Annotated in this window: 105 protein-coding genes and 1 pseudogene; 51 read left to right on the forward strand and 55 right to left on the reverse strand. The window is 70.8% G+C overall.

Going from position 1 to position 110,969, the window contains the following annotated elements; all coding sequences use genetic code 11:
- Positions 1–182: 182 nt before the first annotated feature.
- Together ACFYRX_RS30690 and ACFYRX_RS30695 are read right to left on the reverse strand one after the other, a co-directional pair.
- A complete protein-coding gene (locus ACFYRX_RS30690) occupies positions 183–1,451 on the reverse strand; it encodes a zf-HC2 domain-containing protein (RefSeq protein WP_389106559.1) in 1,269 nt (422 codons plus the stop codon).
- Complete coding sequence (locus ACFYRX_RS30695; RefSeq protein WP_389106562.1) at positions 1,448–2,038, reverse strand: sigma-70 family RNA polymerase sigma factor; 591 nt, start codon at positions 2,036–2,038, stop codon at positions 1,448–1,450. Before ACFYRX_RS30695 ends, ACFYRX_RS30690 begins: the two co-directional genes overlap by 4 nt.
- Positions 2,039–2,352: 314 nt before the next feature.
- Here ACFYRX_RS30695 and ACFYRX_RS30700 point away from each other — a divergent pair, with 314 nt between their 5' ends.
- Together ACFYRX_RS30700 and ACFYRX_RS30705 are read left to right on the forward strand one after the other, a co-directional pair.
- A complete protein-coding gene (locus tag ACFYRX_RS30700; protein ID WP_389106565.1) occupies positions 2,353–2,733 on the forward strand; it encodes an STAS domain-containing protein in 381 nt (126 codons plus the stop codon).
- 215 nt (positions 2,734–2,948) lie between these two features.
- A complete protein-coding gene (locus ACFYRX_RS30705; protein ID WP_389106568.1) occupies positions 2,949–3,461 on the forward strand; it encodes an EF-hand domain-containing protein in 513 nt (170 codons plus the stop codon).
- Here the strand turns inward: ACFYRX_RS30705 and ACFYRX_RS30710 are convergent.
- Entirely contained in the window at positions 3,440–4,948 is a 1,509-nt protein-coding gene (locus tag ACFYRX_RS30710; protein WP_389106570.1) for a class I adenylate-forming enzyme family protein, read from the reverse strand. The two genes, ACFYRX_RS30705 and ACFYRX_RS30710, sit on opposite strands and share 22 nt — an antisense overlap.
- Before the next feature lie 141 nt (positions 4,949–5,089).
- Between ACFYRX_RS30710 and ACFYRX_RS30715 the strand changes: the two genes are divergently transcribed.
- From ACFYRX_RS30715 to ACFYRX_RS30725, 3 genes are all read left to right on the forward strand, one after another.
- Complete coding sequence (locus ACFYRX_RS30715; RefSeq protein WP_389106573.1) at positions 5,090–6,223, forward strand: acyl-CoA dehydrogenase family protein; 1,134 nt, start codon at positions 5,090–5,092, stop codon at positions 6,221–6,223.
- A gap of 96 nt (positions 6,224–6,319) precedes the next feature.
- Positions 6,320–7,192 carry an acyl-CoA dehydrogenase family protein gene (locus ACFYRX_RS30720; protein ID WP_389106575.1) on the forward strand — a complete coding sequence of 291 codons (873 nt, stop codon included), beginning with the start codon at positions 6,320–6,322 and terminating at the stop codon, positions 7,190–7,192.
- Between the two features lie 498 nt (positions 7,193–7,690).
- The gene (locus ACFYRX_RS30725) at positions 7,691–8,152 is read left to right on the forward strand and encodes an ATP-binding protein (protein WP_389106928.1); all 462 of its coding nucleotides are present in this window, start codon (positions 7,691–7,693) and stop codon (positions 8,150–8,152) included.
- Positions 8,153–8,466: 314 nt separating this feature from the next.
- On the opposite strand, the gene ACFYRX_RS30730 is transcribed toward ACFYRX_RS30725, so the two are convergent.
- Positions 8,467–9,393: a cyclase family protein gene (locus ACFYRX_RS30730; protein ID WP_389106578.1), complete on the reverse strand. Its 927-nt coding sequence runs from the start codon at positions 9,391–9,393 to the stop codon at positions 8,467–8,469.
- Positions 9,394–9,478: 85 nt separating this feature from the next.
- On the opposite strand from ACFYRX_RS30730, the gene ACFYRX_RS30735 reads away from it, so the two are divergent.
- The 3 genes from ACFYRX_RS30735 to ACFYRX_RS30745 all read left to right on the forward strand — a co-directional run bounded on the left by ACFYRX_RS30735 (position 9,479) and on the right by ACFYRX_RS30745 (position 12,776).
- Positions 9,479–10,387 (forward strand): SDR family oxidoreductase, encoded by a 909-nt coding sequence (locus tag ACFYRX_RS30735; protein WP_389106581.1) that lies wholly within the window; start codon positions 9,479–9,481, stop codon positions 10,385–10,387.
- 188 nt (positions 10,388–10,575) lie between these two features.
- Complete coding sequence (locus ACFYRX_RS30740) at positions 10,576–11,727, forward strand: acyl-CoA dehydrogenase family protein (protein WP_389106583.1); 1,152 nt, start codon at positions 10,576–10,578, stop codon at positions 11,725–11,727.
- Positions 11,727–12,776 carry a Zn-dependent alcohol dehydrogenase gene (locus ACFYRX_RS30745; protein ID WP_389106586.1) on the forward strand — a complete coding sequence of 350 codons (1,050 nt, stop codon included), beginning with the start codon at positions 11,727–11,729 and terminating at the stop codon, positions 12,774–12,776. Before ACFYRX_RS30740 ends, ACFYRX_RS30745 begins: the two co-directional genes overlap by 1 nt.
- 178 nt (positions 12,777–12,954) lie before the next feature.
- Here ACFYRX_RS30745 and ACFYRX_RS30750 read toward each other — a convergent pair whose 3' ends face one another.
- Positions 12,955–14,037 carry a GlxA family transcriptional regulator gene (locus ACFYRX_RS30750; protein WP_389106589.1) on the reverse strand — a complete coding sequence of 361 codons (1,083 nt, stop codon included), beginning with the start codon at positions 14,035–14,037 and terminating at the stop codon, positions 12,955–12,957.
- 71 nt (positions 14,038–14,108) lie between these two features.
- Between ACFYRX_RS30750 and ACFYRX_RS30755 the strand changes: the two genes are divergently transcribed.
- Positions 14,109–15,413, forward strand: a complete 1,305-nt coding sequence (locus ACFYRX_RS30755) for an MFS transporter (protein WP_389106591.1) — start codon at positions 14,109–14,111, stop codon at positions 15,411–15,413.
- A 68-nt stretch (positions 15,414–15,481) separates the two neighbouring features.
- Here the strand turns inward: ACFYRX_RS30755 and ACFYRX_RS30760 are convergent, their stop codons facing one another.
- The 5 genes from ACFYRX_RS30760 to ACFYRX_RS30780 form a co-directional block, all read right to left on the reverse strand.
- Entirely contained in the window at positions 15,482–16,069 is a 588-nt protein-coding gene (locus ACFYRX_RS30760) for a flavin reductase family protein (RefSeq protein WP_389106594.1), read from the reverse strand.
- Between the two features lie 100 nt (positions 16,070–16,169).
- Complete coding sequence (locus ACFYRX_RS30765) at positions 16,170–16,961, reverse strand: enoyl-CoA hydratase/isomerase family protein (RefSeq protein WP_389106597.1); 792 nt, start codon at positions 16,959–16,961, stop codon at positions 16,170–16,172.
- Entirely contained in the window at positions 16,952–19,177 is a 2,226-nt protein-coding gene (locus tag ACFYRX_RS30770; RefSeq protein ID WP_389106599.1) for an acetate--CoA ligase family protein, read from the reverse strand. The genes ACFYRX_RS30765 and ACFYRX_RS30770 overlap by 10 nt, the downstream gene beginning before the upstream one ends.
- A gap of 115 nt (positions 19,178–19,292) precedes the next feature.
- Positions 19,293–20,792, reverse strand: coding sequence for a flavin monoamine oxidase family protein (locus tag ACFYRX_RS30775; RefSeq protein ID WP_389106601.1), 1,500 nt, complete (start codon positions 20,790–20,792; stop codon positions 19,293–19,295).
- Positions 20,793–20,958: 166 nt separating this feature from the next.
- Positions 20,959–22,179 (reverse strand): flavin-containing monooxygenase, encoded by a 1,221-nt coding sequence (locus ACFYRX_RS30780; protein WP_389106604.1) that lies wholly within the window; start codon positions 22,177–22,179, stop codon positions 20,959–20,961.
- Between the two features lie 299 nt (positions 22,180–22,478).
- On the opposite strand from ACFYRX_RS30780, the gene ACFYRX_RS30785 reads away from it, so the two are divergent.
- From ACFYRX_RS30785 to ACFYRX_RS30800, 4 genes are read left to right on the forward strand one after another with little or no spacing between them, the layout of a single operon-like run.
- Complete coding sequence (locus ACFYRX_RS30785) at positions 22,479–22,925, forward strand: DoxX family membrane protein (RefSeq protein WP_389106606.1); 447 nt, start codon at positions 22,479–22,481, stop codon at positions 22,923–22,925.
- A complete protein-coding gene (locus ACFYRX_RS30790) occupies positions 22,925–23,332 on the forward strand; it encodes a Zn-ribbon domain-containing OB-fold protein (protein ID WP_389106608.1) in 408 nt (135 codons plus the stop codon). The genes ACFYRX_RS30785 and ACFYRX_RS30790 overlap by 1 nt, the downstream gene beginning before the upstream one ends.
- A gap of 8 nt (positions 23,333–23,340) precedes the next feature.
- The gene (locus ACFYRX_RS30795) at positions 23,341–23,937 is read left to right on the forward strand and encodes a GNAT family N-acetyltransferase (protein WP_389106611.1); all 597 of its coding nucleotides are present in this window, start codon (positions 23,341–23,343) and stop codon (positions 23,935–23,937) included.
- A gap of 41 nt (positions 23,938–23,978) precedes the next feature.
- On the forward strand, positions 23,979–24,857 hold the full coding sequence (locus tag ACFYRX_RS30800) for a GNAT family N-acetyltransferase (protein WP_389106613.1): 879 nt from the start codon (positions 23,979–23,981) through the stop codon (positions 24,855–24,857).
- On the opposite strand, the gene ACFYRX_RS30805 is transcribed toward ACFYRX_RS30800, so the two are convergent.
- Positions 24,836–25,501 carry a pyridoxal 5'-phosphate synthase gene (locus ACFYRX_RS30805; protein WP_389106615.1) on the reverse strand — a complete coding sequence of 222 codons (666 nt, stop codon included), beginning with the start codon at positions 25,499–25,501 and terminating at the stop codon, positions 24,836–24,838. The two genes, ACFYRX_RS30800 and ACFYRX_RS30805, sit on opposite strands and share 22 nt — an antisense overlap.
- A 176-nt stretch (positions 25,502–25,677) precedes the next feature.
- On the opposite strand from ACFYRX_RS30805, the gene ACFYRX_RS30810 reads away from it, so the two are divergent.
- Together ACFYRX_RS30810 and ACFYRX_RS30815 are read left to right on the forward strand one after the other, a co-directional pair.
- Positions 25,678–25,920 carry a type II toxin-antitoxin system Phd/YefM family antitoxin gene (locus ACFYRX_RS30810; protein ID WP_389106618.1) on the forward strand — a complete coding sequence of 81 codons (243 nt, stop codon included), beginning with the start codon at positions 25,678–25,680 and terminating at the stop codon, positions 25,918–25,920.
- Complete coding sequence (locus ACFYRX_RS30815) at positions 25,920–26,225, forward strand: type II toxin-antitoxin system VapC family toxin (protein WP_389106621.1); 306 nt, start codon at positions 25,920–25,922, stop codon at positions 26,223–26,225. The genes ACFYRX_RS30810 and ACFYRX_RS30815 overlap by 1 nt, the downstream gene beginning before the upstream one ends.
- Before the next feature lie 51 nt (positions 26,226–26,276).
- Here the strand turns inward: ACFYRX_RS30815 and ACFYRX_RS30820 are convergent, their stop codons facing one another.
- On the reverse strand, positions 26,277–27,449 hold the full coding sequence (locus ACFYRX_RS30820) for an acetyl-CoA acetyltransferase (RefSeq protein WP_389106624.1): 1,173 nt from the start codon (positions 27,447–27,449) through the stop codon (positions 26,277–26,279).
- 82 nt (positions 27,450–27,531) lie between these two features.
- On the opposite strand from ACFYRX_RS30820, the gene ACFYRX_RS30825 reads away from it, so the two are divergent.
- Both ACFYRX_RS30825 and ACFYRX_RS30830 read left to right on the forward strand, forming a co-directional pair.
- Entirely contained in the window at positions 27,532–28,935 is a 1,404-nt protein-coding gene (locus ACFYRX_RS30825; protein WP_389106626.1) for an acyl-CoA dehydrogenase family protein, read from the forward strand.
- The gene (locus ACFYRX_RS30830; protein ID WP_389106629.1) at positions 28,932–29,402 is read left to right on the forward strand and encodes a nitroreductase/quinone reductase family protein; all 471 of its coding nucleotides are present in this window, start codon (positions 28,932–28,934) and stop codon (positions 29,400–29,402) included. Before ACFYRX_RS30825 ends, ACFYRX_RS30830 begins: the two co-directional genes overlap by 4 nt.
- A gap of 66 nt (positions 29,403–29,468) precedes the next feature.
- Here ACFYRX_RS30830 and ACFYRX_RS30835 read toward each other — a convergent pair whose 3' ends face one another.
- Positions 29,469–30,104: a TetR family transcriptional regulator gene (locus ACFYRX_RS30835; protein ID WP_389106930.1), complete on the reverse strand. Its 636-nt coding sequence runs from the start codon at positions 30,102–30,104 to the stop codon at positions 29,469–29,471.
- 135 nt (positions 30,105–30,239) lie between these two features.
- On the opposite strand from ACFYRX_RS30835, the gene ACFYRX_RS30840 reads away from it, so the two are divergent.
- The 3 genes from ACFYRX_RS30840 (at position 30,240) to ACFYRX_RS30850 (ending at position 34,076) form a co-directional block, all read left to right on the forward strand.
- Positions 30,240–31,022 carry a VOC family protein gene (locus tag ACFYRX_RS30840; protein ID WP_389106631.1) on the forward strand — a complete coding sequence of 261 codons (783 nt, stop codon included), beginning with the start codon at positions 30,240–30,242 and terminating at the stop codon, positions 31,020–31,022.
- 150 nt (positions 31,023–31,172) lie between these two features.
- Positions 31,173–33,527, forward strand: a complete 2,355-nt coding sequence (locus ACFYRX_RS30845) for a PQQ-binding-like beta-propeller repeat protein (RefSeq protein WP_389106634.1) — start codon at positions 31,173–31,175, stop codon at positions 33,525–33,527.
- Between the two features lie 72 nt (positions 33,528–33,599).
- Positions 33,600–34,076, forward strand: a complete 477-nt coding sequence (locus tag ACFYRX_RS30850) for a hypothetical protein (RefSeq protein WP_389106637.1) — start codon at positions 33,600–33,602, stop codon at positions 34,074–34,076.
- Positions 34,077–34,079: 3 nt separating this feature from the next.
- On the opposite strand, the gene ACFYRX_RS30855 is transcribed toward ACFYRX_RS30850, so the two are convergent.
- The 4 genes from ACFYRX_RS30855 to ACFYRX_RS30870 are packed head-to-tail and all read right to left on the reverse strand — an operon-like array spanning position 34,080 to position 37,415.
- Complete coding sequence (locus tag ACFYRX_RS30855; RefSeq protein ID WP_389106639.1) at positions 34,080–35,048, reverse strand: alpha/beta fold hydrolase; 969 nt, start codon at positions 35,046–35,048, stop codon at positions 34,080–34,082.
- 36 nt (positions 35,049–35,084) lie between these two features.
- Complete coding sequence (locus ACFYRX_RS30860) at positions 35,085–35,870, reverse strand: enoyl-CoA hydratase/isomerase family protein (RefSeq protein WP_389106642.1); 786 nt, start codon at positions 35,868–35,870, stop codon at positions 35,085–35,087.
- Positions 35,855–36,262, reverse strand: a complete 408-nt coding sequence (locus tag ACFYRX_RS30865) for a Zn-ribbon domain-containing OB-fold protein (protein WP_389106644.1) — start codon at positions 36,260–36,262, stop codon at positions 35,855–35,857. The genes ACFYRX_RS30860 and ACFYRX_RS30865 overlap by 16 nt, the downstream gene beginning before the upstream one ends.
- A 1-nt stretch (position 36,263) precedes the next feature.
- Positions 36,264–37,415, reverse strand: a complete 1,152-nt coding sequence (locus ACFYRX_RS30870; RefSeq protein ID WP_389106646.1) for a lipid-transfer protein — start codon at positions 37,413–37,415, stop codon at positions 36,264–36,266.
- A gap of 105 nt (positions 37,416–37,520) precedes the next feature.
- On the opposite strand from ACFYRX_RS30870, the gene ACFYRX_RS30875 reads away from it, so the two are divergent.
- Complete coding sequence (locus ACFYRX_RS30875; RefSeq protein ID WP_389106648.1) at positions 37,521–39,074, forward strand: FadD3 family acyl-CoA ligase; 1,554 nt, start codon at positions 37,521–37,523, stop codon at positions 39,072–39,074.
- Between the two features lie 412 nt (positions 39,075–39,486).
- Here ACFYRX_RS30875 and ACFYRX_RS30880 read toward each other — a convergent pair whose 3' ends face one another.
- The 4 genes from ACFYRX_RS30880 to ACFYRX_RS30895 all read right to left on the reverse strand — a co-directional run bounded on the left by ACFYRX_RS30880 (position 39,487) and on the right by ACFYRX_RS30895 (position 44,875).
- The gene (locus ACFYRX_RS30880) at positions 39,487–39,987 is read right to left on the reverse strand and encodes a hypothetical protein (protein ID WP_389106651.1); all 501 of its coding nucleotides are present in this window, start codon (positions 39,985–39,987) and stop codon (positions 39,487–39,489) included.
- 173 nt (positions 39,988–40,160) lie between these two features.
- Positions 40,161–41,114, reverse strand: coding sequence for a hypothetical protein (locus tag ACFYRX_RS30885; protein WP_389106653.1), 954 nt, complete (start codon positions 41,112–41,114; stop codon positions 40,161–40,163).
- A gap of 395 nt (positions 41,115–41,509) precedes the next feature.
- Positions 41,510–41,689: a hypothetical protein gene (locus ACFYRX_RS30890; RefSeq protein ID WP_389106656.1), complete on the reverse strand. Its 180-nt coding sequence runs from the start codon at positions 41,687–41,689 to the stop codon at positions 41,510–41,512.
- Between the two features lie 216 nt (positions 41,690–41,905).
- Positions 41,906–44,875 (reverse strand): BTAD domain-containing putative transcriptional regulator, encoded by a 2,970-nt coding sequence (locus tag ACFYRX_RS30895; RefSeq protein ID WP_389106658.1) that lies wholly within the window; start codon positions 44,873–44,875, stop codon positions 41,906–41,908.
- 544 nt (positions 44,876–45,419) lie between these two features.
- Between ACFYRX_RS30895 and ACFYRX_RS30900 the strand changes: the two genes are divergently transcribed.
- The 7 genes from ACFYRX_RS30900 (at position 45,420) to ACFYRX_RS30930 (ending at position 53,543) form a co-directional block, all read left to right on the forward strand.
- Positions 45,420–46,661, forward strand: a complete 1,242-nt coding sequence (locus tag ACFYRX_RS30900; protein WP_389106661.1) for an amidohydrolase family protein — start codon at positions 45,420–45,422, stop codon at positions 46,659–46,661.
- On the forward strand, positions 46,661–47,575 hold the full coding sequence (locus ACFYRX_RS30905; protein WP_389106933.1) for an LLM class F420-dependent oxidoreductase: 915 nt from the start codon (positions 46,661–46,663) through the stop codon (positions 47,573–47,575). Before ACFYRX_RS30900 ends, ACFYRX_RS30905 begins: the two co-directional genes overlap by 1 nt.
- A gap of 11 nt (positions 47,576–47,586) precedes the next feature.
- On the forward strand, positions 47,587–48,357 hold the full coding sequence (locus tag ACFYRX_RS30910; RefSeq protein WP_389106663.1) for an SDR family NAD(P)-dependent oxidoreductase: 771 nt from the start codon (positions 47,587–47,589) through the stop codon (positions 48,355–48,357).
- A gap of 148 nt (positions 48,358–48,505) precedes the next feature.
- Positions 48,506–49,624, forward strand: coding sequence for an LLM class flavin-dependent oxidoreductase (locus ACFYRX_RS30915; RefSeq protein WP_389106665.1), 1,119 nt, complete (start codon positions 48,506–48,508; stop codon positions 49,622–49,624).
- A gap of 15 nt (positions 49,625–49,639) precedes the next feature.
- Positions 49,640–51,370 carry an amidohydrolase family protein gene (locus tag ACFYRX_RS30920; RefSeq protein ID WP_389106667.1) on the forward strand — a complete coding sequence of 577 codons (1,731 nt, stop codon included), beginning with the start codon at positions 49,640–49,642 and terminating at the stop codon, positions 51,368–51,370.
- Between the two features lie 53 nt (positions 51,371–51,423).
- A complete protein-coding gene (locus ACFYRX_RS30925) occupies positions 51,424–52,857 on the forward strand; it encodes an aldehyde dehydrogenase family protein (protein ID WP_389106936.1) in 1,434 nt (477 codons plus the stop codon).
- A gap of 149 nt (positions 52,858–53,006) precedes the next feature.
- Positions 53,007–53,543: a DUF3455 domain-containing protein gene (locus ACFYRX_RS30930; protein ID WP_389106669.1), complete on the forward strand. Its 537-nt coding sequence runs from the start codon at positions 53,007–53,009 to the stop codon at positions 53,541–53,543.
- Positions 53,544–53,766: 223 nt separating this feature from the next.
- Here ACFYRX_RS30930 and ACFYRX_RS30935 read toward each other — a convergent pair whose 3' ends face one another.
- From ACFYRX_RS30935 to ACFYRX_RS30950, 4 genes are all read right to left on the reverse strand, one after another.
- Positions 53,767–53,895 carry a hypothetical protein gene (locus ACFYRX_RS30935; protein ID WP_389106671.1) on the reverse strand — a complete coding sequence of 43 codons (129 nt, stop codon included), beginning with the start codon at positions 53,893–53,895 and terminating at the stop codon, positions 53,767–53,769.
- 176 nt (positions 53,896–54,071) lie between these two features.
- A complete protein-coding gene (locus tag ACFYRX_RS30940) occupies positions 54,072–54,920 on the reverse strand; it encodes a helix-turn-helix domain-containing protein (protein WP_389106673.1) in 849 nt (282 codons plus the stop codon).
- A complete protein-coding gene (locus ACFYRX_RS30945) occupies positions 54,917–55,414 on the reverse strand; it encodes an SRPBCC family protein (protein ID WP_389106675.1) in 498 nt (165 codons plus the stop codon). Before ACFYRX_RS30945 ends, ACFYRX_RS30940 begins: the two co-directional genes overlap by 4 nt.
- 273 nt (positions 55,415–55,687) lie before the next feature.
- The gene (locus ACFYRX_RS30950) at positions 55,688–56,080 is read right to left on the reverse strand and encodes a nitroreductase/quinone reductase family protein (RefSeq protein ID WP_389106677.1); all 393 of its coding nucleotides are present in this window, start codon (positions 56,078–56,080) and stop codon (positions 55,688–55,690) included.
- Between the two features lie 94 nt (positions 56,081–56,174).
- Here ACFYRX_RS30950 and ACFYRX_RS30955 point away from each other — a divergent pair, with 94 nt between their 5' ends.
- Complete coding sequence (locus ACFYRX_RS30955; protein ID WP_389106679.1) at positions 56,175–56,993, forward strand: endonuclease/exonuclease/phosphatase family protein; 819 nt, start codon at positions 56,175–56,177, stop codon at positions 56,991–56,993.
- Here the strand turns inward: ACFYRX_RS30955 and ACFYRX_RS30960 are convergent.
- A complete protein-coding gene (locus tag ACFYRX_RS30960) occupies positions 56,985–57,158 on the reverse strand; it encodes a DUF397 domain-containing protein (RefSeq protein ID WP_389106681.1) in 174 nt (57 codons plus the stop codon). The two genes, ACFYRX_RS30955 and ACFYRX_RS30960, sit on opposite strands and share 9 nt — an antisense overlap.
- Before the next feature lie 10 nt (positions 57,159–57,168).
- On the reverse strand, positions 57,169–57,390 hold the full coding sequence (locus ACFYRX_RS30965) for a Scr1 family TA system antitoxin-like transcriptional regulator (protein WP_389106684.1): 222 nt from the start codon (positions 57,388–57,390) through the stop codon (positions 57,169–57,171).
- Between the two features lie 141 nt (positions 57,391–57,531).
- Between ACFYRX_RS30965 and ACFYRX_RS30970 the strand changes: the two genes are divergently transcribed.
- Both ACFYRX_RS30970 and ACFYRX_RS30975 read left to right on the forward strand, forming a co-directional pair.
- Positions 57,532–57,738, forward strand: a complete 207-nt coding sequence (locus ACFYRX_RS30970) for a hypothetical protein (RefSeq protein ID WP_389106687.1) — start codon at positions 57,532–57,534, stop codon at positions 57,736–57,738.
- A 483-nt stretch (positions 57,739–58,221) separates the two neighbouring features.
- Positions 58,222–59,451 (forward strand): RNA-guided endonuclease InsQ/TnpB family protein, encoded by a 1,230-nt coding sequence (locus ACFYRX_RS30975; RefSeq protein ID WP_389106690.1) that lies wholly within the window; start codon positions 58,222–58,224, stop codon positions 59,449–59,451.
- A 261-nt stretch (positions 59,452–59,712) separates the two neighbouring features.
- Here ACFYRX_RS30975 and ACFYRX_RS30980 read toward each other — a convergent pair whose 3' ends face one another.
- Both ACFYRX_RS30980 and ACFYRX_RS30985 read right to left on the reverse strand, forming a co-directional pair.
- Positions 59,713–59,931 (reverse strand): TrfB-related DNA-binding protein, encoded by a 219-nt coding sequence (locus ACFYRX_RS30980; RefSeq protein WP_389106693.1) that lies wholly within the window; start codon positions 59,929–59,931, stop codon positions 59,713–59,715.
- 46 nt (positions 59,932–59,977) lie between these two features.
- Entirely contained in the window at positions 59,978–60,568 is a 591-nt protein-coding gene (locus tag ACFYRX_RS30985) for an alpha/beta hydrolase (RefSeq protein ID WP_389106695.1), read from the reverse strand.
- 89 nt (positions 60,569–60,657) lie between these two features.
- On the opposite strand from ACFYRX_RS30985, the gene ACFYRX_RS30990 reads away from it, so the two are divergent.
- Complete coding sequence (locus ACFYRX_RS30990; RefSeq protein WP_389106697.1) at positions 60,658–61,059, forward strand: hypothetical protein; 402 nt, start codon at positions 60,658–60,660, stop codon at positions 61,057–61,059.
- Here the strand turns inward: ACFYRX_RS30990 and ACFYRX_RS30995 are convergent.
- A complete protein-coding gene (locus ACFYRX_RS30995) occupies positions 61,034–62,182 on the reverse strand; it encodes an FAD-dependent oxidoreductase (protein ID WP_389106699.1) in 1,149 nt (382 codons plus the stop codon). The two genes, ACFYRX_RS30990 and ACFYRX_RS30995, sit on opposite strands and share 26 nt — an antisense overlap.
- Before the next feature lie 385 nt (positions 62,183–62,567).
- Between ACFYRX_RS30995 and ACFYRX_RS31000 the strand changes: the two genes are divergently transcribed.
- Together ACFYRX_RS31000 and ACFYRX_RS31005 are read left to right on the forward strand one after the other, a co-directional pair.
- On the forward strand, positions 62,568–63,410 hold the full coding sequence (locus ACFYRX_RS31000; protein WP_389106701.1) for an LLM class F420-dependent oxidoreductase: 843 nt from the start codon (positions 62,568–62,570) through the stop codon (positions 63,408–63,410).
- Between the two features lie 58 nt (positions 63,411–63,468).
- Positions 63,469–66,081: a bifunctional FO biosynthesis protein CofGH gene (locus ACFYRX_RS31005; protein ID WP_389106704.1), complete on the forward strand. Its 2,613-nt coding sequence runs from the start codon at positions 63,469–63,471 to the stop codon at positions 66,079–66,081.
- Between the two features lie 66 nt (positions 66,082–66,147).
- Here ACFYRX_RS31005 and ACFYRX_RS31010 read toward each other — a convergent pair whose 3' ends face one another.
- Positions 66,148–66,663, reverse strand: coding sequence for a DUF2165 domain-containing protein (locus tag ACFYRX_RS31010; protein ID WP_389106707.1), 516 nt, complete (start codon positions 66,661–66,663; stop codon positions 66,148–66,150).
- Between the two features lie 95 nt (positions 66,664–66,758).
- Between ACFYRX_RS31010 and ACFYRX_RS31015 the strand changes: the two genes are divergently transcribed.
- Positions 66,759–69,254, forward strand: a complete 2,496-nt coding sequence (locus tag ACFYRX_RS31015; RefSeq protein ID WP_389106709.1) for a tetratricopeptide repeat protein — start codon at positions 66,759–66,761, stop codon at positions 69,252–69,254.
- Between the two features lie 29 nt (positions 69,255–69,283).
- On the opposite strand, the gene ACFYRX_RS31020 is transcribed toward ACFYRX_RS31015, so the two are convergent.
- Positions 69,284–69,655, reverse strand: coding sequence for a winged helix-turn-helix transcriptional regulator (locus tag ACFYRX_RS31020; RefSeq protein ID WP_389106711.1), 372 nt, complete (start codon positions 69,653–69,655; stop codon positions 69,284–69,286).
- 99 nt (positions 69,656–69,754) lie between these two features.
- Here ACFYRX_RS31020 and ACFYRX_RS31025 point away from each other — a divergent pair, with 99 nt between their 5' ends.
- Both ACFYRX_RS31025 and ACFYRX_RS31030 read left to right on the forward strand, forming a co-directional pair.
- On the forward strand, positions 69,755–70,579 hold the full coding sequence (locus tag ACFYRX_RS31025; protein WP_389106938.1) for an NAD(P)H-binding protein: 825 nt from the start codon (positions 69,755–69,757) through the stop codon (positions 70,577–70,579).
- Between the two features lie 97 nt (positions 70,580–70,676).
- Positions 70,677–71,795 carry an ADP-ribosylglycohydrolase family protein gene (locus ACFYRX_RS31030; RefSeq protein ID WP_389106714.1) on the forward strand — a complete coding sequence of 373 codons (1,119 nt, stop codon included), beginning with the start codon at positions 70,677–70,679 and terminating at the stop codon, positions 71,793–71,795.
- Between the two features lie 48 nt (positions 71,796–71,843).
- Here the strand turns inward: ACFYRX_RS31030 and ACFYRX_RS31035 are convergent, their stop codons facing one another.
- Positions 71,844–73,424: a sodium:solute symporter family protein gene (locus ACFYRX_RS31035; RefSeq protein WP_389106717.1), complete on the reverse strand. Its 1,581-nt coding sequence runs from the start codon at positions 73,422–73,424 to the stop codon at positions 71,844–71,846.
- Positions 73,425–73,549: 125 nt separating this feature from the next.
- Entirely contained in the window at positions 73,550–74,338 is a 789-nt protein-coding gene (locus ACFYRX_RS31040; protein WP_389106720.1) for an SDR family oxidoreductase, read from the reverse strand.
- 79 nt (positions 74,339–74,417) lie between these two features.
- Here ACFYRX_RS31040 and ACFYRX_RS31045 point away from each other — a divergent pair, with 79 nt between their 5' ends.
- Positions 74,418–75,245: a hypothetical protein gene (locus ACFYRX_RS31045; RefSeq protein WP_389106723.1), complete on the forward strand. Its 828-nt coding sequence runs from the start codon at positions 74,418–74,420 to the stop codon at positions 75,243–75,245.
- A gap of 46 nt (positions 75,246–75,291) precedes the next feature.
- Here the strand turns inward: ACFYRX_RS31045 and ACFYRX_RS31050 are convergent, their stop codons facing one another.
- Positions 75,292–77,142 (reverse strand): MFS transporter, encoded by a 1,851-nt coding sequence (locus ACFYRX_RS31050; protein ID WP_389106726.1) that lies wholly within the window; start codon positions 77,140–77,142, stop codon positions 75,292–75,294.
- A gap of 153 nt (positions 77,143–77,295) precedes the next feature.
- Positions 77,296–79,653 carry a D-alanyl-D-alanine carboxypeptidase gene (locus ACFYRX_RS31055; protein ID WP_389106728.1) on the reverse strand — a complete coding sequence of 786 codons (2,358 nt, stop codon included), beginning with the start codon at positions 79,651–79,653 and terminating at the stop codon, positions 77,296–77,298.
- Positions 79,654–79,902: 249 nt separating this feature from the next.
- Here ACFYRX_RS31055 and ACFYRX_RS31060 point away from each other — a divergent pair, with 249 nt between their 5' ends.
- The 3 genes from ACFYRX_RS31060 (at position 79,903) to ACFYRX_RS31070 (ending at position 82,244) form a co-directional block, all read left to right on the forward strand.
- Entirely contained in the window at positions 79,903–80,661 is a 759-nt protein-coding gene (locus tag ACFYRX_RS31060) for a GPP34 family phosphoprotein (RefSeq protein ID WP_389106730.1), read from the forward strand.
- Between the two features lie 331 nt (positions 80,662–80,992).
- Positions 80,993–81,862: a helix-turn-helix domain-containing protein gene (locus tag ACFYRX_RS31065; protein WP_389106733.1), complete on the forward strand. Its 870-nt coding sequence runs from the start codon at positions 80,993–80,995 to the stop codon at positions 81,860–81,862.
- Positions 81,863–82,052: 190 nt separating this feature from the next.
- Positions 82,053–82,244, forward strand: a complete 192-nt coding sequence (locus ACFYRX_RS31070) for a DUF397 domain-containing protein (RefSeq protein WP_389106735.1) — start codon at positions 82,053–82,055, stop codon at positions 82,242–82,244.
- 150 nt (positions 82,245–82,394) lie between these two features.
- Here ACFYRX_RS31070 and ACFYRX_RS31075 read toward each other — a convergent pair whose 3' ends face one another.
- The 3 genes from ACFYRX_RS31075 to ACFYRX_RS31085 all read right to left on the reverse strand — a co-directional run bounded on the left by ACFYRX_RS31075 (position 82,395) and on the right by ACFYRX_RS31085 (position 84,867).
- Positions 82,395–83,264: a MerR family transcriptional regulator gene (locus ACFYRX_RS31075; RefSeq protein WP_389106737.1), complete on the reverse strand. Its 870-nt coding sequence runs from the start codon at positions 83,262–83,264 to the stop codon at positions 82,395–82,397.
- A gap of 66 nt (positions 83,265–83,330) precedes the next feature.
- A complete protein-coding gene (locus ACFYRX_RS31080) occupies positions 83,331–83,834 on the reverse strand; it encodes a glutathione peroxidase (RefSeq protein WP_389106739.1) in 504 nt (167 codons plus the stop codon).
- 19 nt (positions 83,835–83,853) lie between these two features.
- On the reverse strand, positions 83,854–84,867 hold the full coding sequence (locus ACFYRX_RS31085; protein WP_389106742.1) for a winged helix-turn-helix domain-containing protein: 1,014 nt from the start codon (positions 84,865–84,867) through the stop codon (positions 83,854–83,856).
- An 83-nt stretch (positions 84,868–84,950) separates the two neighbouring features.
- Here ACFYRX_RS31085 and ACFYRX_RS31090 point away from each other — a divergent pair, with 83 nt between their 5' ends.
- On the forward strand, positions 84,951–86,189 hold the full coding sequence (locus tag ACFYRX_RS31090; RefSeq protein WP_389106744.1) for an MFS transporter: 1,239 nt from the start codon (positions 84,951–84,953) through the stop codon (positions 86,187–86,189).
- Here ACFYRX_RS31090 and ACFYRX_RS31095 read toward each other — a convergent pair.
- The 4 genes from ACFYRX_RS31095 to ACFYRX_RS31110 form a co-directional block, all read right to left on the reverse strand.
- Positions 86,085–86,324 (reverse strand): DUF397 domain-containing protein, encoded by a 240-nt coding sequence (locus ACFYRX_RS31095; RefSeq protein ID WP_389106747.1) that lies wholly within the window; start codon positions 86,322–86,324, stop codon positions 86,085–86,087. The genes ACFYRX_RS31090 and ACFYRX_RS31095 overlap by 105 nt on opposite strands.
- Positions 86,321–87,154, reverse strand: a complete 834-nt coding sequence (locus ACFYRX_RS31100; protein WP_389106749.1) for a Scr1 family TA system antitoxin-like transcriptional regulator — start codon at positions 87,152–87,154, stop codon at positions 86,321–86,323. Before ACFYRX_RS31100 ends, ACFYRX_RS31095 begins: the two co-directional genes overlap by 4 nt.
- Positions 87,155–87,247: 93 nt before the next feature.
- Positions 87,248–88,396, reverse strand: coding sequence for a DUF2235 domain-containing protein (locus ACFYRX_RS31105; protein ID WP_389106752.1), 1,149 nt, complete (start codon positions 88,394–88,396; stop codon positions 87,248–87,250).
- Between the two features lie 110 nt (positions 88,397–88,506).
- Positions 88,507–89,526, reverse strand: a complete 1,020-nt coding sequence (locus ACFYRX_RS31110; RefSeq protein ID WP_389106755.1) for an N-acetylmuramoyl-L-alanine amidase — start codon at positions 89,524–89,526, stop codon at positions 88,507–88,509.
- 147 nt (positions 89,527–89,673) lie between these two features.
- On the opposite strand from ACFYRX_RS31110, the pseudogene ACFYRX_RS31115 reads away from it, so the two are divergent.
- Positions 89,674–89,796 (forward strand): annotated as a pseudogene (locus tag ACFYRX_RS31115) (SAM-dependent methyltransferase); the annotation flags it as partial.
- A 21-nt stretch (positions 89,797–89,817) separates the two neighbouring features.
- Here the strand turns inward: ACFYRX_RS31115 and ACFYRX_RS31120 are convergent.
- Positions 89,818–92,706 (reverse strand): BTAD domain-containing putative transcriptional regulator, encoded by a 2,889-nt coding sequence (locus tag ACFYRX_RS31120; RefSeq protein WP_389106756.1) that lies wholly within the window; start codon positions 92,704–92,706, stop codon positions 89,818–89,820.
- 103 nt (positions 92,707–92,809) lie between these two features.
- Between ACFYRX_RS31120 and ACFYRX_RS31125 the strand changes: the two genes are divergently transcribed.
- Positions 92,810–93,124, forward strand: coding sequence for a hypothetical protein (locus ACFYRX_RS31125; protein ID WP_389106759.1), 315 nt, complete (start codon positions 92,810–92,812; stop codon positions 93,122–93,124).
- 9 nt (positions 93,125–93,133) lie between these two features.
- On the opposite strand, the gene ACFYRX_RS31130 is transcribed toward ACFYRX_RS31125, so the two are convergent.
- The 3 genes from ACFYRX_RS31130 to ACFYRX_RS31140 all read right to left on the reverse strand — a co-directional run bounded on the left by ACFYRX_RS31130 (position 93,134) and on the right by ACFYRX_RS31140 (position 95,036).
- The gene (locus ACFYRX_RS31130; RefSeq protein WP_389106761.1) at positions 93,134–93,817 is read right to left on the reverse strand and encodes a polysaccharide deacetylase family protein; all 684 of its coding nucleotides are present in this window, start codon (positions 93,815–93,817) and stop codon (positions 93,134–93,136) included.
- Positions 93,817–94,485, reverse strand: coding sequence for a glycoside hydrolase family 11 protein (locus ACFYRX_RS31135; protein WP_389106764.1), 669 nt, complete (start codon positions 94,483–94,485; stop codon positions 93,817–93,819). The genes ACFYRX_RS31130 and ACFYRX_RS31135 overlap by 1 nt, the downstream gene beginning before the upstream one ends.
- Positions 94,486–94,667: 182 nt before the next feature.
- Positions 94,668–95,036, reverse strand: coding sequence for a winged helix-turn-helix transcriptional regulator (locus ACFYRX_RS31140; RefSeq protein WP_389106767.1), 369 nt, complete (start codon positions 95,034–95,036; stop codon positions 94,668–94,670).
- A 105-nt stretch (positions 95,037–95,141) separates the two neighbouring features.
- On the opposite strand from ACFYRX_RS31140, the gene ACFYRX_RS31145 reads away from it, so the two are divergent.
- From ACFYRX_RS31145 to ACFYRX_RS31170, 6 genes are all read left to right on the forward strand, one after another.
- Positions 95,142–95,792, forward strand: coding sequence for an FMN-dependent NADH-azoreductase (locus tag ACFYRX_RS31145; RefSeq protein WP_389106770.1), 651 nt, complete (start codon positions 95,142–95,144; stop codon positions 95,790–95,792).
- Positions 95,793–95,980: 188 nt separating this feature from the next.
- Entirely contained in the window at positions 95,981–96,103 is a 123-nt protein-coding gene (locus ACFYRX_RS31150) for a hypothetical protein (protein ID WP_389106772.1), read from the forward strand.
- The gene (helR, locus tag ACFYRX_RS31155; protein ID WP_389106774.1) at positions 96,100–98,256 is read left to right on the forward strand and encodes an RNA polymerase recycling motor ATPase HelR; all 2,157 of its coding nucleotides are present in this window, start codon (positions 96,100–96,102) and stop codon (positions 98,254–98,256) included. The genes ACFYRX_RS31150 and helR overlap by 4 nt, the downstream gene beginning before the upstream one ends.
- Before the next feature lie 204 nt (positions 98,257–98,460).
- Positions 98,461–99,909 carry a glycosyltransferase family 2 protein gene (locus tag ACFYRX_RS31160; RefSeq protein ID WP_389106777.1) on the forward strand — a complete coding sequence of 483 codons (1,449 nt, stop codon included), beginning with the start codon at positions 98,461–98,463 and terminating at the stop codon, positions 99,907–99,909.
- Positions 99,910–99,924: 15 nt separating this feature from the next.
- Complete coding sequence (locus ACFYRX_RS31165) at positions 99,925–101,049, forward strand: glycoside hydrolase family 113 (protein ID WP_389106780.1); 1,125 nt, start codon at positions 99,925–99,927, stop codon at positions 101,047–101,049.
- Positions 101,046–102,332 carry an acyltransferase family protein gene (locus tag ACFYRX_RS31170; RefSeq protein ID WP_389106782.1) on the forward strand — a complete coding sequence of 429 codons (1,287 nt, stop codon included), beginning with the start codon at positions 101,046–101,048 and terminating at the stop codon, positions 102,330–102,332. The genes ACFYRX_RS31165 and ACFYRX_RS31170 overlap by 4 nt, the downstream gene beginning before the upstream one ends.
- An 825-nt stretch (positions 102,333–103,157) precedes the next feature.
- Here ACFYRX_RS31170 and ACFYRX_RS31175 read toward each other — a convergent pair.
- The 7 genes from ACFYRX_RS31175 to ACFYRX_RS31205 all read right to left on the reverse strand — a co-directional run bounded on the left by ACFYRX_RS31175 (position 103,158) and on the right by ACFYRX_RS31205 (position 108,914).
- Complete coding sequence (locus ACFYRX_RS31175) at positions 103,158–103,469, reverse strand: SCO5918 family protein (protein WP_389106785.1); 312 nt, start codon at positions 103,467–103,469, stop codon at positions 103,158–103,160.
- Between the two features lie 53 nt (positions 103,470–103,522).
- Positions 103,523–103,927, reverse strand: a complete 405-nt coding sequence (locus tag ACFYRX_RS31180) for a CBS domain-containing protein (protein ID WP_389106788.1) — start codon at positions 103,925–103,927, stop codon at positions 103,523–103,525.
- 52 nt (positions 103,928–103,979) lie between these two features.
- The gene (locus ACFYRX_RS31185) at positions 103,980–105,494 is read right to left on the reverse strand and encodes a DEAD/DEAH box helicase (protein ID WP_389106790.1); all 1,515 of its coding nucleotides are present in this window, start codon (positions 105,492–105,494) and stop codon (positions 103,980–103,982) included.
- Between the two features lie 289 nt (positions 105,495–105,783).
- Positions 105,784–105,987 (reverse strand): cold-shock protein, encoded by a 204-nt coding sequence (locus tag ACFYRX_RS31190; protein WP_389106794.1) that lies wholly within the window; start codon positions 105,985–105,987, stop codon positions 105,784–105,786.
- A 460-nt stretch (positions 105,988–106,447) separates the two neighbouring features.
- Positions 106,448–106,786, reverse strand: coding sequence for a MerR family transcriptional regulator (locus tag ACFYRX_RS31195; RefSeq protein ID WP_389106797.1), 339 nt, complete (start codon positions 106,784–106,786; stop codon positions 106,448–106,450).
- A 683-nt stretch (positions 106,787–107,469) separates the two neighbouring features.
- Positions 107,470–108,651 carry an SPFH domain-containing protein gene (locus tag ACFYRX_RS31200; protein WP_389106800.1) on the reverse strand — a complete coding sequence of 394 codons (1,182 nt, stop codon included), beginning with the start codon at positions 108,649–108,651 and terminating at the stop codon, positions 107,470–107,472.
- A gap of 11 nt (positions 108,652–108,662) precedes the next feature.
- A complete protein-coding gene (locus ACFYRX_RS31205; protein ID WP_116150539.1) occupies positions 108,663–108,914 on the reverse strand; it encodes a hypothetical protein in 252 nt (83 codons plus the stop codon).
- A gap of 169 nt (positions 108,915–109,083) precedes the next feature.
- Here ACFYRX_RS31205 and ACFYRX_RS31210 point away from each other — a divergent pair, with 169 nt between their 5' ends.
- On the forward strand, positions 109,084–109,743 hold the full coding sequence (locus ACFYRX_RS31210) for a hypothetical protein (RefSeq protein WP_389106804.1): 660 nt from the start codon (positions 109,084–109,086) through the stop codon (positions 109,741–109,743).
- Positions 109,744–110,571: 828 nt separating this feature from the next.
- Here ACFYRX_RS31210 and ACFYRX_RS31215 read toward each other — a convergent pair.
- The gene (locus ACFYRX_RS31215; protein ID WP_389106807.1) at positions 110,572–110,877 is read right to left on the reverse strand and encodes a hypothetical protein; all 306 of its coding nucleotides are present in this window, start codon (positions 110,875–110,877) and stop codon (positions 110,572–110,574) included.
- Positions 110,878–110,969 lie beyond the last annotated feature (92 nt).

Raw genomic sequence — 110,969 nt, forward strand, 5'->3', positions numbered from 1 at the left:
CGCGCCCCTGGGGCACCTTCGGTGCATCTGCCCAGGGGGCCGGGGGTTGCTGTCGTGGGGCGGCTGCGGGCCGGTGGGGGCCGTTGGCGCAGTTCCTCGCGTCCCTGAGGCACCTTCGGTGCATCCACCCAGGGGCGCGGGGAACTGCGCGACCAGCCCCCACCGGCCCGCAGGTGACGCTTCTACATCCGGCTCAAGCTTGCCGCCGCCCGCAGCACGTCCTTGATGGCCTCGCGGTCACCCAGTTGACCTGCCGCAGCTTCCGCAGGAGACACGTGGCCGGCCGCCAGTTGGCAGAACTCGACGCCGTCCAGGGCCACATGGGCCACCTCGTGCGCCGCCGAACCGACCGCCGCCGGGGAGTCCAGGGGGATCAGCCACTCGCCGCCGCCCAGGCCCTCGATCTCCAGGCGCAGGCTGCGCCCCGGCTCCCCGGCGGGTGCCAGGTGCCGTCCGGGGAGAGGTGACGCCAGCCCCTGCTGCCGCCGTTGCGCCAGCGCCGCGGGCAGCACACGGGCCGCCAGGTCGATCATGCGGTTGAGGTGGCGGGGGGCCGGGGGCCGGTAGGGGTAGTCGACCGCCTCCGCGATGTCCTCCGCGTGGACCCAGCACTCGAAGGCGCGGTCCAGCATCGCGTCGTGGAGGGGGAGTTCGAAGTCGCCGTACGCCACCGCGAGCTTCCCGGCGGTACCGCCGGTGAAGGACACCGTGCGCACGAGGTCGTGGCTCTGCTCGCGCCAGGGGCCCCGGACGGAGCGGGTCGGCGGGAAGTGGGACGCGCGCCAGTACGCCTCGGTACGGCCCGCCGGGGTGGGCGCGTCCGCGGCGACCTCGCCCATCGGATCGTCCAGACCCAGGGCCACCGCGACGAGACCGTCGACGGACAGCAGGTGGGCGATGACCCCGGCGACCGTCGTACGGCGGCTCGTCGCCTTGTCGGCGTCGAACCAGCGCAGCCTGACCGGGGCGTGCCACTCCGCGTCGCCGAAGTCCTGGAGCAGCGCGTCGAGCCGGGCGGTCTCGGCGTCGTAGGGCGTGGCCCACACGGGCAGCGGGATACGCGGCGGGCGCCGGTCGAGACAGCGGTCGAGGACACGGGTGCGCAGGCCGGGGTCGAGGTCGAGGCTCTCCGGGCGCTGAAGCAGTCCTACGGCCCCGCGCAGCCGCAGTGCCTCGTCGGCACAGGAGCCGCAGCCGCCGAGGTGATCCTCCACGGCGGCCGTCTCCTCCGGGGAGCACGCGGCCAGCGCCCACGCCCCGAGCAGTGCCTTCAGCACAGGGTGCTCCAGAACGAGGGGAGCGGGGTCCGGCAGCCCGTCCAGGTCGGGCAGCGGCCGGCCGGTGTCCTCGACGGAGGCCCGGGGGAGGGGTATGCGGGGCGGCCCACCGGGATCGGAGTCGCCCCTGCCGTCACCGTCGCGGTCGTCGTATGCATCGAAACTGTCGCTCACGCCGCGCCCCCGTATCCCGGTGGAGCGCCCGGTGCTCCGGTGTCGTGGGCGGTGGACAGGAGTTGGAGGCCGAGGCGGAGGCGCCGGCGGGCCTCGTCCTCGGTGACGCCGAGGTCGGCGGCGGTCTGGCGGTAGTCGCGGCGCTGGAAGTAGGCCAGCTCCAGGGCGGCCCGCAGCGGGGTGGGCATGGCCTGGACGATGTAGTCGGCGCGGGCCGCGACCGAGGCGCGGTGCACCTTGCGTTCCAGTTCCTCGGTGTCGGCGACCGCGTCCTCGCCGCCCTGGGTGAGCGCGGCGGTCTCGGTGACGCGCAGCCGCTGCACGGCCAGGCGGTGGGTCAGACCGGCGACCCAGGAGCGCAGCGGGCCCTGCTTGGGGTCGTAGGCCTCGGGGTGCTCCCAGACGTGGGTGAAGACGTCCCGGGTGATGCCGTCGGCGGCGCGCTCGTCTTCGAGCACCCGGTGGGCGAGCCCGTGCACAAGTGAAGCGAAACGGTCGTAGAGCTCCCCGAGCGCGGCCGCCTCACCGCGTGCGAGCCGCTGCTGCATCTTGCGGTCCCAGCGGGGCGGTGCGTCCTTCTTCGCCATGCGGCCCCCTCACCCTGGAAGTGTCCGAGTCAAGCCTGCGCCCACCGTCTCTTCGAATGTAGTCGGCACCTCCGGCAGCGCACGCCCCTTTGTTCCAATGCGCGCCCCCCGAGGGGCCTCAGGTGGTAGTGGACCTTTCCCTACCCGTCCATCTGTTGATCAGACCCGATCGAACAGGATCGAAGCCGACTAAAACAAGCCTCTTCCGAACGATTTCCGTTTCTCGGCCCGAGTTTCAGGGAACGGCCGCTGGGCAGCCGCGCTGCAAGGAAGCGTAGGAAAGGCTTCCGTTTGCTTTCCGGCGAGCGAAGGGCATGGTGGTGGCGTTCAATGTGACCGGCGACGAGCAGGGCGACTGGGCCGTGCTCAGTGTGACGGGAGAGCTGGACCTGGTGACTTCGCCGGTGCTCCGCCAGCGAGTCCACGACGTGGTGGCCGAGGGGCGCCACAGTCTCGTCCTGGACCTCTCCGAGGTGTATTTCTGCGATTCGAGCGGCGTCGGCGTCCTCATCGCCTCCCGCCGCCTGATCCGCTCCTGCCAGGGCGATCTGCGCCTGATCCTCCCGGAACAGGGCGCCGCCGAGGGCTCCCACGTCAACCGCGTCCTCGGTGCCCTGGGAGTCCGCCGTCTGTTCGAGGTCCACCCGGACCTGGACTCGGCGACCGACGAGGAGGCGGGACCACTGTCCGCCTGAGCGCGTACACCCGTGGACCCGCGTACCCGCCTGCGTCCGCACGGTGGTGACCTGGGGCACCCCGACTGCCACACCGTTGTCCCGAAATTCCCCCGGTCCTGGCACAAGCGCCACCTTCCGGCCCCCGGGGCGCCGCCCGCGTCGTACGCTCCGTGCGAGATGCACCCGATGTGATCCGACGCGATCCGATGTGATGTGAGGCGGTCCGAGAAGACATGGTCAGCAGCGAGTACGAGCGCAGGATCGCCGGCCGGTTCGCCACCTTCGACCAGGACGGCAACGGCTACATCGACCGCGAGGACTTCAACGTGGCGGCCAAGGCGCTGCTCACCGAGTTCGCCACCACGGCACGCTCCGACAAGGGACAGGCGCTGTACGCCGGCGCGGAGGCGTTCTGGCAGGGCATGGCCGGGATCGCGGACCGGGACGGCGACCAGCGGATCACCCGCGACGAGTTCGTGAACGGCGCGCTCAAGCGGCTGCGCGACAACCCGGACCGGTTCGCCGAGATCGCCCGTCCCTTCCTGCACGCGGCGATCGACGTCGCCGACCAGGACGGCGACGGACGCGCCACCGTCGAGGACACCGCGCGTGTGCTCACCATCCTGGGCGTGGGCGAGGACATCGCGCGGGCCGCCGCCGCATCCCTGGACACCGACGGCGACGGCAAGGTCGGCGAGGCCGAGATCGTGCCCGCCTTCGCCCGTTACTTCACCGTCCCCGAGTAACGCTCCCTGAGCTTGTACTTCAGGACCTTCCGCAGGGCCTCGTTGCGCGGAAGGGCGTCCACCACCTCCAGCTGCTCCGGCAGCTTGTGGGGGGACAGGCCCGCCGCGCGCAGATACGCGCTCACGGCGTCCAGGGTCAACTCCTCGGCGCCCTCGGGCTGTTCCACGACGGCACACACGCGTTCCCCGCGCTCGGCGTCCGGCAGCCCGATCACCGCCACGTCCCCGACGGCCGGATGCGCGGCCAGCAGGTCCTCGATCTCCTTGGCCGAGATGTTCTCGCCCTTGCGGATGATCACGTCCTTGAGTCGTCCGGTGAGCACCAGGTGCCCGGTGTCCTTCACGAACCCCAGGTCGCCGGTGCGCAGGAACCCCTCCTCGTCGAAGGCCTCCGCGGTCTGCGCCGGATCCAGATACCCCTGGCAGACGGCCTCCCCCTTCAGCCGTACCTCCCCGTCCACGATCCGCACGGACATCCCCTCCGGGGGCCGCCCCTCCGTCGTCGCCAGGTTCTCCACGGTGTCGTCCGGCGCCCCCATCGTGATCATCGGCACCTCGGTCATGCCGTACCCGTGCGTGAGCTGCGCCCCCAACTCGCGTACGACGGCGTGGTAGATCTCCGGCGGCTTGGGCGCCCCGCCGCCGGCGAGCAGCCGCAGGGTCGGGATGATCCGCTCGCCGGGCCGCTTGCGCTGCTCGGTGAGGAACATCGAGTAGAACGCCGTGGACCCGCCCGCCACCGTCACCCCGTGCTTGCGGTAGCCCTCCAGCGCGTCCGGCAGCGCGAACTGCTCGAACATCACCGCCGGGAAGCCGTACAGCAGCAGCATCACGGTGTAATCGGGGCCCGCGATGTGCGCGTACGGGAAGGCCATCGACCCCACGTCGTCCGCCGTCAGCCGCAGTGCGTGCGCGAGGCAGGAGCCGCCCGCGATCAGCGAACGGTCCGTGTGCAGAACGCCCTTGGGGTCGGACGTGGTTCCCGAGGTCCAGTAGATCCAGCGGACCGAGGTGCCGTCGGCGGGCGGGGCGGGCAGTAGGGCCGGATCGCCGTCCGGGAGGTCGTCGTACGCCTCGAAGATGCCCTTCGCGCCGAGCCGGCGTGCCATCTCGGTGTGGTCGAAGCCGCGCCAGACGCCCGGCACCGCGAAGAACTCCGCCTTCGACTCCCTCAGCGCGAAGCCGACTTCGCGGTCGCGGTAGAACGGGATGACCGGCGACTGCACGGCACCCAGGCGGGCGAGCGCGAAGGAGAGCAGGGCCGTCTCGATCCGGGTGGGCAGCTGCCAGGCGACGACCGTGCCGGGCCGTACGCCCATGCCGTACAGGCCGGCCGCCACCCGCTCGCCGCGCGCGCGCAGTTCGCCGAAGGTGAGGGTGCGGTCGTCCTGGAGGAGGACCGGGCGGCCGGGGGTCAGGTCGGCGCGGCGCGCGAGGAGGTCCCAGAGGGTGCGGGACGCGCTGAGCGCACGGGCGGTGTCGGTCACGGCGGCCCCCTTGTGGAACTGACGGGCAGTCAGATCGTGGGCAGAGCGTAGGGCTCGACGCCTTGTCGGTCCAGGGGTGCGGGACCTAGCCTTCGTGCACGAGCGGTATCTGACGGGCTATCAGATATGGGGGGTGCCGTCATGGATCTCGCGTACACGCCGGAGGAGGAGGAGTTCCGGGCGCGGCTGCGCGAGTGGCTCGCCAAGGCGCTCCCCGCGCTGCCGCCGAAGCCCTCCCCGCAGGACTGGCCCGGGCGCCGGGCCTACGACCTCGGCTGGCAGCGCATGCTGTACGACGCCGGGTACGCGCACGTGCACTGGGACGCCTCGCCGACCACCCGGCTGATCTTCCTGGAGGAGACGGAGACCGCGGGCGCACCCTACGTGGGCGCCGGATTCGTGGGGCTGCTCCACGCGGGCCCGACGATCGCCGCCGAGGGCACCGCAGCACAGCGGGAACGCTGGCTGGCGCCGATCCTGCGCGGCGAGGAGGTCTGGTGCCAGGGGTTCAGCGAACCGGAAGCCGGGAGCGACCTCGCGGCCCTGCGCACCCGCGCGCGCAGGGACGGCGACGACTACGTGGTGACCGGCTCCAAGATCTGGACCTCGCACGCCGAAGTCGCCGACTGGTGCGAACTGTTGGTGCGGACGGACCCGAAGGCCCCGAAGCACCGCGGGATCACCTGGCTGGCCATGCCGATGTCCTCGCCCGGCGTGACGGTGCGCCCCCTGCGGACGCTCGCCGGATCCGCCGAGTTCGCCGAGGTGTTCCTCGACGAGGTGCGGGTGCCGGTGGCGAACCGGGTGGGAGACGAGAACGACGGCTGGCGCGTGACCATGGTGACGCTGTCCTTCGAGCGCGGTACGGCCTTCGTGGGCGAGGTGGTCGCCTGCCGCCGCGTGCTCGGCGAACTCGCCCGTACGGCACGGGACAACGGGCGCTGGGACGATCCGGTGCTGCGGCGGCGGCTGGGACGGCTGAACGCCGACTTCCGGGCGCTGTGGCGGCTGACGCAGTGGAACGTCAGCGAGGCGGAGGCGAACGGCGGGGTGCCCGGCGTGGGGGGCTCGGTTTTCAAACTGAGCTACTCGCACGCACGCCAGGAGCTGTACGACACGGCGGCGGAGGTCCTGGGCCCGGAGTCGCTCGACCTCGAACAGCCGTGGGTGCTCGACCGGTTGTCCTCCCTGTCGTACACCATCGCGGCCGGGACCTCGCAGATCCAGCGGAACATCGTGGCCGAGCGGATTCTCGGGCTGTCGAAGGGGCGGTGAGCGCGACCTGTCGCTGTTTGCCGGGTGCGGCGGCGTTGTGGCCGGCCGCGCCCCTGAGTGGGATACCGCGGGCGGTGTGGAAAAGGGGAGCTCGGCATGCGGTTTCAACTGACTGATGATCAGGTGGCATTGCGGGACGGAGTGCGTGGGTTGCTCGCGCGGCGCTTCGACGGGGAGGCCTTGCGGGCTGCCGTTGAAGAACCTTGTCTGGACCGGGTCCTGTGGCGGGAGCTGGGAGCGGCCGGGTTCTTCGCGCTGCGGGTGCCCGAGGCGGACGGCGGTGTCGGACTCGGGCTGGCGGAGGCCGTGTTGGTCTTCGAGGAGGCCGGGCGGACTCTGCTGCCGGGGCCCCTGGTGGCCACCCACCTCGCGGCGGGGGTGGTGGACGGGGCCGCCGAGGGGGAGGTCGTCGTGACCGGCGTCGACCGGGGCGGGCTGGTGGAGTGGCTGGAGGAGGCGGACGTCGTGCGCGGCGATGCCGCCGGGGCCGTACCGCTGAAGTCGGTCGATCCGCTGACGCCGCTGCACCGGGTGCCGGGCGCACGCGAGGGCGCGGCCGATCCCGTCGCCGTACTCCTCACCGCCGCCGAGCAGCTCGGCACCGCCGTACGCGCGTGTGAGCTGGCCGTGCAACACGCCAGGACGCGGGAACAGTTCGGGCAGCCGATCGGGGCCTTTCAGGCGGTCAAGCATCTGTGCGCGCAGCTGCTGGTGCGGGCGGAGACCGCGCGGGCCGCGGTGTACGCGGCCGCCGTGACCGCGGACCCGGTGGACATCGCCGCGGCCCGGCTGCTGGCCGACGAGGCGGCCGAACGGGGAGCCCGGGACTGTCTCCAGGTGCACGGCGGGATGGGGTTCACCTGGGAGTGCGAGGTGCAGCTGCTGCTGAAGCGGTCCTGGGTGCGGGGCCGGCGCGGCGGTGGCGGTGCGGAGAGCGAGGAGTCGCTCGCCGCCGATCTGGCGGCCTGAGACGCCCACCCCGGAGTGTGTGTCGCGGATTGTGGCATACCGGAATCACGGAGCGTTGATATCGGGTTGTGTCCTATGTGTGACTCGTCACGTCCTGGAGTCGGCGTCCTGCTCCGGTACCTTGTGTGAGATGCGAGTGGTTCGGAGCATGAGCCATGCCGGTGTTGCCGATGGGGCGGCCCCGGACCCGGCGATGCGCGCCGCAGCTCGCAGGGTGGGAGGGCCTTCGCCCGCCGCCTGTTCGACTCCCCTCGGCGAGCGTCGCACAGTATCCCGCACGCGTACTCCTTCGCGCTGGAATATGCCCGAAGCGCTTGTTGGTGTGACGGAACGTCAACCATGCTGTCCCGTAAGGGATTCACGTTGTGTAATCCCGGCTTTGATCGTCGTTGGTCGTTGTTCCTGGTCATGCAAAAAATGGCTACGATCGTGGCCCTCGTGAGGCGCGAGGCCATGTGCCCGCCGGTTCGGATGGTGTGAGCGGTGCAGGTGCTTCAAGTGCAGATGGAGATCCGGCCCGACCCCGCAGAGGTGGGGCGAGCCCGGCGGTGGGCCCGCTCGCGGCTCGCCGTATCCGGGATAGGGGCCGACGAACCACTCGCCGAGAACCTGATCCTGCTCGTGTCCGAACTGGTCACCAACGCCGTGGTGCACACCGGCCGGCCGGCCGTGCTGCGGCTGTCCCTGCCGGACGCGGCGGCCGAGTCGGCCACCGTCCGCCTGGAGGTCGCCGACTGCAGCGGCCGCGCCCCGGTGCCGCGGTGTGTGGACGGCGAAGCGACCGGCGGCCGCGGCCTCGCCCTCGTCGACGGCCTCGCCGACCGCTGGGGCTGGAGCCGGGAAGGCACCGGCAAGAGCATCTGGTGCGAACTGGACCGCTGTACGCAGGCGGAGAAGGCCACGGAGGTCTTCGTCATCGACACCTCCGCCTACGAGGGGCTGGCGTTCGAGGCGGTGTGACCGGCGCACGGTCGCAGAAACCGCAGTCCCCTGGCCCCGCGATGTGTCGGTGCGCCGGGTGATGCCTCGGTGCGCGGCCGGGATGAAAAGGTTCTAAGTGACAAATCCCCTCAGTGGTGTTGACGCAACGTGTTCGATTGATCACGCTGTTGTCAGCGATCCGCCGTGAGGGGACGTCGAGGGATGGGGTGACGGAAGTCCTCGGCGGGTGCGGATCGTGACGCGGTGTCGATTCCTCCGGGGCGGAGAGGAGTCGATGACGGCGGCGCGCGATGGAATGCTCGGGGCGGGCCGCGCGCCGCCGGCCGATCTCCTCACAGAACGGCCACCGGGGCCACGGGCGTACCGGTACCACCGGCGAACGGCTCCGGCATCGCCGACAGCAGGAACGTGTAGCGGTCTTCTTGTCCACAGGCTGTGGACAACTCTTCGAGATTCCAGTTCTGACCCTGGAGCATCCCCATCTCCACCAGGTCCAGCGCGTGCACCGGCAGCCACAGGTCCTCGATCTCGGGCGGGAAGATCTCGAACGTGAGCGTGTCATTGGCGACCGCCGCGACATCGCGTGCGTGGAACCACTCCGGGGTGCGGACCGACAGGCCCGGCGACGGATAGGCGTACGCCTCCTTGTCCCCGGCGAGATACACCTGGATCTGCCCGGTCCGTACGAGCACGACGTCACCGGCGCGCACGCGCGTGCCGGCGAGTTCCTCGGCGGCGTCCAGGTCCTCGGGCGTCACGGCGTGGCCGCCGTCCAGCCGGTCGACGCCCCGCGCGCGTGCCACGTCCAGAAGCACCCCCCGCGAGACGACGTGCCGTGCCTTGTCGATGCCGGCGAACTCGGCGCCGCCGTGCGGGGTGATGGTGCCGGCCGGGCGGCCGTTGTAGAGCATGCCCGAGTGCGAGACATGGGTGAGCGCGTCCCAGTGGGTGGCCGCCTGGAGCCCCATGGTCACCGCGTCGTCGCTGCACGCGACCGTGCCCGGGCCGAAGATCTCCTGGTTGATCTGCACCATGGTGTGCAGGGGGTTGACCCGGCCCGGCATCATCCCGGTCTGCACGCCGTCCTGCCGGAGGGGGAGGGCGAGCGGGACGCGGCGACCTGTGCGGACGCTCGCGGCGGCCTCGCGGACGACCTCGTCGGTGATCAGGTTCAGCGTGCCGATCTCGTCGTCGGCGCCCCAACGGCCCCAGTTGTTCACGCGCTTGGCGATGTCGTGGAACGCGGCCGGAAGTGACATCGGGCCCTCCCCAGGGCTTGTGTCCGCACATCTGACGGGTCATAAAATCTAACGGTCCGTCAGAAACCGCGGGAAGGGGCCGGACGTGGGGAACTTCTTGGCAGGCAGGGTCGTCGCCGTGACGGGCGCGGGACGGGGCATCGGGCGGGCCGTCGCGCTGGCCGCCGCGGGCGAGGGGGCGCGGGTCGTCGTCAACGACTACGGCGTCGCCATGGACGGGGCGTCTCCCACGAGTGAGGTCGCTTCGGGTGTGGTGAAGGAGATCGAGGCGGCCGGGGGTGAGGCCGTCGCCGTGGCCGACGACATCTCGACGATGGCGGGTGGGCAGCGGGTCGTCGACGCGGCGCTGTCTTCGTACGGGCGGATCGACGGTGTCGTGTGCGTCGCCGGGATTCTGCGTGAGCGCATGTTGTTCAACATGTCCGAGGAGGAGTGGGATCCGGTTCTCGCGACCCATCTGAAGGGAACGTTCACTGTGTTCCGGGCGGCTTCCGCCGTGATGCGGAAGCAGCGGGCGGGGACGCTGATCGGGTTCACCAGCGGGAACCATCAGGGGTCGGTCTCGCAGGCGAACTACAGCGCGGCCAAGGGCGGGATCATCTCGCTCGTCCGCAGTGCCGCGCTCGGGCTGCACAAGTACGGGGTGACCGCCAACGCGGTGGCGCCCGTCGCGCGTACGCGGATGTCGGCGAACGTGCCGATGGAGCTCTCCGAGATCGGGGAGCCCGAGGATGTGGCCGCGATGGTGGTCTACCTGCTGTCGGAGCGGGCCCGGGAGGTCACCGGGCAGGTGTACACGGTCGCGGGGCCGAAGATCGCGGTGTGGGCGCAGCCGCGGGAGCTGCGTGCCGCGTATGCCTCCGGCGGGTGGACGCCGGAAACGATCGCGGAGTCTCTGCCGGGGGGTGTTGGCGTCGATCCGATGCCGATGCTGGAGCGGTTGGGGGAGATGGAGCGGGCTGCGCGGGGTGGGGGGCGGCCCAATGCCCGGTAGGGCGGGGGGTGCGCGTTGCCGGCGGCCGCGGGTTGGTGGGGGCTGGTTGCGCAGTTCCCCGCGCCCCTGGGGGTGTTGGGTGCGCTTGGTTGGTGGCTGCGGGTTCGGTGGGGGCGGGCGTTTTTGCGCAGTTCCCCGCGCCCCTGGGTGGGTTGGTGTGGCCGGTGTGCGGGCGGTAGGAGGGTGCTGTGGAGTTTGGGTTTGTGGCTGAGGATGAGGTGTTTCGGGGGGAGGCTCGGGGGTGGCTTGCCGGGCATGTCGATGGGGCGCAGGACCGGCGTGGCTGGGAGCGGACCCTCGGCAAGTCCGGGTGGATCGGGCTTGGTTGGGGCGAAGGCGGTTACGGCAACCGGACCGCCACCCTCACCCAGCAGGTCGCCTGGGCCGAGGAGTACGCGCGGTCGGGGGCGCCCGCGCGGTCCGGGCACATCGGCGAGAAGCTGCTCGCGCCCACCCTCCTCGCCCATGGCACCGAGGAGCAGAAGGCCCGGTTCCTGCCTCCCGTCGCCGCCGGCGAGGAACTGTGGTGCCAGGGGTACAGCGAACCCGGCGCGGGGTCGGACCTCGCCGGGGTGCGGACCAAGGCAGTGCGGGGCGGGGACGGGACGTATCGGATCAGCGGGCAGAAGATCTGGACGTCCCTCGCTCATGAAGCGGACTGGTGTTTCGTGCTCGCCCGCACCGACCCGGAGTCCCGTCGGCATCACGGGCTGAGCTTCCTCCTCGTACCCATGGACCAGCCGGGACACATCGACGTACGGCCCATTCGGCAGATGACCGGGACCAGCGAGTTCAACGAGGTCTTCTTCGACGGGGCACACGCCCGCGCCGAGCATGTCGTCGGGGGCGAGGGACAGGGCTGGCGGGTGGCGATGAGCCTGCTGGGCTTCGAGCGAGGAGTGTCCACGCTGGCCCAACAGGTCGGATTCGCCCAGGAGTTGACCCAGGTGGTCCAGGCTGCCGTACGCACCGGAGCCGTCGACGAGCCCGTCGTACGTGCGCTGCTCGTGCGGCAGTGGGCCGAGTTGCGGACCATGCGGTGGAACGCCCTGCGCACGCTGGGGGGTTCGGGTGACGCCGGAGCCTCCAGCGTGGCCAAGCTGCTGTGGGCGGGGTGGCATCAGCGGCTCGGGGAGCTGGCGATGCTCGTGCGGGGCGCGGAGGCGGCCGTCGGGTCTCGCGAATGGTCGGCTTCCTCGCCGTACGAACTCGACGACCTCCAGCAGCTGTTCCTGTTCTCGCGGGCCGACACCATCTACGGCGGCTCCGACCAGATCCAGCGCACCATCATCGCCGAGCGCGTGCTCGGCCTGCCCAGGGAACCCAAGGGGGTCGTCTGATGCGCGGCGTGCTGTTCGACGGGAGGCAGGTCCAGGTCGTCGACGATCTGGAGGTGCGGGACCCGGGGCCGGGCGAGGTGCTGGTCGCGATCTCGGCGGCCGGGCTGTGCCACAGCGACCTGTCCGTGGTGGACGGGACGATCCCGTTCCCGGTGCCGGTGGTGCTCGGGCATGAGGGAGCGGGTGTCGTGGAGGCCGTGGGGGAGGGGGTCACGCATGTCGGGCCCGGTGACCACGTGGCGCTGTCCACGCTCGCCAACTGCGGTGCCTGCGCAGACTGCGACCGGGGGCGCCCGACCATGTGCCGCAAGGCCATCGGGCGGCCCCAGAAGCCCTTCTCGCGGGGCGGGGAGCGGGTGTTCCAGTTCGCGTGCAACTCCGCCTTCGTGGAACGGACGGTGGTGAAGGCCGTGCAGGCGGTCCGGATCCCGAAGGACATCCCGCTGCCGTCCGCCGCCCTCATCGGGTGCGGGGTGCTGACCGGGGTCGGGGCCGTGCTCAACCGGGCCCGGGTGGATCTGGGCGAGAGCGTGCTGGTGATCGGGACCGGGGGGATCGGGCTCAACGTCATCCAGGGCGCGCGGATCGCGGGGGCGTCGCGGATCGTGGCGGTGGACGCCAATCCGGCCAAGGAGGCGATGGCCCGCCAGTTCGGGGCGACCGACTTCCTGACCTCGGTCGAGGAGGTGCGGGAGCTGCTGCCGCACGGGGTCGACCATGCCTTCGAGTGCGTCGGCCGGGTCGAACTCGTGCGTGCCGCGATCGACTCGCTGGACCGGCACGGGCAGGCGGTGCTGCTGGGGGTTCCGGCGGCGGGCGCGGAGGCGTCCTTCGTCGTGTCGTCGATGTTCCTCGACAAGGCCGTCCTCGGCTGCCGGTACGGGTCCTCACGGCCGCAGCGGGACATCCCGCTGTACGCGGAGCTCTACCGGCAGGGCCGGCTGTTCCTCGACGAACTCGTCACGGAGACCTACCCCGTCGAGGACTTCGAGAAGGCGGTGGCCGACGCGGAGGCGGGACGGGTGGCCCGGGGGGTGCTCACCTTCTAGGGCCTGTGTGGGGTTGTGATCTGGATCAGGGAGCGGGGCGTGGTGCGTGCGATCGCAAGGCGCCGGAAGGCCCTCGTAGCGGAGCTACGAGGGCCTTCCGGCAACGCGGCTGGGGGTCCCCCCTCTGGGGGAGTGCGTGCCACGCCCCGCGAGCCCAGATCACAACCCCACACAGGCCCTAGGCCGCCGGTGCGGGGATCACCGCGTACGCGGCGCCGGGGTTCCCCGCGAAACAGCCGCTCCCGGTGCGGAAGGTGCGGCGATACGCGGTCGGGGTGACCCCGAGGGCCGCCTGCAGGTGCTGGCGCATCGACTGGGCGGTGCCGAAGCCCGCGTCGTGGGCGACCTGGTCGACGGAGAGGTCGGTGGACTCCAGCAGGTGCCGGGCGCGCTCCACCCGCTGCCGGGTGAGCCACTGGCCGGGGCTGACGCCGACCTCCTCGCGGAAACGGCGCGTGAAGGTGCGCACCGACATCGCCTCCTGCCCGGCCATGTCCCGCAGCTGGATCGGCTCGTGGAGGCGGTTGAGCGCCCAGTCGCGGGCCGAGGCCGTGGTCGACTGCTGCGGGTCGGGCACGGGCCGGTGGATGTACTGCGCCTGCCCGCCGTCGCGGTGCGGCGGTACGACGGTGCGGCGGGCCACGTCGTTGGCGACCGCCGTGCCGTGGTCGCGGCGCACCATGTGCAGGCACAGGTCGATCCCGGCGGCGACGCCCGCGGAGGTCAGGACGTCCCCGTCGTCGATGAACAGGACGTCCGGGTCGACCCTGACCTGCGGGAAGAGCTCCTGGAGACGGTCGGCGTCGGCCCAGTGCGTGGTGGCGGGGCGGCCGTCGAGGAGACCGGCGGCGGCCAGGACGTAGACGCCGGTGCAGATGGAGGCGAGCCGGGTGCCGGGGCGGATGTGTGCGAGGGCGGCGGCCAACTCATCGGTCAGCACGCCCTGTTCGAAGACCGGGCCGAGTTCGTACGACGCCGGGACGATCACGGTGTCGGCGGTGGCCAGGGTCTCCGGGCCGTGCTCGACCTGGACGGCGAAGTCGGCGTCGGTCCGCACCGGGCCCGGCGGGCGGATCGAGCAGGTGACGACGTCGTACAGAAAGCGCCCCTCCGCGTCCCTCGGGCGGCCGAAGATCCGGTGCGGGATGCCCAGCTCGAAGGGGAGGACACCGTCCATGGCGAGGACGACGACGCGGTGCGGGCGGAAGTCCGGCTCACGACGGTCATCACGGTCCAGGTCCATGTCCATGTCCATGTCCATGGCCCGATCCTAGCGAATGCTGTCCTGCGGGCCAATGGATCCGGGACGGCGCAGGGCGGAAGCTCTATGTCGTGACCCAGACAAGCGCAGCCGCCGACTCGGCGACTCAGCCGGAAAGACCGCCGACCCGTATCCACCGGGCATGGTTCGTGGCCGCCGTCACCTTCGTGACGATCATCGGCGCGGCCGCCTTCCGCTCCCTGCCGGGACTCCTCATCGACCCCCTGCACGAGGACTTCGGCTGGTCGCGCGGCACCATCGGCGCGGCCGTCTCCGTCAACCTCGCGCTGTACGGCCTGACCGCGCCCTTCGCGGCGGCCCTGATGGACCGCTTCGGCATCCGGCGGGTGGTCGCGGTCGCGCTGACCGTGATCGCGGTCGGTTCGGGCCTGACCGTGTGGATGACGGCCGCCTGGCAGCTGATGCTGTACTGGGGGCTGCTGGTCGGCCTGGGCAGCGGCTCGATGGCACTGGCGTTCGCCGCGACCGTCACCAACCGCTGGTTCACCGAGCGGCGCGGCCTGGTCACCGGCATCCTGACCGCCGCCTCCGCCTCCGGCCAGCTGATCTTCCTGCCGGTGCTGTCCTGGATGGTGGAGAAGCACGACTGGCGTCCGGCGGCGATCACGGTCGCCCTCGCCGCCCTCGCGGTCGTTCCCTTCGTCTGGCTGCTGCTGCGCGACCACCCGGCCGACGTGGGCCTCAGGCCGTACGGCGCCAAGGAGTTCGTACCGAAGCCGGAACCGGTGCAGGGCGCCGCGCGCCGGACCCTGACGGTCCTGTCCAGGGCCGCCCGCACCGGCCCCTTCTGGCTGCTCGCCGGCACCTTCGCGATCTGCGGCGCCTCCACCAACGGCCTGGTCCAGACCCACTTCGTGCCCGCCGCCCACGACCACGGCATGCCCGTCACGGCCGCCGCCTCTCTGCTCGCGGTCATCGGCGTCTTCGACGTCGTCGGCACGGTCGCCTCCGGCTGGTTCACCGACCGCTTCGAACCGCGCCGCCTGCTCGCCGTCTACTACGCCCTGCGCGGCATCTCGCTGCTCTTCCTCCCCATGCTGCTGGCCCCGTCGGTCCACCCGCCGATGCTCTTCTTCATCGTCTTCTACGGCCTCGACTGGGTCGCCACCGTCCCGCCGACCATCGCCCTGTGCCGCGAGCAGTACGGCGACGACAGCGCGATCGTCTTCGGCTGGGTCCTCGCCTCCCACCAGGTCGGCGCGGCCGTCGTCGCCTTCCTCGGCGGTGTCGCACGGGACGTGTTCGGGTCGTACGACATGGTCTGGTACGCGTCGGGAGCGCTGTGCGCGGCGGCAGCGCTGATGGCCCTGGTGATCCGGCGCACGCCGGCGGCCCCCGTCCTCGCGGTGGCCTAGAGATCCCCTCCAGGACGGTCCGGGTGATCAGGGGGAGGTCGCCGGCGACGAGCGGGCGCCGCGGTGTCTCAGACGAACCGGCCGTTGTGGAACAGCAGCGGCGCCTCTCCCTCGCCCGTTCCCAGCGTGTCCACCCGCCCCACCACGATGAGATGGTCCCCGCCGGTGTGCACCGCGTGGATCGTGCAGTCGATCCAGGCGAGCGTGCCCGCGAGGCGGGGTGAGCCGGAGACCGGGGCCGGGTCATATGTCACGCCCGCGAACTTGTCCGCGCCGCGCACCGCGAACTTCCGGCACAGGTCGCCCTGGTCCGCGCTCAGGACGTTCACGCAGAAGACGCCCGCCCGGGCGATGCGCGGCCAGGTCGTCGACGTGCGGCCGACCATGAAGGCCACGAGGGGCGGGTCGAGGGAGAGGGAGGAGAAGGACTGGCAGGCGAAGCCGGCGGGGCCCTCGCCGCCCGCCCCGGGTGCCGTCACCACGGTCACGCCGGACGCGAAGCTCCCCAGCACACGCCGGAACTCGCCCGGGTCGACCGGCGCCCGCTCGTCCTCGCGGACACACCTCAGCTCCGGTCGGGGCAACGCCTCGACGGCGAGGGCCTTTCCGGACCGGAGGTAGCGGACGGCCGCCTCCGCCATTCCTGCTTGTCCCATCACCCTTCCATTGAAGCTGACGGTGTGTCAGATAGGAAGGGGTGGAGGGCGGCGGTTGCGGTTGGCCCGCCGTACCGGCTCCTCGTGGTTCCGGCGTGCCTCAACGGCCCCTGAACTGCGGGTGCCTGCGCTCCACGAAGCTCGCCACGCCCTCTTTCGCGTCCGCCGTCGTCATGTTGATCTCCTGCGCGGTGGCCTCCGCGGCGAAGGCGGTGGCGCGGTCGCTGTCGAGGGAGGCGTTGACGAGCTGTTTCGTCAGGGCGAGGGCGCGGGTCGGGCCGGTGGCGAGACGGGCCGCCCACTCGCGGGCCGTCTTGTCCAACTCCCCCTCCGGGACGACCCGGTTGACCAGGCCCAGGCGTTCGGCGTCCGGGGCGGACAGCGCGTCGCCGAAGAACATCAGCTCCTTGGCGCGCTGGGGGCCGAGGAGCCGGGTCAGCAGGTAGGCGCCGCCGCCGTCGGGGACCAGGCCCCGTCGCACGAACACCTCGATGAACCGCGCCGATTCGGCGGCCAGCACCAGGTCGCAGGCGAAGGCCAGGTGTGCGCCGAGGCCGGCCGCGGTGCCGTTCACCGCCGCGATCACCGGCTTCTCGCAGTCCAGGACGGCGGCGGTCAGGCGCTGGGCGCCGAGCCGGATCATGCGGGCCACGTCACCGGGGACCGGGTCCCCCGCGCCCGCCCCGCCCCGCAGGTCCGCCCCCGCGCAGAAGCCGCGCCCGGTTCCGGTGAGGACGACGGCCCGCACGTCCGGGTCACCCGAAGCCTGCGCCAACAGCTCGATGATCCGGTCGCGTTGGCCCGGGGTGAGGGCGTTCAGGGCCTCGGGCCTGTTGAGGGTGATGTACGAGACCTGGCCGTCGAGGGTGTGCAGCAGCTCGCTCACCGGCACACCACCAACGCGTCCAGCGCCACCGCCCCCTGCCCCCGGGGCAGCACCATCAGCGGGTTGATGTCGAGCTCCGCCACCTCGTCCCCGAGCTCCAGCACCATCCGCTGCACACGCAGGACGACCTCCACGAGGGCGTCGAGATCCGCGGGCGGCCGCCCCCTGACCCCGTCCAGCAGTGCCCGCCCGCGCAGGTCCTCCAGCATGTCCCGGGCCTGCTCCTCCCCGAAGGGCGGCACCCGTACGGCGGTGTCGCGCAGCACCTCGACCAGCACTCCGCCGAGCCCGACCGTCACCGTCGGCCCGAACAGCTCGTCGTGCGCGGCCCCGACGACCATCTCGACGCCCCGCTCGACCATCTGGCACACCAGGACCCCGTCCAGCGGGACGTCCTCGTAGCGGGCGATGTCGGTCAACTCCCGGTAGGCGTCCCTGACCTGGCTGGCCGAGGTCAGGCCGATCTTCACCAGGCCGAGCTCGGTCTTGTGGGCGATCCTCGCCCCGGACGCCTTCATCACCACCGGGTAGCCGACCAGGCCCGCCGCGCGTACGGCCGCCGCGGCGCTGGTCACCAACTGCTCGCGCGGCACCCGGATCCCGTACGCCCGCAGCAGTTGCTTCGCCGCGTGCTCGCTCAGCTGCTGGCCCGGGCGCATCAGTGCCTGCGCCTTGCGGAAGGACGGCGAGGGGGTGCGCGGGGCCTCGTCGAAGGGGGAGCGGTAGCCGGTGACGAAGCGGTGGTGGCCGAGGTAGGCGCGGACCGCGGTGATGCAGTTGCCGACCGTGCGGAAGGTGGCCACCCGGGAGGAGCCGAGCAGCACCTCGCGGTAGGCCGGTTCGGTGCCGACGGGCGAGCCCCACACCACGCACACCAGCTTGTCGGTCTGCTCGGCCGCGTCCACCAGGTCCTGGACCAGCCGGTCGCTCAGGGGCGGGAACGGCCCGGTGACCGGGCAGATCAGCACCCCGACCGACGGGTCGGCGAGGATCGCGTCGATGATCTTCCGGCCGCGCCAGTCGCCGACCGGGTGCCCGCCGTTGTCGACGGGGTTGGCGACGCTGAGGAACTCCGGTATCCACTGGTGCAGTTCGGCCTGTTTGGCGTCGGACAGCGTCGGCAGCCTCAGCCCCGCCTCCGTCGCCAGGTCGGCGAAGTGCGCGCCGGTGCCGCCCGAGATCGAGTAGACGACGACCCCCTCGGCGACCGGCGGCTTCGCGCGGGCCAACAGGGTCGCGGTGTCCTGGAGTTCGTCGAGACCGTCGACGCGGATGACGCCGTACTGCCGCATCGCCGCGTCCACCACGGCGTCGGCGCCGGTCAGTTTGCCGGTGTGGGAGGCGGCCGTGCGGGCGCCGGTCTCGGTGCGGCCCACCTTGACCGCGACCACCGGCATCCTGCGGCGGGCCGCCCGGTCGGCGGCGAGCAGGAAGGAACGGCCGTCCTTGAGGCCCTCGACGTAACAGGCGATGGCGCCGACCTCGGGCCGCTCGGCGAAGTAGGAGAGGAAGTCGGAGGTCTCCAGGTCGGCCTCGTTGCCGGTGGGCGCCCAGTGGGTGAGGCGGATGCCGAGTTCCTGGAGGGCGAAGACGGGGCGGCCCTGGTGGCCGGACTGGGTGATGAGGGCGATGCCGGGACCGTCGAGATCCTCGCGGAACGACGAGAAGGCGTTCAGGTTGGTGTTGGGGCCCAGCAGGCGTATCCCGGACCGGGCCACCGCGGCGGCGAGACGTTCCTGGGCGGCCGCGCCCTCCTCGCCGGTCTCGGCGAAGCCGGAGGCGAAGGCGACCGCGAACTTCACCTTGGCCTCGGCCAGTTGCTCGATCACGGGGAGTGGGTCGGCGACCAGCAGGACGGCGAGGTCGACCTGCTCGGGCAGATCGGACACGGCGGCCACGCAGGGGATGCCGAAGACGGACGGGCGGGTCGGGTGCACCGGGTGCAGCCGGGCTCCGACCCGGCCCGCCCAGTCGATCAACTGCCGGGTGACACCGGTGTTCGGGCGGCCCTCGGTGTCCGAGGCGCCGATCACGGCGACCGCCTCCGGCCGGAAGAAGCGGTCCAGATCGGGGACGTCGGCATACAACGGCCGGCCGCCGACGTCGAGATCGTCGACCTCGGCGGGCCTGCCGTGAACGGCCGGTCCGGGTTGCTCACCGCATGCGATGACCCGGGCCCGGCGGGAGTCGGTGGTGAGGGTGCCGTGGGTTGATCCAAGCATCGGTCCGCCCGCTCCTGTGTGACAGCACGATTAACTGACGCTCTGTCAGATTACAGAACTGACGGGATGTCAGGAATGGGTGTGCACACAAAAGGAACGGATCGGTGGGCCCGGCCTACAGCACCGCCAGCACCTCCTTGGCCACCCGCTCGCCCGAACGCACCGCACCGTCCATGAAACCGTTCCAGTGGACGGCGGTCTCCGTGCCGGCCCAGTGGATGCCACCGACGGGAGTGCGCAGGGCGGGCCCGTACTGGGTGAGCACGCCGGGAGCGCCGATGGAGACGGGGCCGCCACGGGTGTAGGCCTCGTTGTTCCAGCGTTGCAGGACGAAGGAGGTGGGGGAGGCCGCTTTCGCGCCGAAGTACGTCACGTAGTCCTTCAGCACGGCCGCCTTGACCTCGGCCTCGCTCGCCGCGTCGTAGGCACGCGCCTCGTCGGCCTCGATGAAGCCCATCAGGGCGCCGTAGGCGGCGTCGGGCGGGGAGTTGTCGAAGGTCGAGCTGACCACGCCGGTGTCGCTGACGACCTGGCCGTTGAGGCCGTCGGCCCGCCAGAACGGGGTGTCGTAGATCGCGATCGCCTTGCCCACCGAGGCCATCGGGAGGCGCTGGGTGAGCTGGTCGCGGGCGGCGGGCAGCAGCGGGTCGTAGGTGATGCGGGCCGCGAGCGGCGGCGGTACGGCGACGACGACCCGCTTGGCCGTGACCGTGACGCCGTCGGCCGTGACGACGTACTTCGAGCCGGACTTGGCGATCGTGCGCACCGGGGCGTTCAGCACCACCCGGTCGCCGAGGGCCGCGGCGAGCTTGATCGGCACCTGCTGGGAGCCGCCGACGAAGCGCTGCTCCTGCGCGCCGCCCGCGGTCTCGGTGAGGCGCTCCAGGGTGCCGGGAGTGGTCTCGTTGCCGGCGGCGGCGATGTAGAAGAGGACGAACAGCAGGGAGAGTTCCCGGGGTTCGGCCGAGAAGATCGAGGTGCAGGCCACGTCGAGGAGGAACTTGGCCGACGGGATCACGGCGTTGGCGCGCAGCCAGGTCTCGAAGGTCTGCCGGTCCCACTCCTCGGCCTTCGCCGCGGTCCAGGGCGCGTCCACCGGGATCGTCTTGGCCATGTCGTCGAGGGAGGCCTGGACGATGGCCGCGTTGGCGAGGCCGGCCGCGTCGATCGGCGGGACCGAGCCGAGGAGGCCGTCGGTGGCGTAGGCGGTCTTCTTGCCGTCCTTGTAGAGCAGGTTGTTGCCGGTGTTGTAGGTGGGGAAGGTGCCCACACCGAGCGAGTCCGCGAGGGCCTTGATGCGGTCCTGGGTGGGGCCGATGAACTCGCCGCCGCCCTCGGTGACACCGCCGTTGGCCAGGGGCAGGTTGAGCACCCGGCCGCCGACCCGGCCGCGGGCCTCCAGGACGGCGACCGTCTTTCCGCCCGCGACCAGGTCACGGGCCGCGGTGAGTCCGGCGAGGCCGCCGCCGACGATCGCGACGTCCACATCACGGGTGGCGGCGGCAGCGGCCGGAGAGGCGGCGGTGCCGGTGAGGGTGACGGCACCGGCCGCCGCGGCGGCGCCGCCGAGCAGGGAGCGCCGGGAGAGCGGGGGGAGCTGTCTTTCGCGTGCCACGTGCATCCTCCGTCAGGGGAGAGCAGTTCGGTGAGACCTGAAAGTGAGCCTGAAAGGTGAGCAGGTTTCACATTCTGGCCCCGCATGTGGGCACACGACAACGCCCCCGTCACATCTTGCGCACACGTAACGGGAGCTTTACTGGAGGGAGTTGGGGGGTTCTACGTCATCCCGGGAGCCGGGAGAGTGATCCCGAACCGTCCCTGACGACGGCCTTCGCGATCTTCTCGGCGTCGATCGCCACCTCGCGGAAGGTGCCGCTGATCGGAGTGACGTAACCACTGAAGAAGAGGCCGGGAGTTGCGGAGGGGCAGCGGGCGCCGTTGACGACCGGACGACCGCGCGAGTCGAGGACGTCGAGGTGACCGACGAGATCCTCCAGGGCGCGGGTGTAGCCCGTGGCCGCGATCACCGCGTCCGGGCCGATCCGGGTGCCGTCGGTCAGGAGCACCTCGCCGTCCTCGAACCCCTCGACGGCGGCGACGACCTCGACCCTGCCCTTGCGGATGGCGTCGATGAGGCCGACGTCCTGGACCGGGATGGCACCTTCCTTGACCCGGCTGTAGAGACCGGTGTCGGGGCGGGGCAGGCCGTGCGCGGACAGGTCGGGCACGCTGAGCTTCGCCATGGGCCGCGCCAGCCGGTCCACCAGGCCGACCGGCAGCCGTCGTACGAGGACGCCCGTGTACTGGGCGGCCCAGCCGGCCGTGGAGCGGCGGACGATGTGCGGGGCGGTGCGCACGGACAGCCGTACCCGCGAGGCGCCGCCCTCCACCAGGTCCACGGCGATCTCGGCGCCGGTGTTGCCCACGCCGACGACGAGGACGTCACGGCCGGCGTAGGACGCCGGGTTGCGGTACTGGCCCGCGTGCAGGAGCTCGCCCTTGTACGTCTCGCGACCCGGCCAGTTGGGCAGCAGCGGGGTGTGGTTGTAGCCGGTGGCGACGACCACCGCGGCGCCGGTCAGTTCGCGGCCGCCGGTGGCGTGCAGCAGCCAGCCGGTGCCGTCGGGGGTGCGCTCGACGCGCGAGACCTCGACGCCGGTGACGGTCTCCAGTTCGTGGACCTCGGCGTACTTCTCCAGATAGCGCACCACGTCGTCGCGGGACGCCCAGCGCCCGAACCGGCGGGGCATCGCCAGGCCCGGCAGGGCCGAGAGGCGGCGGGTGGTGTGCAGGTGCAGCCGGTCGTAGTGGCGCCGCCAGGACGCGCCGACGTGCTCGGACTTCTCCAGGACGACCGCACGCACACCCCGGGCGCGCAGCGCGTACGCGACGGAGAGCCCGGCCGGCCCGCCGCCGATCACGTACACGGGGCGATCGGGCTGATCAGGCTGATCAGGCTGATCAGGCTGGTCGGGGTGGTCTGCGGGTCTGGAGTCGGCCATGAGCGCGAGCGTAATCAGACAGCGCGTTGATGGGTCTCGGTCAAGCCGGGAATTGGTTGCGGATCGATCACGCCTGTAGGAGACATGGGTGGGACCTGTGGCGTAGGTCACCTGGTTGTACGGGTACGGAAGAGGTCACGGCGCCGGGTCCGATGGTGCGGAACCCGACGCCGTGGCGGGCGGCGGCCGGTGACTGAACGGGTGCCAACAATCCGGGTGTATTCAGGGGGCCCACAGCTTCGTCTTTCGCGGTGCCGCGGCCTTCCCGGAGCAGGCGATCTGACGTACCGTCAGATTTCATGGACACGATCTGGCTGACCGGCGCCCAATGGCTGGCCGTCCTGCGCATAGGCCTCGGCCTGTGGTGGCTGGAGAGCTGGCGGCACAAGGACAAGAGCACGTGGTTCGAGGGCGGCGGCATCACCTGGGCCGCGGACATAGCCGCCAAGCACCGCTGGAGCCCGGTCCGCAGCGGCTTCGAGGTGATGGTCGCACCGCGCCCCAAGGCGATGGCCTACGTCGTCGCGTACGCCGAACTCGCCCTGGGCGCCGGCCTGATCCTCGGCTTCCTGACGCCGCTCGCGCTGGTCGGCGGTCTGCTCCTGAACGTCCTCTACTTCACCCTCATGATCCACGACTGGGCCGAGCAGGGACAGAACGCGATGATGGCCCTCATCTCCCTGGTGGCCCTGTTCGCGATGTCCTGGCAGGCCTGGTCGCTCGACGCCGCCCTGGGCTGGTTCTGATGGGCACGGGCCACGACCAGCCGGAGGCGGACGCCTTCACGCGCACCTACTGGGACGCCGCGGCGCAGGGAGCCCTGCTGCTCAGGCGCTGCGGGACATGCCGCCAAGTCCACCACCACGCCCGGGAGTTCTGCCCGCACTGCTGGAGCGAGGACGTCTCCTGGTTCACCGCGACCGGCCGGGCCACCCTCTACACCTGGTCCGTCGTCCACCGCAACGACCTGCAGCCCTTCAAGGACCGCACCCCGTACACCGCCGCCGTCGTCGACCTCGCCGAGGGCCCCCGGATGATGACGGAGATCGTCGACTGCGCGCACGAGGACCTGCGGGCCGGGATGGGCCTGCGGGCGGTCTTCCCGGAGGGGGTGCCGAAATTCACGCCACGCGGGACGACAGCGGCGGCTTGAATGGGGGCATGACCGACGTCGACGATCAGCACCTCATACACCCCTTCGCCCCGCTGGACGGCCACGGCCTGCGTCTGTGCGCCTGGGACGCGGATTCAGGCGGCCAGGCCGAGGACTGGCTGCGCGGCGCGCTGGACCCCGAGTTCGGGCGCTGGAACACCCCTCTCACCCCGGTCCACGACCTCGACGGCGCCCGTGCCGCCATACGCCGCAAGGCGGACGAGGCGGCGCAGGGCACGAGCGCGTCGTACCGGATCACGGACGGGACCGGCGGTACGACGCTCGGGCACCTCGGCGTCAACGTGATCGACCACGTCTTCAGCACCGCCCGCGTCGGCTACTGGGTCCTGCCCGAGGCCCGCGGCAGGGGAGTCGCCACCCGCGCCCTCCGCCTCGCCGCGCACTGGGCCCTCACCGACCTCGGCCTGCATCGCCTCGAACTCGGCCATGCCCTTGGTCACGAGGCCTCCTGCCGCGTCGCCGAAAGCTGCGGCTTCCGCTACGAGGGCACGCTGAGGGGCGCGATGTTCGAAGCAGGCCGCCGCGACGCGTTCCGGGACGTGCACCTGCACGGCCGCCTGGCGACGGATCCGGAGCCGTCGTAAATTCGCGGGCGCTCCGCCCCACGCTCGAAGGACCATGGAGCATGCGACCCGACGACTGGTACTCCACCAAGGACCTGGACGAGTTCCTCTCCCGCGCCGGAGGCTTCCTGTCCTCCCGCCCGGACCTGCACACCGTCATGCTCACCGTGACCGAGGGGCTGCGCACCCGCGGACTCCATGTGTACGGCGACGAGGTGCCCTTGTTCGGGCTGCTGGAGGAGGACGGGGAGGTCACGGCCGCCTACTTCCGGACGCCACCGCAACGACTGTGCGTCACGGCCCTGACCGCCGCGCGGGCCGACTCCCTCGCCGCCCATCTGGCGGCCCTGGGCCATGCCCTCCCCGGCGTCAGCGCCGAGGCCGACACCGCGGCCGGCTTCGCCGAGGCCTGGCGGCGGCGCACCGGGGGCGAGCCCGTGCCGTTCCAGCGGCAGCGGCTGTACCGGCTCGACACCCTCACCCCGCCGCGGCCGGTTCCGCCGGGGCGGCCGAGGCTCGCGGAGGAGGGAGACCGGGGGCTGCTGGTGCGCTGGTTCGGGGAGTTCGTCCGGGACATCGGAGAGAACGAGAACGACTCCGCACGCGCCGGTTCCTGGACCGACGCCCGCCTCGCCTACGGCGGTGTCACCCTCTGGGAGGGCCCGGACGGCACCCCCGTCTCCATGGCCGGCCTCACCCCGTCCGTCGCCGGCCAGATCCGGGTGGCACCCGTCTACACACCCGCCCCTCTCCGCGGTCGCGGATACGCCGGTGCCGCCACCGCCGAGGTCAGCAGGCTCGCCCGGGAGCGCGGCGCGGACGAGGTACTGCTCTTCACCGACCTCGCCAACCCGACCAGCAACGGCCTGTACCAGCGCATCGGTTACCGCCCGGTGGCGGACTTCGCGGTGTACGACTTTCAGGGCCAGAGCAGTTCCTGAGCCCAACCGGCGTCCATGCGCCGGTAGTTGACGCGCACGTGGCGTCTGCGCTCGTCGCCCTGGAAGAACTCCACCTCGTCCGGGAGCAGCCGGTACAGCGTCCACGACGGGACGGGCACGCCGGGTTCGCGTTGGGCCCGTTCCCATGCGTCCTCCGACGCTCGCGCCAACTCCGCCGCCGAGCCCAGTACTTCGCTCTGGCGGCCGGTGAGTGCGGCCGCGAGGGCGCCGGTCGAGCGGGCGTGCAGATCTGCCTGGCCCTCCTCGGAGGGCGCGGCGTTTACCGGCCCCCGCACCCGCACCTGCCGGCCGAGGACCGGCCAGTAGAAGCCGAGAGCGGCGTACGGCCGGGCCGACAGGTGTCCGCCCTTGCGGCTGTGGGAGTGGCTGGCGAAGGCCCAGCCGTCGGCGTCGGCGCCGTGCAGCATCACGGTCCGTACGTCGGGCCGGCCCTCCGCGTCGGCCGTCGCGAGGGACATGGTGTGCGGCTCGGTCTGGCCGGCGGCCACCACGTCCGCGAACCAGGTGGTGAAGAGCTCCAGCGGCGTCGCGGGCGCGGTGCCGGGGTCGAAGGCGGGCAGGGAGGTGACCTGCGGGTCCCACACCCGAAGCGACCTCAGCAGCTCGTGAAGATCCGTTGCCATGCCTCAATTGTCACGCCGCCGAGGTTCGCCGTGGTCTGGTGATGGCGCTCGCAGGCGCAGGGGCCGTGTCCGATCATCACCGGGGCCGAGCCCGGCGGGCAGGTGCGCCGTACCTCTCGGAGGGCCACACTTGGTCCAGTACTTAGTCCACCCGTTGACCCCATCGTGAGGCCGTCATGGAAGCAGCCCGGCAGTACAACGTCCATGAAGCCAAGACGCACCTCTCGCGGATTCTGGAGCAGGTTGCGACCGGTGAGGAAATCGTGATCAGCAAGGCGGGAGAGCCGGTGGCCAAGGTGGTGCCGCTGCGCCCCAAGGTGAAGCGGACCGGCCGGGGCTCACTCCGGGGGCAGATCCACATCCCGGACGACTTCGACGAACTGCCCGACGACATCGCCGACGCTTTCGGGATGCGCTGATGCGACTGCTGCTCGACACGGAACCCGCGGTGTACGTCAGTGCCGTATCACCGTGGGAGATCGCCAGCAAACAGTCCCTCGGGAAACTGGAAGGCCCGGAGGACCTGGCTGAGCGGGTGCGCGACAGCCAGTTCACCGGCCTGCCCATCACCGCCGGACATGGCGTGCGGGCAGGTCGCCTTCCGGTGCATCACCGGGACCCCTTCGACCGGATACTGGTCGCCCAGGCGCAGATCGAAGGGATGACCCTGGTGACGCGGGACAAGTGGATCCCACAGTATGAGGTCCGGGTCCTGCCCGTGTGAGGGGCGGTCCGCTTCCCTGGGAACCGCGGGAGAAGGGCGCGTGATCCGTGCTCAGTTCCGCCCCAGCACCACCGTCCCCGACGAGCAGAACCAGCCCCCCGTCCCGGACGCGACGGCCAGCTTCGGCAGGTCACCGTCGCGGCGTCGCACCTGCCGGGCCCCCGCCTCCCCGCGCAGTTGCCGTACGGCCTCCACAAGCAGGAACAGCCCGCGCATTCCCGGGTGTTGGGCGGAGAGTCCGCCGCCGTCGGTGTTCACGGGCAGGTCCCCGCCCTCGACCTTCAGGCGTCCCTTCTCCACGAAGGAACCGCCCTCTCCCTTCGCGCAGAAGCCGAGGTCCTCCAGGGTCACCAGCGTCATGTAGGTGAACGCGTCGTAGATCTGGGCGAGTTCGATCTCCTCGGGGCGGACTCCTGCCCGCTCGAAGGCCAGGCGGCCGCTGACCGCCGCCGGGGACACCGTGAAGTCGGGCCACTCGGACATGCTGACGTGCGAGACGTGCTCGCCGGTGCCGAGCACCCAGACGGGGGCGGTACGGCAGTCCCGTACGTACTCCTCGGCCGCGAGCAGCACCGCCGCGCCGCCGTCGGAGCGCAGACAGCAGTGCAGTTTGGTGAAGGGGTCCGCGATCATCGGCCCCGACAGGACGTCGTCCACCGTGATCGGGTCGCGGAACATCGCGTCGGGGTTGAGCGCCGCGTTGGCGCGCGCCTGGACGGCCACCTCCGCCAACTGCTCGATGGTCGTGCCGTGTTCGAGCATGTGGCGGCGGGCCGCCATCGCGTACTTGGCGATCAGGGTGTGGCCGTAGGGCGCCTCGAACTGGAGCGGGCCGCGGGCGCCGAAGGAGAGGGTGCCGGTGCGGCGGCCCGCCTTGATGTCGGCGCGGGCCGTGGAGCCGTAGACCAGCAGCACCGCGTTCGCGTGTCCGGCGGCGATCGCGTCGGCCGCGTGGGCCGCCATGACCTCCCAGGTGGAGCCGCCGACCGAGGTCGAGTCGACCCAGGTGGGGCGCAGGCCCAGGTACTCGGCGATCTCGGCGGGGGCGAGGGTGCCGGTGCCGGCCGAGGCCAGGCCGTCGACCAGCCCGCGCTCCAGGCCTGCGTCGGCGAGGGCGCGGCGGGCCGCCTGGGCGTGCAGGGCGTAGGGGGTGGCGTCGTCGACGCGGCCGCAGTCGGACAGGGCCACTCCGGTGATCGCGACTTTCCGGCTCCCGGGGGGCATGAGGGGCCTCCTGCCTCTGTGCATCTGGTGCGGGCGCTCCTAATATGACGGACCGTCAGATCCGGAGGGAAGAGGAAGAGCCATGGACGCTCGCTTCACCGCCGAACAGGACGAGATCCGCGGCGCGCTCCGCGCAGTGCTGCGGGACCGCTGCGGACCACAGGAGTTGAGGGCCGCCGTCGACACCCCGGCCGGTCACGACCCCGCGCTGTGGGAGGTCCTCGCCGGACAACTGGGGCTGCCGGGGCTGGCGCTTCCCGAGAAGTACGGGGGCGCGGGGTGCTCGGTGACCGAACTGGCGCTGGCCTGCGAGGAGACGGGCCGGGTGCTCGCGGCCACGCCGTTGCTGGGTACGGCGGTGCTCGCGGCGCCGTTGCTGCTGGCGCTGGGCACGGAGGAGCAGCGCGCCGGTCTGCTGCCCCGCATCGCCTCCGGCGCCCTGACCGCGGCCCTCGCCGTCCCGCCGGGTGAAGCCCTCGCGCTGACCGGGAGCAACACCGGGGACTGGGCGGGGGGCGGACGCGCGGGCGGGGTGCAGGCGCGGCGCGTCGGTGGCGGTGGGGTGAGCGCAGCCGGGCCGGGAGCTGTCCCCGCTGCGGGAACCCCCGCGGTCACGCGGCCGCGACCTGCAGGCGAGCCCCCCGCCTCGGGTCGGCGGCTCTACGGCCAGGTCGAGGTGGGTGCCACCCCTGCGGCGAGAACCGCCGCAGCCGTGCCGGCCCCGGCGGAGGCGCAGCCGTCGGCCGCGCGGCCGCGAACCGCAGAAGAGACTCCCGCCTCGGCCTGGCGGCTCTACGGACAGGTCGACCAGGTCCTCGACGGCCACAGCGCAGGCCTCCTCTTCGTCGCCGCCCATGCCGGAGGGTTCGCCCGGTCCCGTACCCTCCTCTTCCTCGTCCCCGGTGACGCCCCCGGGCTCGTCCGCACCCGGCAGACCGCCCTCGACTCCACCCGGCCCCGGGCCCGGATCCAACTCCGTGATGTGGAAGCCGAGTTGCTGGGGAGTGAGGAAGGTGGCGATGTACTCGGCGCTCTCGCCCGTACCGGGGACATCGCCGCCACCGTCCTCGCCTGCGAAGCAGTCGGGGCCGCCGACCGCATGCTGGAGCGGACCGTGGAGTACGTGAAGCGCCGGGAGCAGTTCGGGCGGCCCATCGGGTCGTTCCAGGCCGTGCAGCACCGGCTGGCCGATGTGTACGTCCAGCTCCAGGCGGCCCGCTCGGCGGCCTACTACGCCGCCTGGGCCACCGGCCAGGGGGAGCAGCGGGTTGGCGGACTCGCCCTCGCCCAGGCCCTGGAGGCGCTGCGCACCGCCGCCGGTGAGGGCATCCAGTTGCACGGGGGCATCGGTTTCACCTGGGAGCACGAGGCGCATCTGTACTTCAAGCGCGCCACCGGCGACGAGTTGCTCTTCGGTCCCGCGCACCGGCTCAGGGCGCATGCCGCCGACGTGGCACGGCTTTTGAAGGCGGAGGTGTCGGTGTGATCGGGCAGAGGGTCGTGCAGAAGGTGTCCTCCACCCGCGGCTTCGCCAAGGTCGCGCCGCATGTGATCCCGGCCCTGGACCGGGCCGTTCACCGGATCACGCGGGGGAAGGTCCTGCTCAGCGCGCAGATGCTGCCGGGTGTCGTCCTCACCTCGACCGGCGCGAGGAGCGGACTGGTCCGCCGTACCCCGCTGGCCTGTATGCCCGAGGAGGCCGGCCATACCTGGATCCTCATCGGCTCCAACTTCGGCCGCGACGGGCACCCGGCCTGGACCGCCAACCTCATCGCCCACCCCGAGGCCGAGGTCAGCTGGAAGGGCGTGGACATCCCGGTCACGGCGACGCTGCTGACGGGGGAGGAGCGGGCGGCCGTGTGGAAGCGGGCGCTGGCGTTCTGGCCGCCGTACGCCACCTATCAGGCGAGGGTGGAACGGGAGATCCGGCTCTTCAGGATCGTACGGAAGTGAACGCGTCGCAGGCGGCCGTTCACCGGTGTGAACAGCCGCCTGCCAGACAGGACTCGAATCGGGACGCTACTTCGTCGGCTTCTTGCCCGTCACGCCCAGGTGTACCAACAGCGCCAGATTCGGCTTGAGTTCAGCCTGCTTGACGCCCCACGTCTGGAAGCCCTTCTGGTGCGCGGCCACCGCCGCGAGCATCGCGACGAGGGAACCCGCGACCGCCGCCGGGTTGACGTCCTTGTCGACCCTGCCCTTGGTCTGGAGCTCGGTGACCGCGTCCGCGAGGGAGTTGTTCACCGAGTTGAGGATCTTCATGCGGAGTTTGTAGAAACGCTTGTCGCCCTCGGCGGCACCGAGGTCGACCACGCGCAGGATGGCGTCGTTTCTGCGCCAGAACTCGAGGAACCCGTCCACGAGTTCCTGCGCGGTCTGCCAGCCCGCCTTGCCGACCCACGAACGGCCGTCGAGCAGCTGGGTCAACTGGCCGCCCTCGGTGGCCATTTGCTCCGCGATCTCCAGGACGGCGCCTTCGACGTCCGGGAAGTACTGGTAGAAGGTCGCGGGTGAAGTACCCGCCTTCCGGGCGACATCGATGACTTTGACGTCCCGGTAAGGGGAGGAGCTGAGCATCTCGCTGAGGCAGTCGAGCAGCTTCTGCCGGGTCGCCTGCCCACGCCGGCCGGCCACGCGGCCGTCGACGGTACGCACTTGTCCTGTCATGCCGTCAGCTTACCGAGGGGTGATCGGAGCGCGATTCGGCCGACTGCAAATGGGGTGCGGGAGGTCCGGGAGGCGGGTGTGCCTGGTCCTGCGGGGTGCGTGAGTCGCCGTTACTTTGGCGGTATGGCCGAAAACAGGGCATCCGCAGACGGAACGGGATACGGCGAGGGCGTCCCCTGCTGGGTGGACGTGCAGCTTCCCGACGTGGCCGCGGGGGCGCGGTTCTACGGTGAGCTCTTCGGGTGGACCTTCGAGGAGGCGCCCGCGGCGCCGGAGGGCGCCCCGGGCTCCCTCTGGGCGCACCGCAAGGGAGAGCCCGTCGCGGGGCTCGCCCGCAAGGCGGACGGCCGTATGCCCACCGTGTGGACGGTGTACTTCGCCACCCCGGACATCGAGGGCCTCGCCGACCGGATCTGGGCGGCCGGCGGGCAGGTCGTCACCGCGCCGGTGCCGGTCGCCGAACTGGGCACGTCCGCCCTGGTCACCGACGCGGAGGGGGCCGTCTTCGGCCTCTGGGAGCCGGGCAGCCACCCCGGTTTCGGCACCCGTCACGAGCCCGGCACCTTCGCCTGGGCCGAGCTGTACGCCCGGGACACCGAGGCCGCCAACACCTTCTACGGAGGGCTCTTCCACGAAGCCCTCTTCGGCCCGGAGGCCCACCCCGACTTCGGTCGCGCCCTCGTCTCCGACGTGTTCCCCGTCGAGATGCCGCCCCATTTCCTCGTGCACTTCGGTGTCGAGGACTGCGAGGCCGTGCTCGGGACGGTCAGCCGTCTCGGTGGGCGGGTCCAGGCGCCGCCATTCGAGACGTCGTACGGGAAAGTGGCGGTCGTCACCGACAATCAAGGGGCGTCGTTCGCCGTTCTGGAGCGGCCGGAGCAGGAGAAGGGCGCCGCTTTGGGGTGAGACACCCCATTTGACCCCGGGTTCGCCACCAGGCCTCCGGCCAGGAAGAATCAGGGTCGCGTGCCGCCATGGCGGTGCGGTGGTGAGACGCTGCACGGGGTCGCGTACATATGTGGGTGGCGCGGCTGGTACGGGGAGGTGGCAGGCAGAGTGGTGGATCAGCTGACGCAGCACGATCCGCGCAGGATCGGGCCGTTCGAGGTACTGGGACGGCTGGGTGCCGGCGGCATGGGGCTGGTCTATCTCGCGCGCTCGGCCTCGGGTCGGCGGGTGGCGATCAAGACGGTCCGCACGGAGCTCGCCGAGGACCAGCTCTTCCGTGTCCGCTTCACCCGTGAGGTGGAGGCGGCCCGGGCGGTCTCCGGCTTCTACACGGCGGCCGTGGTCGACGCGGACCCGCGTGCGGCCGTGCCGTGGCTGGCCACCGCGTACGTCCCCGCGCCCTCCCTCGAGGAGATAGTGAACGAGTGCGGGCCGCTCCCGGCCCAGGCGGTGCGCTGGTTCGCGGCGGGCGTCGCCGAGGCCCTGCAGTCCATCCACGGCGCCGGTCTTGTCCACCGCGACCTCAAGCCCTCCAACGTCCTGGTCGTCGAGGACGGCCCCCGGGTGATCGACTTCGGCATCGCGTCCGGTGTTTCGAACACCCGTTTGACGATGACGAACGTCGCCGTCGGCACCCCCGCCTACATGTCCCCCGAGCAGGCGAAGGACTCCCGCAGCGTCACCGGCGCGAGTGACGTCTTCTCGCTCGGCTCCATGCTGGTCTTCGCCGCCACCGGACACCCGCCCTTCCACGGCGCGAACCCGGTCGAGACGGTCTTCATGCTGCTGCGCGAGGGCCCCGACCTCGAAGGCCTCCCGGACGAACTGCGTCCGCTCATCGAGTCCCTCATGCGCATGGACGCCACCGGGCGCCCCAACCCCGCCGACCTCCAGGCCCAGCTGGCACCCCACCTGTTCGGCTCCGGTTCGGACGACAGCGGTACGGCGTCGGCGTGGCTGCCCGAGAAGGCCGTCGCCCTCATCGAGACCCGGCGCGGCGGCCGTGCGGCACCCCCGCCGTCCACCGGTGCGCGCAGCGGCGGCGGCCGACCCGCTCCCGTGCTGCCGCCCCCGCCGTCCTACGATCCGCTGCCGCCCCTGCCCGTCCCCGTCGGCGGCCCCGACACCGGCCCCGTCCGGCTCGCCGGCGCCCAGGTGCCCATCGGGCCCGGGCCGCGCGTCTCGGACGCCCGTGCCGCCGCCGTGAAGGCGCCCCCGCCCGAGGCCGGCCTGGTCGCCTCCTGGTCCCGCCCGCGCCCCGGTGTCAACGGCACCGAACCCGCCGTGGGCCCCGCGGTACCCGCGATCCCGGCCGCGCCCCCGGAGACCGCGGCCGGCTGGCGGCCCTGGCGTTTCCGCATGTCCAACGACGTCTGGGGCACCCCCGCGGTCGCCGGCGACCTCGTCTACGTCACCTCCTTCGAGGTGCACGCCCTGGACGTCGGCACCGGCCGCCGCCGCTTCAAGACGCGGGACGTGGCCTGGTCGATGGCGGTCGCGGACGGCCGTATCCACGCCTCCGACGGCCCCACCCTCTTCGCCCTCGACGCCCGTGAGGGCGGCGACCAGTGGCGGCTGAACACCGACGCCTGGGTGTACTCCCTCAAGGCCGAGCGGGGCACGGTCATCACCGGCACGCGCGGCGGCGGAGTCCAGGCCTGGGAGGCCACCACCGGGCACAAGCTCTGGGAACTCTCCGGCTGCCAGACCGACTTCGAGTCCCCCGAGGCGGGCCCCGCGCTCCACGAGGGCACGGTCTACGTCTGGCAGGACGGCCGCCTGCGCGCCCTGGAGGCCCGCACCGGCGAGGAACGCTGGGCGATCCCCATCGGCGACGCGGCCTCCTGCGGCGGAGTGCCGGTCCGGGTGGCCCAGGCCCACGACGGGTACGTGTACGTCTCGGCCGGGACCCGGGTGATGGCCCTCGACGTGGCGAGCGGGCGGGTGCGCTGGCACTTCGAGGCCCCCGCGGTCTTCCTGTGCGCGCCGACCTTCGTGCCGGGGGCCGCGGTGACGGGCGGCGGGGTGTACCTCGCCGACTACCTCGGCACGGTGTACGCCCTCGACGCGACCGACGGCCGCGACCGCTGGCGTATCGCCACCGAGGCCCGGGCGTCGGTGGAGCCGGTACTCGTTGCCGCGGGCCATGTGCACGTGGGCAGCGGCAAGGGCCTGTACACGCTGGACGCGGTCACCGGGACGCCGAAGTGGCGGTTCCAGGCGGGCGGGGACATCGTCGGGGCGCCCGCGGTCGCCGAGGGGCGGATCCACTTCGGGTCGACCGACCATCTGCTGTACACGCTGAAGGCCGACGACGGCCGGCTGCGGTGGAAGCTGGCGACCGGCGGCGAGATCACCGGGTCCCCGGTGGTGAAGGACGGGGTCGTGTACGCGTGCAGCAAGGACCGCTGCGTGTACGCGCTGGACGCGGAGAAGGGGACGGGGACGGCCCGGGCCACCTGAGACGCTGTCAGTGGCCCCCGTTAGAGTGATCGCATGCATTCACGGGGGCGTGTTCTCAGGTTTACGGCGGTCATGGCGACGGTGGTGCTCGCGCTGACGGGGTTCTCCAGCGGGCACAAGAGCAGCGGGCGGCACAAGAGCAGTCACGGCGACAGTGACAGCGGCGGGGGGTGCAGCAGCTCCAGCCAGGACCACGACAGCTACAGCAGCAGTGACCACGACAGCTACAGCACCGGTGCGGGAAGCAGCGGAGGCAGTTCGTCCAGCCGTACCAAGGTGCTGAGGGACGGCTCCGTGCGCCTCGTGAGCTGCGCGACGAAGACCGACCCGTACTCGACGGCCGAGGTCACCAACCCGAACAGCCGCGAGGGCACCTTCAAGGTCTCCTTCTCCTTCGACGACGAGAGCGGGCATCTGCTGTCGGTCGAGTACCCGAAGGTCACGGTGCCCGCGAAGGGCACGGAGACCGTCCGTGTGAAGGCGAGTGCCGCCCTCCTCAAGCACCTCGACCACTGCCAGGCCGAGCCGGAAGCCGACCTGGTGAACTGACCGTCAGTCCCGCAGCGCCGTAAGGAACTCCACCAGCGCGGCGTTCACCTCGTCGGGGCGTTCCTGCTGGGTCCAGTGGCCGCAGCCCGGGAGCAGGACCGGGTCGCGGACCAGGTTGGGCATCAGCCGTGGGAGCGCCTCGATCAGTTCCGGTGTGCCGGGGAACGCCGGGACCAGGTCGCGGTCGCCGTACATGTAGAGCGCGGGCGGGGTGACCCTCGCGCCGTGCCAGGGGGCCGTCAGTTCCCAGTTGCGGTCCAGGTTGCGGTACCAATTGAGGGCGCCGGTGAAGCCCTTGGCGTAGCTCTCGGTGAGCTCGTCGAGGTCCTGTTCGGTGAGCCAGCCGGGGAGCACCTCCGGATCGGGCATGTCCGCGAGCCAGCCGCGGTCCAGGTCGCTCACCAGCGCCTGCTCGTAGCGTCCGCTGCCCGCGCCGTCGCCCGAGGCGCCCACCAGCAGCCTGCGCAGCGCGGACCGGGGGTCGTCGCCGAACTCGGCGTCGGCCGGGCCCGGCTGCTCGAAGTAATTCCAGTAGAAGTGCCCGTCGAACCGTTCCCGCATGGTCTCCAGCGGCGGCCGCTCGCCCCGGAACGGCGGCGGCACGCTCAGCCCGGCCACCCCGCGCACCACGTCGGGGCGCAGCAGCGCGGTGTGCCAGGCCACCGGCGCCCCCCAGTCGTGCCCGACGACGAACGCCGTCTCCTCGCCCAGTGCGTGGATCAGCCCGACGACGTCCCCGACCAGGTGCAGGATGCTGTACGCCGACACCTCCTCCGGGTGGTCGCTGGCGCCGTATCCGCGCTGGTCGGGGGCGACCACTCGGAATCCGGCCGCGGCCAGCGGGCCGAACTGGTGGCGCCAGGAGTGCCAGGACTCCGGGAACCCGTGCAGCAGCACGACGAGGGGTCCCTCGCCCTCCTCCGCGATGTGCAGCCGGATGCCGTTCACGTCGACCGTGCGATGTTCAACCATGCGGTAAGCATACGCCTGTATGGTGCACCTACATTGCTAACGCAACCTGAACTCGGGCTGCCGCGAACGGAACAGCTCGGCCTGCCGGTCCAGGGGGAGATTGCCCAGCGCGACGAGGTGCGGCGCCTGCGCGAAACCCTGCCGCACGGCCGCCTCCTTGGCGGCCCAGAGCGCGCGGACCGTGCCCTGCACCCCTTCCGTCGGATACCCGGCGATGACCGACGCGGCAGCCGTGGCCGCCGCCAACGACCCGCCCGGCCCGGTGAGTTCGGTGACCAGCCCTATGGTGTGGGCGCGCTGGGCGGAGAGGCGTTCCGCCGTGCCCATGAGCGCCATGCGTGCGGCCTCCCCGTGCGGCATGACCTGCGCCATGAGCACCGACTCGTAGGCGCTGACCATGCCGTACGTGGTGTGCGGGTCGAAGAAGGTGGCGGCCGGGTCGGCGACGAGGAAGTCGCTCTCGCCGAGGAGGTAGAACGCCCCGCCGCAGGCCATGCCGTTGACGGCGGCGATCACCGGCTTCCAGAGGTCGTTGGACTTCGGGCCGACGTGCAGGAGCGGATCGTCCGCCATGTAGGGGGAGTCCGGCTGCGGCACCTCGGCGTCCCGGTCCAGGCCGGTACAGAAGGCCCGCTCCCCGGCACCGGTCAGCACGATCGCCCGTACGGTGTCGTCGAAGCGCAACTCCCGCCAGGCGGCGATGAGTTCGTCCCGCAGGGCGAGGTCGATGGCGTTCAGCCGGTGCGGTCGGTCGAGGGTGACGACGGCGACGCCGGTGTCCTTGTCGGCGGCGACCCGCAGGGCCGTCACGACCGCACCCACTGCGGAAGCCCCTCGGAGAACACCACATGCACCCGGGCGCCGATGCGGATCCGGGCCGGATCGAGGGAGTTGAGCGGCGCCCCGGCCGCACTGACCAGGTTGCCGACCAGCCGTATCCGGGGCGCCTCCTCCAACTCGACGACGATCACGTTGTACGGCGACTGCGCCGCGTAGTCCGGCAGGAGCGGCGGGTGCGGGACGACGTAGGACCAGATCCGGCCCCGCCCCGAGACGGGGCGCCACTCCTTGTTGAACGACTGGCAGTGCGGGCAGCAGGGCCGGGGCGGGAAGCGGAGCTCGCCGCAGTCCGCGCAGGCCTGGACGCGGAGTTGGCCCTCGGCGGCGTACTGCCAGAAGGGGGCGCCCGTGGCGTCCTTCACCGGTTCGAGCATGTCAGCTCCTGTTGGTCAGCAGCAGGGCGGAGGTGGGGACGCCCTCGCCGGCGGTGACGAGGCAGGTGGCGGCGTCCGGGACCTGGGCGGTGCTGGTCCCGCGCAGTTGCCGCACGCCCTCGTCGATGAGGTTGAAGCCGTGCACGTAGGCCTCGGACAGTCCGCCTCCCGCGGTGTTGATCGGCAGGCGGCCGCCGATCTCCAGGGCCCCGCCCTCCGTGAAGGAACCGCCCTCGCCGCGCTCGCAGAAGCCGTAGCCCTCCAGGGAGAGCGGGACCAGGGCGGTGAACGCGTCGTAGATCTGGGCCACGTCGACGTCCTGCGGGGTGAAGTCGGCGTTCTTCCACAGGTGCCGGGCGGCCGTCCAGGCGGGTCCGGTGAGCGGGTCGTCGTTCCAGTAGTTGACCATGCCGTGGTGCTGGGCGGGCAGGCCCTGGGCGGCGGAGTGGACGTAGACGGGGGTGTTCGGGCAGTCCCGGGCGCGCTCCCTGCTGACGACCACGCAGGCCAACGCCCCGTCGGTCTCCAGGCAGTTGTCGAAGAGGCAGAGCGGCTCGCTGATCCAGCGGGAGGTCATGTACATCTCGCGGGTCAGGGGACGGTCGTACATGATCGCGGCGGGGTTCTGGTTGGCGCGGTTGCGGCAGGCCAGGGCGACGTTGAAGAGGTGGTCGCGGGTGGCGCCGTACTCGTGCATGTAGCGGCGGGTGAGCATCGCGATCTCGTCGGCGGGCCGGAGCAGCCCGAAGGGCCGGGTCCACTGGGCGGGCGTGGGGAGTTGGACGCTGGTGTTGGTCCAGGGGCGGGGCCCCGAACCGCGCTTCCGCGACCGCCAGGCGACACCGACCGTCGCCTGCCCGCTCGTTATCGCCGCCGCGAGGTGCGCGACCGTGGCGCACGAACCGCCGCCGCCGTAGCCGGCCTTGCTGAAGAAGGTGAGGTCGCCGAAGCCGACGGCCTTGGCGAGTTCGACCTCGTCCGTCTCCTCCATCGTGTACGAGGCCAGGGCGTCGACCTCGCCGGGGGCGATGCCGGCGTCGTCGAGGGCGGCGACAACGGCCCGGCAGGCCAGGGTTCTCTCGTCCTCGGCGAGCTGCTTGGCGAAGGGAGTTCGTCCGATGCCCACGATCGCCGTGGCGTCCTTGAGGGTCACGCTGCACGCACCTCCACACACTGTGAGGCCTGCTGACAGCCCGTCAGGCTACAGCTAATCTGACGGGTAGTCAGCTGATGTGTTTCCGCTTTCGGGGAGGCCGATGTGGAGTGGCGCAGCATCCCGGAGCTGGTCCGGTGGGCGGCGGAACGGTACGCCTCGGCCGAGGCGGTCGTGGAGGGCCGCAACCGGGTCTCCTACGGCGAGTTGGGAGCCCGCGTGGAGCGCGCGGCGGCGGCCTGCATGGCCAACGGCGTGCGAGAGGGCGACCGGGTGGGCATCTGGGCCCCCAACTCCCTGGACTGGATGGTCTCGGCGCTCGGTGCGGTGTCGGCCGGAGCGGTCCTGGTCCCCCTCAACACCCGCTTCAAGGGCACCGAGGCGGCCGACGTGCTGCGCAGGAGCGGGGCCCGCCTCCTGTTCGTCACCGGCACCTTCCTCGGCACGTCGTACGTGGCGTCCCTGCGCCGGGCGGTCGCGGAGGGGCCGGGGCTGCCGGATCTCGACCAGGTGGTGGTGCTGTCGGACGACGCGCCCGCCGACTACCGCACCTGGAAGGACTTCCTGGCGAGCGGGGACACCGTGGGAGAGGCGCGGGTACGGGCACGGGCCGCGGCCGTCGAGGGGTCCTGGCCCTCCGACATCGTCTTCACCTCCGGGACCACGGGCCGCCCCAAAGGCGCCGTGATCACCCACGCGCAGACGCTGCGGGCGTACGACGTCTGGTGCGAACTGGCCGGGCTCAGGCGCGGCGACCGCTATCTCATCGTCAACCCCTTCTTCCACACCTTCGGCTACAAGGCCGGGGTGATCGCCTGCCTGATGCGCGGGGCCACGATGATCCCGCAGCCGGTGTTCGACATCGGCACCGTACTGGCCAACATCGCGGCGGAACGGGTCTCGGTGCTGCCCGGCCCGCCGACCCTCCACCAGTCGCTCCTGGACCACCCGGCACGAGCGTCCTACGACCTGTCCGCGCTGCGCCTGGTGGTGACGGGTGCGGCGGTGGTACCGCTGCGGCTGGTCGAGCAACTGCACGGCGAGCTGGGCGTGGAGACGGTCCTGACCGCCTACGGCCTCTCGGAGGCGAGCGGCATCGTCACGATGTGCAGGCAGGGCGACCCGCTGCCGGTGATCGCCTCGACGTCCGGACGCGCGATCCCTGGGACGGAGGTGCGGGTCGAGGCACCGGCCGGGGAGCCCGGCGAGGTCCTGGTCCGCGGCTTCAACGTGATGCACGGCTACTACGAGGACGCCGCGGCCACGGCGGAGGCGGTGAGCGAGGACGGCTGGCTGCGCACCGGCGACATCGGCGTCCTCGACGCGACGGGCAACCTGCGCATCACCGACCGGCTGAAGGACATGTTCATCGTCGGCGGCTTCAACGCCTACCCGGCGGAGATAGAGCAACTCCTCGGCCTGCACCCGGCGGTGGCCGACGTGGCGGTCGTCGGCGTCCCCGACGCCCGCCTCGGCGAGGTCGGCGGGGCGTACGTGGTACGCCGCCCCGGTTCGGTCCTTACCGCCGACGACCTGATCGCCTGGGCCCGCCGGGAAATGGCCAACTACAAGGTGCCGAGAACGGTGGAGTTCGTGACGGAGCTGCCGCGGAACGCGAGCGGGAAGGTGGTCAAGGGGGAGCTGCGGGGGCGGTCTTGAGGGGGAGGGGAAGGGGAGGGAGGGGAGAGGAAGGACGGGTCGTGCTGTTCGAGGTCGAGCTGACCCTTGAAGGTCTCGTCGACCGACTCGGTCACCTGCCGCAACGGCTTGGACAGCAAGGCGCCGGGCCGTTCGGGCTCGCCCTTCCGGGCCGGCCGCAGGAGCCGGATGTCCTGCTCGGTCCGAGGTGCAGGCACCAGAAGAAGCAGCTGCCGTTCGCGCAGGACCCGTACGCGGCCCGTCCAGCCAGGTCGAACGGTCTCGCGGGAGCGCCCGCACTCCACCGGTGTGGCGGCGTCACATGCGATCCACACGTCGTCGCTTCATACGGAGGTGTCGGCAGCCAGGACCCGGGTCACCCGCAGCAGCAGCTCGGCGACCTTGCACAGCCGCCTGTTGTAGGGGGATCCCGTTACTGGCTGGAGCTGGCTGCAGTACTCGGATTGGTCGTGTCGAAGCAGACCCAGTTGGCATCGGGGTCGACGTAGAACGCGCCGGAATACGTCCCGCCGGTTACCGCACGGTCGAAGGACTCACTCCGTACCCACCGGGCGCTCTTGGGCATGAACTGCGCAAGTGCTTCAGGGAGTTGGCTCGGCGTCGCAGGCAGGAAACCCCGCTGCGGTGCCCCCGTGATGAGGGCGACGTTACCCGCTCTCAGCTGGGCGAAGCCCACCACACGAACATCGCGCGGCCCTGGAACGGACACCCTTGAATCGGTGCCCAGAACGACGCCGAGCCAATGTGCCTTGGAGAGCGGGCCAAGCGCGGTGAACCGCCGTTCCAGCGGTTCGGAGTCCGTACGGACCGTGTTTGCATCGGTGCCTTGCGCAGTCGACGTACACGCCCCGAGTACCGTCGCCGCGCCCAGCGTGAGCACGCCCCGACGTCCCAGACCTGCGAAGGTGCCCATAAGACCCGTTCTCCCCAAGTCCCTTACCCAAGGCCCTGATCGTAGCGATCTCCTCAAGGGCGCTACGTCTTGGAACTGCTCATCCCGGTGAATTGGAGCGGATGAGACGAGTTTGCTGGCTGCGCCTGGGCTTTTGTGGCTGGGGGGTGGCCTGAGTGCTCCAATTGCGTCGGTCATCGTCCGGCTCGTGAGGTGTTGCTGGGTGGGGGTGGGGTTAGGGCGTTGTGGATTTCGCTGATCATTTTGTTGGGGTGGTGGAAGACGTCTTCGGCTGTGTAGCGCAGCAGGTCGCTCACCTCCGGGCACTGCAGGACGCGGTTGAAACGGGTGATGTCCCGGCGGTGGGCCTCGCGGGTGCCGTGGTAGGCGTAGCCCTCGATCTCTACGGCCAGTCCCTCGTCCCTGAAGAGGAAGTCCAGGAAGACCTGCCGTCCGTCCCGGGTGATGAGTTCGACCTGGCTCTCGGGGCGGAGTCCGGCATCGAGCATGCGGAGTCGGGCGATGGTCTCGGCCGGAGAACCGGAGCGCGGGTCGGCCAGGCCGAGTCGGCGGGCCGCCCTCGCCGCTCCCTGTAGAGGGGGCGTGAGTGCGGTGGTGATCGCGGTGAGGTCGGTGAGCGGTGCTCGTCTGACTCCGTCGACGCGGCGGTAGGTGACTGCTGACTCCAGGCAGACGAGGGCGTCGTCCCGCGGCTCCTTGCGCAGTAGGTCGGCGACGGTTCGCACCGCTCCCGTGACCCGCAGGCCTCGCAGGACTGCCAGGTCCTGCGGTGCCAGGGGGATGCGGTGGACGTGGATGTCCTTGGCGCTGCCGCGGAAGGAGCCGGTGGGGTCGGTGAGCTGCAACGGCGTTCCGCCGGCCGCGCCGAGTGTCTCGATCCGCCAGAGCGCGGCGGCGGAACGGTGGCTCACGACGAGCCGGGGGTTCAGCAGCTGGACCGCCCGGAGTTGGGTGAGGAGGTCCGTTCTTTGTCCCGGCGCTGCCCATGCACCGGTCCGCAGCGGACTCCAGCCCTCGCTTCTGAGAGCCCGGTTGAGGCTCCGCCGGGGCCAGCCGGAATCGAGGGCGCGGGAAGTGAGCAGCACGCCTCCTTCGGCCAGCTCCCTCAGCCTCTTCTGCTCCTCCATACCGTCAAGATCGCAGAAGTCGCGGGCCTCTTGGCGGCCTGTGGACAACTCCGTCCCCGCTCCTGGTCGGGGCACGGAAGAGGTGGCCTCAACGTACTCGCCGCCGGTGCCGCAGCCTCGATCACCGACCCGGAGGCCCAGGTGCGGGTGCGGGTGCGGGTGCAGGGGGTGGTGATCGGTTCCGGTCGGGCCTCTGTGGCCGCGGGGTGCGGTGAACGGCTTCGCTGTGGGAGGTGTCCGGCGGTTACGGGACCTTGCCTGCAAGGGCTCGCCCGGGGGCCCTTGCAGGCGTTCCGCCAGGCGCCCCGTCAGTCGGTGGCCCCGGACACGCCTCGGCCGCGACGGCTCCCCCTCCGCGCCGCCGCGGCCGATCCCCGTGCGGGAAAGGAGTCCTGTCAGACGGGCTCGTCCGTGGCGTGGATGTTGTCCGTACCGGCCTCGGCCGTGCCCTTGTCCGCCTTGAGCGCGGCGGCCTTGAGCGGCTCGCTCGTGGCGTGGATGTTGTCCGTGCCCTCGGTCGTCTCGTCCTCGACGTCGGTGGCGTGGATGTTGTCGGTGGTGTTCTCGTCGCTCATGGACTGCCTCCCCTGACAGTTCGGGTGCCTGTTGTGGTCGATCGGCCCGGAGACTCCCCCGAGGATCTCCGGGCCGACCGCGCGACCGCTCACCGTAGTGCAACGGTCCAGGTCGTCCCGTCTGCCCCCCGACGCGACGCGACGACAAGACGAGAGTGCCGGGCGGCGATAAACGAACGATGAACGTCCGTCCGCGGCCCGTCGGCCAACTGCCCCTCAGGCCAGCGCCAGCGGTGTGAGCAGAACCCTGACCGACTCGGCCTCCGGTGCGTCGAGGGCCTCGAACAGCTCCAGGGCCTCCCGCCAGCAGACCTGTGACCGGCCGGGCTGCCCGATGCCGCTCAGCGCGTGCCCGATGACCACGAGGACGTTGGCCCGGCGCCAGTCGCCGCCGATGCCGCGCAGCACCGTCAGTGCCGTCTCGGCGTTCGACGCGGCCTGCGCCGGGCGCCGGGCGGCCAGGTCGGCTTCCGCCAGCCGGAACAGGGACATGCCCTCCCAGAGCCGCTGACGGCTGTCCTGGAACACCGTCAGGGCCTCCTGGAGGCGGGCGGTGGCCTCGGGCAGCCTGCCGTGCTGGGTGAGCGCGAGGCCCAGCGCGTAACGGGCGTTGGCCCCCTTGAGGGCGTGGCCCATGGCGTCGTACATCTCCACGCCCTGCTGGGCCAGGGAGACCGCGCTCTCGGTCCGGCCGCCCGCCAGGTGGATGCGCGAGAGGTTGCACAGGGCGCTCGCCTCGCCGGACGGGTCCTCGCAGGCGCGGAAGCCCTCGATGGCCCGGGTGAGGTGCGCCTCCCCGTCGTCGTTGCGGCTCTGGTAGACCGCGAGCACGCCGAGGATGTTGCTCGCCCAGCTGCCGGCCAGCGGGTCGCTGGAGGCGACGGTCAGTCCGTGGGCGCGGTCGGCCTCCTCGTCGGCGAGGTCGAAACGTCCCGTGAGGCTGTGGGCGTAGGCCAGCGTGATCAGCGCCCGGGCCTCCGCCGCCGGGTCGCCGGCCTCGCGCGCGGCCTCGCGCAGGGCGGAGGCGACCCCCTCGTACGCCTTGGAGTTGGTGCCGGACTCCGCGAGGTCCACGGCCGCCCACAGGAGGTCGACCGCCCGTGGCAGGAACCCGGAGCCCGCGGACTGGCGCACGCACGCCAGCAGCGACACCGCCTCCGCGTACAGCCAGTCCTGCGCCGCGTGCCGGTCGGCGAAGACCAGTCCCGGGTACTCCGGGGTGGCCAGGTGGTCGACGAGCCGGTCCCCGGGCCGTTCGATGAGGTACACGCCGGCGACGGTGGCCAGGTAGAAGTCGAGGAGCCGGGACAGGGCCGCCGCCCGTTCGCTGGGAGGCCACTCGTCCCGTTCGGCGCATGCGCGCGCGTAGAGCCGTACGAGGTCGTGGAACCGGTAGCGGCCGGGTGCCGCGGACTCCAGCAGCGAGGTGTCGACCAGGGCCTCCAGGAGGTCCTCGGTGTCCTCCGCCGGGAGGTCGAGTACGGCTGCTGCGGCGGCCAGCGAGATGTCGGGGCCGTCGGCGAGGCCCAGCAGGCGGAAGGCGCGGGCCTGGGCGGGCTCCAGCTGGCCGTAGCCGAGTTCGAAGGTGGCCTTCACGGCGAGGTCGCCGGCCTGGAGTTCGTCGAGGCGACGGCGCTCGTCGGCGAGCTTGGCCGCGAGGACGGAGACCGTCCAGGTGCGGCGGGCCGCGAGGCGGGAGGCGGCGATGCGGATGGCGAGCGGGAGGAAGCCGCAGGCGCCGACCACGTCGAGGGCGGCCTTGCGCTCGGCGGCGACCCGCTCCTCGCCGACGATCTTCGTGAACAGCTGGAGCGCCTCCTCGGGGGACATCACGTCCAGGTCCACGAGGTGCGCGCCGGCGAGGTCGACCATCCGGACCCGGGAGGTCACCAGGGCCGCGCAGCCCTCCGTGCCGGGCAGCAGGGGCCGTACCTGGGCCGCGTCGCGCGCGTTGTCGAGGAGGACCAGCACCTGGCGGCCGTCCAGGACCGAGCGGTACAGGGCGGCCCGCTCCTCGAGGGAGTCCGGTATCGCCGAGTCGGCGGTGCCGAGGGCTCTGAGGAAGGCGCCGAGGACGGTCTCCGGTTCGGCGGCGCGGGCGCCGGCGCCCTGCAGGTCGACGTAGAGCTGTCCGTCGGGGAAGGCGGCGCGGGCCTGGTGGGCCACGTGCACGGCGAGGGTGGTCTTGCCGACGCCGCCGATGCCGGCCAGCGCGGAGACCGCCATCACCCGGCCGTCCGATCCGGAGGCGAGGACCTCGCTCAGTTCGGTGACGAAGGACGCGCGGCCCGTGAAGTCCGGGACCGTGGCGGGGAGTTGTGCGGGGCGGACCGGGGCGGCGACCGGTTCGGGCTGCGGGGAGGAGGGCTCCGCGAGACCGGGGTCGGCCTGGAGGATGCGCTGCTGGAGCTCGCGCAGGCCCGGGCGGGGGTCGACGCCGAGTTCGTCGGCGAGCAGGCGGCGGGTGTCGGCGTAGACCGCGAGGGCCTCGGCCTGGCGGCCGGAGCGGTACAGGGCGAGCATGAGGAGTTCCCTGAGTCGCTCGCGCAGGGGGTGTTCGGCGGTGAGGGCGGTCAGTTCGGAGACCGCCTCCGCGTGGCAGCCCTGCTCCAGGTCCATGTCGAGGCGGGATTCGAGGAGTTGCAGCCGCCACTCCTCCAGCCGCACCCGCTGTGCCTCGGCGTACGGCCCGGGGACGCCCGCGAGCACCTCGCCGTCCCACAGGCCCAGCGTCCGGTTGAGGACCTCACGCGCGTGGCACAGGTCCCCGGCGCTCCTGGCCTTCTCGGCCTCGGTGGCCAGTTCCTGGGCGGCGGCCAGGTCCAGGGCGGTCTCGTGCAGACCGCGGATCGCGTAGCCGCCGGACTCGCTGACCAGGATGCCGGGGTCGAGGATCTTCCGCAGCCGGGAGGCGTAGGTGCGCACCGCGGCCAGCGCCTGGTCCGGGGGCTCCTCGCCCCACAGGGCGGAGATCAGCTCGGCTGCCGTCGCGGTCCGGCCCTCGCGCAGCAACAGGGCGGCGAGCAGGGCGCGTTGCTGCGGGGAGCCGGTGTTCAGCAGTTCCTCGCCGCGGCGGGCCCGGACCGGGCCGAGCACGTAGAAGCGCAGCGGCGCCGGCTCCTCTTCTCCGGCCCCCGCCGAGGAGCCGGGACGCCTCTGCTCCGGCACCCGCGGTACACCGTCCATCGCCGTCCCCCTAGGGCCTGTTTACAACCCCGTCAGTCTGCCTTGTCCATGGCGGATGCGTCAGCTGTGGAGAGGCTGATCACAGGAGGGCACGCGGGATATCACGAGGTTCTCACCCGGCCTTCGCATACTTCCGCGCGGAACGGCGTTGACGGGAGCGGGAATTCTGCCGTGCCGGCCGGGTCTGGAGGGTGGGCGGGCGGGCGCGGTGCGGGGGTGCCGGGTGCGGTTGTCTCGCGGGTGCGGGTGAGTTGTGGCTTGTCGCGCAGTTCCCCGCGCCCCTGGGTGGGGTGCCGTGAGGTGGGTTGGGGCGTGAGCGGGGTGTGGGTGCTGGTGCGCCGTTCCTCGCGCCCCTGGGTGGGTTGGTGTGAGGTGGGTTTGGGCGTGAACCGGGTGTGGGTGCTGTTGCGCAGTTCCCCGCGCCCCTGGGTGGGGTGCTGTGAGGTGGGTTCGGATGTGAGGCGGGTGTGGGTGCCCTGGCCCCTTGGCCGGTCTCAAGGAGGCGTCGTCCGCGTAGCTGACGGGTCGTCAGATCGGCGCTACCGTGAGCGGCATGGAGACCACGACGGCACTTCCGAAGATCATCTCCGTCGACGACCACACGGTGGAGCCCTCCGACGTCTGGCAGAACCGGCTCCCGAAGAAGTACCTGGACACCGGCCCCCGCATAGTCCGGGCGCCGCTGAAAGAGATCAGCTTCCTCGGCGGGCGCTTCAAGCCGGTGATGGGCGCCCCGGGCGACGACGGACCACTCGGCGACTGGTGGCTGTACGAGGGGCTCCAGCGTCCCCTCACCCGCCTCGACACGGCGGTCGGCTACAGCAGGGACGAGATCAAGCTGGAGGTCATCACCTACGAACAGATGCGCCCGGGCTCCTACGACGTCCCGCAGCGCCTCGCCGACATGGACGTCAACCACGTCCAGTCCGCCGTCTGCTTCCCGACCTTCCCGCGCTTCTGCGGCCAGACCTTCACGGAGGCCGCCGACCACGAACTGGGCCTGCTGTGTGTCCAGGCCTACAACGACTGGATGGTGGAGGAGTGGTGCGGCCCGCAGGCGCAGGGGCGGCTCATACCGCTCACCCTCATCCCGCTCTGGGACGCCGAGTTGGCCGCCGCCGAGGTCCGCCGCAACGCCGCCCGGGGCGTGCGGGCCGTCGCGTTCTCCGAGATACCCCCGCACCTGGGCCTGCCCTCCGTCCACTCCGACGACTGGGACCCCTTCCTCGCCGCCTGCGACGAGACCGGCACGGTCATCGCGATGCACATCGGCTCCAGCAGCCGTATGCCCTCGACGTCCAAGGACGCGCCGCCCGCGGTCGGTTCGACGATCACCTTCGCCAACTGCTGCTTCTCGATGGTCGACTGGCTGATGAGCGGCAAGTTCGAGCGCTTCCCGAACCTCAAGGTCATGTACGCGGAAGGGCAGATCGGCTGGATCCCGTACATCCTGGAGCGCGCCGACGTCGTGTGGGAGGAGAACCGCGGCTGGGGCGGTGTCGCCGACAAGGTCCACCGCCCGCCGTCCGAGCTCTTCACCGAGCACGTCTTCGGTTGCTTCTTCGACGACGCCTTCGGGTTGAAGAACCTCGACTCGATCGGCGTCGGCAACGTCCTCTACGAGACCGACTACCCCCACTCCGACTCGACCTGGCCCAAGTCCCGTGAGGTCGGCGAGGCGCAGATGGGACACCTGGACGCCGACATCGTCGAGCGGATCGTGCGCGGCAACGCCATCGAGCTGCTCGGTCTCACACCGGACGGCCTCTGGGGCGGCCCCAAGTGATCGAGTACGGCATCCAGTTGCCCGTCCAGTCCCAGAGCACGATTTACGCCGAGCCCTGGGAGGCCGGTGCCGGGCCCGGTGACCTCGCCGAGGTGGCCAGGGCCGCCGACCGCGCGGGCTTCACCTACGTCGCCGCCTGCGACCACGTGGCGATCCCGCGCCGCCTCGCGCCCGCGATGAGCACGGTCTGGTACGACCCGGTCGCCACCCTCGCCTTCCTCGCGGGCGTGACCGAACGGGTGCGGCTGCTCAGTCATGTGGCCGTCGTGGGGCTGCGGCACCCCCTCCTCACCGCCAAGCAGTACGCCACCCTCGACCACCTGAGCGGCGGCCGGCTGATCCTCGGGGTCGGGGCGGGGCATGTGCAGGAGGAGTTCGAGGTGCTCGGCGTCGACTTCGCGGGGCGCGGGGCCGTTCTCGACGAGTCGATCGAGGCGTTGCGGAGCGCCCTCGGGCCCGAGGAGTTCCCCGAACACCACGGCAAGCTCTACGACTTCGCCGATCTCGGCCAGCGTCCCCGACCCGCCCAGGCCCACGTCCCGGTGTGGGTCGGGGGCTCCTCCCCGGCGGCCGTGCGCCGGGCCGCCCTCAAGGGCGACGGCTGGCTGCCGCAGGGCGACCCCCGGGACCGGCTGCCCGCGCAGATCGACCGGATACGGCGGCTGCGGGCGGAGGCGGGCCTCGACGGGCCGTTCACCGTCGGGGCCATCGCCGAGCCGCTGTACGTCGGCACGCCCGCGTGGGATGTGGGCCGCCGCACGCTGAGCGGGTCGCCGGAGGAGCTCGCCGAGTCGCTGCGCGCCTACCGCGCGATGGGCGTGGACCAGCTCCAGGTGCGCTTCCGCAGCCGCGGGCTCAGCGAACTCACCGACCAGATGGCGGCGTTCGGCGCCGGCATCGCCCCCCACCTCTGAGGAGTCACCGCATGGGCAAGCTGGACGGACGTGTCGTCCTCGTCACCGGCGCGGCACGCGGGCAGGGCGAGCAGGAGGCCCGGCTGTTCCGGGCGGAGGGCGCCGAGGTCGTCGTAGGGGATGTGCTGGACGAGCAGGGCAAGGCGCTGGCCGAGGAGATCGGGGCGCTGTACGTGCACCTCGACGTGGGTCTGGAGGCCGACTGGCGGCGGGCGGTGGAGGCCGTGGTCGGGGAGTACGGGCGGGTCGACGGGCTCGTCAACAACGCCGGGATCCTGCGCTTCAACGCGCTTCTCGACACGCCCCTCGACGAGTTCATGCAGATCGTGAACGTCAACCAGGTCGGCTGCTTCCTCGGCATCAAGACCCTGGCGCCGGTGATGTCCGACGGCGGCACGATCGTCAACACCGCCTCCTACACCGGCGTGACCGGGATGGCGGGCGTGGGCGCCTACGCGGCCTCCAAGCACGCGATCCTCGGGCTCACCCGGGTCGCCGCGCTGGAGCTGGCCCCGCGCGGGATCAGGGTCAACGCCATGTGCCCCGGGGCCGTCGACACTGCGATGTCCAACCCGGCCGTCCTGGACCCCTCGGCGGACGGTGCGGAGGCCTCCCGGGGGCTCGACCGGTTCTACCGCAAGATCGTGCCGCTGGGCCGGATCGGCAGGCCCGAGGAGGTGGCGGCGCTGGCGCTGTTCCTGACCGCGGCCGACTCCTCGTACATCACCGGGCAGCCGTTCGTGATCGACGGCGGCTGGCTCGCCGGGGTCTCCGTCATCTGACGCCGACCGGAATCGTCCGACCGGCATCTGACTGGCCATCAGCTATTGACGCTGTATGCGCCCGGTGCCACAGTCGGCGGCAGATCAGGAATCTGACGGAGTGTCAGAAACAGGAGTGTCAGAGACAGACTGGGGACGGTGAACCGCCTTGGAATTCGGGCTCTTTGTACAGGGATACGTGGGCAAGCGTGCCGAGACCGACCCGCTGGCCGAGCACAAGGCGCTGATGGAGGAGACCGAGTACGTCATCCAGGCGGACAAGTCCGGCTTCAAGTACGCCTGGGCGTCCGAGCACCACTTCCTGGAGGAGTACTCGCACCTCTCCGCCAACGACGTCTTCCTCGGCTACCTCGCGCACGCCACCGACCGGATCCACCTCGGCTCCGGGATCTTCAACCCGCTCGCCCAGGTCAACCACCCGGTGAAGGTCGCCGAGAAGGTCGCCATGCTCGACCATCTCACCGAGAACCGCTTCGAGTTCGGCAGCGGACGCGGGGCCGGATCGCACGAGATCCTCGGGTTCATACCGGGTGTGACCGACATGAACTACACGAAGGAGATCTGGGAGGAGACCATCGCGGAGTTCCCCAAGATGTGGCTCCAGGACGAGTACGTGGGCTTCCAGGGCAAGCACTGGCAGCTGCCGCCGCGCAAGATCCTGCCCAAGCCGTACGGGAAGTCGCACCCCGCGATGTGGTACGCCGCCGGCTCCCCGCCCTCGTACGCCATGGCCGCCCGCAAGGGGCTCGGAGTGCTCGGCTTCAGCGTGCAGAAGGTCTCCGACATGGAGTGGGTCCTCGAGCAGTACAAGACGGCGGTGGTGGACGCCGAGCCGATCGGGGACTTCGTCAACGACAACGTCATGGTGACGACGACCGCGATCTGCGCGCCCACGCACGACGAGGCGATCCGGATCGCCGTGAGCGGCGGACTGCACTACCTGCCGTCCCTCGTCTTCCGGTACCACGACACCTTCCCGCGCCCCGAGGGCTTCCCCGTGTGGCCCGAGACCCTGCCTGAGTACAACGCCGAGTTCGTCGAGCTCCTCATCGAGGAGGAGCTGCTGATCTGCGGGGACCCGGACGAAGTGGTCCGCCAGTGCAAGCGCTGGGAGCAGGCGGGCGCGGACCAGCTGAGCTTCGGGCTGCCGGTGGGGGTGCCGAAGGAGGAGACGCTCCAGACCATCCGGCTCATCGGCGAGCACGTGATCCCGAAGATCGACACGGATCCGGTGCACCGCACGACCCGTTTCCGCGAGTCCGCATAAGGGGGGTTCGGTTCCATGCTCGACCACGTCATCAAAGGGGCGACCGTCGTCGACGGCACGGGCACCCCCGCCCGCACCGCCGACGTCGGCATCCGGGACGGCCGTATCGCGGTGGTGGGCCGGATCGACGAAGAGGCCCGCACCAGCGAGGACGCCCACGGACTCGTCCTCGCCCCCGGGTTCGTCGACCCGCACACGCACTACGACGCCCAGCTGTTCTGGGACCCGTACGCGACGCCCTCCCTCAACCACGGCGTGACGACCGTCGCGGCCGGCAACTGCGGTTTCACGCTGGCCCCTTTGAACCCGTCCCGCCCCGACGACGCCGACTACACCCGGCGCATGATGTCCAAGGTGGAGGGGATGTCGCTGGTCGCCCTCGAAGAGGGGGCGCCCTGGAGCTGGAGCTCCTTCGGGGAGTACCTGGACGCTCTCGACGGGCGGATCGCCGTCAACGCGGGGTTCATGGTGGGGCATTGCGCGCTGCGACGGCACGTGATGGGACCGGACGCCGTCGGCGGACAGCCGTCCGACGATCAACTCGCCGCCATGCTGCGGCTGTTGCACGACGCCATGGACGCCGGAGCCTGGGGTTTCTCCACCACCCAGTCGTCCACGCACTCCGACGGGGACGGCAAACCCGTCGCCTCCCGGCACGCCCTGCCCGCCGAACTGCTCGCTCTGTCCAAGGCAGTCGGGGAGCACGAGGGGACGCAGATCGAGGCGATCGTCGCCGGCTGCCTCGACCAGTTCAGCGACGCCGAGATCGACCTGCTCGCGGAGATGAGCGCCACGGCGGGACGGCCGCTCAACTGGAACGTGCTGACCATCGACTCGGCCGTCCCCGAACGGGTACCCCGCCAACTACAGGCCAGTGAGCAGGCCCGGAAGGCGGGCGGCAGGGTCGTCGCCCTCACCATGCCGATCCTCACCCCGATGAACATGTCCCTGGGCACCTTCTGCGCCCTGAACCTCATCCCCGGCTGGGGTCAGGTCCTCGCGCTGCCCGTCCCCGAGCGCATCGAGAAACTGCGCGACCCGGACGTCCAGGCCGAACTGGTCCGCCACTCTCAGGCCAAGGAGGCGGGCGTCTTCCGGCGGCTGACCAACTTCGGGCGGTACGTCATCGGCGACACGTACAGCGAGACGAACCGCGGGCTCAGCGGGCGGGTCGTGGAGGACATCGCGGCCGAACGCGGGCAGACACCGTTCGGCGCGCTGGTCGAGATCTGCGCGGCCGACTCCCTGCGTACGGTCCTGTGGCCCATGCCCACCGACAACGACCCGGCGTCCTGGGCCATGCGAGCCGAGGCCTGGCAGCACGAGGACGTGCTCCTCGGCGGATCCGACGCGGGCGCCCACCTGGACCGGATGTGCGGGGCGCCGTACACGACCCGCTTCCTCGGCGACTGCCTGCGCGGGCGGAAACTGACCTCGCTGGAACACGCCGTGCAGATGCTGACGGACGACCCCGCCCGGCTCTTCGGTCTGCGGGAGCGGGGGCGCATCGAGGAGGGCTTCCATGCGGACCTCGTGCTCTTCGACCCGGAACGCGTCGCCGCGGGCACGGCCACCCTGGTGCACGACCTGCCGGGCGACAGCCCACGGCTGGACTCCAAGGCCATCGGGATACGGGCCGTGTGGGTCAACGGGGTCGAGGCGATCCGGGACGACGTGGTGAGCGGGGCCGTACCGGGCCGGGTACTGCGGTCGGGCCGGGACACGCGGACGGTGAGCACGAGGTGACTGCGTCGGGTGGTAAGTCCGGTGAGTCCGGTGGTTCCCCGGACGGGCAGCGGCTGTTCGTCGGCGGGGAGTGGGTGGTGCCGGACGGCGGGCACTACGCGGTGGTCGACCCGGCCACCGAGGAGACCGCCGGATGGGCTCCGGAGGCCTCGCGGGATCAGGTGCACGCGGCCTGCGCCGCGGCCCGCGAGGCCTTCGGTCCGTGGTCGCGCACGGCACCGGCGGAGCGGGCGGCGGTGCTCGCACGGGCCGCGGACATCATCCGGTCCCGCCTGGTGCCGTACGCCGAACTCGCCCAGGCCGAGACCGGGGCGACCACGGGTGTGGCCCGGGGGATGCAGGTCGGCGTCGCCGCCGCCCGCTTCCGGCGGTACGCGCAGGTCGAGCCCGCGGAGTGGGCGATCCCGCCGCAGATCAACGAGGCCGGGCCGATGGGGAAGGCCGCGGCGCTGGGCGCGCTGGCGATCCGGCACCCCGTCGGAGTCGTCACCTGCATCACCTCGTACAACAACCCCTGGGCGAACCCCGCCGGAAAGATCGCCCCCGCGCTCGCCATGGGCAACACGGTGGTCGTGAAACCCGCCCCGCAGGACCCCCTCTCCGTCTACCGGATGGCGGAGGCACTGGAGGCCGCCGGGGTGCCGCGCGGTGTCGTCAACGTGGTGAGCGGCCGTTCCGTCGAGGTCGGCGAGGCCGCCGTCGACTCTCCGCACGTCGACATGGTCAGCTTCACCGGCTCCACGGCGGTCGGGCAGCGCATCGGCGAGGTGTGCGGGCGTTCCATGAAACGGCAGTTGATGGAGCTGGGCGGGAAGGGCGCGGCGGTCGTCTTCGAGGACGCCGACCTCGGATCGGCCGTGGCCGGGATCGGGACCACGTTCTCCTTCTACAGCGGGCAGATCTGCACGGCACCGACCCGGGTGCTGGCACAAAGGGGGATCTACGAGCGGCTGGTGGACGAACTCATCGCGTACGCACGTCGGTTGAAGGTCGGCGATCCACGCGAGTCCGGCACGGTCGTCGGCCCGCTGATCTCCGCGGCACACCGGGAGCGGGTGGAGTCGTACGTCGAACTCGGCCGCAAGGAGGGCGCGGTGGTTGTCGCGGGTGGCGAACGGCCCTCCCTGGACCGCGGGTTCTATGTCGCCCCGACCCTCCTCGCCGACTGCCGCCCCGACATGAGGGTCGTCCGCGAGGAGATCTTCGGGCCCGTGGTGACGGTGGTGCCGTTCGACGACGAGGAGGAGGGAATCGCCCTCGCCAACGACAGCGACTACGGCCTGATCGACTACGTCTGGTCGGCGGACATCGCCCGCGCCTTCCGCGTGGCACGCCTGCTCAGGGCCGGGGGAGTCGGGGTGAACACGGTCGGCCGCAACATGGAGGCGCCGTTCGGCGGTTTCCGCAGCAGCGGGGTCGGACGGGACTGCGGGTCGTACGCCCTGCACGCGTACAGCGAGGTGCAGTCGATCGTCTGGCCGGGGTGAGACGGCTTTCGGGAGACGGCCTTCACGACGGCGTGTTCGGCCAACTGGCCGGTAACCCTCGGGTGGGCCCGTAGAGTCCCGGAGCGGAGGGTGGCGACATCGATGTCGCCACCCTGACAGACAGTCAATATCCTTTCCGGAGAACCGACTTGAAGCTCACCAAGCGCATAGCCCTGACCGCCGCGGGCCTCGCCGCCGCGACCGCCCTGCTGGGCGCGACCACAGGTTACGCCACCCCCTCGGACCCCGCGCCCAGGCCCGTGAAGGCCCCCGCGGCACTCAAGGTGCCCGACGGCAACAAGCTGACCGGTGTGTACCCGGCCCGGGGCGTGCAGACCTACACCTGCACCGACGGTGCCTGGAAGCTCCTGGAGCCGGCCGCCACCCTGTCGGACAAGAGAGGCCGCACCGTCGCCCTCCACTCCCGCGGCCCCGTCTGGGTCTCCACGGTGGACGGCAGCGCGGTCAACGCCGCGGCGATCGCCAACTCCCCCAAGACCGGCACCATCCCCGAGCTCCTCCTCCAGGCCACCGCCACCCGCGGCACGGGGATCTTCGGAGGCGTCTCCTACATACAGCGCCTGAACACCACCGGCGGCGTCGCCCCGGCCACGGCGTGCACGGGAACGGACCAGGTCGGCGTCCAGTACACGGCGACGTACGCGTTCTACAAGCCGGCCAAGTGACGCACTCCGGCTGACACGGCAAGCGGCCCGGCGGCGGCCCGTCTCCGTACGGTCCTCCCCGGCCGCCCCCCTTGCGAGGCTGCCTCCTCCAACACCGCCGGGCTCTTTTCGCCCACCCGCCGCATGCTGGTCGCGTCGCACGGCACCAAAGACACCCGCTTCGCGCACATACGCGAAGCGGGTGCAACCGGTCGCGGCCCCGCCCTGGGAGACGTCGAACTCGTCACCGCCGACGCCTGCCGTCGTGGTCGAGAGCCTGGCGAGCGGGCTGCTGTCCGGGCGCCGCCCCCAGGACCCGGTCGTTGCCCAGCACAGCGACGTCGCGCTCGCGCAGGAACGGCAGGCTGTCCATCACGTCACGGGGAGCGGTTGCCGGCCGAGCTCATGAGCGCCCGGAAACACGGCACTCCAGGGCTCGCGCGCGACTGCGGCCAGTGGTCCTGCGGTCTCACGGATATCGCGCCCCGGTGCGGGAGCCGGGCCAAGTGCCGAAGGGGATGCCGAACGAGTTCCGCAGCGCCCCGATTGTCAGCGGGCTTCGCTGAGCCGGGACGCACGCATGAGATCGAGTTGGTCGGCGCCGCGGGTTCCCGGGGCCGCTGTGTAGGTGACGATGCGCAGGTCGACTCCCGGCAAGGTCAGCACGTCGCAGTCCAGGGTGACGTCGCCAAGCTCGGGATGGCTGATCGTCTTCAGGTCCCCGGTCAGCTGCTCCATGCCTGCCACGGCCCACAGTTCACCGAAGAGCGGCGAGGCCCTGCGCAACCCGTCCACGAGCGCGGCCAGCTCCGGGTCGGCGGGATAGCGGGCGACCGCTTCGCGCAGGTCCGCGACGATCGCCGTCTCGAACGCGTACTCTCCGGCCGCCGATGAGAGGGGATACAGGTGCCAGCGCCCCTCCCCCGTGCCGAACAGCGCGCGGGCGAGGTTGCGTTCGGCGGGCGCCAGGCCGGACGGGTCGCCGTGCAGAGCCGTCCACATGCCGTTCCACCACAGCAGGCTCCAGTCGGCGGCGAACACGCCGATCGGGAGGTCACCGAGGCGGGCGACGAGACGGCGGACACTCGGCGGCACGTGCGTGCCGACGGTACGGTCACGCGGGGCGAGCAGACCGGCGGCGCGGAAGAACTGGTCGCGTTCGGCCGGGGCGAGCCGCAGCGCGCGGGCGATGGCCGACACCACCTGCGCGGAGGGACTGGTGGCCCGGCCCTGCTCCAGACGCAGCACGTACTCGACGGAGAGGCCGGCGAGCTCGGCGAGTTCCTCGCGGCGCAGGCCAGGGGCGCGGCGGCGGGCCGACCGGGCGTAGCCGGCATCGGCCGGGTCGAGGCGGTCGCGCCAGCCGCGCAACAAGGCGCCGAAGCTCAGGTCGCTCACGCCTCCATGATGCCACCGGGCGTTTCCTGCACCACGGTCACCATCCTGGTGAGTGCAGCGCGCATGTAGCGGGCCCAGAGCGGCTTGAACGGCCCCGCGACGATCCAGCGGCGGCCTGGCAGCGGCCGGAAGTCGTACGTCCACCGGATCGACGTGCCGGTCCCGTCGGGCAGGAACGACCACTCGCCCCGCACCCCGGAGACCAGCTTGGCCAGCACGTTGGTGAAGCCACTCAGCTCGTAGGCGAACCCGTGCCCCTCCGCGATCTCGGTAAGCCGCTCGTCGGCCTTGGAGCCGTCGGTGAACCAGGTCTGGCGCGACGTCCCCGGCCGGTTCCAGGTGCCGGTCTGGTCGCGCACCTCCGCGACGCCGGGGAACGGTCCCCACGGCTTGAACACCTGGGCGAGGTCGATCGGCACGATGACCTGGTAGGTGTGCGCGGGGCTGGACGTCGTACGGGCGAAGACGGTGATCGGGACACTCGTTTTGGTCATGCCAAGAGCATCGCGGCCGGCGCCTTTCCGAGGCAGACACCTGTCAGTACATACCCTCGCGGTCTCGTCGTGTTCGCCGTGTCAACGGCGCAGTGCGCCGGAGCGTACGAGCGCGACCCGAGACGGCGGGCGAGGAATCGCCCAACCCGCACCTGCCGGACGGTCCACACCTCGGACTGCCGCCCACGACCAGCACGAGTACGCCGAAGACACCTCACGCCAGACCGGTGACCAGCACCTTCACGATGGTCGTCCGCCCGCACGGGTCGTCCCTCATCCGTCGAGATCCACCCGCACGGTCAACTGCCCTGCCCCCACTGCCCGTACCGCCGCGCTGTTCATCACGGGCAGCGAGCGCAGTCGTACGGCGATGTCGTCGTCCGGCATCGGATGGGCGGTCCCGGTGTGCCACCGCCCGCGGATCCGCACCCGCACGCGCGGATCGGCCGCGATGTTGCGGACGTACTGGGACCGCTCCCCGAACTCGGAGACCAGCCAGAAGGAGTCGCCGACCCGCCTGCCGCCCACGGGGGTCCGGCGGGGCAGGCCCGAGGTGCGGCCGGTGGTCTCCAGGACGGTCTGGAGGGGCAGTCGGCGCATGAGCGGGTTGAGGCGGCGCTGGAGGGCCGTGACGATCCGGTACTTGCGCTCGGTGTTGCGGGACATGACCTCTGTGACTCCCGTCTCCGGTCTTCCGTAACGTGACCGGCGGCCTTGATGATCTCAGAGTGCGGACCGGGCGGACGAGGGAGTGTCGGCGATGCGCGTGGTGACCTGGAACCTGTGGTGGCGCTTCGGCCCCTGGGAGCAGCGGCAGAAGGCGATCCTGGCGGTGCTGCGGGAGCTGCGGCCGGATGTGGTCGGCCTCCAGGAGGTGTGGTCGGCGGGCACCGAGAACCTCGCGGAGTGGCTGGCCGGCGAACTCGGCCTGCACTGGGCGTGGGCCCCCTCACCCGCCTCCGAGCGCTGGCAGCGACGGATCGGCGACCCGGGCGTCGAGGTCGGCAACGCGGTGCTGAGCCGCTGGCCGGTGACCCACCAATCCGTCCTGCGCCTGCCGGCCCCCGACGCACTGGACGACGGCCGCCTCGCCTTCCACACCCGGCTGGCCGGGCCCTCGTACGACATCCCCTTCTTCACCACCCACCTCACGTCCTCCCCCACCGGGTCGGCGATCCGCTGCCAACAGGTCACTGCGCTGGCCGAGTTCGTCGCCGCGCACCGCTCCGGCACCGACTTCCCGCCGGTGATCACCGGCGACTTCAACGCCTGGCCCGACTCCGACGAGATCCGCCGCTTCGGCGGCTACAAGACGGCCCCGGCCGCACCGGACCAACTGTTCCTGGACGCCTGGGAGTACGCCGACCCCACGGCCCCCTCTTCGACCTGGGACCCCGCCAACCCGTACGTCCGCCTGGGCCCACCGGCCCGCATCGACTACGTCCACGTTGGCCTCCCGGGGCCTTCCGACCTCGGCCGCGTCCTGGGCGTCCGGCGCGCGGGGGACGGCCCGGTGGACGGGGTCTGGCCGTCGGACCATGCGGCCGTCGTCGCCGACTTGGCGGACGGATCAGAGTGACTTCACCAGGCCGAGCAGGGCGGCGAAGGCGACGGGGGTGACGGTGACGACGGTCTGTGCGGGGTCGGAGTCGGCGAGGTGGACTCCGTCGGGGTCGGTGGCTATGTGGACGCAGGCGTCGCCCTCCTGGCAGTAGGACGACTTCTGCCAGACGTGGATGGTCATCTCGGCTCCTTCACAGGCTCTGGTCGATGGAGTGGATCAGATCGCGGGACTTCCCGGGGCTGAGGGCAATGGCCTCAACGACGCCCAGGAGGCGCCGGTACTTCTCCAGATGCGCCTCGGCATCGAGGAGTACCGGACCGTGGAACTGGTCCAACTGGACGGTGCGGCGGGCAGGGAGATTCCGCGGAATACACGTACACCACACCACTTGCCCGCGACTCGGCGCACCCATCGGGCATGGGCGTGACGGTCGTCTACTACTTCCGTGATCCACAGGTGGTGGACTGAATCCTGGAGGCGGCGAGCCACGGAGACCAGGGGATATACCATTCCGCCTTCGAGATGCTGGCAGAAACACGGAGAGGGGGCAGCAATGGTGGCAGTACGCCTGATGGCGGCGGTGCTCGGCACATGGGCCGCGCTGATCGTGCTCCTGCTCATCCCCGGGCCCCTGCCCGAGCGGTGGCGTTACGTCGTCTACTCGCCGGCGACCGTGGGACTGTGGATGCTGGCCATGCTCGTCGCGCCGGTAGTGGTCTGCGCTGTGAAGTGGCCGTGGATCAAGTCGGGCAGACGGTGAACGCGGTCTCGCTGCCTCCTGCTTCGCCACGAGGCGGCTTCAGATACGGGGCGCCCGGTCCGACTTGTCCGGGCTGGCCCCTGCACCGTTCTGTGAGTCGGGGGGCCATCGGCCGTTGCCGGGCACTGGAGGGAGACCTCGGACGGCTTCGTTCAAGGCCCCGATCCCCGATGCGTCCCGGTCAGGAATAGCGCTGGATCGCTGGGCACGTCCCGCCTTACGGTGACGTCATGAGCGATCACTCGGAAGCTCCTGTCGCGCCCGTCGAAGCATATGAACCCCCTTACTACGTAGCTGTCTTCGCTACCGAGTTTCATTCGCAGTGCATCGGGCTTCAGCCCGGTGGTGAAGCGAATCTCGTGACTGCGGCGCGGAGCGTCGCGGTGTCATTCCGGCGGAGCCGGACGGTGCGGGCTGTGAGGGTGAGGCGGGGAACGGGTGTTCCCGGCGACAGCGGGTGTCGTGTGTTCGTACGATCACCGCATGCAGCTTCGGTACGCCTTCCGGTTGTACCCGGAGCCTGGTCAACGTGCCGCGTTGGCGAGGGCGTTCGGGTGTGCACGGGTGGTGTTCAACGACGCGGTACGGGCTCGGGAGGACGCCCGCGCGGCTGAGCTGCCGTTCCCGAGCGCGGCCGAGCTGTCGAAGCGGCTGATCACAAAGGCCCGGCACACGGTGGAGCGCTGCTGGCTGGGCGAGGTCTCCTCGGTTGTGCTGCAGCAGTCTTTGCGGGACGTGGAGGCCGCATACCGGAACTTCTTCGCCTCCCTCAAAGGAGAGCGCAAGGGGAAGCGGGTGGGTGCGCCGCGTTTCAAGTCGCGCAAGGATGCCCGGCAGGCGATCCGGTTCACCGCCAACGCCCGCTGGAAGATCACCAGCGGTGGGCGGCTGTCCCTGCCGAAGATCGGTGAGATCACGGTCAAGTGGTCGCGGGTCCTGCCGGCCGTGCCCTCCAGCGTGACGGTGATCCTGGACTCGGCCGGGCGGTACTTCGCCTCGTTCGTCATCGACACCGACTCCGCGACGGACCGGGCGCGCTGGGACGAGCCGGAGCCGGGCAGCGACGTCGGCATCGACCTCGGACTCACACACTTCGCGGTCCTCTCCGACGGAACGAAGATCGACAGCCCGCGGTTTCTGCGCCGCGCGGAGAAGAAACTGAAGAAAGCCCAGCGGGAACTGTCCCGCAAGCGGAAGGGATCGAAGAACCGGGCCAAGGCCCGCCGGAAGGTCGCCCGTGCTCACGCGGGCGTGGCTGATGCGCGTAAGGAGTTCCACCACCAGCTCTCCACCCAGCTGATCCGCGACAACCAAGCGGTCGCGGTGGAGGACCTGGCGGTATCCGGACTCGCGCGTACCCGGCTGGCCAAGAGCGTGCACGACGCGGGCTGGGCACAGTTCGTGACCATGCTCGAATACAAGGCGCAGCGGTACGGGCGGACCTTCGTCAAGATCGGCCGGTTCGAGCCCACCAGCCAGACATGCTCCACCTGCGGGCACCGGGACGGGCCCAAACCCCTGCATGTAAGGGAGTGGACCTGCCCCGCTTGCGACACCGTCCACGACCGCGACCACAATGCCGCGATCAACGTCAAACAGGCCGCCGGACTGGCGGTATCGGCCTGCGGAGCGCCGGTAAGACCGGGACTTGTCCCGGCACAGCGCGAAGAAGCAGGAAGCCATGGAATCCCCACCCGGACCTGTGCCGCGTAGCGGCACAGCAACAGGTGGGGACGGCCAGAATCCTCGGGCTTCAGCCCGAGGAGCATGTCAAACGCTGCATGTGGCGAAAGTGGAACGAAGTCACGGGTTCACGCGACCGTAAATCCCGCGGAGCCCGACAGCAGGCTGTGCGGCAGGCGCCGTCCCGCCAAGCTGCACGGGTGGCGATACGGGTGCAGGTCCGCGGGATCGATGATGACGAGCTCAAGGTCCTCACGCGGACGTCGCCTTGATCGCGGCCCGGTCGGCGCTTCAGCAGGCCAGCATCTTCTGAATGGCCTGGCGTGTCACCCCGAGTTCACGTGCGATGTCGGCCTGCGAGACGCCCTGGCCAAGAAGGCCCTGCATCAAATCGCGCCGCTCAACGGCGAACTGTCGGGCCATGCGCGTGTGGTGGATGGCCTGCGCACGCGCCTCCTTGATGCGCTCGATGGTCGACTGATGCGCGGAGAGATCATTCGTGTCTGCCATGCCTCCATGGTGACAACCCCTGGTTGTCGACGTCAACCCCTAGTTGTCACCTGCCGAGAGAACCTATGAACCGCTCCAGCCGTGAGACGACTTGCCCCAGCACGCCAACGGATCCCACGGCGTCGTCCGCGAGTTCCAAAGCGTGATCCGCCGAGGGGACTTCCAGGACGTCGTGTCGTAGGGACTCGGCGATTCGTGAATCCCACAGTTTGTCCGCGCTCCCACCGATGAGGAGGGTCGGCGCTTCGGCTCGTTGGAGAGCACGGACCACATGGTCGGTGCTCAGAAGGGGAGTGAGCCAGGCTGCCGCGATATTCCGGTCAGCCGCGACGCCGCAGGCGAGGGAGCCCAGCGACTTGCCGACGAGAAGACGACAGGCCCCTGCCTCGGCGTCGACGGCCTGGGTGACCTGCCGTTCCACCCATGCGATCCGGTCCTCCACAGCCAACTGCATGAAGTCGTCCGGCACCTGCCACCACAACTCCTGGACCGTCCAGCCGTGTTGGACAAGCACGTTGCGAGCGAAGTGAAGCAGCGGCCTGGCAGGCGAGTAACCGACGCCTGGAACGACGACTGCGACACGGTCACGGGCACCGTCGAAGCGGGTGGGGACGGCGAAGGGGGAGGGATCGGGCATCGCCGCAGGCTACCGGTCGGCCGACGGCCATGTGGGAGCCTCTGCCACAACAGGTGCGCGTCGGTTGCTGTGGAACGGGAGGAACGTCGATGGGTGTCTTCGTGTCCGTCAGAGGGTGGCTGGAGTGCGACGAGCACCAACTCGCCGCAGCCCAGGAGATCATCTCGTCCCACGAAGACGGTCACTACTCCCATGGATGGGGCACACCCCGCCGACATGTGAACTGGACCCACTACATGTTCTACGGCGCCGACATCCGCGAGTCGGGCCTGGACTGGCTTGTTCAGCAGGTTCGGGACATCGCGAGGATCCCGGCCAACGAAGACGGAGACCGCGTCGTGGGCTTCTTCCTCGCCAGACACGAAATGGACGGCACGACCGAATGGCAGGTTCGAGAGGGGCGACTCTTCATGTCGCCGGGTGACAGCACTCGGATACCTCGACGAATGAAGCGGCCCGAGTCGCTCACTCGCCCCGCTCCTCCCCCGTGAACATGCTGATCAGGCCGTGAGGCGCCGTGTCGCCGAACATGAGGGCGTACAACTCGGTGCCCTCGGTGGCGGCTTCGGTGCTGCGGGGGAACATGGCCTGCTCGTACTCGGTGAGCGCGGTCTCGATGTCGTCGGGGTGCGCGGCGAGGGCGTGGGCGAGTTCGGCGCCGTCGAGCATGGCGAGGTTGGCGCCCTCGCCGTTCGGGGCGGCCACGTGGGCGGCGTCGCCGATCAGGGTCACTCCCGGCACCCGCTCCCACCGGTGCTCGACGGGCAGGGCGACGAGGGGGCGCAGCACCGGGGCGGTGTCGCCGTCGGTGATCAGCGCGGTGAGTTCCGGGGCCCAGCCGTCGAACTCCGCCGCGATCCGCGCCCTCGCCACGGCGCCGTCCGCGAAGTCGATGTCCGCGAACCAGTCCTGCGGCCGGGCGAGCATCACGTAGGTGTGCAGGTCGCTGCCCCGCTCCCGGTGCGTCACGAAGCCCTTGCCCGGCGCGAGCACGTACAGCGCCCCGCCTCCGACCATCTTCGCGATGGCCGGGCGCCGGGTGTCGGCGTCGTACAGGTGGACCTCGACGCTGGACATTCCGGTGTACGCGGGCACCGCGTCGGAGAGCAGCGGCCGTACCCGGGACCACGCGCCGTCCGCGCCGACGAGCAGGCCGGTGACGACGGTGGTGCCGTCGGCGAACGTCACCTCGTGGCGGCCTTCGCCGAGGGCGCGCGTACCGCTGACCTTGTGTCCCCACCGGACCGTGCCGGCCGGGAGCGAGTCGAGCAGGAGCTGCCGCAGTTCGCCGCGCTGCACCTCGGGGCGCCCGCCGGTGCCGTCGTCGGGCTGGTCGAACAGTACGGTTCCGTCCCGGTCGACCATCCGTGTCGCCTCGCGGCCCTCCAGGACGAGGCCGCGGAACTCGTCCAGCAGGCCGGCCGCATCGAGGGCCAGCTGTCCGTTGTAGTCGTGGATGTCGAGCATCCCGCCCTGCGTACGGGCCGTCGGGGAGGACTCCGCCTCGTAGACGGTGGCCGGGATGCCGTGGACGTGCAGGGCACGGGCGAGTATGAGGCCGCCGAGTCCCGCGCCGATGATCGTGACGTGGGTGGAGGTGGAGGTGGTGGTCATGGTGACTCCTCAGGGGTCGTGGTCCGCCGGGTGTGGGTGTCGGCGGGGTCTGTGGAAAGACTCCGCGCCCGCGTCGACAAGCCACCGACACCGGACCTACAGCCCCGACAGACCACCGACAGCCGTCGACCGACAACCGACAGCCCTCGACGACCGTCGACCGACGACAGGCAGCCTCCGACGGCCGTCGACCGACGACGGGCAGCCCTCGACAGCCGTCGCCCGACGCCGATAGCCCTCGGCAGACCACAGACCACCGCATCAGCCCCGACCGACAGGTGGCGCAACCGACCAGGCCGACGATGCCGACCAGGCCGCCGAGGCCTCCAACGATGCCGACCAGTCGGTATGGACATCCCCGCGTCGACCCGGTAGAGATGCGGTCATGCGCATCTCCGTGACGATCTTCCTCACCGACGAGACCATCACCCCGACCCGGCTCGCCCGTGAGCTGGAGGCGCGGGGCTTCGCCGGGCTGTATCTGCCCGAGCACACCCACATCCCCGTCGAGCGGGTCACGCCGTATCCGGCGGGCGGGGAGCTGCCGCGTGAGTACGGCCGTACGCTCGACCCCTTCGTCGCGCTCGGCCAGGCCGCCGCCGTCACCGAGCGGCTCGGCCTCGGTACCGGCATCACGCTGGTCGCCCAGCACGACCCGATCGACCTCGCCAAGCAGATCGCGACCCTCGACCATCTCAGCGGCGGCCGGTTCACGCTCGGGCTCGGGTTCGGCTGGAACGTCGAGGAGGCCGCCGACCACGGGGTCGAGTGGCGTACCCGACGCGAACTCGTCCGCGACCGGATGGCCCTGATGCAGGCGCTCTGGGCGGACGAACCGACCGCCTACGAGGGGGAGTTCGGGAGTGTGCGGGCCAGTCACGCCCACCCCAAGCCCGTGCGGAAGCGGACCCTGGTGGGCGGTGCCGCCGGGCCGAAGCTGTTCTCCCACATCTGTGAGTACGCCGACGGCTGGCTGCCCATCGGTGGGCGCGGCCTGACCGAGTCCCTGCCCGTGCTGCGCGCCGCCTGGTCCGACGCGGGCCGCGACCCGGCCGCCCTCCAGGTCGTGCCGTACGCCGTCCTGCCCACCCCCGGCAAGCTTGCCCACTATGCCGAGCTCGGCATCGAGGAGGTCGTGCTGCAGCTGCCGTCGGCGGGGGAGGGGGAGACGTTCAAGGCGCTTGATGAGTATGCCCGTTATGTCCCGGACGGTGGGAGCGGGGTGTGACGTCACCCACCTCCGGTCGGGCCCTCTGACCTGATCACACCGCTCGTATGCTCGAAGGATGACGACTTCCGCGACTTCCGGAACCGGCCCCACCGACCGCCCCGGCGGTACCGGCCCCACCGAGAACTCCATGCGTCGTGCCCTCAAACGGGCCCGGGACGGTGTCGCCCTCGACGTCTCCGAGACCGCGGTACTCCTCCAGGCCCGCGGTGCGGCCCTGGAGGACCTCACCGCGTCCGCCGCCCGGGTGCGGGACGCCGGCCTCGCGCAGGCGGGCCGCCCCGGCGTCATCACGTACTCGAAGAGCGTCTTCATCCCCCTGACCCGGCTGTGCCGGGACAAGTGCCACTACTGCACCTTCGTGACCGTGCCCGGCAAGCTGCGCCGGGCCGGCCACGGCATGTTCATGTCCCCGGACGAGGTGCTGGACATCGCGCGCAGGGGAGCGGCCCTCGGCTGCAAGGAAGCCCTGATCACCCTCGGCGACAAGCCCGAGGACCGCTGGCCGGAGGCCAGGGAGTGGCTGGACGCGCACGGCTACGACGACACCCTCGCCTACGTCCGTGCCATCTCCATCCGCATCCTGGAGGAGACGGGCCTGCTGCCCCACCTCAACCCGGGCGTGCTGTCGTGGACGGACTTCCAGCGGCTGAAGCCGGTGGCGCCCAGCATGGGCATGATGCTGGAGACGACGGCCGAGAGGCTCTGGTCCGAGCCCGGCGGGCCGCACCACGGCTCACCGGACAAGGAGCCCGCCGTACGGCTGCGGGTGCTGGAGGACGCCGGCCGCTCCTCCGTCCCCTTCACCTCCGGCATCCTCATCGGGATCGGGGAGACGTACGAGGAGCGCGCCGAGTCCCTGTTCGCGCTCCGGCGCACAGCGCGGGCGTACCACAGCGTTCAGGAACTGATCATCCAGAACTTCCGCGCCAAGCCGGACACCGCGATGCGCGGCATGCCGGACGCGGAACTGGACGAACTCGTCGCCGCGGTGGCGGTGGCCCGTCTCGTCATGGGCCCGGCCGCCAACATCCAGGCCCCGCCGAACCTCGTCGACAGCGAGTACGAGCGGCTGATCGGGGCGGGCATCGACGACTGGGGCGGTGTCAGCCCCCTCACCATCGACCACGTCAACCCCGAGCGGCCCTGGCCGCAGATCGAGGAGCTCACCGAGCGCTCCGCGGCGGCCGGCTTCGAACTGCGCGAACGGCTCTGCGTGTACCCCGAGTTCGTGCAGCGCGGCGAGCCCTGGCTGGACCCCCGGCTGCGGCCGCACGTGGCCGCGCTGGCCGACCCGGACACGGGCCTCGCGCGTCCCGACGCCCTCCCGGTGGGGCTGCCGTGGCAGGAGCCGGAGGAGGTCTTCGTCCCGTCCGGCCGCACGGATCTGCACGCCACGATCGACACCGAGGGCCGTACGTCCGACCGCCGCGACGACTTCGACGAGGTCTACGGCGACTGGGGCGCCCTGCGCGAGGCGGCCGCCCCCGGCATGGTGCCGGAGCGCATCGACACGGACGTACGGGAGGCGCTGCGGGTCGCCGCCGACGATCCGACGCGGCTGACCGACGAAGAGGCGCTCGCCCTGCTGCACGCGGACGGGCCCGCCCTGGACGCGCTGACCCGGATCGCGGACGACGTGCGCAAGTCGGTGGTCGGCGACGACGTGACGTACATCGTGACCCGCAACATCAACTTCACCAACGTCTGTTACACCGGCTGCCGTTTCTGCGCGTTCGCGCAGCGCCGGACGGACGCGGACGCCTACACGCTGTCCCTGGACCAGGTGGCCGACCGGGCCCAACAGGCCTGGGAGGTGGGCGCGGTGGAGGTCTGCATGCAGGGCGGCATCCATCCGGACCTGCCGGGGACGGCGTACTTCGACATCGCGAAAGCGGTGAAGGAGCGGGTCCCGGGGATGCATGTGCACGCCTTCTCGCCGATGGAGGTCGTCAACGGGGCCACCCGGACCGGCATGTCCATCCGCGAGTGGCTGACGGCGGCCAAGGAGGCCGGCCTGGACTCCATCCCCGGCACGGCCGCCGAGATCCTCGACGACGAGGTCCGCTGGGTGCTGACCAAGGGCAAGCTGCCGACGGCTACCTGGATCGAGGTCGTCGAGACCGCGCACGAGGTCGGCCTGCGCTCCTCGTCGACGATGATGTACGGCCATGTGGATCAGCCACGTCACTGGCTGGGCCACTTGCGCACGCTGGCCGGCATGCAGCAACGCACCGGCGGCTTCACGGAGTTCGTGACCCTCCCCTTCATCCACACCAACGCCCCGGTGTACCTGGCCGGTATCGCCCGCCCGGGCCCGTCGATGCGGGACAACAGGGCGGTCGTGGCGATGGCGAGGCTGCTCCTGCACCCCTACATCCCCAACATCCAGACCAGTTGGGTGAAGCTGGGCACCGAGGGCGCGGCGGAGATGCTCCGCTCCGGCGCGAACGACCTCGGCGGCACGCTGATGGAGGAGACGATCTCGCGGATGGCGGGTTCGTCGTACGGCTCGTACAAGTCGGTGAAGGACCTCATCGCGGTCGCGGAGGCCGCGGGCCGTCCCGCACGCCCCCGCACGACCCTCTACGGCGAGGTGCCGGAGGAACGGCAGCAGGCGGCGGCCGTGTCCGACGGGCATCTGCCGGAGCTGCTGCCGGTGCTGGACTGACGGATCCGACGTGGGGTCCGCCGGCCGTGGGATCCGTCGGCCGGATCCCACGGCCGTCCGTCGCCGTCAGGCGGCGGGCTGCTCCGACCTGCCCGGCAGGTTGACCACCAGCAGCACGACCCCGCTCAGCAGGAAGACGCGAAGGGCCGCGTCCAGCCCGTTCCAGGTGTCCGACTGCCACATGGAGAACCACTCGCCGCCGATCGCGATGAACCCGGCGCCGAACAGCAGCATGAGCATGAGCAGGCCGTAGGTGGAGAACCGCCGGGCCGCCGCGTCGTCCCGGCGCGCCCACAACCAGGTGCCGTAGATCAGCACGAGTGCCGCGAGCGTCTCCCAGATGATGATCACGACGTACGCCGTGTTCTGAAGTCCCTTACTGGTGATGGCTCTCCACATCAGATCGTCGTCCTTGAACGTCGTGTCCATCGCGAGCACGTGCTGTACGAACGCCTGGTTCGTCCCGAAGTCCGTGATGTTCCCGAACGCGACGAGCGCTATGTACAGCGCGACGCTCGCGGTGAGAAGGGTGGCGGTGAGGTGAAGTGCGCTTCGTGTGGTGCGTGGGGGTGTCGATGCCATGGGGGCCATCCTTCCCCGCGCGGGGCGATGTGTTCCAGATCGACTGCACGAGAATGGTCGGCGTTCGGCCAGGGTGAAGTGAAGGGTGGACCGGGATGGCGCAGGCGCGACCGTCGATGCAGGAGCTGGTCCGGCGGCGCATGCGGGCCGGGTTCGTGGGGCGGGGTGCGGAACGGGCCGCGTTCCGCACGAACTTCGACCTGCCGCCGGAGGACGAGCGGCACCGCTTCCTCTTCCATGTGCACGGCAACGCCGGGGTCGGGAAGACGTTCCTGGTGCGGGAGCTCGACCAAATAGCCCGCGAAAAAGGGGCGTTGACGGCCTACGTCGACGAGAGCGTCGGCAGCGTGTCGGAGGCCATGGCTGCGATAAGCCACCAACTCGGCCTTCAGGGCCGCCGTTTCAAGGAACTGGACCGGCTCCTCACCGCCCATCGGGAACGCCGGCACGAGGCGGAGGCGGCTGCCGTCGCCGCCCTCGAAACGGAGCCTGAGGGGCCGTCGGCGGGCAGCATGATCGCGGCGCGGGCGGGGCTGGCCGGGCTGGGGCTGGTACCGGGGGTGGGAGCGGTCGCGGGAGTCCTGGACGCGGCTCAACTGGCCCAGGCGGCGGACAGGTTGCGGGCCGCGCTCAGTGCGCGCCTCCGCAGCCAGGACGACGTTCAGCTGGTCATGTATCCGGAGCGGGTGCTCACCCCCGTGCTGCTGAACGAACTCACCGACGCGGCGGCCACGGCACCCTGGATCGTCCTGTTCTTCGACACGTACGAGCGCACCGGACCGTTCCTCGACGAGTGGCTGCACGAGGTGATGACCGGTGACCGGCACGGCACCCTTCCCGCGACCGTCATCGTGGTCACGGCAGGGCAGCGCCCCTTTGGCACCGCCCGCTGGGGAGCCTTCGCCGACTTCATGACGGACGTACCGCTCGGGCCGTTCACGGAGGCCGAGGCCCGAGGGCTGCTGGCGGGCAAGGGAGTCGTCTCCGAGCCCGTCGTCGAGGAGGTCCTGCGCCTCACGGGCGGCCTGCCGGTGCTGGTCTCCACGCTCGCCGAGCAGCGCCCCGCCGACCCCGACGACATCGGCGACCCCAGCGCCACGGCCGTGGAACGCTTCCTGAAGTGGGAGCAGGATCCCGTACGGCGATCCGCGGCCCTCGCCTGTGCCCTGCCCCGCCACCTCGACATGGACGTGTTCCGGGAGGCCGTGGAGTGCCCGGACCACGAGGCCGACGCGCTCTTCGGCTGGCTGCGGGCGCTGCCGTTCGTGGTCGACCGCGGCGACCGGCTCCGCTACCACGACCTGGTGCGGGAGGCGATGTTGCGGATGCTGCGGGGGCGGTCCCCGCGCGGATGGGTCCGCCAACACCTGGGCCTGGCCCGGACGTTCGGAGAGTGGCGGACGGAGTCCGAAGCCGGGCGTGCGGAGCGGGAGTTGTGGGCGGACGAGAGGTGGCGGGAGCTGCGGCTCGCCGAGTCCTACCACCTGCTGTGCGCCCAGGCGCGTACCGGACTGCCCATGGTGCTGAGGGACTTCGTGGACGCCTGCGACACCGACGACGTCACCGCGGCACGATGGGCGCGGACCCTGTGGGAGGCCGGCCGGGACGGCGACACGGAGACGGTGTCCCGATGGGGGAGCGACCTGTCCCGGGCGCTCACCGAAGGCGGCGTGACCGCGGCGCTCGCCCGGCTGCTGACCGGCGCGGGCCTCGACGAACCGGCCCAGGCACACGCCCGAGTGGTCCGGGGCAGCGCGCTACGACGCGTCGGTGCGCTTGCGGAGGCACTGCACGAGTACGACCGGGCCGTGGCGGTGGACGCCGGGCTCGCGCGCGCCTACCGGGGCCGCGCCTACGTCCGGGGTGAACTCGGCGACTACGAAGCGGCGGTGGCCGACCTCGACCGGGCCCTCGCGCTGGAGCCGGACAGTGCCCCCGCGCACTCGGTGCGCGGTGAGTACCACAGGGCGCTCGGCCACGGCGACGAAGCGCTCCGGGACCTGGACCGGGGGATCGAACTGGACCCGGCCCACCACTTCGCCTGGGCCTCCCGGGGGGCCGTCCACCTGGCCCGGGGTCAACTCGACGCTGCCCGGGCGGACTTGGACCGGTCGCTGGACCTCAACCCCGACTACGTCTGGGCCCTGGTCCGCCGCGCCCGCGTATGGCGCGGCCTCGGCGACCCCGCCCGCCAACTGGCCGACCTGGACCGGGCCGTGACCCTCCAGCCCGACCTGCCCTGGGGCCGCTGCGAACGCGGCGACGCGCTCCGGAACGCCGGCCGCGTCGAGGAGTCCCTCCGCGACTACGACCACGTACTCGCCCTCGCCCCCGACTACGCCTCGGCCCACGCGAGCCGAGGCGCCGCCCTCGCCGACCTGGGCCGCCACGAGGAGGCCCTCACGGCCCTGAACCACGCCCTGGCCCTGAACCCCACCTACACCTGGGCCCTGTGCCGCCGAGCCGAGACCCACCTGGCCCGCGGCGCCCTCGACCTGGCCCTCGCCGACGCGGCCCGGGCATGCGAGCTGAGCCCGAACGACGAGCGGGCGCGCGCGGTGCGGGACCTGGTGCGGGGTGCCGCCGGATAAGTGGCATCACCTGGTACCGCAGCCCCGCGTCAGCCCGACCCGTCCCCGTCCCTCGCGTCATAAGCCCGCCGGGCCTCTTCGACCCTCTCCAGGTTCGGGGACCAGTGCGCCAGCGTCGCGAACAACGGGGCCAGGCTGCGGCCGAGTTCGGTGATCTCGTACTCGACCCGGGGCGGGACCTCCGCGTGGTACGTGCGGTGGACCAGGCCGTCGCGTTCGAGTTGGCGCAGGCGTTGGGTGAGGACCTTCGGGGTGATCGTGCCGATCCGGCGCTGCAGTTCCACGAAGCGCTGGCGGCCGTACTCGTGGAGGGCCCACAGGACCGGGGTCGTCCAGCGGCTGAAGACGATGTCGACCACGGGGGCGATCGGGCAGGCGTTCTGGGGTGTGGTCTCGGTCACATCGGTGCCCTTCGTCCATTACTTTCCTCTAGGTACCTACTGACTTTCCGATAGTAGCGTCGCCGTGTGTCCACAGAAACCTCCGGATCGGGGAACAGAATGATCGTGGTGACCGGTGCTACGGGTAACGTCGGGCAGCCGCTGGTGAGGGCGCTCCTCGCGGCGGGGGAGCAGGTGACGGCCGTCACCCGGCGGAGTCCCGACGAACAACCGGCGGGGGTACGGCATCATCAGGCCGACCTCGTCGAACCACTGACCCTCAAGCCCGCCCTCGACGGGGCCGAAGCCCTCTTTCTCCTGACCTCCGGCGACTTCGTGGCCGCCGGCGGCGACCTCGGGCAGGTTCTCGACGTCGTGCGCGCCGGGGGCGTGAGGCGGGTTGTCCTGCTGTCCTCGCACGGGGTCAGCACCGGCGAGCACCCCTCCCAACTGGAGGACGCGGTACGGCAGTCGGGGCTCGAGTGGACCATGCTGCGGCCCGGCGGCTTCCACTCCAACACCCTCCAGTGGGCCGGCGCGGTGCGCGCCGGGCGGACGGTGGCCGCGCCGTTCGGGGATGTCGCGCTGCCGACCGTGGATCCGGACGACATCGCCCAGGTCGCCGCCGTCGTCCTGCGGGATGCCTCCCACGCCGGGCGGGTCTACGAGCTGACCGGGCCCGCCCCGGTTTCTCCCCGGCAGCAGGCCGCCGCCATCGGGGCCGCGCTGGGCGAACCCGTGCGGTTCCTCGAGCAGAGCCGGGCCGAGGCCAGGGCGGAGATGGTGCGGTTCATGCCGGAGCCGATCGCGGACGCCACCCTCGACCTCCTCGGCGACCCGTCGGACGGTCTGCGGCGCGTCAGCCCGGACGTGGAGCGGGTCCTCGGGCGGCCGCCCCGCGCCTTCGCCGAGTGGGCGGCCCGCAACGCCGGCGCCTTTCGGTAGAAGCGGCGCATACCCACACGCCCCCTGAACCTCCCCCTGCCCGTCGATTACAGTGCAGGGCGTCGTACATACGGACGGTCGCCACGGGGAGGTCAGAGTGGGTGCGACAACCGGGGCCGTCGTCTGGGGGCGGGCCGAGCAACAGGACTTCCGCAGCCGGGTGCGCGGGACGCTCCTCGGGGTGGCCGTGGGCGACGCGCTGGGCGCGCCGATCGACGGGCTCGGGCTGGACGAGATACGCGAGGCGTACGGCGCCGAGGGGCTCGTCGACCTCGGGTTCGGGTACGGCAGACGCGGCGCCGTCAGTCATCTCACCCAGCTCACCCTCTTCAGCGTGGACGGGCTGATACGGGCCCAGGTGCGACGGGACACCGGCGCCTGGCATCCGCCCACCGACCTGCACAAGGCGTATCTGCGGTGGGCCGCCACACAGCGCGACTGGGGGCCCGACGAACGCCGGAAGGACGACGGGTGGCTGGCCCGGGAGGAGTGGCTGTACGCCCGCCGCGACCCGACCAGGTCCCTGCTCCTCGGGTTCGGCGACGACACCATGGGCACCCTGGAGTCGCCCAAGAACCCCGCCGAGCTCGGCCCCGAGGCCACGGCCCGGTCCGCGCCCTTCGGGCTGCTCGTCGGATGGGAGCCGCAGCTCGTCGTACAGCTGGCCGTGGAGTGCGCCGCGCAGACCCACGGGCACCCCGTCGCCTATCTGTCGGCGGGCGCGTACGCCGTGATCGTGCACGCCCTGTCCCTCGGGGACAGCCTGGACGGGGCGGTGCAGCGGGCGCTCGCGCTGCTCGCCGCGCGGCCCGGGCACGAGCCCGTGTCGGACGCGCTCCAGCACGCGCTGGGTGCCGTACGGCAGGGGATGCCCACCCCGGCGCGGGTGGAGGAACTGGCGGCCGACGGTTCGGCGGACGGGCTGCTGTCCGCCGCCGTGTACTGCGCGCTGGTCGGGGAGGACGTACGGCACGGCCTGTGCCTCGCCGTGAACCACGACGGGCCCTCGGCCGCCGCGGGCGCCCTCACCGGCGGTCTCCTCGGGGCCCTGCACGGCGAGACGGCCCTCCCGCCGGCCTGGCTGGCCGAGCTGGAGGGCCGTCCCACTCTGCTGGAACTCGCCGACGACTTCGCGATGGAGATGACCCAGGGACCCGCGCTGCACGGTCCGGTGGGAGCGTCCCCGGGATGGCTCGCGAGGTATCCGAGGGCCTGAGTCGAGGGCCTGAGCCGAGGACCTGAGTCGAGGGTCTGCGTCGAGGGCCTAGTCCTTCACGCCCGAGCCGATCACGTCGTCCACACCGTCCGCCGGAGTCGGGATCGGCGCGGCTGCCGTCCCCTCTCCGTCCCCGTCCGTGTTGATCTTCTCGATGATCGCGAGCCGTTCCGGGGTGTCCTCGGGCTTGATGAAGCCGATCAGGATGTAGAGGACGAGGGAGACGGCCAGCGGGATCGAGACCTGGTACTGGAGCGGGACCCCGCCCTTGACGTTCCAGCTGATCGGGTAGTTGACCAGCCAGAAGGCGAGCAGGCCCATCGACCAGCTGGTGAGCGCGGCCGTGGGGCCGGACCTGCGGAACGGGCGGAGCAGGCCGAGCATCATCGGGATGGCCATCGGGCCCATCAGCCCGGCCACCCACCTGATGACCACCGTGATGATGTCCTTGAAGGTGGGGGAGTTGACCTGGGTGGCCGCGGCCATCGACAGGCCGAGGAAGGCCACCGTCGTGATGCGGGCGACCCGCAGTCCCTGCCCCTGGCTCCAGCTGCGCGCCCTGCGCCAGATCACCGGTGCGCAGTCCCGGGTGAAGACGGCCGCGATCGCGTTGGCGTCGGAGGAGCACATGGCCATGGTGTGCGAGAAGAAGCCGACGATGACGAGGCCCAACAGGCCGTGCGGCAGCAGCTGTTCGGTCATCAGGCCGTAGGAGTCGGAGCCGTCCGGCTTCTGCGACTGGACCAGCAGCGGCGACATCCACATGGGGAAGAACAGGACGACCGGCCACACCAGCCACAGGACCGCGGAGAGGCGTGCCGAGCGTTCGGCCTGGTGCGCGTTGGCCGTGGCCATGTAGCGCTGGGCCTGGTTGAGCATGCCGCCGTTGTACTCGAAGAGCTTGATGAAGAGGAAGGCGAGCAGGAAGACCGTTCCGTACGGCCCGACCAGTGGCTCACCGTGGCCCTGGAGCTCCGGCTCGTCCCAGGCGCCGAAGAAGCCGATGCCCTTGTCGTTGAGCTTCATGACCACGGCGATGAACATCGCGATCCCGGCGAGGAGTTGGATGACGAACTGGCCCAACTCCGTGAGCGCGTCGGCCCACAGGCCACCGATCGTGCAGTAGACGGCCGTGATGCCGCCGGTGATGAGGATGCCCTGGTTGAGCGAGATGCCGGTGAACACCGACAACAGGGTCGCGATCGCCGCCCACTTGGCGCCCACGTCCACGATCTTCAGAAGCATGCCGGACCAGGCCAGGGCCTGCTGGGTCTTCAGGTCGTAGCGGTTCTTCAGGTATTCGAGCGGGGAGGCCACGTGGAGCCGTGAGCGCAGCCGGTTGATGCGCGGTGCGAAGAGTTTCGAGCCGATGGCGACGCCGAGGGCGATGGGGAAGGACCACGTCACGAAGGACGTCACGCCGTAGGTGTAGGCGATGCCCGCGTACCCGGTGAACATCACCGCGCTGTAGCCCGACATGTGGTGCGAGATGCCGGACAGCCACCACGGCATCTTGCCGCCGGCGGTGAAGAAGTCGCTGACGTCGTCGACGCGCTTGTGCGACCAGACGCCGATCGCGACCATCACGCCGAAATAGCCGATGAGCACGGCCCAGTCGAGACCGTTCATATGCGCCCTCCCAGGGATCAGCCAGCGCTCATCGTGGGCGCCACCGCGTGGACACGACAAGCTGACGTCGAGTCAAGGGGAGGTAAAGATATTCGAGATGATGGCCTTGGTTCACCTATATGAACTCACCGCATCAGCTCCCCGGCGTTGACCAGCAACGACTGTCCGGTGATCGCCCGGGCCCGGTCCGAGGCCAGGAACACCGTCGCGTCCGCCACGTCCCCGTCGGTCGCGAGGTCGGGCAGCGCCATCCGTTCGGTGAGCCGCTTCAGCACCTCGTCCTCCGGCACGCCCTCCGTGTGCGCGGTGAACTGCACGTACGCCCGCACCGGCGGCCCCCACATCCAGCCCGGCAGCACGGTGTTGACCCGGATCCGGTACGGCCCGAGCTCCCGCGCGAGCGAGTACATCGCGCTGGTCAGCGCCCCCTTCGAGGCGGCGTACGCGGCCTGCCGCACCTGCGAGGGGGCGGCGACGGCCGACTGCGTTCCGACGAACACCACCGAACCGCCGCCCGCCGCCTTCAGCCCCGCAAGACAGGCCCGGGTCATCCGCAGCGATCCCAGCAGGTTCACGTCGATGACCGACTGCCAGGTCGTGAAGTCCGCGTCTTCCAAGCCGCCGAAGTAGCTGTCCCACGCGGCCACATGGACGACCCCGTCCAGCCGCCCGAACCGCTCCACCGCCAACTCCGCGAGCGCCGCGCACTGTTGCTCGTCGGTGATGTCGGTCGACCGGTACGCCGTGTGTGCCCCGTCCGGATCGATCTCGGCGGCACTCTTGGCGAGGTTTGCCTCGGTCCGGGCACCGAGCACCGCGTTCCCGCCGTCCCGTACGACGGCGGCGGCGACCTGATGCCCGAGCCCGGCGCCGACTCCCGACACCATGACGGTCTTTCCGGAGAGCAGTGACATACCGGCGGCCTCCCTGACTCTGGCGCATTATCTGACGGGGCGTCAGAGTATGGGCGAGGCGCCTAGGAAGGGGAAGGGCATGTCCGAGGAGACCCACAGCGAGACGTACGCCGAACTGGCCGCCGCAGGACCCTACGGAGTGCGCCCCGGCCACGCGCTGATCACCATGGTCGAACCGCACCCGGGCCACGAGTACGCCTACAACCGCTGGTACGAGGACGATCACTACTACGCGGGCGCGATGGCCATGCCCTGGATGTACGCCGGTCGCCGCTGGGTGGCCACCCGTGACCTCCAACTCCTGCGCGGCCCCGAGAAGTCGGCGGTCGCGCAGCCCACCACCTCCGGCTGCTACCTCTCCACGTACTGGGTCACCGACGGCCGCTACGACGACCACATGAAGTGGACGGTGGCCATCAACAAGCGCCTCAACCGCGACGGCCGCGTCTACCGCGACCGCACCCACGTCTTCACGGCGTTCCAGGAGCACGAGGCCACGGTCTACCGGGACGGCGCGGCGGGCCCGAGGGACTTCCACGCCCTGGACCACCCATACACGGGCCTGGTGCTGGAGGTGATCGACGCTGAATCACCCGAAAAGCGGGGGGAGTTGCTGGAGTGGCTGGTCTCGCGGCACCTCCCGAAGCGGCTGGTCGGCTCCCCGGCGGCGATGGTGACCGTCTTCAGCCCCACCCCTCTCCCCGGCGACCGGATGACCTACGTGAAGCAGGTCGAGGGCGTCGACACCCGCCTCACCCTCCTGTGGTTCCTGGAGGCGGATCCGAGGGAGTGCTGGGAGCAGAACTTCACGAACCCGGAGGAACCACCGACGGGCCGGGTGGAGCTGCTGGCGCCTTTCATTCCGACGATCCCGGGCACGGACAAGTACGTGGACCAGCTGCGCTGACCGCCTTCAAGGGCGCGACCAGCCCCACGCACCCGCAGTCGACCGACTACTTCAACTCATCCGGACAAGGCGTCCCACGCGGCACCGTGTACGGCGCCGCCAACCGGTACGTCCCCGCCTTGGGCGCGAGCAGCATCGTCCACTTGTCGCCGTCCGCGTCCTCCGGCGTCTCCATCAGGCACCCGTTGACGTTGGCGAAGGCCTTCGGCTCCCCGTCCTCCCGGTTCTTCGACGCCTCGGTCTCCTGCGGAGCCTTCAGCTTCTTGCCCTCCGCGTCGACGATCGACAGCCACGGCGAGTACGGGATCCGGATGAGGATGCGCCCGGCCTTTTTCACCCGCATGGTCATCTCGCCCTGCGCGGCCCGGTCGACGACCGTGTTCGGCGAGGCGAGCGGCGCCGGGTCGGTCACCTGGAACAGCTGCCAGTTCGCGTCGCCCCAGATCTGCTTCAGATACGGCATCCCGCGCTGGACCAGCTCCCGCTCCCGCTCACCCCCGTCCCCGTCGGGCTCGTCCTTCGGCACGACCACGAAGTGCACGGCCCAACGCTGCAGCCACTCGTGGTAGTTCGCGGAGTTCAGGGTGTCGTCGTAGAAGAGCGGGTTGCGCTCCATGTCGGCCTGCCGGTTCCAGCCCCGGGCGAGGTTGACGTACGGCGCGAGCGCGGACGCCTCACGGTGGGAGGCGGCCGGCACGACCTCGACGCGGCCCTTCTCGGCGCCGACCTCCTGGAGTTCGTTGACCAGGGGGGCCAGCTCGCGGGCCCAGGACGCCGTGGGGGTCGTGTGGACGACGTCGTCGACGGACTTGAAGCCGACCCAGGTGGCGAAGCCGAGGAAGGAGACGACGACGGCGTACCACTTGCGGGAGCGCGGCACCGTGAACGGCAGCGCGGCCACCAGGGCCACCCCCGCGAACAGCATCGGCAGCCGCGAGATGTTGGAGCCGATCTGGGAGCTCACCAGCCAGACCAGGACGACCGAGAGGCTGTACACCCCGGCCGTGAGCCGCACCGTCGTCCACTCGCGCGGCGAGAGGAAGTACACGAGGAGGCCGTACGCCAGCGGCAGCAGCACCGAGGCGATCTTCATCGGCTGGGTGCCGGAGAAGGGGAAGAGCCAGGCGGACAGGGCCACGACGGCGGTGGGCGCGATACCCAGCGCCCAGGCGCCGGGACGCCGTTTCTGCAGGAAGAGGGCGACCGCCACCAGGCCCACGAACAGGCCGGCGACCGGCGACGCCATGGTTGCGAGGGCGGCGAGCGGGGCCGCGCAGGCCGCCTTGGCCCAGCGTTTGTAGCGCAGCCGGTGCGGCCAGCAGAAGACGACGGCGACCGCGCCGAGCGCGAACATGGTGCCGAGCCCGAAGGTCACCCGCCCCGACGCCGCGTTGCACAGGAACGCGTACACACCCGCCAGCGAGGCCCACAGCGGGTTCCGCACCGACCGGCTGCGGATGAGGACCAGCGTCAGCAGCCCGGCCGAGACGGTCCCGGCCAGCATCATCGTCGTACGGACGCCGAGGACCGACATCAGATACGGCGAGACGATGCTGTACGACACCGGGTGCATGCCGCCGTACCAGGCCAGGTTGTATGCGGAGTCCGGGTGCCGGCCGACGAACTCGGCCCACGCGTCCTGCGCCGCGAGGTCTCCGCCGCTGTTCGCGAACGTGAAGAACCAGACGATGTGGAGGATGCCGGAGAGCACGGTGAGGGAGAGCACCGGATGGCGCAGCAGGCGCTCGCGCAGCGCGAGGAGCGCGGCCCTGGCCCGCTCCCTGCCCCGGAGGGGCCCGCCGTCCCCGGTGTCAGGTTCCGAGGGCACGCGTATTCGCGGGCCGGTACCCGGCCCGGGGTCGGTGTCGTCGGCGCGTGTCGGCTCCGCAGTGGCCACCTGAAGGCACTCCCCGTGGTGTCCCGTCTTCATGTCCCGGCCGCGTCCCAGCGGCGACCTGCCCCGGTTCGTGACGCTAGCACGCGGCCCGCCGGCCGGAACCCTGGCGGGGTCCGGCCGACGGGCCGCATGGTGCGTCCGTCCCGTTTCCGGTCAGCCGACGCGGGTCAGCTTGTCGGTGAAGCCCGGTTCGGCCAGATCCTTCTGCAGGGTGACCGGGACCTCGACCGCGCCGCCGGCGCCGTCACCGACGGTGAGGGCGCCGACCTTGGTGCCGGCCTTCGCGGTGTGCGGTACCTCGTCGGCGGCGAAGGACAGCTTCACCTTCAGGCCGGACCAGCCGACCGCGGTGACGTCCTTGGTGAGCACGACGGGGGTGTGGCCGCCGAGACCGTCGTCCACGTACCCGACGGCGTCGCCCTTCTTGAGGATCTTCGCGGACTCCAGCGCGCCCTGCGCCGCCAGGACGAGTTGTTTGCCCGCGTACAGGGCGCCCGCGAGGATCGTGTTGTCCTCACCGCCCGCGGGCTGCCGCACCACGGCGCCGACGATCCGGTGGGTCTCGCCGTTCACGTCCTTCTTCGCCGCGAAGACGAGGTTGCCGAGGGCGGAGGTGGTGGTGCCGGTCTTGATGCCGACGACGTTGTTGTAGCCCACCAGGCGGTTGTAGTTGTTGTGCTTGTTGCCCTTGTAGTCGTAGTACGACATCACGGCTGCGACCTCGCGGAAGGCGGGCAGCTCCATCGCCTGCTTGGCCAGCTTCACCTGATCCACGGCCGTGCTCACCGTCGTGTTGTTCAGGCCCGACGGGTCGGTGTACGTCGTGTTGGTCATGCCGAGGTCCTTGGCGGTGGCGTTCATCTTGGCGACGAACGCCTTCTCGGACCCGGAGTCCCAGCGGGCGAGCAGTCGCGCGACGTTGTTCGCGGACGCGATCAGGATGTCCGTGAGTGCCTCGCGCTGGGTGATGCTGTCGCCCGCGGTCACGGGGACGGTGGACTCGTCCTTGGCCGTGACCTGGTCCTGGGCCAGCTGGTCGATCTTGATCTTCGGGCCGTCGGCGCCGCTCTTGAGCGGGTGGTCGCGCAGGATGATGTACGCGGTCATCACCTTCGCGACGCTGGCGATCGGCACGGGCTTCTGGCCACCGGACGAGCCGAACGTTCCGACGCCCTGCACGTCCAGTGCGGCCTGTCCCTCGGCGGGCCAGGGGATGTCCACCTTGGCGCCCTCGAAGGTGTACGTCTGCTCGGCGGTGAGCCGGAGTTCGGGGGCGGGCAGTTCGCGCAGGTTCTGCACGACCGCGAACACGATCACCAGCAGCAGGACGAGGGGCGTCCAGATCTTGACCCTGCGTGCGACGGTGCGAAGGGGGCTGGGCGGGGGCGGCGGGGTGTTGGTCAGCTCGGCCAGCAGGTCGAGCGGGGGCTTCGGCGGCAGCGGTTGCTGTGTGGTCCGCTCGGGACCGACCTGGGGGACGGCGGCGGTCACGTCCGCCTTCGGCCGGGGTTCGTCCAGCGGCTTCAGCGCGACGAACTTGCTCGTCCGCTCGGCCTCGACCTCCGGCTTGGCCTCCGGCTCGGCCTTGGGCTCGGGCGCCTCCGCCTTGCCGATTTTCAGCATGGTGGTGGGCTGGTCCACGGGGGGCCGGGGGGCCTTGAAGACGGCGGTCGGCTGATCGACGGGCGACTGATCGTCGTCGGTCGCGTCGGCCTTGTCGGCGGGGTCGTCGGTTTTCTGCGGCTGGGTGGGGGCTGGTTGCGCAGTTCCCCGCGCCCCTGGGGAGTCCGGCTTGTCGGTGTCGGCAGGGACCGCGTCTTCTGCGTCCTTGTCGGCGGGGTCGTCGGTTTTCTGCGGCTGGGTGGGGGCTGGTTGCGCAGTTCCCCGCGCCCCTGGGGAGTCCGGCTCGTCGGTGTCGGCAGGGACCGCGTCTTCCACGGCCGTGTCGGCGGGGTCCGCGTCCGGCTCGCTGTCCGTCTCCGCGTCCGTCTCCGGCTCGCTGTCCGTCTCCGCGTCCGTCTCCGGCTCGGTGTCCGTCTCCGCGTCCGCGTCCGTGTCCGGCTCGTCGTCGGGCTCCGCGTCGGGCTCCGCCTCCGCGTCCGGCTTCGGTGTCGAGGGCTTGTTCTCCTCGGGGGTGTCTCCCGTCGAGACCCACGCCGCCACCGCGGCACGGAGGCGGGCGTCGCGCTCGCCGGGGTCCTCCGGGGTGTCGGAGGGCTCAGGGGCCTCCTCCGGGGCCGGAGCGCCGCTTTCGGGGCTCCCCGCGCCCGAACCCCCCGCTCCTGCCTCTGCGGGGCCCTCGGAGGCCTCCTCGGGGGCCTTCGGGAGTTCTCGTACCGAGAAGATCCTCGTGGCGGTGTCGACACCCGCGAGGGAGACGGACTCCCGTGCCACCGCGAGCCGGGGGTCGGGTGTCGCACTCCTCGCCTCGGGAACCGGACTCCCGCTCCCCGACGTCGGTTCCCCCGACGACTCGCGCTGCTTCGACCTGTCGGGGGACTCGCCCGCCACCGATGCCTCCTCATGTGCCGCACGTGATCGGTATCCGTCACCGTGCGAACGCCGAACCGTTGAATCGCCGCCCGGGCAACCGCCACACCACGCTGTCCGAACCATGTACCAGTGTCCTGTGTGTGGGGCTGTCCCAAGCGGTAGACGAGAACGACATACCTACTGGTTCCACTACAAACAGGTCACGCACCCTCGACAGACCAATGTGAGAGGGGTCACCCTGTCTTTCATCCACGCGGGGAGGCATGGATGGGCAGGAGCCGCAGAACGCTTCCGGAGGAGCTTCTACTGCTGGCGTTGGACCCGACCACGGGTACCACCGCACAGCCGCAGTCGCTCGACCTCGGACTGGCCGGCGCACAGCTAGTAGAGCTGGCGCTGGCCGGACGGATAGCCCCAGACGGGGATCGTATAGCCGTGGTAGCCCCACGGCCGACCGGAGATCCGACTTTGGACTGCGCGTTGGAGTTGCTGCGAAGGCGTGGCGCTCCCGTGCGGGCAGTGAACTGGATAGGCGGGCCACGACTGGGGCTCCGTCAGACCTACCTCTCGCATCTGGAGCGGTGCGGCATGGTGCATGCCGTGGCGGGCCAGATGTGCGGAGTGCTGCCGACGACTCGCTACCAGGCGACGGACAACGAGATCAGCAGGGAGATCAAGTCCCGGCTGGACTCGGCGATCCGCACCGGCGTACCGCCGGATCCGCGGACCGCGGCGCTCGCCGCCCTGGCACACGCGGTCGGCCTCGGCAAGCACCTGTATCCGGGCAACGAGGGACGATCCTCGCGCTCCCGGCTGCGGGACCTCATCAGGCACGACCCGATGGGCGGTCTCGTCGCGCACGCGGTGATGGACGTCCAGAACGGCGTGGCGGCACAGCCGCGCCGAAGCCCGGCACCCGCCGGCCGTCAGGCCGGACCGGGAGCCGCAAGGCCCGCACCGGAACCCGCTCGCGGCGTTCCGATGCAGCCGCGCCGAGGACCGATGGCGCGCGCCGTGGCTCACTGAGCCGCAGTCCCACGGCACGCACCGTCGACAGCACGACCCGAACGACCCGCACCACTCAGCGCCGCACCGCCAGTCCCCCAAGACCGGTCCGGGAGCCGCTGGTCCGCGCGGGGCGACGGAACCGTACGCCCGTCCGTACATCGGACGTCGTCGGGTTCCGGCGCCCCGCGCGGCCGCATGTCCGGGCCCTGCCCGCCAAGTTGCCCTCGACCGACGTGCACGCAGCGCATATACGCGGTTTCCCAGCGGTAATAAGCACCTTGGTGGCAGTCTGCTCAACAGCAGATACGCAAAGTCAAGAACGAGGCACGCAGCCGGAGGTGCACGTCCCGTGGCGTCCAATGTCAATCCCACCGTCAGGCGGCGCCGGCTGGGCCAGGAGCTGCGCAGGCTCCGTGAGCTCAAGGGCATGACGGCCGAGGAGGTCGCCGAACGCCTGCTGGTGTCGCAGTCGAAGATCAGCCGGCTGGAGAACGGCCGGCGCAGCATCAGCCAGCGTGACGTCCGTGACCTGTGCGGGGTCTACGAGGTCGAGGACCAGCGCGTCGTCGAGTCCCTGATGCAGATGGCCAAGGACTCGCGGCAGCAGGGCTGGTGGCACGCGTTCGGGGACATCCCGTACAGCGTCTACATCGGTCTGGAGACCGACGCCGAGTCGCTGCGGGTGTACGAACCCCAGATCATCACCGGCCTGTTGCAGACCCGGCCGTACGCCGAGGCCATCGTCCGCGGTGGCGCACCCGAGGCGACCGAGACGGAGAACGACAAGCGCGTCGAGGTCCGGCTGCGCCGGCAGAGCAGGGTCGCCGCGGAACGGGATCCGCTGCGGCTGTGGGTGGTTCTGGACGAGGCGTCCCTGCGCCGGGTCGTCGGCGGGCGGCAGATCATGCGCGAGCAGCTGGAGTACCTCGTCGAGATGTCCCAGCAGCCCCATATCACCGTGCAGGTGCTGCCGTTCGACGTCGGTGCGCACCCCGGGCTCAGCGGCCAGTACTCCATCCTGGAGTTCTCGGACGCGGCGGACTCCAGCGTCGTCTACATCGAGGGCGTCACCAGCGACCTGTACCTGGAGAAGGCGCACGACGTGCAGAAGTACACCGTGATGTACGAGCACTTGAGGGCACAGGCGCTCAACGTCGACGCGTCGCGCCAGCTGATCGAGGACATCGCCAAGGAATACGCACGGGAGTACGCCCGTTGAGCCTCTTCCCGACAGGGCGGGCCGGATAGTACACCCCGGCCACGTCCGTCTGGAAGAGTCCTTTGGAATATGCCGCCATACGAGTGAATGGCTGCTCCGAAAGATGAGGCCGGCGAGTAGCGTCGATCACGCCAACGATCAGTAAAGGTTGGCGGAATCCGAACACTGCGCATCTGGCTACGGAGCGAATATGGCAATTCGTCTGGGCGACCTGGACACATGGACGACCTCCACCTACACCAACGCCAACGGGGCGTGCCTGATGGTGAGGTCGACCGAAGAAGCGGCACTGGAACTCGGCGACACCAAGATCCCGGAGGGACCGAAGCTGGCCTTCCCCGCCGAGGCGTGGAGTGCCTTCGTGTCCTCGGTCAAGGTGTGAGGGGCGGATCCGTCTGATCCCCGTCCCGTTCACCCACAACCGCACACCACAACTGCTCGCGACAACTGCACAAGCACCACCGCGGAGCCCTCTCGACCAGATCGCCGTCCTTGCCGAGGGGGCTCGGCCATTGCCCGCAACGCCCCGGTCTCACCTCACCGGAAACGCCACGTCGCACACCGGGTCGTCCGGCCCCGCGGCCTCCCAGTCCGCGAAGTACACCTCCCGGCACGGCCCCGCCTGGGTGAGCCCGTGAGCCGCGATCCACTCCTCCACCGCCTCGAACGCGGCGATGATCTGCGGATGCGCCACCTGCGCCTTGGAGATCCGGGTGTACGCCAGCCGCCGCGCGGGCTCCACCCGCACCGCCGTCTCCCAGGTACGCCCCTGCCGCCCGGCCCACTCCCGCGCCGCCGCCTCGTCCGCGACCGGCACACAGGACTCCGCGGGGCCGTCGCTCTCCATCGACACCTCGGAGTGGTAGACGACGTACGGCGGCGCCGAGACCCCTCCGCACTCCGGGGCCGCCCGCTCGAGCCGCTCCAGGGAGGCGCCGATCCAGGCGGGCAACTCGTCGGCCAGCGTGTGCCGGGTCTCGGTGATCACCACCCGCTCGGGCACGTCCACCGTCTCGACCACGAACTTCCCGTACATCTCGGAGCTCCTCCCCGACAGCCGTCCACGGAGGTACTCGGCGAGTGTCCGCTGCCGGGCCAGCCGTGCCTCCACGTCCGCCCAGTACGCGGCGAGCAGCTCGGCGCCCTCGGCGCCGCCCGCCTCCACGACCTCGGCGATCCGCGCGAGCGGCATGTCGAGTTGGCGCAACAGGGCCACGAGCCGGGCCTGTTCGACCTGCCCGGCACGGTAGTGGCGGTATCCGCTGACCTCGTCGACGTACGCCGGAGCGAGCAGTCCGAGCCGGTCGTACAGCCGTAGCGCCTTGGCGGAGAGCCGGCAGCGCGCGGCGAACGCGCCGATCGTCAGCAGCTCTTCCTCGCCCACCCCGGCATCCTCCGTCACCGGACGGCTCTTCCGCCCGGTGACGAGGACACTCGACCCTGCCCCAGGGGCAAGGTCAACCAGGGCTCAGGCGAGCGCGCTCTCCACCGCGGTGACGACGGTGTCCGACTCCGGCTCGGTCTGCGGTGAGAACCGGGCCACGACGGTCCCGTCCCGGCCGATGAGGAACTTCTCGAAGTTCCAGCGGATGTCCCCGCTGTGACCCTCGGCGTCCGCGACATCGACGAGCCGCTCGTACAGCGCGTGCCGGCCCTCGCCGTTCACCTCGACCTTCTCGGTCAGCGGGAAGGTCACGCCGTACGTCGCCGAGCAGAACTCGGCGATCTCCTCGGCGCTGCCGGGCTCCTGCCCGAGGAACTGGTTGCAGGGCACGCCGAGCACGGTGAAGCCCCGCTCGGCGTACCGCTCCTGGAGCTTCTCCAGGCCGTTGTACTGCGGGGTCAGCCCGCACTTGGAGGCGACGTTGACGATGAGGACGGCCTTGCCCGCGTACTGGGCGAGGTCCGCGGAACCGCCGGTGAGGGCGTCGATCTCGACGTCGAGGGGAGAGGAACTGGCATCTGTGGTCATGAGCGGATGCTAACTCCGCTCAGCGAACTCCCGGTTCCGGCTCCCGTTCACCGGCACCGCCCCCCGAGGCCTCCACCAGCACCTCCCCGGCCGCCGTCCGCACGTACAGCACCGACTTCCCCGTCCGCCGCCGCTCCACCATCCCGGCGTTCAGGAGCACCCGCAGATGCCGCCCCACGGACCCGAGGCCCTGTCCGGTCACGGCGACCAGCTGGGTCGTGGTCATCGGGGTACCGAGCAGCACCAGCAGTCCGGCCCGCGCGGCCCCGACGAGCGCGCCGAGCCCGGACGGGACGGCCCGCCGGTCGTGGTCCTCGGCGAGGACGCCCGTGCAGGGGTACATGATGGCGTACCGCTCCCGCCCCTCCCAGGACACCCACCCCGCCCTCTGCACCGTCACCGGCACGAACAGCAGCTCGGCCCCGGAGGTGATCTCCCGCGGCGGATTCTGCTGGAGGTTCACCTGGAGCCGGTTCTCCCCCAGCCACCGGGTCCTGCCCGGCCGCAGCGAGTCGAGTACGGCGACCCAGCCGCCCCGGCTCACCTGAGCGAGCCGCGCGACCACGTCGGCCTCCAGGACGCGCCGCCGACGGTCCCAGTACGGCCGTACGGCGTCCTCCCAGACGTGGGAGAGGACCGCGGCCGCCCGCTCGGGCAGGTCGTCGCGCTCCTCCAGGGCGGCGGGGAGGGGGCCGCCGAAGGAGCGGCGGAGATCGGCCCGGGCCTCGTCGGGCGGGGTCGCCCGGACCCGGGCCAGCGACTCCTCGAAGCTCTCCCCGTCGTACGGCGTGGGGGTGAGGAAGTCGGCGATCCAGCCCTGGCCGAGCCCGCCGCGGACGAGCGGGGCGGTCAACGGGTCGGCCGCGAGGAGCGCCCGGTAACCGGGCAGGTGGGCGCGGAGCCAGGCCGTCTCGCCCGGGTGGGCGCCGACGCCCCCTTCCAGCAGGTTCAGGCTCGCGAAGGTCTCGGCGTACGGCGAGATCACGAACCGGCTGCGCACGAGGGTGTCCGCGTCGACCAGCCACCAGCCCATGACCGTATCTCCGACATCTCCGATGTTTCGCCTGGACGCGAAACGATAACCGGCGGACGCGGTCCGCTTCGAGACTCCGAGGCATGCGCAGTTACCGAGAACTCTTCCGCACCCCGGAGTTCACCCCCTTCTTCCTCGCCTCCGCCGCCCACACCGCGGCCCAGACGATCGGCGGCCTGGCGCTGGGCACGCTGGTCTACCGGATCACGGGCTCACCGCTGCTGTCGGCGGTGAGCATGTTCGGCCCGCAGCTGGCGCAGGTGCTCGGCGCCACCATCCTCCTGTCGGGCGCCGACCGGCTGCCGCCGCGGTCGACGCTCACCGGCATCGGGCTCGCCTTCGCGGCGGGCACCGCGGTCCTCGCGCTGCCGGGGCTGCCGGTCGCGGCGGTCTTCGCCGTCCTGTTCGCACAGGGCCTGGTCGCCTCGCTCGGCGGGGGAGTGCGCTGGGGGCTGCTGAACGAGATCCTCTCCAAGGACGACTATCTGCTGGGGCGTTCGGTGTTCAACATGCTCTCCGGCCTGATGCAGATCACCGGGTTCGCGGCCGGCGGCGTCCTGCTGACGGTCGTCTCCCCGCGCACCTGCCTGCTGCTGGCGGCCGCGCTGTACGCGCTGTCGGCCCTCGGTGTCCGGCTGGGCCTCACGGCCCGCCCGCCGCGCGCCTCCGGCCGTCCCTCGCCCGCGGCGACCTGGCGCACCAACGCCCTCCTGTGGTCCTCCCGGCCCCGCCGCCTGACCTACCTGGGCCTGTGGGTCCCCAACGGCCTCGTCGTCGGCTGCGAGTCCCTCTACGTCTCCTACGACCCCTCGGCCGCCGGGGCGCTGTTCGCGTGCGGGGCGCTGGGCATGTTCGTCGGGGACGTCACGGTCGGCCGCCTGGTCCCGCCCGCGGTGCGCGCCCGCCTGGCCACTCCGCTGCTCCTGCTGCTGGCCACCCCGTACCTGCTCTTCGTCCTACGGCCGTCGGTCGCGCTGTCGGCCGTGGCCGTGATCGTCGCCTCCGTGGGCTTCGGCGCGGGCCTGGTCCAGCAGGAACGCCTGATGTCCGTGACGCCCGACGAACTCACCGGTCACGCCCTGGGGTTGCACTCCGCGGGCATGCTGACCATGCAGGGGGTCGGCGCGGCCCTCGCGGGATCGGCGGCCCAACTGACCACACCGGCAACGGCGATGACCCTGACGGCAGCCCTGTCGATCACGGTGACATTGACACTCTCAGCGCTGGGCAAGCGCGAGGAACGACGTCCAGGTGTCGGGGGTGACGGTGAGCGTCGGGCCGCTGGTGTGCTTGGAGTCGCGGATGTGGACGGTGCGGGGTGAGGTGGCGACTTCGAGGCACGCGCCGCCCTGGTCGCTGCTGTAGCTCGACTTGAACCACGTGGCGGCGACTTCGAGGCACTGGCCGCCCTGGTCACTGCTGTAGCTGGACTTGAACCACTGAAGCGCGGTGCTCATGTGTCTCCTAGCAAACGGTCCAACAGGCTCTTGGACTCCTGCGGGTTGAGAGCCTGTGACCGCAGCATCGCATACCTCCGTTCCAGATAGGACACGTCGTCCGGGTCCGCGATCAGCCAGCCTCGGCGTGGGGCCTCGACATAGGCGACGCGCTGGTGGTCGGCGGTCTCGATCACGGTGAAGGGCCCCACGAGCCCGGCGTGGAACGCCCTCCCCACCGGCATGATCTGAAGCGTGACCCCGGGCAGGTCGGCCCATTCCCGTAGCCGTCCCAACTGCTCGCCGTGCACCTGCTCACCCCCGAGGCGGTCCATCAGAGTCACCTCGGAGATGACGAAGCTGATGGTGGGAGGTTCCCGGCGCTGGAGGATCTCCTGGCGCTCCATCCGCGCCGTGACCCGCTGCTCGATCTCCTCCTCGGAGAGGGCGGGTACGTCGTTCAGGAAGACCGCGCGGGCATAGGCCGGGGTCTGGAGCAGACCCGGGAGCACCTGGTTGTCGTACCAGGAGAGCGCCAGGGCCTCCCGTTCCAGATCGATGTAGTCCTCGGCCCACCGCGGGAACAGGTCGACCTCGGGCATGTTCGCCACCGCGACCGACAACGTGCCTTTGGTGTCGAGGAGTTCGTCGAGCAGGGCCGCCAGATCCGGCTTCAGGTTCCGTCTGCCCTGCTCGATGGAGGCGATGGTCTCCTCGTCCACGGTCGCCGCGTCGGCGAGGGCGGTCTGGGTCAGTCCCGCCGCCCTCCGAAACGTGCCGACGAGACTCCCGACCAGCTTCACGGCCGACGCGTTCTTCCGGCCGCGCGCACCGCGGCTCCTGTTGCTCATGCGGGAGAACTCCCCACCGGGAGGCGTACGTTCACCCTTTGTCACCCGTACAAGAATTTTGTACGGGTTGAGCGCGAAGCTGAACTGCGGGAGTCACACCGCGGGGAGGGAGATCTGCTCGATGTGCTCCTTCCCGAGGGTTCCGTTCTCACCGACGGCCCTGATGTACGCCTCCAGACCCGGCGGGTGGTAGTCGGGATCGTGCGCGTCCTCGCGTCGGGTGAGGACCGTGTCGGCCACGTACTCGTTGCCGACGAGCCGGCCCTGCTTGTCCCTCTCCTGGCCGATGGGCCGGTTCAGGACCCGGAAGACCTTGTAGAAACCCGTTCGGGAGGGCTTCCACGGCGCCAGAGGGTCCGGCTGTACGGCGAAGTCGACGCTCAGGTCCGGCTTCATCCTGTCCGGCCCCTCCTCGCTGAGGACCCGTGGGTCGAATTCCAGGCCGTACCGGGTGGCCTGCTCGACCATCCACAGCAGGGTGATGTCGGACAGACCCGAGTTCTCCTGGCCCCCTCCGACGGAGGTGTGCACCCCCGCGAACCACACCTGCCGCAGCTCCTGCCCCTGCTCCTCGGCGCCTTCCTGCTGTTGCCACAGCGTGGGCGGGAACGCCGAGCGTTGTTCGTCGACCGCCAGGGCCTGGAAGGCGCCGTCGACCGCCTTGCTGAGCGTGGTGTCGTGGAAGGCCCAGCGGTGGTTGAACCAGTCGACGAGCGGTTTGAGCAGCCGGGGCGGCGGCACCGGGATGCCGAGTGAGCCAACCGTGTCCCAGACGCCGACGAACCGGATCCGCGTCTCGTGCGCGTACGCCCTGCGGAACAGGGTGGCGGCCGTGCTCGTCGGCTTGTCGGCCCGGCTGCGGTACAGCTCCCACGCCTCGTCCGTCCGGTAGGCCTGCTCCCGGCGCAGGATGCCGCAGTTGCGCACCAGCCCCGCGAGGCTGCGCGCGGTGAACGCTCCCCGGCTGAACCCGAACAGGTAGAGCGCGTCCCCGGGTTCGTAGGTGTCGACGAGGAAGCGGTACGCGTCGAGCACGTTCCGTGACAGGCCCAGGCCGAAGGCCCCGCCCCGGACACGTTCCCGTCGGCGCGTGCCCACGCCGCTGTGGTAGTACACCCGCTGTTCCGTACCGGCTGCGGAGCGTGGCTGTACGGACAGGGCCACCTTGGCGACGTTCGTCCTGCTGGGCTGGTCGGCGAGATTCCAGGTGCCGTCGCAGCAGACCACCAGGCTTTTGGCCATGACGTGCCTCCTCTCCCTGTGGACCTCTGGAGACCCCCCTGTAGAGGGGAGCCCGTGACCGCTCGGGAGATACAGCCAGTATCGCAAGGCACGCCACAGCCGTCGCGTTGTCAGCCCACGACCGTGAACAGTCCGGTCTTGGCGCCCAGCTGGGCCAGGGAGATCTTGCCGGGAATCCCGTTGGCGTCGTCGCCGGTGTAGCCCAGGTGGCGCTGCCACTTGGCGTAGGCGGCGATCGTCTTCGTACCGAAGGAGCCGTCGCCCGCGTAGGTCTTGGCGAGGTAGCCGAGCTCGACGAGGGCGGCCTCGGTGAGGTTCACGCCGGTCATGTAGCTGACGTGGCCCTGCTTGGCCTTGGGGTCGGTCCTCGCGGCCGTCACCAGCCGGGACACGTCGACGCGGGCCTTGCCCGCCGGGCGGGTGGTCGGCTTCGTCGACCCGGGCTTGGTCGACCCGGGCTTCGTGGACCCCGGCTTCGTGGACCCCGGCTTGGTCGTCCCCGGCTTGGTCGTCCCGGGCTTCGTCGGCTCCGACTTCCCCGGGGTGACGGCCAGCTGCTTCTTCACGTCGTCCCGGAAGTCGTCCATGTCGAAGCTCGGGTCGATCTTCCCGGGCTGGACCTCCTTGTGCCCGGCGACGGACTTCTCGCTCCAGCCGTGCGCCCGGCAGATCGCCGCCGCCCACAGCACTGCCTGCCGGTACTGGTCGTCCGGGTAGGGGTCGCCGCCCTTGCCGAGGTTCTCGATCTCCAGGCCGTACAGACAGTCGTTGCCGTCGGCCTTGGCCGCGTCGTCGTGGGGGAGCGGCTTCTCCTCGCGGATCGCGTTCAGGACATCGATGTCGGAGAGACCGGCATGGTTGGTACGGCCGTTTCCGATCATCCACAGACCGGCGGTCTTTCCGAGCCACGCGTGACACAGCGGTCCCGGCAGATCGGATCTGCCGTTGAAGCAGAGCTCTTTGTCGCCGTGTCCGCCGGTGTGGTGGATCAGCACCCCGATGACGGGACCGAAGGACTTCCCGGTCGCCGACTCGCGGTTGTGGGTCTTCCAGCCGGAGTGCTCGTGCACGGCGAGGCCTTCGGCCTTCAGCGCGGTGAGCATCTTCGCGGCGGACAGGGGTGTGGCCATGACGGTGGTTTCCTCCGGGTAATGCGTTGAATATGCGTCAAGAAATGTTCAGAGCTTGTGTGTTGACAGGCCGATGGCATTCAGGGAACGACGTGGTCGTCCCGTCTGCCGCACATGATTGCGGTAACACCGCGCCGCGCGGGGGGAATCGGAGCATTCGCAGCCGAACGGGAGAGATCTGCCGGGCCGCACACCCGGATCGACACGTGCAAGCCGCATTCCGCCCGCTTCTGGAACTGCTTTCCCGGCGGCAAGGACCACTACGAGGTCGCCCCACGCCTGAGTGGACGCCTATTGCGGAGTGGCCCGCAAGCCCTGAGCCTTACGGCGCCTCCGGGCCTCGTACACGTCGAGGACCCGCTGGAACTGACCGCGCGACTCCCGGACCGACCCCGTCGCCAGCAGGGCGTGGGCGAGGCGGGTGCGGATGTCCATCTCCAGCCAGTCGTAGGCGGGTTCGGTGACGCGGGACAGCGACCCGTGCTGCTGCAGGGCCAGTCGGTGGAGGACCAGTGCTGCTCGCGGGTCTCCCTCGCCCTGTTCCACCGTGCCCAGCCGGGTCAGGCTGCGCGCACAGAAGAAGACGTCCCCGCACTGCCCGCTCAGCTGGACCGCCTGCCGCAGGAGGTGCCGCGCCTCGCCGTGCCGGCCGAGGCGGAGGTGGGCGTCGGCGGCGAGGCTCAGCACCCGGCCGAGCACATGCTGCCGACCGCCCGCCTCGGCGTGGGTGCAGGCGGCGGCGAAGCAGGCCAGCGCCTCCTCGTCCCGTCCCGCGATCTGGTGGGCGCGGCCCTGGACGAGACGGCCCATCGCGGCGGCCCAGTCGTCGCCCAGTTGCCGGGACAGGGCCACCCCCTCGGTGGCGTGGGAGATCGCCTGCTCGGTCTCGCCCACGCTCAGGGCGACGGATCCGAGTCCGGTGAGAGCGTGGGCCTCGTCGACCCGGCGGCCGTGGTCCCGGCTGAGGCGCAGCCCCTCGGTGAACAGGGCGCGCGCCTGGTGGTACCGGTGCTGGTAGACGCTGGTGTAGGCCAGGGAGCCCCGCAGCCCGGTGGTCATGTGCTCGTCGTCGGCCTCGTCCACGCGCGCGAACGCGGTCTCCAGGGCCGTCTGGGACTCGTGGTACCGGCCCTGCCGTACGAAGTAGTCGCACAGCGCGTGGGCGATCCAGCAGGCGTGGTCGATCTCCCCGGAGGCCACGGCGTACGCGACGACGTCCGGCAGTTCGCCCCCGGCCGTGTCCAGCCAGGTCTCGGCCTCCCGCCAGTCGCCGAAGGTCCCCTCCACCGGTCGGGGCCCGGTCGGGAACGCCACCGCGCCCCAGTCACTGGCCGTCCTCGCCGCGTCCAGGAACAACCGCAGCGCCGCCCGCCGCGCGGCCACCGCCTCCTCCGGCCGGGCCTCCGCCACCCGCCGGGCATGCACCCGCACCAGGTCGTGCAGCCGGTACCGCCCCGGCCGCGGCTCCTGCACGAGACTCGTGTCCACCAGGCCCTCCAGGAGCAGCTCGGTCTCCCGCGCCGGACGCCCCAGCATCGCCGCCGGTGTCAGCACGTCGAACTCGACCGTCGGCGTCAGCCCCAGCGCCCGGAACAACCGCTGCTGCTCATCGGTGAGTTGGTCGTACGACAGACTGAACGCGGCCTCGACACTGCGGTCCCCGACGCTCAGCTCACCGAGCCGCCGCCGCTCGTCCCCGGCCATCCGGCCCACCAGGTACTCCACCGTCCAGGACTGCCGGTTCTGCAGTCGTGACCCGGCGATCCGCAGGGCCAGCGGCAGCCCGTCGCACAGCACCGCCAACTGCCGTGCGGCCTCCGGCTCCCGGTCCGCGCGCTCGGTGCCGATGAGATGGGTGAGCAGCGATACGGCGTCCCCGCTCGCCAGCGGCTCCAGCGTGACCCGTACGTCCGCGTCCAGCCCGGCCAGCCGGCGTCGGCCCGCGACGAGGACGCGGCTGCCCGCGCCGGAGGGCAGCAGGGGCCGTATCTGATCGGCGTCGAGGGCGTCGTCCACCACGATCAGCAGGCGGAGTGAGCTGGTCGCCGCCCGCCAGGCCGCGGTGAGTTCGTCGAGGTCGCTGGGCAACTCCCCCTTGGCCGCGCCGAGGGAGCGCAGCAGACGCTGCAACGCCCGTTCCGGAGACTGCCGTTGCTGGGTGCTGTGGGCGCGCAGATCGATGAACAGGCAGCCGTCCGGGTGCGCGGCGCTCAGCTCGCGGGCCGCGCGGACGACGAGTGCGGTCTTGCCGACCCCGGCCGGACCGTCCACGGTCGCGATCGACACGGCGCCGGGCGCGGCGGGTGCGGTCAGCAGCCCCAGCTCCGCCTTCCGTCCGATCAACTGCCCCGCGTCCCCCGGGAGTTCATTGAGTACGGCGATCCGTGGCCGGGCCGGTGGGCCCAGCAGGGCGGTGTCGTCCTGCCGCAGCACCGCCTCATGCACCCGGCGCAGTTCCTCGCCGGGGTCGACGCCCAGTTCGTCCCGGAGGCGTACGCGCATCTCCTGGTAGGCCTTCAGCGCCTCCGCCTGGCGTTCGCAGCCGTACAGGGAGCGGATTCTGAGGGCCAGCAGCGACTCGTCGTACAGGTCGGCCACGGACGCGTCGGCGAGGTCATCCAGCGCCTCCCGGAACCGGCCGAGAAGCACCAGGCACTCCAGCCGCTCCTGCCTCAGCGCTCGCCGTCGCTCGACCAGCCGGTCCCGTTCGGTCCGCGCGAAGGGGCCCGAAAGACCGGCGAGCGGTTCGCCTCGAAACAGGGCGAGTGCCCCGGTCAACTGCTCCTCGGCAAGGGCGAGTTGACCTGTCCCCTTGGTCCGCAGGGCCTCCTCGCCCCGCTCGGTCAGGTCCGCCGTGTCCAAGTGGACGCCGTCGACGACGAAGCGGTACCAGCCCTTGCCGCTGCGGATCACCGACTCGGTGTGCCGGGTACCGGGCGGATCGAGCGCCCTGCGCAGGGAGTTGACGTGGGTGGGCAGCACCTTGGAGGCGGGCGGCTCGGACCCCCACACCCCGTCCAGCAGCTGGTCGTGGCTGATCAGGGCCCCTTGCCTCAGCACCAGCGCGGCCAGCACGGACTGCCGGCGCACCGGCCCCAGGTCCAGGGCCTCGCCGCTCCGCCATGCCAGCACCGGACCGAGCACCGCGATCCGCAGCCGCCCCGGTAAACCGCCGTCCACCCTCAGTCCTCCGCTTCCGCACATCATCGGAACTTCATCGGCACTGCAACGCTCCCGGTCATGGTTGCAGAAGCGACCGACGACCGCTGTGAAGGAGTGCAGGATGGACGAAGTGGAGCTGCTGGCCGCCGCGTTGGCGTTGGAGACGGCAGGGCTTCGGGATGCCGTACGAGGGAGACTGGCGGGCCGGGAGGACGGCGGTTACGGCGTGCGGGTACTCGACTCCTTCGCGGCCGATCCCGACGTGTGGGGAGAGCGGCTGGCTGACCTGCTGACGGGTTCCGGGGCGGTCGCGGACGACGAGTTGCTGGCGGCGGCCCGCACCGTGCTCGGCGCGGCGGCCCATGGACAGGGCCGCCGCGCCGAGGCCGGATTGCCGTCCTGCTGTTCGGTGATGCCCCTGTGGCTGCGGGGGTAGGCCCTCGTGTCAGCCCGGAGCCACGGCCCGCCCGGTCTGGGGCGAGATCATGCCGGCGCACAGGCCCTTGGCGGCCAGGGTCTGCGCGATCCGGGGGATCGCCGCGCGGGTGTTGGCCGGCCAGTCGTGCATGAGGATGACCTGGCCGTTCGTGAGCCGCCCGGCCGCCGCGACGATCGCGTCGGTACTGGCGTTGTTCCAGTCCTGCGAGTCGACCTGCCAGATGACCTCGGTCAGCCCGTACTTGGCCTCGACGGCCTTCACGGTCGCGTTGGTCTCGCCGTACGGCGGCCGGAACAGTCTCGGCGTACCGCCGCCCGCGTTCGCGATCGCCTGCTGGGTGCGGGAGATCTCCGAGTCGATCGTGGCCTGGCTCTGCTGGGTCAGATGCGGGTGGGTGTAGCTGTGGTTGCCGACCCACATACCGGCGCTGACCTGGGCCCTGACGAGCGCCGGGTTGGCGGCCGCGTTCTGGCCGGTGTTGAACATGGTGGCCCTGAGGCCGTACTGCTTCAGGGAGTTGAGCAGGGTGGTGGTGCCGCTTCCGGGGCCGTCGTCGAAGGTGAGTCCGACGTATCCGGAGCAGGCGGCGGCCTGCGCGGGGGCGGCCTGCGCGGCGACGGGGACGGTGAGGGTACCGGCGGCGGCCAGCGCGGCGGCGGCCAGCAGCGGGAAGTGCGCCCGGGCCCTCATCACGCCACCGTGATGTTCGAGCTGCCGCTGCTCTGGTAACCCTCGGTGGCGAGGATCATGTAGTACTTGAAGCTGCCCATCGGCATGCCGGCCCGGGCCCATGCGTCGAAGTGGTTGCCGGTGGTGATGGTGCCGCCGGTCCGCTTCGACTGCCGGACGCTCCAGTACTGGTTGAAGGTCTTGGTGCCTTCCACGGAGGGGGCGTTGTAGCGGGTGGTCTGGTAGATGTCGTAGGTCCCGCCGTCGCTGGTGACCGTCCCCTTGTACGTGCCCGTGGGCCGGTAGGTGCCCCAGTTGTCGACGACGTAGTACTCGACCAGCGGGCTGGACGTCCAGCCGTAGAGGGCCAGATAGGCGTTGCCGGACGGGTTGAAGCTGCCCGAGTAGCTCACGGTCCTGCGCGAGCCGTTGCTCCAGCCCTTGCCGGCCACGAAGTTGCCGGTGTTGCGCCATGAAGTGCTGTAGTTGCCGCCGGAGTTCAGGGTCATGGAGACCGTGCCCTGGCTGTCGGTCCAGAACGAGTAGTAGTAGCCGCTGTTGGTCCCGGTCTGGTTGGTGGTGATGACCGTGGCCGCTTCGGCGGTGCCGGGCAGGGCCAGAGTGGCCCCGCCGGCCAGCAGCAGCGCGCAGACGCCGCGACGCGTGGGGTGTGCGGGTGTGTCAGTCATGTTTCACAGCTTTGGTCTGCCCCTGTCAAACGTCAACAGTTTCGGCAGATGTTTCGAATGCTTCGACAGCCCTCCCACCTGAGGAAACCGGCGAAATCTTTCGGAAGATCGCGGAGGGCTGTAGATCAGAATTCCGGATCGGACTCCGAATGTTTCGAAGACTTTCCGGAGGGTCTTCGGTGCTAATGGTCCTCGCTCACGCAGGGGGCCACGTCCGGCAGATGGCCTCTCGCCCAGGCGGCGAGCTCCCTGAGGGCGGGTTCCAGTGCGGTGCCCGCCGTGGTCAGCCGGTAGGAGACCCGCAGCGGGGGACCCTCGTCCACCTCGCGGAGCACGAGACCGGCCGCGCCCAGCTCGACCAGTCGGTCGGCGAGCATGCGCTCGCTGAGGCCGGGGATGGCCCGCCGCAGCTCGGAGAAGTAGGTCGGCCGCTCCATGAGTACGGACAGGATCGGGCCGTTCCAGCGCTTCCCGAGCAGCTGGAAGACGCGGGTGATCCCGTCGTCGACCCGCTTGCATGCTCCCTGGTCGTGGATCTGCTCGGCCGTCATGGGTGCAGGGTACCTCTTTGCCGTACGGTAGTGAAAAAAAGTAAGTACCTGTGTTAGATATAGCTAGGTACCGATTCTCAGCTCATTACCGCGATGGAGAACCTCATGGCCACCTTGCTGCACATCGACTCCTCGGTCATGCCCGGCGGCGCCTCCGCCTCCCGTGCCGTGACGGACGCCTTCCGCAAGGCATGGCAGGACCAGCACCCGGCCGGCACGGTGATATACCGCGACCTGGCCACGGATCCCGTGCCGCACATCACCGCCGACGCCCACACCGCCGGCTTCGCCGACCCGGCCACCCACACCCCCGAGCAGGCCGCGGCCTTCGCCGCCCGCCTGGAGCTCATCGAGGAACTGGAGGGCGCGGACGCGATCCTCATCGGCGCCCCGATGTACAACTACACGATCCCCTCGACCCTCAAGGCCTGGCTGGACAACGTGGTCCTCTTCGGCCGCACCGGCGGCGAGAACCCCTCCGCCAAGGGCACCCCGGTCACCGTCGTCGCCAGCCGCGGCGGCTCCTACGCCCCCGGCACCCCGCGCGAGTCCTTCGAGTTCGTCCAGACCTACCTGAAGGCGCTCCTCGAGGGCGCTCTCGCTCTCGAAGTCGACTTCATCGTCCCCGAGATGACCATGGCCCCGAACAACCCGGCCCTGGTGGAGTTCATCCCCCTCTTCGAGGCCTCCCGTGAGCAGGCCCTCCAGGCCGCGGAGGCCAAGGCGAAGGCGCTCGCCGAGCGTCTCGCCGCCTGAGCCTGGGACTGACGCCGAGCCTGAGACGGGCCGCTCGGGCCGCCGGGGCAAAGGGAAAGGCAAGGAGGTCACCCCACTCCTTGCCACTCTCAACCTATAGCGCACCAGGGGGCTTGCGGCAAGGCCCCCGTCCTGGCGCAGAATTACCGGCCGAGGCCAGAAGCTGCCGTAAATGGGGTATTTGATACATGCATGTTGTTCTGTCCGTGTACGGTTCACTGCCGACCGGGGCGCCGGTGCGCGCCCAGGCGGCCGCGAAGGCGCCCGTCGACCTCGTCACCGCCGACCCCGCATCGGAGCTGCTGCCGTGAGCCCCCAGCCCACCGGCGTGTTCGCGCTCCCCGAGCGCCTGTCCGCCAAGGCCGACCCGACACTGATCGCCGCCGACGAGCGGCACTTTGCGGCCATCGCGGAGTGCCTGGAGCAGACGATCGCCGAACTGTCCGCGACCCTCGACGTCACCCGCAGGGCGCCCGGCGGTATCGGCCAGGAGGCGATGGACCGGGACACGGAGGTCCACCGGCTGAGCGCCCGGCTGCGCACCCTGCGCCGCTTCGGCCTGGACCTGTGTCTCGGGCACATGGTCGGCGCGGACGACCCCGAGCCGGTGTACGTCGGACGGCTCGGCCTCACCGACAGCACGGGCCGCCGGCTGCTGGTCGACTGGCGTTCCCCGGTGGCCGAGCCGTTCTTCGGCGCCACCCACGCCAACCCGATGGGACTGGCGAGCCGCCGCAGGTACCGCTGGGCCGACGGGCGGATCGGCGACTACTGGGACGAGGTGTTCGCCCCGGACGGGTTCGCCGGCCACCACGCCTCACTTGACGACCAGTCAGCCTTCATCGCCGGTCTGGGCAGCGACCGTTCGGAACGGATGCGGGACGTCCTCGGCACCATCCAGGCCGACCAGGACGCCATCATCCGCGCCGGATCCCGTGGCGCGCTCGTCGTCGACGGCGGCCCGGGCACCGGCAAGACCGTCGTCGCCCTGCACCGCTCCGCCTACCTCCTGCACTCCGACCCGCGCCTCGGTCACCGCCGCGGCGGCGTCCTCTTCGTCGGCCCGCACCGGCCCTACCTCGCCTACGTCTCCGACGTCCTGCCGAGCCTCGGCGAGGAGGGCGTGCAGACCTGCGTGCTGCGGGACTTCGTGGCCGAGGGAGCCACGGCCGGCGTCGAGAGCGATCCGGAGGTGGCCCGCCTGAAGTCGTCCGCGGACCTGGTGCGGGCCATCGAGAAGGCCGTCAGGTTCTACGAGGAACCGCCCACCGAGGGCATGACCGTCACCACCCACTGGTCCGACATCCCGCTGAGCGCCGACGACTGGACCGACGCGTTCGAAGCGGCGGAAGGCGCACCGCACAACGACGCCCGCGACCAGGTCTGGCAGGCCCTGCTCACCACCCTGGTGGACAAGCACGACGGCGACGCCCCGGAGAACCTGCTGCGCAAGTCGCTTCGGCAGAACAGGGAATTGCTCACCGCGTTCAACCGCGCGTGGCCGCTCCTCGAAGCCGCCGACCTCGTCTCCGACCTGTGGACCGTCCCCGCCTACCTGCGGATGTGCGCTCCCTGGCTCGACCGCGACGACGTACGAAAACTCCAACGCGCGGACGGCCAGGCCTGGACGGTGTCCGACCTTCCGCTCCTGGACGCGGCACGGCAGCGGCTCGGCGACCCGGGGGCCTCGCTGCGCAAGCGCCGGCACGAGGCCTCCGTGGCCGCCCAACGCGAGCAGATGGCCACGGTCGTCGAGAACCTGAGCGCGGTCGCCGACGACGAGTACGGCATGGGCCTGGTGTCGATGCTGCGCGGCGAGGACTTCCAGCACGCCCTGGTGGACGAGTCCGCGCTGCACACCGCCGACCCCGACCTGCTCGCCGGTCCGTTCGCGCACGTCGTCGTCGACGAGGCGCAGGAACTGACCGACGCGGAGTGGCAGATGCTGCTGCTGCGCTGCCCGTCCCGGAGCTTCACCATCGTCGGCGACCGCGCCCAGGCCCGGCACGGCTTCACGGAGACCTGGCAGGAACGGCTCGAACGGATCGGTCTCGACCGCGTCACCCTGGCCTCCCTGAGCGTCAACTACCGCACCCCGGAAGAGATCATGAAGGAGGCCGAGCCGGTCATCCGCGCCGCCCTCCCCGACGCCAACGTGCCCACCTCCATCCGCTCCACCGGCGTCCCCGTCACCCACGGCTCCACCGCGGACCTGACCCCGACCCTCGACACCTGGCTCGCCACCCACCCCGACGGCGTCGCCTGCGTCATCGGCGCCCCCGCCTTCACTCCGCCGAGCCCCCGGATCCGTTCCCTCCCGCCGGAACTGTCCAAGGGCCTCGAGTTCGACCTGGTCGTCCTCGTCGACCCGGAGAACTTCGGCGAGGGCATCGAGGGCGCGGTCGACCGGTATGTGGCGATGACCAGGGCGACCCAGCGACTGGTGATCCTCACGAGCTCCTGACCCCGGCCGGCCGACCTCGGCCGATCCCGGCCGACCCCACCCGCCCCACCCGCCCCGACCACCCCGACCACCCCGACCACCCCGTCTGTGACGGGAATCATCTTCACGAAAGGTGTAATCGTCATGCAAGGTTCCACTTAGCACTTCGGGCACTTTCCACCCCTGAGTGACAAGTCGGCCTTCGGCGTACTCAAGCGGGTGATCATGACCATTTCTGCAACCGGCACGGACAGCCCCCAGTCCCGCCGCACCGCCCGGATGGTGCAGCGGCAGGCAGCCTGGAAACCGGGTTTCCTGTCCCTCGTGGTCACCGCGGCCCTCGCCTACGCCTTCTCCTCCACGCTGTACTCGCCCCGGGTGACGCTGATGGGCTGGGTGGTCACCGTCCTGTGGACGCTGCCCGTCGTCAGTTCGTTCGTCGGCGTCTCCGGTGCCGTGCTGACCCGCCGCCGTATCGCCCGTCAGCGCGGCTGGACCAGCGCGGAACCGGCGCTGCACGACCGGCTCGTCGTGCTCGTCCCGACCATCGGCCGCGACGACACCTACCCGGCACTGGAGCGGTCGGTGCTGTCGTACTGCGCGTTCCTGCCGCACTGGTTCCCCGACCTGCGCATCGACATCCTCACCGAGGAGGGCTGCGAGGCGGCCGACCGCATCGACGCCCTGGCCGCGCGCAGCCCCCTGATGCGCGTGGTCACCGTGCCGAAGGCCTACCGCACCCCGAACGGCACCCGCTTCAAGGCCCGCGCCAACCACTACGCCCACGAGCTGCGCATCGCCGAGGGCGAGGCCCTGGACGACGTATGGGTGCTGCACATGGACGACGACACCGGTGTCGGCCCCGACACCGCCGAACAGGTCGCCCGTTTCATCAACGCCCAACGCCGTGCGGGCCCCGACGGCAAGCACCTCGCCCAGGGCATGCTGACCTATCCGCGCGAGAACGCCGTCAACCGGCTGACCTGGCTGGCCGACGCCATCCGCCCCGCCGACGACATCGCCCGCTTCGCCGTCCTCACCGGCGGCGGCACCCCACTGGCCGGACTGCACGGCGAACTCCTGCTGCTGCGCGCGTCCATCGAGGCCACCATCGGCTGGGACTTCGGCCCGGACTCCATCTGCGAGGACGCCCACCTCGCCCTGGTCTTCGCCAGCCGCTACAAGGGACGCAGCGACTGGTTCTCCGGCCGCAGCTACGGAGCCTCCCCCGCGACCATGCGGGACTTCCTCAAGCAGCGCGAACGCTGGTCCTGGGGCCTGGTGGGCCTGGCCTTCAACCCCACCCTGCCGCGCCGCTCCCGGGCACTGCTCATGTACAGCGTCACGACCTGGGTCCTCGGCCCCTTCCAGCACGTCGGCGTCGTCCTCGCGGTCGGCGCGGTGCTCGGTGACCTCAACACCTCGCCCGTCACCCCGTGGATCCTGCCCCTGTGGGCGGTGACCATGGGCTACGCGGTCTGGATGTACTGGGAAGGCCTCAAGATCAACGCCTCGGTGTCGGCCAACGGCCGCCGCCTGTGGTGGGAGCCGATCGCCGTGATCGCCCTGATGCCGTTCTTCGCGCTCTGGGAGGCGGCCGGATCCTTCCGGGGCCTGCTGCGCTGCCTGCGCGGCGTGGAGAACCAGTTCGTCGTCATAGCGAAACCGGCCTGAGAGATGCGTACCCGTATGCACATCCGCCTCTACGGCGTCGTCCTGCTCGTTCTCCTGTCGGCAGCCGCGTGCGTCTCCCCGGCGGCTCCGACGGCGACGACCCTGGCATCCCGGTCCCCGTCCCCCTCCCCGTCCGCCAGCCGGGCCCCGGCCCCCGCGAAGGTCGCCCGCCCCTGGCACCCCGGTGACCCCCAGCTCGGCGCACAGATCCTCTGGTACGCCTACCCGGGCGAGACCGACGCGTCCGTGCGCACCGACGCGCTGCGCCTGGTCGACTACATGGTCGGCAAGGACATGAACGCGGTCTCGGTGACCTTCCCGTTCGAGACCGCCAGCCCCACCGCGAGCCGGGTCGCCGCCTCCGCCCGGACACCCTCCGTACGGCACCTGGGGATGCTCCTGGACACCGCGGCGGCGGCCGGACTGCGCATCACCGTGCGCCCCCTGCTCGACGAGAAGAACCTGCTGGCCAAGGACCCCCTGGCCTGGCGCGGCTCCCTCGCCCCCGCCGACCGGGCGGCCTGGTTCCGCTCCTACGAAGCCCTCCTCGCGCCCTACCTCACCCTCGCGGCCCGCCACCACGCGAGCACCTTCGTCCTCGGGGTGGAACTGACATCGCTGGAGGACGACCCGCGCTGGCACTCCCTGACCACCGCGGCACGCAGGTCCTTCACCGGGGAACTGTCCTACGACGCCAACTGGGACGACTACGTCTCCCGGCACGTCCCCGTCCCCGTCGACCACCTGGGCGTCGACGCCTACTTCCCCCTGGCCGGGCTCGGCGACGACGCCTCCGTCGCGCAGATCGCCGCGGGCTGGCAGCGCTGGCTGGACCGCAAGAGCACCGGGAAACTGCCCCGGATCGTGCTGAGCGAGGTCGGCATCATCGCCGAGGACGGCGCCTACCGTCACCCGGCCGTGTGGAAGGGCGGGGGAAAGCCCAACCCCACGGTCCAGAAACGCTGGTTCCAGGCGGCCTGCCAGGTCGCCCGGGACCGTGACATGGCCGGCCTGTACTGGTGGAACCTCGACTTCCACGCCGACCCCGGGGCCGGCACCCCGGACGACTCCCTCACTTCCTTCCTCGGCCGCCCCGCCGAGTCCGTCATCACCTCCTGCTTCCGGACCTGGCCGAGATGAACCAAGAGCACTACGCACACCGTCCGCCTGCCGTCCCCGCCGACTTCCCGGCCGGATTCGCGGCACCGGCCGGTACGGCTCCTTTCGTGACTCCCTTCGTGGGTGCCCCTCGCCTCCCCGCCGGTCTGCCGACCGTGCCGGACCCGGTGTCAGTGCCGGTGCCGGACCCGGTGCCGGTGCGGTCGCGGGACTTCGCGGACGAGGTGAGCGGGAGGCGGTTCTCCGCCGTCGACGGACTGCGGGGAGCGGCCGTACTGGCCGTTCTGCTGCATGACACCGGCCTGGGCGGACGGTGGTTCTCCTGGGCCGGCGCGGGTGTCGACGTCCTGCTGGTGCTCTCGGGATTCGTCATCACCCTCCCCCTGCTCCGCAGGGCCACGACGACCGGAAGGCCCGGTGTCCTGGGCTTCCTGGCGCGCAGGACCCGGCGCCTGGCCCCCGTCCTGCTGCTCTCGGTCACCATGACCTTCGCGGTCGCCTGGGCCCTGGGCCCGCCGCGTGTCGTCCGCGACCTGGTCCGTCAGATCCCGTCGGTACTCCCCGGCCACGGTGGCTGGGCCGGCTGGCTGCACGGGCGTCCCCCGGGCGCGGTCCCCACGACGTCCTCGCCGCTCGCACCCCTGTGGCTGGGTGACGTCACCGTGCGGTCCGTCCTCGCGTGGTCCCTGCTGCTGGCGTGCGTCGGCCTGCTGGCCCGTCGCCGGCTCGCCCCGGTGACACTGGTCGTCGCGCTGCTCACGGGTGCGGCGACCGTGGCGGCGGCCCGCGGGCTGTTGCCCGGCATGGGCATCGACGTCGGTGTCGTCACCGGCATGCAGGCACTCGCCGTGCCGGCCGGCGCCGGTGCCGCCTGCGTCGTACACCTGGCCGAACGCGGCGGCCGTGAGGTGTCCCGTCCGGCTGCCGCACTGCTGACGGTCACCGGCCTCACCGCGGGGGCGGCCCTGGCGGCCGCGGCGGTCCTTCGAGGCGGAGCGCCGGGCGACGACCGGTACGTGGTCGCGGTCGTCCTGGTCGCGGCGCTGCTGACGGCGGTGCTCTGCACCGGCCGAGGCCCCCTCGCCCGACTGCTCTCGACCGACCTGCTCACCGAGGTCGGCCGCATGTCCTCCAGCCTCTTCCTGCTGCACCTCCCCGTGTACTGGCTGCTGCACAGGGGCCAGCCCGGCCTGAGCCCTCTCGCCCTGTTCCTGGTCGGGGGCGTGGTGACCTGGTTCCTGTCGCTGCTCGTCCACTACCTGCTCGTGGAACGCCTGGCGGGCCGTTCCCGGCGCTTCCGCTGAGGAGGGGCGGGCCGGGAACGGGCTCGCCGGTCAGGGTTCCGCCGACCCGCAGACCACTTCCGGGCTCAGGGTTCTGACGGCCAGGTCAAGCTGGACGACGCGGGACGTGGCCCTGACGAAGACCCCGAGGCCGATGCCGTACGGCTCCGGGACGGTTCCAGGCTCCGGCGGTGGCGGCCCCGGAAGCGCGGGCCACGGGAACTCGGCATGTTGCTGCGCACCTGTCGCCGTCGTTTCCAGGCCGGACTGCGGGCGGCCGAGTCGGGTCTGACCCGCGGTTGATCCCCGCGATCGGTCAGCGACACGCACGTCGTCTCCTGGGCTCAGGTGCCGACGTGCGTGACGTGCGTGAGCAGGTGGCGGGTGCGGCAGGTCCCCCACAGGGCGCCGAGGAGCCCCCGCTGCTCCGACGGCGACCGCGGTGGCGACTTGCGCCCGCCCGTCGGTCAGACGGCCGCGGGGGTGTCAGCTGTTCGCCGAGGAGTGCGTAAGGGGTCGATTCAGCTCGATCGTGTGATCGTCCGCTTGCGGGCTTGCTGCGCCCTGGGCTGATCGGGCTAACGTGATCCTGCGACCTGGGACAACCGGGTACGGCGTTCAGCGTGCGGGGCCCCTGCTCCACCAGAGGATGGTTCAGGGCCTCTCCGTCGCCTCTGGCCATACCCATCTGGCCGGGTCGCACAGGGAACTGGCCTCCCGGGCCCGGACCACGCACGGGATGCGTGTCGCCGCCCCGGGGTCGAGTACGCCGGGGACTGGGGGTACCCCCTCTGGGGGATCGCCCAAGACCGTTCGGGGCGCGCGGCTGAACGGACGCACTCCCGCTCAGGCCACAGGAACGGTTCCGAGCATCGCGGAAGCCTCTTGGAGCGGGCTGAGCGCGAGCGTGGGTGCGGCGGCCGGGGCGACGTCGCGGCAGGTGAAGCCGAGTTGGGTCATGGCCCGGAGCACTTCGGCGGCGCTGAAGTCACGGCGGTCCTGGCGTGTGACGACCTGCCCGACCTGCTTGGCGGGGTAGGTGCGACGGCCGACGATCACGGACGCCCCGACGACCTCCTCGGGCTTGACGCCCTTCATCGATTCCAGGACGCCGAGCTTGGTGAGGTCGAAGGGGAAGCGGGCGATGACGCAGCGCATGATGCCTCACAGGGAGAAGAACGAGGGGACGGTTCTGCCGCGGTCGAGATGGTTCAGTGTGTCAGGGCGAGGACACCCAGGGCGTTGCCGTGCTCGTCGACCACGGGCAGGGCGTCGAGCAGACGATGGCGCATCGTGTGCTCGGCTTCGGCCACGGTGGTGAGGGGGGAGGCGAAGGGCCCCGGGGCGACGATGATGTCCCGCAGCTGGACCCGGTCCGTGTACACGTCACTGTCGCGGACCGCGGTGAGCCGGGCCTGGGTGAGAAGCCCGGTGCACACGCCGTCGTTGTCGCAGACGAGCAGGTGCCCGGTGCGGGCGCTCGCCATGACGGACAGGGCCACCTCGACGGTCATGTCGTCGCAGACCTGCGGTCCGGCGGTCTGCATGGCGGCGGCCACTGTCCTGGGCACGGGGGAGGTGCCCGTGGAACGGGGCTGCATCTGAACGATCGTCACAACGTGCCTCCTGCAGAGGTGGGCCAGTTTCCGCAACCTGAACACGAAGTTCTTACGCCGCTGAGTCGAACGACGACTGCCGTCCGGTCCTGCGGCGGGCAGCCGAGGCGGGGCTGCGGCGGCCGCGTGACGACGACGTGCTGCGCTGACGCCGCTCGGCGACCGGCGCGGTGATCGTCACGGGGATGCCGGAGGGCGCCTGGGCGCCGGTGATCCGGCCGAGCGCCTCTTCGCCGGTGCGGACCTGGGTCGTCTCGGGCACGATGCCGGCGGCGGTCATGAGGCGGCTCATGTCCCGGCGCTGGTTGGGGGTGACCAGGGTGACGACCCGGCCGGACTCGCCGGCCCGGGCGGTACGGCCGCCGCGGTGCAGGTAGTCCTTGTGGTCGGTCGGCGGGTCGACGTTGACGACCAGGTCGAGGTTGTCGACGTGGATGCCGCGGGCGGCGACGTTCGTGGCCACGAGCACGGTGACGTGCCCGGTCTTGAACTGGGTCAGGGTCCGGGTGCGCTGCGGCTGCGACTTGCCGCCGTGCAGAGCGGCAGCCCGCACCCCGCTGTTCAGCAGGTCCTGCGTCAGCCGGTCGACGGCGTGCTTGGTGTCCAGGAACATGATCACTCGGCCTTCGCGCGCCGCGATCTGTGTCGTCGTCCAGTGCTTGTCCGCGCCGTGGACGTGCAGCACGTGGTGCTCCATCGTGCTGACCGCACCCGCGGACGGGTCGACGGAGTGGACGACCGGGTCGGTGAGGTAGCGGCGGACCAGGCGGTCGACGTTGCGGTCGAGGGTGGCGGAGAACAGCATCCGCTGGCCCTCGGGGCGGACCTGGTCCAGGAGCGCGGTGACCTGCGGCATGAAGCCCATGTCGGCCATCTGGTCCGCCTCGTCGAGGACGGTGATCGCGACCTGGTTCAGCCGGCAGTCACCGCGATCGATGAGGTCCTTGAGCCGGCCCGGCGTCGCGACGACGACCTCGGCCCCGGTGCGCAGCGCGTTGGCCTGCCTGCTGATCGACATTCCTCCGACAACCGTGGCGAGCCGCAGCTGCACCGAGCGGGCGTAGGGGGTGAGCGCGTCGGTCACCTGCTGGGCCAGCTCACGCGTCGGCACGAGGACCAGGGCCAGCGGCTGGCGGGGCTCGGCGCGCTGTCCGGCGGTGCGGGCCAGCAGGGCCAGGCCGAAGGCGAGGGTCTTGCCGGAGCCGGTGCGCCCGCGTCCCAGGGCGTCGCGGCCCGCGAGGGTGTTGGGCAGGGTCGCGCCCTGGATCGGGAACGGGACGCTCACACCCTGCGCGGTCAGCGCGGCCAGCAGCTGCCGGGGCATGTCGAGGTCGGCGAACGCCTCGACCGCGGGCAGTGCGGGGGTGATCGTCTCCGGCAGGGCGAACTCGCCCTGGACCGCCGCGGGCCGCCGGCCGTAGCCGCCGGAACGGCTCGGACCCCCTGAACGGCTCGGGGTGGACGACCCGAAACGGCCGCCCCGCTTCGAACCGGCGCCGGCGCCGAAAGTGGTGCCGTCGCCGCGGTTGCGGCGGGTAGAACGGTCATTCGTACGTGCGGAGTTCATGGAGACCCTTCCTTGATACGGCACGTATCAAGGAATTCCCGCAGCGTGAGCAGCGCGGGGAATCTCGAGAACGGACCGAATGGAACGCGAAAAGAAATCTGGGGAATGCGAGGGATCGGGTTCGGGCTGCATCGACGGGAATTCTCACGCCATGGGGGCGTGAAATCCCGGACGCCGGACGCCTACCGGTCGCACCTCGGACGAGGCGCGTGTCCCTGGAGGGAAATGTCCGTAGCTGGGGCCCGCACCCCGAGGGATGCGGGCCCCAGCTACGAAGTGCGCGTCAGCGTCAGGCGAGGACGATGTTCTCGGCCGTCGGGCCTTTCTGGCCGGACGCGATGTCGAAGGTGACCTTCTGACCTTCGAGCAGCTCGCGGAAACCCTGGGAGGCGATGTTCGAGAAGTGGGCGAACACGTCGGCACCCCCACCGTCCTGCTCGATGAAGCCGAAACCCTTGGCCGCGTTGAACCACTTCACTGTGCCTGATGCCATGTCGTATCTCCTCTTGGGCAGTACGCCGGACCCGCGATGCACGGCTACCGGGTCGCCGCGATGATGCCCTGTCCGGAAAACGACCGGCCATACGAAAACGCCGCCGACGACTGAAAACACCGGCGAGGCGCTTGAAGTTTTTGGGAACCACAACTGCAACTGAGATCGACAGTAGCACGCGGGTGGTGGTCCGGGAGCGGCAAATTCTTTTACCCTGCCGATTGCGGCAAAAACACTTTTCGCGCGACGTGCCAAACTCTCACTTGGCGGCCATAGATATTGGCCCACTCGGGGCGCAGCGTTTCAAGGAGAGCGGTCGCCGTCAAGCGCTCAAAAGAGCGCGCTTATCGGCTCTCCGTAGGTCGCCTCGGCGCCGCTGGTGGGAAGCTGCGGCCCGCATGCGCCGGGACCTGGCCGCGAAGACATGGGTGAGGGGCCCCGGACCATGACCAGGCGGCTCTCAGGCAGCGGGTGGCCGGGACGCCGCTTCGGCGGCACGACGGTATTCGGCGTTGATGCGCTGGGCGTCCTCGAGCTGGTCTTCGAGAATGACGATGCGGCAGGCGGCCTCGATGGGGGTGCCCTGGTCGACGAGCGCGCGGGCACGGGCGGCGATGCGCAACTGGTAGCGGGAGTAGCGGCGGTGGCCGCCCGCGGAGCGGAGCGGCGTGATGAGGCGGGCTTCGCCGATGGCCCGGAGGAAGCCCTGTGTGGTGCCGAGCAACTCGGCGGCCCGGCCCATGGTGTAGGCGGGGTAGTCGTCGTCGTCAAGACGCCCGAACGAGTCGTCTGCTGTCATCGCACCTCTCTGTGGAACGCGTGGAGGGGCCCCGGTGCCGTATGGCACCAGGGCCCCGAAGGAAACTGCTACACCATCTGCCGGCCCTGGTACTGCGCCGGCCTTCTGTTTCCGCGGGCCCGACCTGAAAGCTGTCGGGGTTGCGGGGATCGCGGTTGCTCGACCGGAGACCACCTCACTATCGATGTCCTGCGGTACCCGGGCCCAAGACGTCCACCCGGGCGATCCTGATGGTGCCTGGATCCTCCGTTCTTTCCCTCTGGCTGAGCTGATTCACCTGGCGGGAACTGCGTACTGCATGTGCCGAACTGCTCATGGCGACCCCTGATGACTGCGGGTCACCCGGTGCGGTCGTCAGTCCCGTCGCCGTCCTGCTCCAACCCTGGCTTCGGAACTCCACCACCGCACCGTCCTGCGAACTGCGCTTACTGGTACTTCTGCCCGGTAGTTCGTGTCTGCCGGGCCTTGCTCGATCTCGGCTACGAGAGAAACCATAACCACATCACCATGCAATGTCTACTGCGGCCAGGATAGATTTTCGGGCCCCCGGGAGAGAGATGGTCGACCGCGGTCACAGCAGAGGTCACGCGAGGGGGGCGGACACGCCGGGCCGCGGCGGTAGAGGCCCGACGTGTCCGCCCCCCTCGGGCGAACTCCCCACGCGAGCACGCCTGTTGCAGGCCCTAGTCGAGGTCCACCCGGCCGTTCTTCGGCTTCTGCTCCTTGGCGGAAGGCAGTTGAAGCAGGCTGCTGTCCTCACTCGTCCCGGGGCGGCCGTCGGAGTCCTGGCTGCCCAGGTTCTGCCGGACCGAGTCAAGGATCGTCAGGCCCTGGGACACCAGGCCGGCGGCGATCTCGCCGAGGCCGTCCGCGCCGTTGAGGACGTTGACGTTGGCGCCGGCCAGACCCCCGGCGGCCTCCTTGACGATCTGCGGGAGCTGGTCGATCAGCATCCGGTCGAGCGCGACCCGGTCGTACGAGGCCGCCGCCTCCGCCTGGACCTTCATCCGCTCCGCCTCGGCGGCCGCGAGGATCCTGACCCGCTCGGCCTCGGCCTCGGCGGGCTTCACGACCTCGGCCACCAACTGCTGCTGGCGCAGCTTGGCCTGGCGCTGGGCCAGCTCCGTCTGGGCGGCGAGGACCTCCTGCTGGGCGTGCGCCTGCGCCAGCGGTCCGGCCTGCGCGGCCTGCGCCTGGGCGCGGTCCACCTCGGCCGAGTACTCCGCCTTGACGACGGCGGTCTGCCGGGCGTACTCGGCCTGCTTGCGGGCCGCCACCTGCTGCGCCTCGACCGCGACCTGGGTGGCCTGCGCCTGGGCGATCTGCGCCTGCCGCTGGATGGCCGCCTTGTGCGGTGCGGACATCGCGTCGATGTAGCCGGTGTCGCCGTCGTCGATCGACTGGATCTGCAGCGAGTCCACGGTCAGACCGATCTTCGCCATCTCGGTCTTGGAGGTGTCCAGGACCTCCGCGGCCAGCTTCTGCCGCTCGGTGACGATCTCCTCGACCGTCATCGAACCGATGATGGCCCGCAGGTGGCCGGCGAAGATCCGGCCGGTGAGCACCGACATCTGATCCTGGTCGGAGAGGAAACGCTGACCGGCGTTGATGATGCTCTCGTGGTCGTTGCCGACCTTGAAGGCGATGACCGCGCGGACGTGCAGGGCGATGCCCTGCTTGGTCACACACGTCTCGGTGACCTCGGCCTCGCACATCGACAGCGTGAGGAAACGGGTCTTGCGGAAGACGGGGAGCACGAACTTGCCGTGTCCCGTCACCACTCGGAAAGGCGCGCCCCCCAGTCCCCGCCGGCCCCCCGAGATCAACATCGCCTCGTCGGGAGCGGGAACGCGGTATCCGAACATGCTTGTACTCCTCAGCCGGCGTCGGCGGTGTCGCCACCGAGCGCGTCCAATGGATCCACCCATTCGATGACGCCGACCTCCCGGCATCCACGTGATTCGATCACGAGCACCGTCGCACCCGTGGGCAGGGGATCCTCCGACCAGGCGAGGAACGTCTCGGAACCGCCTCTGACCCGCACCAGGACCTCGCCGGGGCCTGCGGATCCGCGCGTTCCGATGAGTACTTTCCCCGTGCAGCCGATCACGGCCTCGTCCTGCGGCATCACAGGCCGTCCTCCTACTCCAGACCCCAGACTTCCGACGATAGCCCCAGTCAGGCCGGGACCCAACGGTCAGGGCCTCGACGGACTCCAGGACTCGGCTGCGTCGGGGCTCCCCAGCCACTGACAGATCCGTCGGCCGTCGTCGTCCCGCCCTGCTTGGATACGGGGGATGACGACGAGTTCTCCTGCTCCCCGCGGCGTTGACGCCGATTCCGACCGCTTGAGGGCCCTGCTGGAACGTGCCGCTACGGGCCGGGACGGTCAGGCCTGGAGCGACTTGTGGACGGAGCTCTACCACAACGGCTCTCTGGATGCCGCCGATCCGCTGGTGCTGCACACGCTGGCCGATATGGCGGAGGCGGACACAGCCGACACGGCAGCCTCTGCCCTCCACCTGGCCGGCGCCGTTCTCGTTCAGGCCGACCGGCGTCACGAGACCCGGAACCTGCGGCACCGGTATGCGCCGCAGATCGCACGTCTGCTGGGCGCCGCGAACCGGTGGCGGCAGCTCACCGCCGACCGAGATGACTACTGCCACCTGCTCGAGGCGGTCCTGAACATCGAGGGCGACATCCACTGGGCGGAGGACTTGCTCTGGGGTGTGATCAGCGAGGAATACGAGCTCGAGTGCCCCGATCCCGACGGGTGCGCGTCGCTGTGGGTGGTTCTCGGAGAGCGGGGCTTCTTCAGCGCGGCGGAGGACTACGCCCTCTCCGACGACATCGAGACCCTCCCTCTCCATCCGATCCCCGCACCATGGAAGGCCTCGGCCGACGCCTCCACGACCTCGCCCTGGCCGACGGCCATGAAGAAGTCGCGCACGCCCTGACCTACACCTTCGGCGAGGCGACGTGCCCGGAGTGCCGGCAGCGCTTCTCCGTCGTCGACCAGATCGCCACCCGCTCCAGCTGAGAAGCGCGTCGGGGGGCGGAGCCTGGGCTCACGACCCTTCCTCCCTGGGCTACTTGGGTGGAGGGTGCTGCCCTGGGGTCGTGCGGTCCTCACCCGTGCGGATGATCCTCAGAAGGGGCCGCGGTGCGCCAACTGCTGCGATTGCCTCTGGCCCAGAGTGACCGCCTCTTGCGGGTACTCACCGACCTGGCTGAAGTTCGCTACTGGACGGAGCCTCCGGCCACTTGCGGACCTTCAAGTATGCCTGCCCCGGTACCTGCCACTTCCTGGCGAAGTCCCGGGTGCCTCTGGTGCGAGCTGCCCCGCTTGGCCTCTGGCGACACACACCATCACGTGTCCAGTCCGCAGAAGACCAAAGAGGCAGCCGACGGTAAACCACCAATAGAGAGCCGACAATACGTGGACAGAAATTGCCGAATATATAAAAATCGCTGCAAAAAGGGTATAGGTGAAAAAGTTTAGCGTCAGCAGGAGCCAGCCGGAGTCCGTCTTGGCTCTATTGAACTTCTGCCAAGTTGCTCGTGGCGTTCGGGTGGGATGCGGACTGAAGCGGCGCTTCAACTCGGCCACGAAAGGAGGTTGTGTCACGGGGGTCATGGAACAGTTGAGACAACGTCCGCGCAAGCTCATGCTGAGGAGGTCGGCGGCGCGAGCCTGCGATGCGTGCGCTCATGTTCGGCGACGACCATCGGTATTCGCGCCGGTTGGTATCAGCCGCCGCACGCGGCCCTGACAAGCATTGCCGTCACTCTGCGGATGATCCAGAGCTGTCCCGACGCATCGCCTGTACAGCCAGGACCAGAACCGTCGTGACCGCCAGCACAAGGTTCAACGTGTCAGCAGCCATGGTGATGGCGAAGGGTGCGCCGACCATGTGCGGCACCCTGGAGACGATCATGCCAAGGCCCATCAGCAGGGGCATCCATATCGAGTAGAAGCGCATGCCCCACCGGGGGCGCGCTCCTTTGCGAATCTTCGCCCGCTCCCACCAGCGGCAGCCGAAACTGAGAAGAACCAGCGAGCAACCCATCACGACGACGGACCAGTCCATGAACCTGAGCATCGATTCCCCTCGCCGGCACGGATCTGCGTGTCACGACATCACTGCGACTCGTTCGCCCAGCTCAGAGAGCCTGTCAGGCC

Source organism: Streptomyces sp. NPDC005374 (assembly GCF_042872225.1).
Classification (GTDB): Bacteria; Actinomycetota; Actinomycetes; order Streptomycetales; family Streptomycetaceae; genus Streptomyces.

Bases quoted from the DNA above. Each gene is read 5' to 3' on its own strand.
- ACFYRX_RS30695 (WP_389106562.1), bottom strand. From the start codon at position 2,038: ATGGCGAAGAAGGACGCACCGCCCCGCTGGGACCGCAAGATGCAGCAG.
- ACFYRX_RS30700 (WP_389106565.1), top strand. From the start codon at position 2,353: ATGGTGGTGGCGTTCAATGTGACCGGCGACGAGCAGGGCGACTGGGCC.
- ACFYRX_RS30705 (WP_389106568.1), top strand. From the start codon at position 2,949: ATGGTCAGCAGCGAGTACGAGCGCAGGATCGCCGGCCGGTTCGCCACC.
- ACFYRX_RS30715 (WP_389106573.1), top strand. From the start codon at position 5,090: ATGGATCTCGCGTACACGCCGGAGGAGGAGGAGTTCCGGGCGCGGCTG.
- ACFYRX_RS30720 (WP_389106575.1), top strand. From the start codon at position 6,320: ATGCGGTTTCAACTGACTGATGATCAGGTGGCATTGCGGGACGGAGTG.
- ACFYRX_RS30730 (WP_389106578.1), bottom strand. From the start codon at position 9,393: ATGTCACTTCCGGCCGCGTTCCACGACATCGCCAAGCGCGTGAACAAC.
- ACFYRX_RS30745 (WP_389106586.1), top strand. From the start codon at position 11,727: ATGCGCGGCGTGCTGTTCGACGGGAGGCAGGTCCAGGTCGTCGACGAT.
- ACFYRX_RS30750 (WP_389106589.1), bottom strand. From the start codon at position 14,037: ATGGACATGGACATGGACATGGACCTGGACCGTGATGACCGTCGTGAG.
- ACFYRX_RS30760 (WP_389106594.1), bottom strand. From the start codon at position 16,069: ATGGGACAAGCAGGAATGGCGGAGGCGGCCGTCCGCTACCTCCGGTCC.
- ACFYRX_RS30770 (WP_389106599.1), bottom strand. From the start codon at position 19,177: ATGCTTGGATCAACCCACGGCACCCTCACCACCGACTCCCGCCGGGCC.
- ACFYRX_RS30780 (WP_389106604.1), bottom strand. From the start codon at position 22,179: ATGGCCGACTCCAGACCCGCAGACCACCCCGACCAGCCTGATCAGCCT.
- ACFYRX_RS30785 (WP_389106606.1), top strand. From the start codon at position 22,479: ATGGACACGATCTGGCTGACCGGCGCCCAATGGCTGGCCGTCCTGCGC.
- ACFYRX_RS30790 (WP_389106608.1), top strand. From the start codon at position 22,925: ATGGGCACGGGCCACGACCAGCCGGAGGCGGACGCCTTCACGCGCACC.
- ACFYRX_RS30795 (WP_389106611.1), top strand. From the start codon at position 23,341: ATGACCGACGTCGACGATCAGCACCTCATACACCCCTTCGCCCCGCTG.
- ACFYRX_RS30800 (WP_389106613.1), top strand. From the start codon at position 23,979: ATGCGACCCGACGACTGGTACTCCACCAAGGACCTGGACGAGTTCCTC.
- ACFYRX_RS30805 (WP_389106615.1), bottom strand. From the start codon at position 25,501: ATGGCAACGGATCTTCACGAGCTGCTGAGGTCGCTTCGGGTGTGGGAC.
- ACFYRX_RS30810 (WP_389106618.1), top strand. From the start codon at position 25,678: ATGGAAGCAGCCCGGCAGTACAACGTCCATGAAGCCAAGACGCACCTC.
- ACFYRX_RS30815 (WP_389106621.1), top strand. From the start codon at position 25,920: ATGCGACTGCTGCTCGACACGGAACCCGCGGTGTACGTCAGTGCCGTA.
- ACFYRX_RS30820 (WP_389106624.1), bottom strand. From the start codon at position 27,449: ATGCCCCCCGGGAGCCGGAAAGTCGCGATCACCGGAGTGGCCCTGTCC.
- ACFYRX_RS30825 (WP_389106626.1), top strand. From the start codon at position 27,532: ATGGACGCTCGCTTCACCGCCGAACAGGACGAGATCCGCGGCGCGCTC.
- ACFYRX_RS30840 (WP_389106631.1), top strand. From the start codon at position 30,240: ATGGCCGAAAACAGGGCATCCGCAGACGGAACGGGATACGGCGAGGGC.
- ACFYRX_RS30850 (WP_389106637.1), top strand. From the start codon at position 33,600: ATGGCGACGGTGGTGCTCGCGCTGACGGGGTTCTCCAGCGGGCACAAG.
- ACFYRX_RS30855 (WP_389106639.1), bottom strand. From the start codon at position 35,048: ATGGTTGAACATCGCACGGTCGACGTGAACGGCATCCGGCTGCACATC.
- ACFYRX_RS30865 (WP_389106644.1), bottom strand. From the start codon at position 36,262: ATGCTCGAACCGGTGAAGGACGCCACGGGCGCCCCCTTCTGGCAGTAC.
- ACFYRX_RS30880 (WP_389106651.1), bottom strand. From the start codon at position 39,987: ATGGGCACCTTCGCAGGTCTGGGACGTCGGGGCGTGCTCACGCTGGGC.
- ACFYRX_RS30885 (WP_389106653.1), bottom strand. From the start codon at position 41,114: ATGGAGGAGCAGAAGAGGCTGAGGGAGCTGGCCGAAGGAGGCGTGCTG.
- ACFYRX_RS30890 (WP_389106656.1), bottom strand. From the start codon at position 41,689: ATGAGCGACGAGAACACCACCGACAACATCCACGCCACCGACGTCGAG.
- ACFYRX_RS30895 (WP_389106658.1), bottom strand. From the start codon at position 44,875: ATGGACGGTGTACCGCGGGTGCCGGAGCAGAGGCGTCCCGGCTCCTCG.
- ACFYRX_RS30910 (WP_389106663.1), top strand. From the start codon at position 47,587: ATGGGCAAGCTGGACGGACGTGTCGTCCTCGTCACCGGCGCGGCACGC.
- ACFYRX_RS30920 (WP_389106667.1), top strand. From the start codon at position 49,640: ATGCTCGACCACGTCATCAAAGGGGCGACCGTCGTCGACGGCACGGGC.
- ACFYRX_RS30935 (WP_389106671.1), bottom strand. From the start codon at position 53,895: ATGGACAGCCTGCCGTTCCTGCGCGAGCGCGACGTCGCTGTGCTGGGC.
- ACFYRX_RS30945 (WP_389106675.1), bottom strand. From the start codon at position 55,414: ATGACCAAAACGAGTGTCCCGATCACCGTCTTCGCCCGTACGACGTCC.
- ACFYRX_RS30950 (WP_389106677.1), bottom strand. From the start codon at position 56,080: ATGTCCCGCAACACCGAGCGCAAGTACCGGATCGTCACGGCCCTCCAG.
- ACFYRX_RS30955 (WP_389106679.1), top strand. From the start codon at position 56,175: ATGCGCGTGGTGACCTGGAACCTGTGGTGGCGCTTCGGCCCCTGGGAG.
- ACFYRX_RS30960 (WP_389106681.1), bottom strand. From the start codon at position 57,158: ATGACCATCCACGTCTGGCAGAAGTCGTCCTACTGCCAGGAGGGCGAC.
- ACFYRX_RS30965 (WP_389106684.1), bottom strand. From the start codon at position 57,390: ATGGGTGCGCCGAGTCGCGGGCAAGTGGTGTGGTGTACGTGTATTCCG.
- ACFYRX_RS30970 (WP_389106687.1), top strand. From the start codon at position 57,532: ATGGTGGCAGTACGCCTGATGGCGGCGGTGCTCGGCACATGGGCCGCG.
- ACFYRX_RS30975 (WP_389106690.1), top strand. From the start codon at position 58,222: ATGCAGCTTCGGTACGCCTTCCGGTTGTACCCGGAGCCTGGTCAACGT.
- ACFYRX_RS30980 (WP_389106693.1), bottom strand. From the start codon at position 59,931: ATGGCAGACACGAATGATCTCTCCGCGCATCAGTCGACCATCGAGCGC.
- ACFYRX_RS30985 (WP_389106695.1), bottom strand. From the start codon at position 60,568: ATGCCCGATCCCTCCCCCTTCGCCGTCCCCACCCGCTTCGACGGTGCC.
- ACFYRX_RS30990 (WP_389106697.1), top strand. From the start codon at position 60,658: ATGGGTGTCTTCGTGTCCGTCAGAGGGTGGCTGGAGTGCGACGAGCAC.
- ACFYRX_RS30995 (WP_389106699.1), bottom strand. From the start codon at position 62,182: ATGACCACCACCTCCACCTCCACCCACGTCACGATCATCGGCGCGGGA.
- ACFYRX_RS31000 (WP_389106701.1), top strand. From the start codon at position 62,568: ATGCGCATCTCCGTGACGATCTTCCTCACCGACGAGACCATCACCCCG.
- ACFYRX_RS31005 (WP_389106704.1), top strand. From the start codon at position 63,469: ATGACGACTTCCGCGACTTCCGGAACCGGCCCCACCGACCGCCCCGGC.
- ACFYRX_RS31010 (WP_389106707.1), bottom strand. From the start codon at position 66,663: ATGGCATCGACACCCCCACGCACCACACGAAGCGCACTTCACCTCACC.
- ACFYRX_RS31015 (WP_389106709.1), top strand. From the start codon at position 66,759: ATGGCGCAGGCGCGACCGTCGATGCAGGAGCTGGTCCGGCGGCGCATG.
- ACFYRX_RS31025 (WP_389106938.1), top strand. From the start codon at position 69,755: ATGATCGTGGTGACCGGTGCTACGGGTAACGTCGGGCAGCCGCTGGTG.
- ACFYRX_RS31035 (WP_389106717.1), bottom strand. From the start codon at position 73,424: ATGAACGGTCTCGACTGGGCCGTGCTCATCGGCTATTTCGGCGTGATG.
- ACFYRX_RS31040 (WP_389106720.1), bottom strand. From the start codon at position 74,338: ATGTCACTGCTCTCCGGAAAGACCGTCATGGTGTCGGGAGTCGGCGCC.
- ACFYRX_RS31045 (WP_389106723.1), top strand. From the start codon at position 74,418: ATGTCCGAGGAGACCCACAGCGAGACGTACGCCGAACTGGCCGCCGCA.
- ACFYRX_RS31060 (WP_389106730.1), top strand. From the start codon at position 79,903: ATGGGCAGGAGCCGCAGAACGCTTCCGGAGGAGCTTCTACTGCTGGCG.
- ACFYRX_RS31070 (WP_389106735.1), top strand. From the start codon at position 82,053: ATGGCAATTCGTCTGGGCGACCTGGACACATGGACGACCTCCACCTAC.
- ACFYRX_RS31080 (WP_389106739.1), bottom strand. From the start codon at position 83,834: ATGACCACAGATGCCAGTTCCTCTCCCCTCGACGTCGAGATCGACGCC.
- ACFYRX_RS31085 (WP_389106742.1), bottom strand. From the start codon at position 84,867: ATGGGCTGGTGGCTGGTCGACGCGGACACCCTCGTGCGCAGCCGGTTC.
- ACFYRX_RS31090 (WP_389106744.1), top strand. From the start codon at position 84,951: ATGCGCAGTTACCGAGAACTCTTCCGCACCCCGGAGTTCACCCCCTTC.
- ACFYRX_RS31095 (WP_389106747.1), bottom strand. From the start codon at position 86,324: ATGAGCACCGCGCTTCAGTGGTTCAAGTCCAGCTACAGCAGTGACCAG.
- ACFYRX_RS31100 (WP_389106749.1), bottom strand. From the start codon at position 87,154: ATGAGCAACAGGAGCCGCGGTGCGCGCGGCCGGAAGAACGCGTCGGCC.
- ACFYRX_RS31105 (WP_389106752.1), bottom strand. From the start codon at position 88,396: ATGGCCAAAAGCCTGGTGGTCTGCTGCGACGGCACCTGGAATCTCGCC.
- ACFYRX_RS31110 (WP_389106755.1), bottom strand. From the start codon at position 89,526: ATGGCCACACCCCTGTCCGCCGCGAAGATGCTCACCGCGCTGAAGGCC.
- ACFYRX_RS31125 (WP_389106759.1), top strand. From the start codon at position 92,810: ATGGACGAAGTGGAGCTGCTGGCCGCCGCGTTGGCGTTGGAGACGGCA.
- ACFYRX_RS31130 (WP_389106761.1), bottom strand. From the start codon at position 93,817: ATGAGGGCCCGGGCGCACTTCCCGCTGCTGGCCGCCGCCGCGCTGGCC.
- ACFYRX_RS31135 (WP_389106764.1), bottom strand. From the start codon at position 94,485: ATGACTGACACACCCGCACACCCCACGCGTCGCGGCGTCTGCGCGCTG.
- ACFYRX_RS31140 (WP_389106767.1), bottom strand. From the start codon at position 95,036: ATGACGGCCGAGCAGATCCACGACCAGGGAGCATGCAAGCGGGTCGAC.
- ACFYRX_RS31145 (WP_389106770.1), top strand. From the start codon at position 95,142: ATGGCCACCTTGCTGCACATCGACTCCTCGGTCATGCCCGGCGGCGCC.
- ACFYRX_RS31150 (WP_389106772.1), top strand. From the start codon at position 95,981: ATGCATGTTGTTCTGTCCGTGTACGGTTCACTGCCGACCGGGGCGCCG.
- ACFYRX_RS31160 (WP_389106777.1), top strand. From the start codon at position 98,461: ATGACCATTTCTGCAACCGGCACGGACAGCCCCCAGTCCCGCCGCACC.
- ACFYRX_RS31165 (WP_389106780.1), top strand. From the start codon at position 99,925: ATGCACATCCGCCTCTACGGCGTCGTCCTGCTCGTTCTCCTGTCGGCA.
- ACFYRX_RS31170 (WP_389106782.1), top strand. From the start codon at position 101,046: ATGAACCAAGAGCACTACGCACACCGTCCGCCTGCCGTCCCCGCCGAC.
- ACFYRX_RS31175 (WP_389106785.1), bottom strand. From the start codon at position 103,469: ATGCGCTGCGTCATCGCCCGCTTCCCCTTCGACCTCACCAAGCTCGGC.
- ACFYRX_RS31185 (WP_389106790.1), bottom strand. From the start codon at position 105,494: ATGAACTCCGCACGTACGAATGACCGTTCTACCCGCCGCAACCGCGGC.
- ACFYRX_RS31190 (WP_389106794.1), bottom strand. From the start codon at position 105,987: ATGGCATCAGGCACAGTGAAGTGGTTCAACGCGGCCAAGGGTTTCGGC.
- ACFYRX_RS31195 (WP_389106797.1), bottom strand. From the start codon at position 106,786: ATGACAGCAGACGACTCGTTCGGGCGTCTTGACGACGACGACTACCCC.
- ACFYRX_RS31200 (WP_389106800.1), bottom strand. From the start codon at position 108,651: ATGTTCGGATACCGCGTTCCCGCTCCCGACGAGGCGATGTTGATCTCG.
- ACFYRX_RS31205 (WP_116150539.1), bottom strand. From the start codon at position 108,914: ATGCCGCAGGACGAGGCCGTGATCGGCTGCACGGGGAAAGTACTCATC.
- ACFYRX_RS31210 (WP_389106804.1), top strand. From the start codon at position 109,084: ATGACGACGAGTTCTCCTGCTCCCCGCGGCGTTGACGCCGATTCCGAC.
- ACFYRX_RS31215 (WP_389106807.1), bottom strand. From the start codon at position 110,877: ATGGACTGGTCCGTCGTCGTGATGGGTTGCTCGCTGGTTCTTCTCAGT.